Source organism: Streptomyces sp. NPDC002018 (genome assembly GCF_042890865.1).
Taxonomy (GTDB): Bacteria; Actinomycetota; Actinomycetes; order Streptomycetales; family Streptomycetaceae; genus Streptomyces.
The window spans coordinates 1-115343 of sequence record NZ_JBIASO010000015.1 but is presented as its reverse complement, the minus strand read 5'-3'; the positions used below and the strand labels follow the sequence as shown (position 1 = coordinate 115343).

Annotated in this window: 90 protein-coding genes and 2 pseudogenes (1 of these 92 running past the window's edge); 50 read left to right on the top strand and 42 right to left on the bottom strand. The window is 72.0% G+C overall.

Translation table 11 applies throughout. The features are described from left to right. Positions 1 to 244, bottom strand: partial view of a methionine--tRNA ligase gene (gene metG, locus ACFYYH_RS24330; RefSeq protein ID WP_388554728.1) — the 5' portion only. Its footprint begins 1493 nt before the window's first position; only the first 244 of its 1737 coding nucleotides appear in the window; the start codon lies at positions 242 to 244; its stop codon lies beyond the left edge, outside the window. 208 nt (positions 245 to 452) lie between these two features. Between metG and ACFYYH_RS24325 the strand changes: the two genes are divergently transcribed. Continuing rightward, positions 453 to 1106, top strand: a complete 654-nt coding sequence (locus ACFYYH_RS24325; protein ID WP_388554883.1) for a response regulator transcription factor — start codon at positions 453 to 455, stop codon at positions 1104 to 1106. A gap of 2 nt (positions 1107 to 1108) precedes the next feature. Next, entirely contained in the window at positions 1109 to 2371 is a 1263-nt protein-coding gene (locus tag ACFYYH_RS24320; RefSeq protein WP_388554726.1) for an ATP-binding protein, read from the top strand. 114 nt (positions 2372 to 2485) lie between these two features. Here the strand turns inward: ACFYYH_RS24320 and ACFYYH_RS24315 are convergent, their stop codons facing one another. Beyond that, the gene (locus tag ACFYYH_RS24315) at positions 2486 to 4072 is read right to left on the bottom strand and encodes a VWA domain-containing protein (protein WP_388554723.1); all 1587 of its coding nucleotides are present in this window, start codon (positions 4070 to 4072) and stop codon (positions 2486 to 2488) included. A gap of 376 nt (positions 4073 to 4448) precedes the next feature. Between ACFYYH_RS24315 and ACFYYH_RS24310 the strand changes: the two genes are divergently transcribed. Further along, on the top strand, positions 4449 to 6509 hold the full coding sequence (locus tag ACFYYH_RS24310) for a PhoX family protein (protein ID WP_388554721.1): 2061 nt from the start codon (positions 4449 to 4451) through the stop codon (positions 6507 to 6509). Positions 6510 to 6712: 203 nt separating this feature from the next. Here ACFYYH_RS24310 and ACFYYH_RS24305 read toward each other — a convergent pair whose 3' ends face one another. Both ACFYYH_RS24305 and ACFYYH_RS24300 read right to left on the bottom strand, forming a co-directional pair. Continuing rightward, on the bottom strand, positions 6713 to 7699 hold the full coding sequence (locus tag ACFYYH_RS24305; protein ID WP_388554718.1) for a hypothetical protein: 987 nt from the start codon (positions 7697 to 7699) through the stop codon (positions 6713 to 6715). 24 nt (positions 7700 to 7723) lie between these two features. After that, positions 7724 to 9199, bottom strand: a complete 1476-nt coding sequence (locus ACFYYH_RS24300; protein WP_388554715.1) for an APC family permease — start codon at positions 9197 to 9199, stop codon at positions 7724 to 7726. A gap of 265 nt (positions 9200 to 9464) precedes the next feature. On the opposite strand from ACFYYH_RS24300, the gene ACFYYH_RS24295 reads away from it, so the two are divergent. Together ACFYYH_RS24295 and ACFYYH_RS24290 are read left to right on the top strand one after the other, a co-directional pair. Beyond that, positions 9465 to 9857, top strand: coding sequence for an RNA-binding S4 domain-containing protein (locus ACFYYH_RS24295; protein ID WP_388554712.1), 393 nt, complete (start codon positions 9465 to 9467; stop codon positions 9855 to 9857). 393 nt (positions 9858 to 10250) lie between these two features. Then, positions 10251 to 10685 (top strand): ATP-binding protein, encoded by a 435-nt coding sequence (locus tag ACFYYH_RS24290; RefSeq protein WP_388554710.1) that lies wholly within the window; start codon positions 10251 to 10253, stop codon positions 10683 to 10685. A 138-nt stretch (positions 10686 to 10823) separates the two neighbouring features. Here ACFYYH_RS24290 and ACFYYH_RS24285 read toward each other — a convergent pair whose 3' ends face one another. The 3 genes from ACFYYH_RS24285 to ACFYYH_RS24275 all read right to left on the bottom strand — a co-directional run bounded on the left by ACFYYH_RS24285 (position 10824) and on the right by ACFYYH_RS24275 (position 12811). Then, a complete protein-coding gene (locus ACFYYH_RS24285) occupies positions 10824 to 11081 on the bottom strand; it encodes a DUF2630 family protein (RefSeq protein ID WP_388554708.1) in 258 nt (85 codons plus the stop codon). 200 nt (positions 11082 to 11281) lie between these two features. Next, positions 11282 to 11845 carry a hypothetical protein gene (locus ACFYYH_RS24280; protein WP_388554705.1) on the bottom strand — a complete coding sequence of 188 codons (564 nt, stop codon included), beginning with the start codon at positions 11843 to 11845 and terminating at the stop codon, positions 11282 to 11284. A 63-nt stretch (positions 11846 to 11908) separates the two neighbouring features. After that, positions 11909 to 12811, bottom strand: coding sequence for an alpha/beta fold hydrolase (locus ACFYYH_RS24275; protein ID WP_388554703.1), 903 nt, complete (start codon positions 12809 to 12811; stop codon positions 11909 to 11911). Between the two features lie 111 nt (positions 12812 to 12922). On the opposite strand from ACFYYH_RS24275, the gene ACFYYH_RS24270 reads away from it, so the two are divergent. Continuing rightward, positions 12923 to 14260 carry a PLP-dependent aminotransferase family protein gene (locus ACFYYH_RS24270; RefSeq protein WP_388554700.1) on the top strand — a complete coding sequence of 446 codons (1338 nt, stop codon included), beginning with the start codon at positions 12923 to 12925 and terminating at the stop codon, positions 14258 to 14260. Here the strand turns inward: ACFYYH_RS24270 and ACFYYH_RS24265 are convergent. Then, entirely contained in the window at positions 14175 to 15059 is an 885-nt protein-coding gene (locus tag ACFYYH_RS24265) for a hypothetical protein (protein ID WP_388554698.1), read from the bottom strand. The two genes, ACFYYH_RS24270 and ACFYYH_RS24265, sit on opposite strands and share 86 nt — an antisense overlap. Before the next feature lie 261 nt (positions 15060 to 15320). On the opposite strand from ACFYYH_RS24265, the gene ACFYYH_RS24260 reads away from it, so the two are divergent. Further along, entirely contained in the window at positions 15321 to 15689 is a 369-nt protein-coding gene (locus ACFYYH_RS24260) for a hypothetical protein (protein ID WP_388554695.1), read from the top strand. On the opposite strand, the gene ACFYYH_RS24255 is transcribed toward ACFYYH_RS24260, so the two are convergent. Next, entirely contained in the window at positions 15671 to 19114 is a 3444-nt protein-coding gene (locus tag ACFYYH_RS24255) for a BTAD domain-containing putative transcriptional regulator (protein WP_388554693.1), read from the bottom strand. The genes ACFYYH_RS24260 and ACFYYH_RS24255 overlap by 19 nt on opposite strands. 233 nt (positions 19115 to 19347) lie before the next feature. Here ACFYYH_RS24255 and ACFYYH_RS24250 point away from each other — a divergent pair, with 233 nt between their 5' ends. From ACFYYH_RS24250 to ACFYYH_RS24235, 4 genes are all read left to right on the top strand, one after another. After that, positions 19348 to 20112 (top strand): SDR family NAD(P)-dependent oxidoreductase, encoded by a 765-nt coding sequence (locus ACFYYH_RS24250; RefSeq protein WP_388554690.1) that lies wholly within the window; start codon positions 19348 to 19350, stop codon positions 20110 to 20112. A 303-nt stretch (positions 20113 to 20415) separates the two neighbouring features. After that, positions 20416 to 20985, top strand: coding sequence for an NADPH-dependent FMN reductase (locus ACFYYH_RS24245; RefSeq protein WP_388554880.1), 570 nt, complete (start codon positions 20416 to 20418; stop codon positions 20983 to 20985). A gap of 134 nt (positions 20986 to 21119) precedes the next feature. Then, positions 21120 to 22154 carry an ATP-binding cassette domain-containing protein gene (locus ACFYYH_RS24240; protein WP_388554688.1) on the top strand — a complete coding sequence of 345 codons (1035 nt, stop codon included), beginning with the start codon at positions 21120 to 21122 and terminating at the stop codon, positions 22152 to 22154. Then, positions 22151 to 23017, top strand: a complete 867-nt coding sequence (locus ACFYYH_RS24235; RefSeq protein ID WP_388554686.1) for an ABC transporter permease — start codon at positions 22151 to 22153, stop codon at positions 23015 to 23017. Before ACFYYH_RS24240 ends, ACFYYH_RS24235 begins: the two co-directional genes overlap by 4 nt. Before the next feature lie 134 nt (positions 23018 to 23151). Here ACFYYH_RS24235 and ACFYYH_RS24230 read toward each other — a convergent pair. The 3 genes and pseudogenes from ACFYYH_RS24230 to ACFYYH_RS24220 all read right to left on the bottom strand — a co-directional run bounded on the left by ACFYYH_RS24230 (position 23152) and on the right by ACFYYH_RS24220 (position 28766). Further along, positions 23152 to 26809: pseudogene (locus tag ACFYYH_RS24230) on the bottom strand (AAA family ATPase). A gap of 107 nt (positions 26810 to 26916) precedes the next feature. Continuing rightward, on the bottom strand, positions 26917 to 27672 hold the full coding sequence (locus ACFYYH_RS24225) for an FMN reductase (RefSeq protein WP_388554684.1): 756 nt from the start codon (positions 27670 to 27672) through the stop codon (positions 26917 to 26919). A gap of 2 nt (positions 27673 to 27674) precedes the next feature. After that, a complete protein-coding gene (locus ACFYYH_RS24220; protein ID WP_388554877.1) occupies positions 27675 to 28766 on the bottom strand; it encodes an LLM class flavin-dependent oxidoreductase in 1092 nt (363 codons plus the stop codon). Positions 28767 to 28972: 206 nt separating this feature from the next. Here ACFYYH_RS24220 and ACFYYH_RS24215 point away from each other — a divergent pair, with 206 nt between their 5' ends. From ACFYYH_RS24215 to ACFYYH_RS24200, 4 genes are all read left to right on the top strand, one after another. Beyond that, positions 28973 to 29128, top strand: a complete 156-nt coding sequence (locus ACFYYH_RS24215; RefSeq protein ID WP_388554682.1) for a DUF6126 family protein — start codon at positions 28973 to 28975, stop codon at positions 29126 to 29128. Positions 29129 to 30399: 1271 nt separating this feature from the next. Continuing rightward, the gene (locus ACFYYH_RS24210; RefSeq protein WP_388554680.1) at positions 30400 to 31890 is read left to right on the top strand and encodes a diaminobutyrate--2-oxoglutarate transaminase family protein; all 1491 of its coding nucleotides are present in this window, start codon (positions 30400 to 30402) and stop codon (positions 31888 to 31890) included. Beyond that, positions 31887 to 33911, top strand: coding sequence for a pyridoxal phosphate-dependent decarboxylase family protein (locus tag ACFYYH_RS24205; protein ID WP_388554678.1), 2025 nt, complete (start codon positions 31887 to 31889; stop codon positions 33909 to 33911). The genes ACFYYH_RS24210 and ACFYYH_RS24205 overlap by 4 nt, the downstream gene beginning before the upstream one ends. 196 nt (positions 33912 to 34107) lie before the next feature. Continuing rightward, positions 34108 to 35553 carry a lysine N(6)-hydroxylase/L-ornithine N(5)-oxygenase family protein gene (locus tag ACFYYH_RS24200; RefSeq protein WP_388554676.1) on the top strand — a complete coding sequence of 482 codons (1446 nt, stop codon included), beginning with the start codon at positions 34108 to 34110 and terminating at the stop codon, positions 35551 to 35553. 139 nt (positions 35554 to 35692) lie between these two features. Here ACFYYH_RS24200 and ACFYYH_RS24195 read toward each other — a convergent pair whose 3' ends face one another. Together ACFYYH_RS24195 and ACFYYH_RS24190 are read right to left on the bottom strand one after the other, a co-directional pair. Beyond that, a complete protein-coding gene (locus ACFYYH_RS24195; RefSeq protein ID WP_388554674.1) occupies positions 35693 to 36685 on the bottom strand; it encodes an ABC transporter substrate-binding protein in 993 nt (330 codons plus the stop codon). 221 nt (positions 36686 to 36906) lie between these two features. Beyond that, entirely contained in the window at positions 36907 to 37644 is a 738-nt protein-coding gene (locus ACFYYH_RS24190) for an alpha/beta fold hydrolase (protein ID WP_388554671.1), read from the bottom strand. A gap of 257 nt (positions 37645 to 37901) precedes the next feature. On the opposite strand from ACFYYH_RS24190, the gene ACFYYH_RS24185 reads away from it, so the two are divergent. Continuing rightward, positions 37902 to 38336, top strand: coding sequence for a hypothetical protein (locus ACFYYH_RS24185; protein WP_388554668.1), 435 nt, complete (start codon positions 37902 to 37904; stop codon positions 38334 to 38336). Positions 38337 to 38407: 71 nt separating this feature from the next. Next, positions 38408 to 39034: a SigE family RNA polymerase sigma factor gene (locus ACFYYH_RS24180; protein ID WP_388554665.1), complete on the top strand. Its 627-nt coding sequence runs from the start codon at positions 38408 to 38410 to the stop codon at positions 39032 to 39034. Positions 39035 to 39365: 331 nt separating this feature from the next. Here ACFYYH_RS24180 and ACFYYH_RS24175 read toward each other — a convergent pair whose 3' ends face one another. Genes ACFYYH_RS24175 through ACFYYH_RS24150 form a run of 6 tightly spaced genes read right to left on the bottom strand, consistent with a single transcriptional unit; the run spans position 39366 to position 41345 of the window. Beyond that, on the bottom strand, positions 39366 to 39569 hold the full coding sequence (locus ACFYYH_RS24175; protein WP_388554662.1) for a DUF397 domain-containing protein: 204 nt from the start codon (positions 39567 to 39569) through the stop codon (positions 39366 to 39368). A 37-nt stretch (positions 39570 to 39606) separates the two neighbouring features. Then, positions 39607 to 39810, bottom strand: a complete 204-nt coding sequence (locus ACFYYH_RS24170; protein WP_388554660.1) for a DUF397 domain-containing protein — start codon at positions 39808 to 39810, stop codon at positions 39607 to 39609. A gap of 38 nt (positions 39811 to 39848) precedes the next feature. Continuing rightward, positions 39849 to 40052: a DUF397 domain-containing protein gene (locus tag ACFYYH_RS24165; protein WP_388554658.1), complete on the bottom strand. Its 204-nt coding sequence runs from the start codon at positions 40050 to 40052 to the stop codon at positions 39849 to 39851. 37 nt (positions 40053 to 40089) lie between these two features. Next, entirely contained in the window at positions 40090 to 40293 is a 204-nt protein-coding gene (locus tag ACFYYH_RS24160; protein ID WP_388554656.1) for a DUF397 domain-containing protein, read from the bottom strand. 37 nt (positions 40294 to 40330) lie between these two features. After that, on the bottom strand, positions 40331 to 40534 hold the full coding sequence (locus ACFYYH_RS24155; RefSeq protein ID WP_388554654.1) for a DUF397 domain-containing protein: 204 nt from the start codon (positions 40532 to 40534) through the stop codon (positions 40331 to 40333). Next, positions 40521 to 41345, bottom strand: a complete 825-nt coding sequence (locus ACFYYH_RS24150; protein ID WP_388554651.1) for a helix-turn-helix domain-containing protein — start codon at positions 41343 to 41345, stop codon at positions 40521 to 40523. Before ACFYYH_RS24150 ends, ACFYYH_RS24155 begins: the two co-directional genes overlap by 14 nt. A 128-nt stretch (positions 41346 to 41473) precedes the next feature. Here ACFYYH_RS24150 and ACFYYH_RS24145 point away from each other — a divergent pair, with 128 nt between their 5' ends. Together ACFYYH_RS24145 and ACFYYH_RS24140 are read left to right on the top strand one after the other, a co-directional pair. Beyond that, the gene (locus ACFYYH_RS24145) at positions 41474 to 41926 is read left to right on the top strand and encodes an ATP-binding protein (RefSeq protein WP_388554648.1); all 453 of its coding nucleotides are present in this window, start codon (positions 41474 to 41476) and stop codon (positions 41924 to 41926) included. Then, positions 41919 to 42650 carry a hypothetical protein gene (locus ACFYYH_RS24140; protein WP_388554646.1) on the top strand — a complete coding sequence of 244 codons (732 nt, stop codon included), beginning with the start codon at positions 41919 to 41921 and terminating at the stop codon, positions 42648 to 42650. Before ACFYYH_RS24145 ends, ACFYYH_RS24140 begins: the two co-directional genes overlap by 8 nt. On the opposite strand, the gene ACFYYH_RS24135 is transcribed toward ACFYYH_RS24140, so the two are convergent. Both ACFYYH_RS24135 and ACFYYH_RS24130 read right to left on the bottom strand, forming a co-directional pair. Next, positions 42598 to 43041 (bottom strand): hypothetical protein, encoded by a 444-nt coding sequence (locus tag ACFYYH_RS24135; RefSeq protein WP_388554644.1) that lies wholly within the window; start codon positions 43039 to 43041, stop codon positions 42598 to 42600. The genes ACFYYH_RS24140 and ACFYYH_RS24135 overlap by 53 nt on opposite strands. A gap of 295 nt (positions 43042 to 43336) precedes the next feature. Then, entirely contained in the window at positions 43337 to 44929 is a 1593-nt protein-coding gene (locus ACFYYH_RS24130) for a carboxylesterase/lipase family protein (protein ID WP_388554642.1), read from the bottom strand. A 206-nt stretch (positions 44930 to 45135) separates the two neighbouring features. On the opposite strand from ACFYYH_RS24130, the gene ACFYYH_RS24125 reads away from it, so the two are divergent. Then, positions 45136 to 45696, top strand: a complete 561-nt coding sequence (locus tag ACFYYH_RS24125) for a TetR/AcrR family transcriptional regulator (RefSeq protein ID WP_388554640.1) — start codon at positions 45136 to 45138, stop codon at positions 45694 to 45696. A gap of 139 nt (positions 45697 to 45835) precedes the next feature. Here ACFYYH_RS24125 and ACFYYH_RS24120 read toward each other — a convergent pair whose 3' ends face one another. Next, positions 45836 to 46711, bottom strand: a complete 876-nt coding sequence (locus ACFYYH_RS24120; RefSeq protein ID WP_388554638.1) for a glycosyltransferase family 2 protein — start codon at positions 46709 to 46711, stop codon at positions 45836 to 45838. Between the two features lie 483 nt (positions 46712 to 47194). On the opposite strand from ACFYYH_RS24120, the gene ACFYYH_RS24115 reads away from it, so the two are divergent. Both ACFYYH_RS24115 and ACFYYH_RS24110 read left to right on the top strand, forming a co-directional pair. Further along, a complete protein-coding gene (locus ACFYYH_RS24115; protein WP_388554636.1) occupies positions 47195 to 48058 on the top strand; it encodes a helix-turn-helix domain-containing protein in 864 nt (287 codons plus the stop codon). Between the two features lie 107 nt (positions 48059 to 48165). Then, positions 48166 to 48954 (top strand): SAM-dependent methyltransferase, encoded by a 789-nt coding sequence (locus ACFYYH_RS24110; protein WP_388554634.1) that lies wholly within the window; start codon positions 48166 to 48168, stop codon positions 48952 to 48954. Positions 48955 to 49002: 48 nt separating this feature from the next. Here the strand turns inward: ACFYYH_RS24110 and ACFYYH_RS24105 are convergent, their stop codons facing one another. Next, positions 49003 to 49617, bottom strand: coding sequence for a TetR/AcrR family transcriptional regulator (locus ACFYYH_RS24105; protein WP_388554874.1), 615 nt, complete (start codon positions 49615 to 49617; stop codon positions 49003 to 49005). Positions 49618 to 49841: 224 nt separating this feature from the next. Between ACFYYH_RS24105 and cynS the strand changes: the two genes are divergently transcribed. Next, a complete protein-coding gene (gene cynS, locus ACFYYH_RS24100; RefSeq protein WP_388554631.1) occupies positions 49842 to 50285 on the top strand; it encodes a cyanase in 444 nt (147 codons plus the stop codon). Here the strand turns inward: cynS and ACFYYH_RS24095 are convergent. The 6 genes from ACFYYH_RS24095 to ACFYYH_RS24070 all read right to left on the bottom strand — a co-directional run bounded on the left by ACFYYH_RS24095 (position 50248) and on the right by ACFYYH_RS24070 (position 56205). Then, positions 50248 to 50823, bottom strand: coding sequence for a molybdopterin-dependent oxidoreductase (locus ACFYYH_RS24095; protein ID WP_388554628.1), 576 nt, complete (start codon positions 50821 to 50823; stop codon positions 50248 to 50250). The genes cynS and ACFYYH_RS24095 overlap by 38 nt on opposite strands. 257 nt (positions 50824 to 51080) lie before the next feature. After that, positions 51081 to 51488 carry a molybdopterin-binding protein gene (locus ACFYYH_RS24090; RefSeq protein WP_388554625.1) on the bottom strand — a complete coding sequence of 136 codons (408 nt, stop codon included), beginning with the start codon at positions 51486 to 51488 and terminating at the stop codon, positions 51081 to 51083. 151 nt (positions 51489 to 51639) lie between these two features. After that, positions 51640 to 53121, bottom strand: coding sequence for a flotillin family protein (locus ACFYYH_RS24085; RefSeq protein WP_388554622.1), 1482 nt, complete (start codon positions 53119 to 53121; stop codon positions 51640 to 51642). 296 nt (positions 53122 to 53417) lie between these two features. Then, complete coding sequence (locus tag ACFYYH_RS24080; RefSeq protein ID WP_388554619.1) at positions 53418 to 53933, bottom strand: hypothetical protein; 516 nt, start codon at positions 53931 to 53933, stop codon at positions 53418 to 53420. A 268-nt stretch (positions 53934 to 54201) separates the two neighbouring features. Next, on the bottom strand, positions 54202 to 55368 hold the full coding sequence (locus ACFYYH_RS24075) for a PucR family transcriptional regulator (RefSeq protein WP_388554617.1): 1167 nt from the start codon (positions 55366 to 55368) through the stop codon (positions 54202 to 54204). A 174-nt stretch (positions 55369 to 55542) separates the two neighbouring features. Next, complete coding sequence (locus ACFYYH_RS24070; RefSeq protein WP_388554871.1) at positions 55543 to 56205, bottom strand: TetR/AcrR family transcriptional regulator; 663 nt, start codon at positions 56203 to 56205, stop codon at positions 55543 to 55545. A gap of 329 nt (positions 56206 to 56534) precedes the next feature. On the opposite strand from ACFYYH_RS24070, the pseudogene ACFYYH_RS24065 reads away from it, so the two are divergent. Further along, positions 56535 to 57739 (top strand): annotated as a pseudogene (locus tag ACFYYH_RS24065) (cytochrome P450). 131 nt (positions 57740 to 57870) lie between these two features. Here the strand turns inward: ACFYYH_RS24065 and ACFYYH_RS24060 are convergent. After that, complete coding sequence (locus ACFYYH_RS24060) at positions 57871 to 59058, bottom strand: CU044_5270 family protein (protein WP_388554614.1); 1188 nt, start codon at positions 59056 to 59058, stop codon at positions 57871 to 57873. Then, positions 59055 to 59807, bottom strand: a complete 753-nt coding sequence (locus ACFYYH_RS24055; protein WP_388554868.1) for an RNA polymerase sigma factor — start codon at positions 59805 to 59807, stop codon at positions 59055 to 59057. The genes ACFYYH_RS24060 and ACFYYH_RS24055 overlap by 4 nt, the downstream gene beginning before the upstream one ends. 311 nt (positions 59808 to 60118) lie before the next feature. Between ACFYYH_RS24055 and ACFYYH_RS24050 the strand changes: the two genes are divergently transcribed. From ACFYYH_RS24050 to ACFYYH_RS24040, 3 genes are all read left to right on the top strand, one after another. After that, entirely contained in the window at positions 60119 to 65893 is a 5775-nt protein-coding gene (locus tag ACFYYH_RS24050) for a tetratricopeptide repeat protein (RefSeq protein ID WP_388554611.1), read from the top strand. A 30-nt stretch (positions 65894 to 65923) separates the two neighbouring features. Next, positions 65924 to 67246, top strand: coding sequence for a CHAT domain-containing protein (locus ACFYYH_RS24045; protein ID WP_388554607.1), 1323 nt, complete (start codon positions 65924 to 65926; stop codon positions 67244 to 67246). A gap of 104 nt (positions 67247 to 67350) precedes the next feature. Beyond that, on the top strand, positions 67351 to 68352 hold the full coding sequence (locus ACFYYH_RS24040) for a hypothetical protein (RefSeq protein WP_388554604.1): 1002 nt from the start codon (positions 67351 to 67353) through the stop codon (positions 68350 to 68352). Between the two features lie 97 nt (positions 68353 to 68449). Here the strand turns inward: ACFYYH_RS24040 and ACFYYH_RS24035 are convergent, their stop codons facing one another. Both ACFYYH_RS24035 and ACFYYH_RS24030 read right to left on the bottom strand, forming a co-directional pair. Further along, on the bottom strand, positions 68450 to 69607 hold the full coding sequence (locus ACFYYH_RS24035) for a DUF5937 family protein (RefSeq protein ID WP_388554601.1): 1158 nt from the start codon (positions 69605 to 69607) through the stop codon (positions 68450 to 68452). Then, positions 69595 to 71145 carry a M20 family metallopeptidase gene (locus tag ACFYYH_RS24030; protein WP_388554598.1) on the bottom strand — a complete coding sequence of 517 codons (1551 nt, stop codon included), beginning with the start codon at positions 71143 to 71145 and terminating at the stop codon, positions 69595 to 69597. The genes ACFYYH_RS24035 and ACFYYH_RS24030 overlap by 13 nt, the downstream gene beginning before the upstream one ends. Before the next feature lie 371 nt (positions 71146 to 71516). Here ACFYYH_RS24030 and ACFYYH_RS24025 point away from each other — a divergent pair, with 371 nt between their 5' ends. The 5 genes from ACFYYH_RS24025 (at position 71517) to ACFYYH_RS24005 (ending at position 78863) form a co-directional block, all read left to right on the top strand. After that, a complete protein-coding gene (locus ACFYYH_RS24025) occupies positions 71517 to 75302 on the top strand; it encodes an Ig-like domain repeat protein (protein WP_388554595.1) in 3786 nt (1261 codons plus the stop codon). Between the two features lie 427 nt (positions 75303 to 75729). Next, positions 75730 to 76308, top strand: a complete 579-nt coding sequence (locus ACFYYH_RS24020) for a helix-turn-helix domain-containing protein (protein WP_388554592.1) — start codon at positions 75730 to 75732, stop codon at positions 76306 to 76308. 119 nt (positions 76309 to 76427) lie between these two features. After that, positions 76428 to 76868 (top strand): hypothetical protein, encoded by a 441-nt coding sequence (locus ACFYYH_RS24015; protein ID WP_388554589.1) that lies wholly within the window; start codon positions 76428 to 76430, stop codon positions 76866 to 76868. A gap of 1 nt (position 76869) precedes the next feature. Next, entirely contained in the window at positions 76870 to 78150 is a 1281-nt protein-coding gene (locus ACFYYH_RS24010; RefSeq protein WP_388554586.1) for an MAB_1171c family putative transporter, read from the top strand. Next, positions 78147 to 78863, top strand: coding sequence for an oxygenase MpaB family protein (locus ACFYYH_RS24005; protein ID WP_388554582.1), 717 nt, complete (start codon positions 78147 to 78149; stop codon positions 78861 to 78863). The genes ACFYYH_RS24010 and ACFYYH_RS24005 overlap by 4 nt, the downstream gene beginning before the upstream one ends. A gap of 114 nt (positions 78864 to 78977) precedes the next feature. On the opposite strand, the gene ACFYYH_RS24000 is transcribed toward ACFYYH_RS24005, so the two are convergent. Continuing rightward, positions 78978 to 79574, bottom strand: coding sequence for a tellurium resistance protein (locus ACFYYH_RS24000; RefSeq protein ID WP_388554579.1), 597 nt, complete (start codon positions 79572 to 79574; stop codon positions 78978 to 78980). A 293-nt stretch (positions 79575 to 79867) separates the two neighbouring features. On the opposite strand from ACFYYH_RS24000, the gene ACFYYH_RS23995 reads away from it, so the two are divergent. The 5 genes from ACFYYH_RS23995 (at position 79868) to ACFYYH_RS23975 (ending at position 84661) form a co-directional block, all read left to right on the top strand. Next, positions 79868 to 81217: a methyl-accepting chemotaxis protein gene (locus ACFYYH_RS23995; protein WP_388554577.1), complete on the top strand. Its 1350-nt coding sequence runs from the start codon at positions 79868 to 79870 to the stop codon at positions 81215 to 81217. Then, complete coding sequence (locus tag ACFYYH_RS23990) at positions 81214 to 81708, top strand: hypothetical protein (RefSeq protein ID WP_388554575.1); 495 nt, start codon at positions 81214 to 81216, stop codon at positions 81706 to 81708. The genes ACFYYH_RS23995 and ACFYYH_RS23990 overlap by 4 nt, the downstream gene beginning before the upstream one ends. Before the next feature lie 24 nt (positions 81709 to 81732). Continuing rightward, positions 81733 to 82398, top strand: coding sequence for a VWA domain-containing protein (locus ACFYYH_RS23985; protein ID WP_388554573.1), 666 nt, complete (start codon positions 81733 to 81735; stop codon positions 82396 to 82398). A gap of 419 nt (positions 82399 to 82817) precedes the next feature. After that, complete coding sequence (locus ACFYYH_RS23980; protein WP_388554571.1) at positions 82818 to 83717, top strand: PP2C family serine/threonine-protein phosphatase; 900 nt, start codon at positions 82818 to 82820, stop codon at positions 83715 to 83717. Then, positions 83714 to 84661: a hypothetical protein gene (locus ACFYYH_RS23975; protein ID WP_388554569.1), complete on the top strand. Its 948-nt coding sequence runs from the start codon at positions 83714 to 83716 to the stop codon at positions 84659 to 84661. The genes ACFYYH_RS23980 and ACFYYH_RS23975 overlap by 4 nt, the downstream gene beginning before the upstream one ends. A 151-nt stretch (positions 84662 to 84812) precedes the next feature. Here ACFYYH_RS23975 and ACFYYH_RS23970 read toward each other — a convergent pair whose 3' ends face one another. Then, positions 84813 to 85904: an FAD-dependent oxidoreductase gene (locus ACFYYH_RS23970; protein ID WP_388554567.1), complete on the bottom strand. Its 1092-nt coding sequence runs from the start codon at positions 85902 to 85904 to the stop codon at positions 84813 to 84815. Positions 85905 to 86233: 329 nt separating this feature from the next. Between ACFYYH_RS23970 and ACFYYH_RS23965 the strand changes: the two genes are divergently transcribed. Beyond that, positions 86234 to 87118, top strand: coding sequence for a LysR family transcriptional regulator (locus ACFYYH_RS23965; RefSeq protein WP_388554565.1), 885 nt, complete (start codon positions 86234 to 86236; stop codon positions 87116 to 87118). A gap of 83 nt (positions 87119 to 87201) precedes the next feature. On the opposite strand, the gene ACFYYH_RS23960 is transcribed toward ACFYYH_RS23965, so the two are convergent. Further along, entirely contained in the window at positions 87202 to 88281 is a 1080-nt protein-coding gene (locus ACFYYH_RS23960; protein ID WP_388554563.1) for a hypothetical protein, read from the bottom strand. A gap of 695 nt (positions 88282 to 88976) precedes the next feature. Next, entirely contained in the window at positions 88977 to 89996 is a 1020-nt protein-coding gene (locus tag ACFYYH_RS23955) for an LLM class flavin-dependent oxidoreductase (RefSeq protein ID WP_388554561.1), read from the bottom strand. 299 nt (positions 89997 to 90295) lie between these two features. Between ACFYYH_RS23955 and ACFYYH_RS23950 the strand changes: the two genes are divergently transcribed. The 7 genes from ACFYYH_RS23950 (at position 90296) to ACFYYH_RS23920 (ending at position 103094) form a co-directional block, all read left to right on the top strand. Next, positions 90296 to 95077, top strand: coding sequence for a DUF6531 domain-containing protein (locus ACFYYH_RS23950; protein WP_388554559.1), 4782 nt, complete (start codon positions 90296 to 90298; stop codon positions 95075 to 95077). A gap of 33 nt (positions 95078 to 95110) precedes the next feature. After that, positions 95111 to 96166: a hypothetical protein gene (locus ACFYYH_RS23945; protein WP_388554557.1), complete on the top strand. Its 1056-nt coding sequence runs from the start codon at positions 95111 to 95113 to the stop codon at positions 96164 to 96166. Positions 96167 to 96341: 175 nt separating this feature from the next. Beyond that, positions 96342 to 98351 (top strand): TerD family protein, encoded by a 2010-nt coding sequence (locus ACFYYH_RS23940; protein ID WP_388554554.1) that lies wholly within the window; start codon positions 96342 to 96344, stop codon positions 98349 to 98351. Positions 98352 to 98517: 166 nt separating this feature from the next. Further along, entirely contained in the window at positions 98518 to 99264 is a 747-nt protein-coding gene (locus ACFYYH_RS23935) for a response regulator transcription factor (protein ID WP_388554865.1), read from the top strand. Continuing rightward, positions 99251 to 101647: an ATP-binding protein gene (locus ACFYYH_RS23930; protein ID WP_388554552.1), complete on the top strand. Its 2397-nt coding sequence runs from the start codon at positions 99251 to 99253 to the stop codon at positions 101645 to 101647. The genes ACFYYH_RS23935 and ACFYYH_RS23930 overlap by 14 nt, the downstream gene beginning before the upstream one ends. Before the next feature lie 214 nt (positions 101648 to 101861). Beyond that, positions 101862 to 102245, top strand: coding sequence for a hypothetical protein (locus ACFYYH_RS23925; protein ID WP_388554549.1), 384 nt, complete (start codon positions 101862 to 101864; stop codon positions 102243 to 102245). A 138-nt stretch (positions 102246 to 102383) separates the two neighbouring features. Continuing rightward, a complete protein-coding gene (locus ACFYYH_RS23920) occupies positions 102384 to 103094 on the top strand; it encodes a class F sortase (protein ID WP_388554546.1) in 711 nt (236 codons plus the stop codon). A gap of 123 nt (positions 103095 to 103217) precedes the next feature. Here ACFYYH_RS23920 and ACFYYH_RS23915 read toward each other — a convergent pair whose 3' ends face one another. Continuing rightward, positions 103218 to 103556: a MerR family transcriptional regulator gene (locus ACFYYH_RS23915; RefSeq protein ID WP_388554543.1), complete on the bottom strand. Its 339-nt coding sequence runs from the start codon at positions 103554 to 103556 to the stop codon at positions 103218 to 103220. 864 nt (positions 103557 to 104420) lie between these two features. On the opposite strand from ACFYYH_RS23915, the gene ACFYYH_RS23910 reads away from it, so the two are divergent. Next, positions 104421 to 104780, top strand: a complete 360-nt coding sequence (locus tag ACFYYH_RS23910) for a hypothetical protein (RefSeq protein WP_388554540.1) — start codon at positions 104421 to 104423, stop codon at positions 104778 to 104780. A 154-nt stretch (positions 104781 to 104934) separates the two neighbouring features. Here ACFYYH_RS23910 and ACFYYH_RS23905 read toward each other — a convergent pair whose 3' ends face one another. The 3 genes from ACFYYH_RS23905 to ACFYYH_RS23895 form a co-directional block, all read right to left on the bottom strand. Then, positions 104935 to 105264: an SCO5918 family protein gene (locus tag ACFYYH_RS23905; RefSeq protein WP_388554537.1), complete on the bottom strand. Its 330-nt coding sequence runs from the start codon at positions 105262 to 105264 to the stop codon at positions 104935 to 104937. Between the two features lie 304 nt (positions 105265 to 105568). Continuing rightward, on the bottom strand, positions 105569 to 107110 hold the full coding sequence (locus ACFYYH_RS23900; protein WP_388554535.1) for a DEAD/DEAH box helicase: 1542 nt from the start codon (positions 107108 to 107110) through the stop codon (positions 105569 to 105571). Between the two features lie 308 nt (positions 107111 to 107418). After that, positions 107419 to 107622 (bottom strand): cold-shock protein, encoded by a 204-nt coding sequence (locus ACFYYH_RS23895; protein ID WP_388554532.1) that lies wholly within the window; start codon positions 107620 to 107622, stop codon positions 107419 to 107421. 469 nt (positions 107623 to 108091) lie between these two features. Between ACFYYH_RS23895 and ACFYYH_RS23890 the strand changes: the two genes are divergently transcribed. From ACFYYH_RS23890 to ACFYYH_RS23875, 4 genes are all read left to right on the top strand, one after another. Further along, entirely contained in the window at positions 108092 to 108877 is a 786-nt protein-coding gene (locus ACFYYH_RS23890; protein WP_388554529.1) for a vWA domain-containing protein, read from the top strand. Positions 108878 to 109049: 172 nt separating this feature from the next. Further along, a complete protein-coding gene (locus ACFYYH_RS23885) occupies positions 109050 to 111671 on the top strand; it encodes a Flp family type IVb pilin (RefSeq protein WP_388554526.1) in 2622 nt (873 codons plus the stop codon). Positions 111672 to 111708: 37 nt separating this feature from the next. Then, complete coding sequence (locus ACFYYH_RS23880; protein WP_388554523.1) at positions 111709 to 112512, top strand: hypothetical protein; 804 nt, start codon at positions 111709 to 111711, stop codon at positions 112510 to 112512. A gap of 282 nt (positions 112513 to 112794) precedes the next feature. After that, entirely contained in the window at positions 112795 to 115098 is a 2304-nt protein-coding gene (locus ACFYYH_RS23875; protein ID WP_388554520.1) for an esterase-like activity of phytase family protein, read from the top strand. Positions 115099 to 115343: the final 245 nt, after the last annotated feature.

Here is a 115343-nt window from a genome sequence, read left to right as displayed (position 1 = left end):
AGACGGCCTTCTGGGCGTCGTGCTGCTCGGCGCAGAAGACGTCGACCGGAACACCCGCCTCCTTCGCGGCGAGTTCGGCGGGGGTGCCGTGCTCGTCGGTGGCGCAGATGTAGAGGACGTCGTGGCCGCGCTGGCGGAGGTACCTGGCGTACACGTCCGCCGGGAGCATGGACCCCACCATGTTGCCCAGGTGCTTGATCCCGTTGATGTACGGAAGGGCGCTGGTGATGAGGTGTCGAGCCATTGCAGGCTGCTCCCAAGTCGCTACATGGTGTGACCAATTGGTCTACGGAATGTCAATATCGTATCCGACCCTCCGGATACGGGTCGCCCGAGTTCGGGTGGCGCGGGGCGCGGAGAGCTTTGCGAAACACCCCGTGCCGTAGACAGGCCCATCCTGGGAGGAGAAGGGCATCATGCACGGGTCGGGGCACGAGGCAGGGGACGACAGCATGCGGGTACTGGTCGCCGAGGACGAGCAGGTTCTCGCCGAGCTGGTGGCGACCGGACTGCGGCGCGCGGGATTCGCCGTCGACACCGTCTACAGCGGTGACGCGGCTCTCGCCTATCTCGGACTGCACGACTACGACGTCGTCGTCCTCGACCGCGATCTGCCCCGCGTCCACGGCGACGACGTCGCGCGCAAGCTCGTCGCCGAGTCGTCCCGTACGCGCATTCTGATGCTCACCGCGTCCGCCTCACTGGAGGACCGGGTCGAGGGGCTCGATCTGGGCGCCGACGACTATCTGGGCAAGCCCTTCGACTTCCCCGAGCTGGTCTCCCGGGTGCGTGCCCTGCGACGGCGCAGCGCCAGGCCCGTACCGCCGCTGCTGGAGCGGCACGGCGTACGGCTCGACTCCGTACGGCGGACGGTGTCGCGGGACGGGCGGGTGCTGGATCTCTCGCCGAAGGAGTTCTCGGTGCTCCAGATCCTGCTGGAGGCGGACGGGGCGCCGGTCTCGGCGGAGGAACTGCTGGAGCGCGCCTGGGACGCGCACGCTGACCCCTTCACCGGGGCGGTGCGGGTCTGTCTGAGCAAACTACGGGCCAAACTCGGCGAACCGCCGCTCATCCGCACGGTGCAGGGTGTGGGATACGCGCTGTGAAGATGACCGCGCGTCCGTCCGGCTCCCGCCCCGGCGGCTCTCTTTCCGGCCCGTCCGGCTCCCGTCCCGGCCCGGTGGGCTCCCGCTCCGCCACGACGGGTCCGCGCTCCCGTCCGGTGGGCTCGCGCTCCACGATCCGTACCCGTATAGCGCTCGTCTACGGCGGGGTGTTCGTCGTCCTGGGCGGCTGTCTGCTCACCGTCGTCAATCTGCTCTCCACCGCGGGCACTCAGAACGAGGCGCAGGAGATGGTGGCCCGGGTGGTGCCCGCCCAGGTGGGGCCCGCGCTGCCCGCCCCCTCGGTGCGCGGCCTGATCAGCGAGCAGCGGATCGCGCCGGTCACCGTCTACGAGCTCACCGACAGCGTCACCGACGCGGCCTCCGACGAGATGCTCTTCTGGTCGGTCGCCGCGCTGCTGGTGATGGCGGCGTGCGCGGTGGTGGTCGGCTGGTGGACGGCGGGACGGGTGCTGCGGCCGGTGCACACGATGACGGCGAAGGCCCGCCGGCTCTCCGAGCACAATCTCCACGAGCGGATCGGGGCGAGCGGTCCCGACGACGAGCTGAAGGAGCTGGGCGACACGCTGGACGCGCTGCTGGCCCGGTTGCAGAAGGCCTTCGACAGCCAGCGCCGGTTCATCGCCAACGCCTCCCACGAACTGCGGACGCCGCTGGCGACCCAGCGGGCCGCGATCCAGGTCGGTCTCGACGACCTGTGTTCGCCGGACGAACTGGCCCGTACGAAGCAGACCCTGCTGGACAACAACCGGCGCAGCGAGCAGCTCATCGAGGGGCTGCTGGTCCTGGCCCGCAGCGAGCGCGAGGTGGACGACCAGGAGCTGGTCGATCTGGGGGAGGCGGTCACCGAGGAGGCGGCCCGCTTCGGCCTGGACGGGTCCGTGGCGGTCATCGGCGGCGAGGCGGTGCGCGGGAACCGGCTGCTGCTCGGTCAGCTCGTGGGCAATCTGCTGGCCAACGCCGTGACGTACAACGTGCCGGGCGGGTCGGTGGACGTGGAGGTCATCGGCACCGTGCTCGTGGTGCGCAACACCGGGCCCGTGGTGGCGGAGGAGGACATCCCGGCGCTGTTCGAACCGTTCCGGCGCGGGGAGGGGCGCGACCGGATGGGCCGGGGCGCCGGACTCGGGCTCTCCATCGTGCGCTCGATCGCGGTGGCGCACGGGGGCCGGGTCGCGGCGGTACCGGGCGGGTCCGGCGGTGGTCTGACGGTCACGGTGACGCTGCCGCCGGCCGCGTCGGGGTGACGACGCGGCCGGCGGCAGCGGGAGCGTGACGGTCCGGAGGCGGACGGTCCGGGATCGAAGGTCCGAGGCGGACGGTCCGGACTGGACGGTCCCGGGGCGGAAGGCCCGGCGGGGTCAGCTCGTGCGGGAGGCTCCCCAGGCGGCGAGCAGCTCGCGGTAGAGCGTGGCGTCGGGCAGCTCGCGCGGGGCGGGGCCCGCGTGGAGGAATCCGACGTTCTTGACGGCCGCGTCCGCGCCGAGCCTGCGCGCGACGTCGAAGCCCTTGGCGTCCTCCTCGCCGAAGGCCACGAACTGCCAGAAGAGCGGCAGCTTCGCGGCCTCGGCGAACGCCTGCTCGGCGGCGCGTACGACGCTGGGCGCGCCGTCCGTCTGGAAGATCACCAGCGCGGGCCCCGTGGCACCGGACTTCTCGTGGAGCGCCACGACCTCCTCGACGGCACGGTGGTAGTTCGTCCGGCCCATACGGCCCAGCGAGCCGTGCAGTTCGTCGATCTTCCCCCCGTACGAGCCGAGGTCGATCTCGCCGGTTCCGTCGATCTCGGTCGAGAAGAACACGACGGGCACGGTCGCGGCCTCGTCGAGGTGCGCGGCGAGCGCGAGCGCCTGCTCACCGAGGTGCTGGGCGCTGCCGTCCTTGTAGAACGGACGCATGGACCCGGACCGGTCGAGGACCAGATACACGGTGGCGCGCTCGCCGGTGAGACCGAGCTTCTTGAGCGCGGCACCGGCCGCCTTGTAGTGCTCGGCGAGTCCGGGGGCACGGGACTTGACGCGGGCGAGCGAGAAGGCGGGCCGCCCGTCGCCGACGGTCCCGGCCGCGACGGCGCCTTCTTCGTCGGCCTCGCCCGGAGCGTCGGCCTCTGCCGCGGGCTCGGTCACGGGCTCAGCCGCGGGCTCGGCCGCGAGGACCGGTTCAGGCTCGGCCTCGGCCGTGACATCGGCCCCGGCCTCGGCCGCGAGCACGGGCGCGGGACGCTGCTCGGGTACGGACGGAACCTCGGCCTCCGGTACGGGCGTCGCGGCGGGCTCGGCCACCGGCGCGAGCGCGGGCTCGGACTCGGGCGTGGGCTCCGGGTCGGCCGTCTCCGTCACGTCCGCGTCCGGCGCGGGCGCCGTCTCGGGTGCCGCCTCGGACTCGGGCTCCGGCTTCCGTACCGCCGGGATCTCCGCGTCCGGGGCGGGCGCCGGGTCCGGCTCCGCCGAAGTCTGCGCCGGGACCGTCGCCGTGACCGGGGGCTTCGGGGGCTCCGGGTCCTCGGCCGTGTGCGCGCGCGACACCTGGGACGGCACGCTCAGGTCCGGTTCCGGCGCGCGGGGGTTGTCGAACGCCGCGGCCACCAGATCCGCCGCCGCTGCCTCGACCGAGGATTCCGAGGCCTCCGTGACACGCGAGGCGTCCGCGACACGCGAGGTCTCCGTGACACGCGAGGCGTCCGTGACACCCGGGGCGTCCGGGGCGTCCGGGGTGCCGGACGTGTCCGAGGCGTCCGGGGATGTCTTCCGGGTGGTCTTCTTCGGCGCCGTGGCGCCCTGGCCGGTGGTCACGGCCGTCCCGTCGGCCGCGTCGGCCGTGCCGGTGCCGCCGGTCGCTTCCGCCGGTTCCGTACGGTCGGCCTGGGACGGCACCGAGGCCGCCGACTCGTTACGCTCCTCCGCACGGTCGCGTCCGAACACCTTGCGCAGCAAGCTCCGAATGCCCATGGGCGAGGCCTTTCAGATCAGTTGGGTGCGGTGTCCGCCGCCGGGGAAAAAACGCGCATCCCTGGCCAGGGCGGATACGTAAGGTTAGCGGCCACCCCGATGATCTACGGCAGGGGCGGCCTCCGCGGGCCTCGCGGGACCCACGTATGGGGGAGGACGGTACCGGCGCCCCCACGGGCGCCGGTCGCCATGTCCCGTGCCCGGTACGGCATTACCCGCCCCAGACCACGCGGTCGGCCCCCGTTCATGCCGAGTTCACCTCGGCGCCTCCGCCCTGCTGGGCTCCGCACCTACCGTCACGGCCGAGACATCCCGACAGCCTGTCGGCCATGTCGGCGCGGGGCGCGCCGAGAGACCACACCACCGGAGGCGAAAAGTGCGCAAACTGCTGCCGCTGCTGAACTCACACCCGGGCGGACGTTCCGCTCTGACCTGCCGTTTCCGCTGTGGCGACGCGTGTTTCCACGAGGTCCCCAACACCAGTGACAACGAGTACGCGGGCGACATCATCGCCGGTGCCCTGTCAAGACGCTCCATGGTGCGCGCCGCCGCCGTCGTGACGGTCGCCGCCGCCGCGGGCAGCGCGGTCGTGGTCGGCGGCCCCGGTGACTCCGTCGCCGCCGCGTCCCCGCTCAACGGGAAGGGCCACGGCCACACCCCCACCCCGGACGGCGCCCGCGGTCTCCGCTTCACCCCCGTCGCGCCCAATGTCGCCGACAAGGTGACCGTTCCCTCCGGCTACGCCCAGAACGTGGTCATCCGCTGGGGCGACCCGATCCTGCGCGGTGCCCCGGCCTTCAACCCGGACCGGCAGACCGCCAAGGCGCAGGCCGGCCAGTTCGGTTACAACAACGACTTCCTGAGCCTGCTGCCCCTGAAGGGCGAGCGCGGCCGTCAGGTCCTCGTGGCCAACCACGAGTACACGGACGAGATCCTCATGTTCAAGGGGTACGACGCGGCGGCGCCGACCCGCGAGCAGGTGGAGATCGCGTGGGCCGCCCACGGCCTCTCCGTCGTCGTGGTCGAGGAGGACCGCGAGAGCGGCAGGCTCACCGCCGTCAGCCGTCATGAGCTGAACCGCCGTCTGACCGCCACCAGTGAGTTCCAGCTCACCGGCCCCGCCGCGGGCAGCGAGCTGCTGCGCACCTCCGCCGACCGTACGGGCAGCCGGGTCCGCGGCACCCTGAACAACTGCGCCGGCGGCACGACCCCCTGGGGCACCACGCTGCACGGCGAGGAGAACTTCAACCAGTACTTCGCCTACGGCTCCTCCGCGACCGACAAGCGCTACGGCATCGGCACGGCCGCCAGTGAGCGCAAGTGGGAGCTGTTCGACAAGCGCTTCGACCTCAGGCAGGAGCCCAACGAGGCCCACCGCCACGGCTGGGTCGTGGAACTGGACCCGTACGACCCGGACTCCACGCCGAAGAAGCGCACCGCCCTCGGCCGCTTCAAGCACGAGGCCGCGCAGCCCCGGCTCACCGCCGACGGCCGTCCCGTCGTCTACATGGGCGACGACGAGCGCTTCGACTACCTCTACAAGTTCGTCTCGTCGAAGCGGATGAAGACGGGCGGCGGGCGCGCCGCCCACCAGCACAATCTGACGCTCCTCGACGAGGGCACGCTGTATGTCGCCAAGCTGACCGGCGACAGCCCGGCCGGCCAGATCGACGGCACGGGCAAGCTCCCGAACGACGGGGAGTTCGACGGCTCCGGCGTCTGGATCCCGCTGGCCACCGGCGATGTCTCACACGTCGAGGGCATGACCGCCGACGAGGTGTACGTCTTCACGCGTCTCGCGGGCGACAAGGTCGGCGCCACCAAGATGGACCGTCCCGAGGACGTCGAGCCGTCCCCGCGCACCGGCCGGGTCTATGTCGCGCTGACGAACAACACCGACCGCGGCAAGGAGGGCAAGGCGGGCGCCGACGAGGCCAACCCCCGCAACCTCAACAAGCACGGTCATGTCCTGGAGCTGGCCGAGAACTGGGACGACCCGGCCGGTGACGGCTTCGCCTGGCGGCTCTTCCTGGTCGCGGGCGACCCGAAGGACCCGTCGACCTACTTCGCGGGCTTCCCCAAGGAGAAGGTCAGCCCCATCTCCTGCCCCGACAACGTGGCGTTCGACCCGCACGGCAACCTGTGGCTCTCGACGGACGGCAACGCCCTCGGCACCCACGACGGCCTGTTCGGTGTCGCGACGCAGGGCGAGCGGCGCGGTGAGCTGAAGCAGTTCCTGACCGTGCCGAACGGCGCCGAGACCTGTGGCCCGCTCATCCAGGACCGCCGGGTCCTGGTCGCCGTGCAGCACCCGGGCGAGATCGACGGCGCGACCGTCGAGAACCCCGCGAGCGCCTGGCCGGACGGACCGGGCAGGATCGTCCGCCCGTCGGTCGTCGCGGTCTGGCGCAAGGACGGCGGCGACATCGGCGTCTGACCGGCGCGCGAGGCCGTCCGGCGGGTCGCGGGGTGGCGCCGTCCCGGACCGGCGTCACCCCGCCCGTACCGCCCTCGCCCAGGTCACCCCGCCCGTACCGCCCTCGCCCCTGTCCGCCCGCTCGTACCGCTCCCGCTCAGGCCCGTCCGCTTCGTCGCTCAGACACGTGAGACGTGTGAGACGTGTGAGACGCGTCATGCACCTCATACGCGTCCGCGGCGGAACGCCGTGAACTGTTCCGCCGGATCTCCGGTGTACGACCACGGCACCCGCGCCGCACGCGACCCCAGCAGGGTGAAGAGCCGGCCGGCCTCGTCGGCCAGTCCGGCGTAACAGGCCGCGTGCGTCAGATAGTTCAGCTCGCCGATCTCCTCCGGGACGACCGGCCCGGCCGGCCGGCCCCCGAGCCAGCGGTCGACCGTGCGCCGCACCTCCGTCACCGCCAGCTCATGGCGCCAGTGCTGTCCGAAGTCCGGCAGCGGCCTGCGTCCCCGCACGCCCTCCGCGACATAGCGGAACTCCTCCACCCGCGCGATCTGCACCAGCACCGGCAGCGGGGAGCCGGGCGGCGCCGCGCCCGCCACGTCCCTGGCGAAGTCGTACATCCGGCCGTGCGTCCCGTGCCAGCGCGCCGAGAGATAACGGAGCATCTGCGTGTGGCCCTCGGTGTTGTACGGGTCCCGCCGACGCAACTCGTCCCACCAGCCGCGCAGTTCGGCCCGGGACACCCCCTCCTCGTACAGCCGGGCCACGGTGAGCAGCGACACCCAGGGCATCGGGTCGGCGGGACAGGCCTCGGCCGCGTGCAGACAGACCAGTACCGTCGCGTCGAGCCGTGCCCGGTCAACGGCGACGCCGCGCCCGGCGGCGATGGCCAGGTTGAAGGCCCGTACCACCTCGGTCGCCGCCCGGAGCACCGCCGCGTCGGGGCTGTCGGGCTCCGCCGTCCGCCAGTTCTCCACAGCCGAACTGCCCGCCGCCGCGTGCGCCAGCAGCCGCACCCGGTGGGTGCGCCGCGGCCAGTCCTCGCCGGTGGCCCGCAGCAGATCGCGGATGCCCTGCCAGCGGCCGATGACGATGTCGTGCCGAGCCTCGGTGAGCGGCCGGTCCCCGAAGTCCGGGTCGAAGTCGGGCGCGCTCTGTCTGCCCGGGAGCCGGCCCCGGGGGGCCCGGTGACGTTGTTCCGCCATGGCTGCCCTCCCCCGTCCCGTCGCTCAGAAGTCCGTCGCCAGCGCCCCGCCGGCCTCCGCGGGCCGGTCCGCGCCGGAGTCCGCGTACGGCACGTCGTCGTCCGGGGCGCGTGCCGCGTCCAGTCGCGCGGGACGGTAGTACGAGCTGCCCTGGCGCCAGTACCAGACCATCGGCACCAGGCCCGCGGCCAGACCGCCGACCCCGATCGTGATCGCCGTGGTGGTCAGCTCGCTCAGCGACTCGTAGAACATCCAGAACATGAAGAGCGCGCCGAGGAGCGGCCAGAGACCGGCGAGCACGAAGTCCCGTACCGAGCGCAGCAGCACCTTGCGGTAGGCGACGACGGCCGCGATGCCCGCAAGACCGTAGTAGACGCAGATCTGGAGGGAGATCGCGGTGACGGCAGCGGAGATGATCTCGGTGACCGAGCCGAGCGCGGTGGCCGCCGCGAGCATCCCGAGGGCGACGGCACCGACCACGGTGATCGCCACCCAGGGGGTGTTCCAGGTGCGGTGCACCCTGCCGAGCACCCGGGGCATCGTACGGTCGCGGCCCATCGCGAACAGGGAGCGGGTGACCTGGATGAGGGTGGTCTCCAGGGTCGCGACGGTGGACATCATCACCGCCACGATCAGCAGTTTGCCGCCGATCCCGGGCCAGATCTCCTCGCCCAGCACCCCCAGCACATTGGCGCTGCCGCCCTGGATCTGTTCGGCGGAGAGGATCACGTTCACGGAGATGGTGAACGCCTCGAAGATCAGGAAGACGATGCCCATCCCGATGAGCGCGGCGAGCCCGGCGGTCCTGCGGCTGTCGCGGGTCTCCTCGCTGAGATTGCTGGTGACGTCCCAGCCCCAGTAGTAGAACGCGGCGACCAGCGCGCCGGAGGCGAAGCCCGACGGCCCCTCGAAGTGCTGGAACCCCAGCCAGGACCAGTCGAAGGCGTGGACGGAGCCGTTGTGGGCGACGGCCGCCCCGATGAAGACCAGCAGTACGGTCAACTCCACGCCGGTGAGCAGGAGTTGCGCCCGTACGGTGAGCCGGGCGCCGCCCAGCACCACCAGCAGCATGAGCAGGAACCAGCCCGCTCCGACCAGCAGCGCGAGCCCGGTGTCATCGGCGAGGGCGGGGTCGAAGACCGCGAGCGTCATGGCACCGGCGGGCAGCGAGCCGGCCACCATGAAGATCGTCGCGGAGACCACCAGCGCCCAGCCGGAGAGAAAGCCGAGGGCGGGGTGGAGCGTACGGCCCACCCAGGAGTAGGCGGCGCCCGCGTTGGCGTCGAGCCGGCCGAGTCTGCTGTAGGCGAGGACGATGCCGAGCATGGGTATCGCGCAGTAGAGCAGGGCCGCCGGACTGGCGAGACCGACCGCGCCGACGAGTACGGCGGTGGTGGCGGTGAGTGAGTAGGCGGGCGCGCTGCCCGCGACCGCCATGACCACGGTGTCGAACGTGCCGAGGACATTGGGCTGGAGCCCTCTGCCGGGGTTGTTGCGCATGGCGTTCACTGCTTCCCGGAGGGTGTCGTACCGCGCCGGGAGCACCCTGTGGCCCGCGCCGAAGTCCTGCGCCGATGCCCTTTGGTGGCACGACATGTGTCGACATATCAGAAACAGACTCCCCGTCCGGAGACATGTCCGGAGAGATGTCTCTGTAAAGGAAGATCGAGCGCATCGTAGTCGCCGGTGTGCGGCGCGATGCCACGGTTGCGTTGCGGAGTTGTTTCGGTAGGGGAAGCGGGGGTGTCGCGCTTACTCTCGATGTATGGCTTCTGTGGCTTCTGAGGTATCGGGCGAGGGGTCCGTACGGGTCGACAGTTGGATCTGGTCCGTACGGCTCACCAAGACGCGCTCCCAGGCGGCCTCCGCCTGCCGGGCGGGCCATGTGCGGGTCAACGGAGAACGGGTCAAGCCCGCGCACACCGTCAAGGCGGGCGACGAGATCCGGCTGCGGCACGCCGGGCGCGAGCGGATCGTGGTGGTGGCGCGGACCGTGCGGAAGCGGGTGGGCGCCCCGGTGGCGGTGGAGTGCTACGTGGACAACAGTCCGCCGCCCCCGCCGCGCGAGTTGACGGTGCCCGTGGCCCTGCGCGACCGGGGCGCGGGCCGGCCCACCAAGCGTGACCGCAGGGATCTGGACCGGCTGCACGGGCACTGAGCGGGACCGGTCGCACGGGCAGGGGCCGGACCGGCCGCACGGGCACGGAGCGGCGCACCGGCCCCGGTGGCGCACCGGCCCCGCAGGCACCTCCGGTCCCGGGGGCGCGCGGGGGCCGGAGGGCGCGAAGGGGGGAGGCGCTCGGGGCGGGAGGCGCGCGGGGCGGGAGGCGCGCGGGGCGCGGGGGCGCGTGAGCCGTGGGTACGTCCGCGCTGCGGGGCGCCCGGCTTCCGGAGGCGTTCGGGCCCCGGATGAATTCTTGGGGGCGCCGTTCCCCTAACGCCCCTTGTCCCCAAGGCTGTTGTGGAATTCGTCCAACACCCGGAGCCCACTCCGCTGAGTCATCACCGTTGCACGGAAAGTAAAATCCGTACTTCAGGGAAGGTCCTTCCCATGAACCTCGACGGTGAGCAGCTCGACCAGTACGACCATCGCAACCGGCGCGACCAGCACCTGACGTTCCGGCTGCCCAGTCACCCGCGCAGTGTGGGCCGCGCACGCGAGGCTCTGCACGCGCATTTCGCACTGCCGGAGGAGCTCGCCGCGACTGCCGCCCTTCTTTTGTCGGAACTCGTCACCAACGCGCTGCGCCACGGCAGCCCGCCCGGCCGGCAGGTCGCCATCACCCTGCACCGCGGGGACGGGCTGCTCAGAGTGGAGGTCGAGGACGCGGGGGATCTGCTGCCCCGGCCGCGCGATCCGGGGCTGGAGGACGAGTGCGGGCGGGGGCTCGCGCTGGTCGCCGCGCTCGCCGACGACTGGGGGGTGGCGCCCCGGCGGGGGCCGGGCAAGCGGGTGTGGCTGACGCTCAAGGTGCCCGATCGCTGAGTGCCGTCCGAGACTGCCGTCCGAACCGCCGTCCGAGACCGGGGAGAGGCGAGGGCGCGCGCCGCCGTCTTCGTGGGCGGGTGCCGGCGTCTTCTTGCGCGGGTGGGGTCCGGGGCCGCGGGGGTGCCGGGGGTCTGGTCAGCCCTGATACCCCTCGACCTCACCCGGCGGACGGACCGCCGCCTCGTCCGGGTTCTCGCCGAACTCCGATTTCGCACGGCGCTGGCGGAGCAGATCCCAGCACTGGTCGAGCTGTACCTCCACGGCGCGCAGCCGTTCCTGTTCCGTGTCCCCGAGCCCGAGATTCCGCGACGAGCGGTTGCGCAGGGCGCGTTCCTCGGCGACGAGGGCGCCGATGGTGTCGAGGATCTCGTCGTTCCTGCCGACGGCGTTCATGGATCGATCCTCCCGCCGTACCCGCCCCCGCGCACCTTCACCGCCCCGTGCCCCCTGGTACGCGTCCGTGCGCATACGCGGACGCGCGTACGGAGACAGCAGCCGGGGCCACTGTTCCCGTACGCGCGTACGGTGGTTCACGAAGGGGTGGTCGACGCCTGGCCGGCGTCTGTCGTTCGGTCAGGTCCTGTCGCGTCCGGTCAGGCCCTGTTGCCGGATCCGCTCGCTCCGCCGGATCCGCCGCCGGCACCGCCCGCCCCCGCTCCTGATCCGAAGGGGCCGCGGTCCGTGGCCAGCGCCCAGATGATCCAGGCGGCCAGCGCCATTCCCACCACCGCCCAGACGGGCTGGTACGGCAGATACATGAACTGCGCCACGAGGATCAGCGAGGCGACCGCTATACCGAGGTACCGCGCCGGCCGGACGCGCATCAGAATCGCGATCCCCGCCAGGGCGACCAGGATGCCGAGGGCCACGTGCAGCCACCCCCACGCACTGAGGTCGAACGTGTAGGCGTAGCCGGTGACGCTGTTGAGGATCCGGTCCCTTCTGATCTCGGCCACCCCTTGGAGAATGGCCGTCGCGCCCATGACCACCATGAGCACACCGGCGAAGAAACTGCCGCCGACGGCCCAGGCGGCCTTTCTCTCCGTATGCGCGCCGGTGCCGGCGCCGTAGCCGGTGCCGGTCCCCGTGCCCATTCCTGTGCCTGCGCCTGTGCCCATGCCCGTGGAGGGGGGCCTCTGTGCTGTGTTCTGGCTCATAACCCCATGGTGCTCCAAATGGAGCAAAAGGGACATTTGGCCAGGGGTGATCGGTATAAAGATTCAGTAAAGTCCGGACGGCGGGGAAAGCGGCGGGGGAAGCGGTGGTGAAAGCGGCAGGGAGAGGGGCGGGGGAAGCGGCGGGGAAGGCGGGGCGGGAAGTGGCGCGGAAAGTCCGGCGAGGAAGCCGCGCAGGGCGGCGTTGAACCGCTCCGGCCTCTCCAGGTTGGGCAGATGGGCCGCCGACTCGATGACGGCGAGCGTCGCGCCGGGGATCGCCGCGCGCATCGCCTCCGCGTCCCCCACGGGGGTGAAGGCGTCGTCCCGCCCGACCACCACCAGCGTGGGCGCGGTGACGCGGGTGAGCAGGTCCCGGTAGTCCGGGCGTTCGGCGCGTCCGCGCAGCGCGGCGGCGGCGCCCTCCGGAGGGGCCGCGCACATCATGCGGTGCACCTGGCTCGCGGCCTCGGTGTTGTACGGGGCGACCATCTTGTCCAGCACCTCGTCCGCGTACCCGCGCATGCCGTCCCGCAGCAGCCGGTCGGCGAGCGCGTTCCGCCACCGTCTGCCCTCCGGCGTCTCCGCGGCGGGCGAGGTGTCGGCGAGGACGAGACCGGCGACGCGCTCGGGGAAGCGGGCGTAGCACTCCATGGCGATCTGACCGCCCATGGAGAGACCGGCGAGCACGAAGCGGCCGACGCCCAGATGGTCGAGGAGGGCGGCGAGGTCGTCGGCGAAGGTGCCCAGGAGGGTCAGGTCGCCCCCGCCGGGCGGTACGGGCGAGGCGCCGTACCCGCGCAGATCGGGAGCGATCACCCGGTGCGCGGGCGAGAACGCGGCGAGCTGCGGGGCCCACATCGTGCGGTCGAAGGGATGGCCGTGGACCAGGACGAGTGTGGGCCCCGGCCCCTCGCCGCCTGTGTCGTCATAGCCGGTGGTGCGGGTGCCGAGCAGTACGGAAGGCATGGTCAGGAGCGTAGGCAGGCCCCTGTGCTCGGTGCAATAGAATCATTTGCTCTCGGTGCAATAGCAATACGCCTCTCGGTGCCATACGCCCCGGGCGGGGAGAGGACCGGCATGGCGGACTATCTCGGACTGGCCGACGCGCTCGCGGCGGAGATCGCGGCCGGACGGCTGCGCCCCGGCGACCGGCTGCCCACCCAGCGCGCCTACGCGCGCCGCCACCGGATCGCGGACTCCACGGCGATCCGGGTGTACGGCGAACTGGTGCGCCGGGGGCTGGTGGTGGGTGAGGTGGGGCGTGGCACCTTCGTCCGGGCGGCGCCGCCCGGACCCGGGCCGGCCCTGGTCGAGCCCGCCGGGCGCGTTCCGGTCGGTCTTGAGCTGAACTACCCCGTCACGGAAGGCCAGTCCGCGCTCCAGGCGCGCGGGCTCGCCGCCCTCGTACGGCCCGATGTGCTGGGCGGGGCGACGGGGCCCGCGGCGGCGGCCGGCACCCCCGAGGCGCGCGAGGCCGCCGCCACGCTGCTGGCCAGGGGCGGCTGGCGGCCCGCGCCCGGACGGATCCTGTTCGCGGGCAACGGACGGCAGGCCATCGCCGCCGCCATCTCCTCGCTGGTCCCGGCCGGGGGCCGGCTGGGCGTGGAGGAACTGACGTATCCCCTGGTCAAGGCGGTCGCGGAACGGCTCGGGGTACGTCTGGTGCCGATCGCCGTGGACGACGAGGGCATCAGGCCCGACGCCCTCGCGGTCGCGCACCGCGCCGCGCCGCTCGCGGCCGTGTACGTACAGCCGACCCTGCACAACCCGCTGACGGTGACGGCGGGCGAGGAGCGCAGGATCCGTCTCGCGGCGGTGCTCGGGGACCGGGGGCCGACCGCGATCGAGGACACCACCTGGGCCTTTCTCGCACCGGACGCCCCGCCGCCGCTCGCGGCCTACGCGCCCGGCCGTACGGTGCTCGTCGACAGCCTGTCGAAACGCCTCGCGCCCGGGATCACCGTGGGATATCTGGTGCTGCCGGAGGCCGGTCCGCAGGGTTACGGCGAGCGGCTCGCGCGGGCGCTGCGCTCGGGCGCCTGGACCGCCGCCGCCTTCCCGCTCGCCGCGGCCACCCGCTGGACCACCGACGGAACCGTACGGGCGGTCGTCGCCGCCAAGCGCGCCGACGCCGCCGTCAGACACCGCCTGGTGCGCGAACGGCTGGCCGGCCTCGCCGTCCGTACCGATCCGCGCGCCTACTACTGCTGGTGGGAGCTGCCCGCTCCCTGGCGTGCCGAGACCTTCGTCGCCGCCGCGGCGGCCCGGGGCATCGCCGTCACCCCGGGCTCCGCCTTCGCCGTCGCCGGCCGCGCCGCGCCGGACGCGGTCAGGATCGGTCTGGCGTCCCCGCCGCCACCGGTACTGGAGTACGCCCTGGGGGAGCTGGCGGCGCTCGCCGTCGCCGGCCCATGAGCCAGGCGACCGCGGCGAGGGCGAGCCCGGCGCCGAGGACCCACCAGGCCGTCGTACGGAGGGAGGCGGTCAGCGCGTCGAAGATGGCCGCCGCCGCCGAACGGTCACCGTTGTCCGGCAGATTCTCCAGGGTGGTCGCCCGGGTCACCGCCACCACGACGGCCAGCGCCACGGCGCCCGCCGCGAAGGACAGGCCGAGGCCGATCAGCGCCCGGCGTCTGCGCCCGGCGAGCAGCAGAGCCGCCGCGGCGAGCGCGACCGTCGCCATGGCCGGGCGGAGACCGGCCGTTCTGAGCGCCTGGGCGACATCGCGCCAGACGCCGAGCCCATTGGCCTTCAGGACGGTGATCTCGTTGTGCCGTACGGGGATCCGGTCGGCGTACGGCACCCGGTCGGCCATCAACTGCCGCTTCACCTGTTCGGTGACCGGCGCCAGATCGATGGCGACGGCGTCCCCGCCGCCGCTGGCCAGGACCTGTTGCGCGGTGGTGTGCGCGGCACCGGCCGCCGTCGTCCACGCGTTCTTGAAGGCCTCGGAGGTGGAGAACGACAGCACGGCCTCGTGCAGCAGTTCGCGCACACCCGCCTGGAGCGGGCCCACGTCGATCTGGGTCATGACCTGGTCGGTCACCCGGTCGGCTACGGCTCCCTGCACGGCCGGGTCGGAGGCGAGCGGCGCCATCGTCGAGACGAAGCGGCCCGTGTCGCCGATCTCCAGATCGGCCCAGGCCGCGATCGCGCTCAGCGGCGTGAGCACCGCGAGCAGGACGATCAGCGCCGTGGAGAGATAGCTCCGCACTCCTCAAGGGAACGCGGTACGGGCGCGGTGCGCGAGCGGTGCGCCGCCGACCCGGTGAGCGCAGGGTTTGACGGCTACGGCGGCCGGGTGTGCCCTGGAGGAGCGGGGGGTGTCGCGGAACGGGGGCGCGGCGGCGGTACGGCGGGGGTGTCGCGGAACGGGGGTACGGCGGGGGTTTCAGCGGGGGTTCGAGGGAAGGAGCGCCCCACCATGTCCACTCAGGCACCGACGCGGCCCCGGACGCGGCCGACGCGGCCCCGCATGTCCCCCCTGGAGCGGTTCCATCTCTCTCCGCTGATCCTGGGGATACCTCTGGTCGTGGGCATCGTCTACGGCGCGTACGCGTCCTATATCGCGCGCTCCGGCGGACCGGCCACCTACGGACAGCTCGCCCTGGCGCTGATCTCCGGGGCGCTCCTCGCCCTTCTGCTCTTCGGGCTCCTCCGCGTGCAGCACGCCCTGATGCGGGAGGTCCGCGCCGCGGCCTGGGGTGTGCTGGTCGGCGGGGCGATGGGCTTCCTGTACAGCCTGACCGGGCACAGCGTGCTGCTGTCAGCGGGGATCGGGCTCGCGATCGCCGTGGGTACGGTCATCATCACGTTCTACGCGTTCTACATGCACGAACCCTGAGCGAGGCCCGTCCTTCCGGGCGGATTCCCGGGGGACGGCTCCGGCGGGTTCCCGGGGGACGGCCGTCCTTCCCGGTGGGCCAGGGCCGCGTCCGCGCCCAGCTCCTCCCCCCGTACGAATGCCTCGTCGAACGTCCGTGTGCCCAGGGCGCCCCGTACCGCGGCCGTGATCCGGTCGACGTCACCGCGCTCGGCGGGCGGCAGAGGGGCGCCCGCGTCCCGCCGCGCCGCGGTCGCCGCGCCGAGCAGTACGGCCGCGCGTACGGGGTGCCCGGCCAGTGACTCCGCACCGGCCAGCCCCTCCACGGCGAGCGCCACCGCGCGCGGGTCGCCGACGGCGCGGGCGGCGGTGAGACCGTCCAGATGGAGGGCGCGCGCCGTCGCCGCGTCACCGCGCCGCTCGGCGACGAACCCCAGCTCGGCCAGGACGAGCGAGTTGCCCGCCGTGCTCGACACCTCCGCGTACCAGTCGCGGATCCGCAGCAGATACCGCTGGGCCGTGGCGAGATCGCCGGAGCGGCGGGCGCCCAGGGCGAGACCGAGTTCCGCGTGGATCTCACCGAACCGGTAGCCCTGCTCCGCGGCGCGCCGACGGGCGCTTTCGTGCAGGTCACGGGCGCCGTCCGGGTCATCGGTGAGCAGAGCGAGCCGGCCGAGTCCGGAGAGCCGTGAGGAGATCTCGGCGCCGAGACCCAGCTCCTCGGCGATCTCCAGCCCCTCGTGATGGATACGGGCGGCCTCCGCGTACGCCCCGTTGATCTCGGCGAGCGAGGCGAGGGGCGCGACGGACTGCAACTGGCCCCAGCGGTCGCCCAGTTCCCGGAAGAGCGCGGCGCTGCGTTCGCCGTCCCGGCGCAGGGCGGCGAGATCGCCCCGGAGCACGGCGTGCTGGGCGCGGCGGCCGAGCGAGGCGGCGATGCCCCAGTGGTCGCCGACGGCGCGAAAGGTGGCGAGGGCCTGTGCGGTCAGCTCCTCGGCGGCGGCGAGATCACCCGCGTTGAACAGGCCGTACGCGAGCAGCCATTGGGCGCGGGCGCGCCGGTCGGGGCGCTCGATGTCCTCGTACGTACGGGGGACGGGCAGGGGGGTGGGGTCACCGGCGAGGAGTGCGAATGCGGTGTGCAGGGCGCGCGCCTCCGCGTATGCCGCGGCTTCGGCGGCGGTGGTCGTGGCGGTGGCCGTGGTCGTGGCGTAGGCGGTGGTCGTGGCCGAGGTGGTGGTTGGTGGGGTGCCGGTGCCGGTACTGGTGCTGGTGCTGGGAGCGGTGGCGGGGGCCGCCGTGTTCAGCGCGGTCGTGAGCGAGCGGCGGGCCTCGCAGAGCCGGCCGGACAGCAGCCAGTACCAGGACAGCGCCGTGACCAGCCGCAGCGCCTCCTCGCCGCGGCCCAGCCGTACGGCCGTGGCGAGCGCCTCGCGCATGTTCCCGGTCTCGGCGTCCAGCCGGGGGATCCAGGTCCGCTGCCCGGGGCCGCGCAGCAGGGGCTCGGCGCGTTCGGCCAGTTCCAGGTAGTGGGCGAGATGGCGCTTGTGCGCGGCGGTGTCGTCGGCGGCCTCGCGCAGCCGCTCGCCGGCGTACGCGGCGACCGACTCCAGCAGCCGGTAGCGGGTGCCCGCCGGGCCGTCCGCCCCGACCACCAGGGAACGGTCGACCAGCCGGGCCAGCAGTTCGAGCACGTCCTCGCGCGCCACGCCCTCGCCCGCGCAGACCGCCTCGGCCGCCTCCAGGGCGCAGCCGTCGGAGTGGACGGCGAGGCGGCGCAGCACGACGCGTTCGGGCGTGGTCAGCAGCTCCCAGCTCCAGTCGATCACCGCGCGCAGGGTGCGCTGGCGCGCGGGGGCGCCGCGTTCACCCGCCGTCAGCACCCGGAAGCGGTCGTCGAGCCGCCGGTCGAGCCGTTCGGCAAGCTCCTGGACGCCGAGGGCGCGTACCCGCGTGGCGGCGAGTTCCAGGGCGAGCGGGATGCCGTCGAGCCGGCGGCAGACGGTGGCGACGGCGGCGCGGGCGGGGGCGTCGAGGACGAGGCCGGGGGCGGTGGCGAGCGCGCGTTCGGTGAAGAGCCGGGCCGCGTCGGCGGGCGGGAGCGGTTCGGCGGGGTGCAGCGCCTCGCCGGACAGCCCGAGCGGCTCCTGACTGGTGGTGAGGACGCGCAGACCGGGGGCGGCGTGCAGCAGGGCACCGGCGAGTCGGGCGACGGGCTCGACCAGATGCTCGCAGTTGTCGAGGACCAGCAGGGTCCGCCGGTCGCGCAGGGCGGCGGCGATCCGGCGGGTGGTGGAGTCCTGGGTGGGCCGCGCGCCGGCCGGGCCGGCCTGCCCCGTGCCGGGTGCCGGGAGGCCGGTCCCCGTGTCGTCCCGCAGACCGAGCGCGACGGCCACGGCGTCGACCGGGTCCGTGTGCCGTCCGGCCAGTTCGACCAGCCGTACGCCGTCGGGGAACGCGGCCGGGGAGTCCGCCGCGATACGGGCGGCGGCGGCCAGGGCGAGCCGGGTCTTGCCGACCCCGCCGGGCCCGGTGACGGTCACCAGCCGTGCGGTACGGAGCAGTCGGCCGATGGCGCGTACGGCCTCCTCACGGCCGATGAGCGGGGTGAGCGGGACGGGCAGATCCGGCGGGGCGGGCAGACCGGGAGGGCCCGGCGGGGCGGAGGGGTACAGGGATGACAGGGGCGTGGAGGGCGCGTGGCCCCCGAACGACGCGGTGAGCGCCGGATCCTGGCGCAGGATCGCCTCGTACAGCGCCGTCAGCGCGGGCCCGGGGTCCACCCCCAGCTCCCGCGCGAGCCGCTCCCGCAGCTCGTGGTACGAGGCCAGCGCCTCGCTCTGACGACCCGTCAGATACAGCGCCCGCATCTGGACGGCACGCAGCCGTTCACGGAGCGGATGACGGGCCACCAGCGCGGTCAGCTCTCCGGCCGGAAGGGCGTGTTCGCCCAGTTCGAGGCGGGTCTCGCCCTGCTCCTCCAGCGCGGTCAGCCGCAGCTCCGTCAGCCGCTCGGCCGCGGGACGTACGAATATCTCGTCCGCGAAGTCGGCGTACGCGGGCCCCCGCCACAGATCGAGCGCCTCGGCGAGCAGATCCGCGCGCGGGCGCGGCGCGCCGGTGGCTCCGGCGCGTACGAGCAGGGCCCCGAACCGGTCCGCGTCCACCTCGGCGTCCGTCAGATCGAGCAGATAGCCCCCGGGGCCGTGGACGATCCGGCGGCGGCCGAGCGCGCGCCGGAGCTGGGAGACCTTGGTCTGAAGGGCGTTGGCGGGCTTGGCGGGCGGGCGGGGGCCCCAGAGGTCGTCGATGAGCCGGTCCGCGGAGACCGGTCCGCCGTCGTGCGCCAGCAGGGCGGCGAGCAGTGCGCGGACCTTCGGTTCGGTGACGGCGACGGGTCCGTTCCCGTCCCGCACGGTCAGTGGACCGAGCACCCCGAATCGCATACGGGAACCGTACCCATCGCACGCGGCCGACCCGTCCCCGGCTGGTCCCCGGCCAGTCCTCGGCCGGTTCCGACCAGTCTCCTCGGCCGGTTGGCGGTGGCACCGTCAGGCGCCCGTCAGCGGACCGCCAGCCGCCCGCCAGCGGGCGGGCCCAGGGTTGCAGCCGGTGCGAAGACACCGCAGCGAACGCAGCGAACGCAGCGAACGAAAAGAAACAGGGACAGGACGACGACATGGGTACGTACACGGGCAGGAAGGCCGTCGTCATCGGCGGCAGCATGGGCATCGGACTGGCCATCGCCGAGCGGCTGGTGGCGGGCGGCGCCGAGGCGCTGGTGACCGGGCGTGACCCGGGGCATCTCAAGGAGGCGGCCGAGCGGCTGGGCCCGTCGGCGCGGGTGATCGGCTCCGACCTCGCGGATCCGAGCGCCGCCGCGGCCCTCGGGGAGACCGTCGAGGAGACGCTCGGCCAGGTCGACCTGCTCTTCGTCAACGCGGGCATCGCCCGGCTCGCGCCGGTCGAGATGGTCACGGAGGAGGAGTACGACCGGCTCTTCGCGGTGAACACCCGGGGCACCTTCTTCACCGTTCAGCGGCTGATCCCGCTGCTGCGCGAGGGCGGCGCGATCGTCTTCACCACCTCCGTCGCCGACACCATGGGCGTGCCGGGGATGGGGGTCTACGCGGCGACCAAGGCCGCCCTCTGGTCGTTCGCGCAGACGCTCGCCTCCGAGCTGGTCGGGCGCGGCATCAGGGTCAACGCGGTGGCGCCCGGCTACACCGACACGCCCGGCATCGGGGTCCAGGGCATCACCGACGAGGAGCGCGAGGAGTTCAAGCGGATCGGGGACGAGCAGACCCCGATGAGGCGCCACGCCTCGCCCGACGAAGTGGCGCGCGCCGCCGTGTTCCTGGCGGTCGACGCGACGTTCACGACGGGGGTGAAGCTCGCGGTGGACGGCGGACTGGGCGGTCATGTCGCCGTACCGCGGGACTGACCGGTCCCAGCGACTCCGTTTCGGCCGCGCGGCCCGCCAGATCAGATCTGGCGGGCCGCGCGGCCGTGTCTCGCGCCTGAGGTGTGAGACGTACGGCGGACAGTGGCAGTGGCCAGTGCCAGTGCCAGTGCCAGTGGCGGTGGCAATGACAGGGGACAGGGCCTGGGCCCGGGAGGGAGGTGTCCCGTGCGGCAGTCGCGGCAGCGGCCGGTGCGGTTTCCGTACCGGCAGCGGAGCCCGGAGAGCCCTGAGAGCCCGGAGCGCGCGTCGAACTCGGAGCGCGCGCCGAGCGCGCAGGAGCGGCTGAGGGTGGCGGTGATCATCGGCAGCACGCGCGAGGGCCGGGTCGGTGACACGGTCGGCCGCTGGTTCATGGAGCGGGCGGCCCGGCACGAGGAGCTGGAGCTCTCGGTCGTCGATCTGATCGACTTCGATTTTCCCGCGCACTACCCGGACCGGCCGACCGCGCGGATGGCGGAGTTCACCACGGAGGTCGGCCGGGCGGACGCGTTCGTGGTGGTCACTCCCGAGTACAACCGCTCCTTCCCGGCCTCCCTGAAGCAGGCCATCGACTTCGCGTACGACGAGTGGCGGACCAAGCCGGTCGCGTTCGTGAGTTACGGCCACGGCTCGGGCGGGCTGTATGCCGTCGAGCAGTTGCGCTCGGTCTTCACCGAGCTGCACACCGTGACGCTGCGCAACGGCGTGAGCATCAATCTCTTCGAGGACTCCCTCGACGGCGCGGCCGAGAAGGGCGAGCCGGACGAGCGGGGCGAGCGGCGGGACCGGGCGGCGGGGCTGATGCTCGACCAGCTCGGCTGGTGGGGGCTGGCGCTGCGGGAGGCCCGCGCCCTGCGCCCGTACGTCTCCTAGCCCGTACGTCTCCCCTGGCGTCTGCCTGGCCGGTACGTCTCCACGACCGCCCGTACGTCTCCCCGACCGACCGACAGACAGACCTCCGACCGACAGACCTCCGACCGACAGAGCAGGACGACAAGGAACAGATGATGAGTACTGATCTCGCGATCGAGACCGCAGGGCTGGTGAAAGTCTTCGGTGAGAACCGCGCCGTGGACGGGGTCGATCTCGCCGTGCCGGCGGGCACGGTCTACGGGGTGCTGGGTCCGAACGGTGCGGGCAAGACGACCGTCGTGAGGATGCTGGCCACGCTGTTGCGGCCGGACGGCGGCGAGGCCCGTGTCTTCGGCAAGGACGTACGGAAGGACGCCGACGCGGTACGGAGCAGGGTCAGCCTCACCGGGCAGTACGCCTCGGTGGACGAGGACCTGACCGGCACCGAGAACCTGGTGCTGCTCGGACGGCTCCTGGGGCACTCGAAGGCGGCGGCGCGGGGGCGCGCCGGCCAGTTGCTGGAGGCGTTCGGGCTGGTGGAGGCGGCGGGGCGGCAGGTCAAGAACTACTCGGGGGGCATGCGGCGCCGGATCGACATCGCCGCGTCCATTCTGAACACGCCGGATCTGCTCTTCCTGGACGAGCCGACGACGGGGCTCGATCCGCGCAGCCGCAATCAGGTGTGGGACATCGTGCGGGCGGTGGTCGCCCAGGGCACGACGGTGATGCTGACGACGCAGTATCTGGACGAGGCGGACCAGTTGGCGTCCCGTATCGCGGTGATCGACCACGGCAAGGTGATCGCGGAGGGCACGAAGGGCGAGCTGAAGGCGTCCGTCGGCGCCGGATCCGTCCATCTGCGACTGCGGGACGCCGCGCAGCGGCCGGAGGCCGAGCGGGTGCTGGCACAGGCGCTCGGCACAGCCGTCCAACTGGACCCGGACCCCGTCGCCCTGACCGCCACGGTCGACGGCCGTGCCACCGAGCGCGGCGCGGCGGAGCAGGCCGGGCGTGCCCTGGCCGAGCTGGCGCGCTCCGGGATCACCGTGGACAACTTCTCGCTGGGCCAGCCCAGCCTGGACGAGGTGTTCCTCGCCCTGACCGACCGGAAGCAGCACGACCGGCGCGACCAGAAGCGCGACCAGCGTGACCAGGACCAGCGTGACCAGAAGGAGGGGGCGGCGGCATGAGCACCGTGGCCACGAAGTCCAAGAACACCGATCCGGCCGATCTCGATCCGGCGGCCCCCAGAGCGGAGGATCTCGCAGCCCTGCTGGTGAGCAAGGACCGCCCACCGCGGCCGACGGCGCTCTCCGCCTCGCTCACCTTCGGCTGGCGGGCCATGCTCAAGATCAAGCATGTGCCGGAGCAGCTCTTCGATGTCACCGCCTTCCCGATCATGATGGTGCTGATGTACGCGTATCTCTTCGGAGGGGCGCTGGCCGGTTCGGTCTCGGCGTACATCCAGTTCCTGCTGCCGGGCATTCTGGTGATGAGCGTCGTGATGATCACGATGTACACGGGTGTCGCGGTCAACACCGATATCGAGAAGGGCGTCTTCGACCGCTTCCGTACGCTCCCGATCTGGCGGCCCGCGCCGATGGTGGGCTATCTCCTCGGCGATGTGGTCCGCTATGTGATCGCCTCGCTGGTGATGCTGACGGTCGGCATGATCATCGGCTACCGCCCGGACGGCGGGGTGGTCGGTATCGCGCTGGGTCTGCTGGTGCTGCTGGCCTTCGCGTTCTCGTTCTCCTGGGTCTGGACGATGTTCGGTCTGATGCTGCGCAGCGAGAAGTCCGTGATGGGCGTCAGCATGATGGTGATCTTCCCGCTGACCTTCCTCAGCAATGTCTTCGTCGACCCGAAGACCATGCCGGGCTGGCTCCAGGCCTTTGTCAACAACAGCCCGGTCAGTCATGTGGCCACGGCGGTCAGGGGGCTGATGGAGGGCGACTGGCCGACGTCGGCGATCGCCTGGTCCCTGGGGTGGGCGGTGGGGCTGGTGGTGGTGTTCGGCTCGGTGACGATGCGGCTGTACAACCGTAAGTGAGCCCCGCTCCTCGTTCCCCCGCCCCCGCACCACCGCCTCCGCCCCCGCTCCTCGTTCCCTCGTCCGAACGGCCGTGCCGGCCCCCGTGTCCGTCCGGTTGCGGCACGGGGCCCGGGTCAGAGGTGCCAGGTGGGTCAGAGGTGCCAGGTGATGGGGGTGGGGGCGGTGGTGCGGGTGGGGTGGTAGGCGCAGGTGGAGCCGGTGGAGATCGTCGCCCGCAGATGGGCGGCGAGTTCCGGGTGGAGGGTGTCGAGTTTGCGCAGGGTGTCACGGATACGGGCGGTGACCGTCTTGCGGGCGCGCTCGGCCTCGTCGCCCAGGCGGCGGGTGCGGCCGCCGAGGCCGGCGGCCCGGCGCAGTTCGTCGAGGAGCGCCTGACGCTCCCGCTCGCCCCTGGCGGCGGCCGCTCCGTCTCCCCGGGCGCCCGCGCGGTCTATCTCGTCGTCCAACTGCTCAAGGCGCTGTCGGTACGCGGCCTTCGCGTGCTCGTCGAGCACCGGATCCCCGCCGAGGCGCCGTGTCTCCACGACCGCCCGGCCGGCCCCGGGGGCCAGTAGCTCCACGGCGGGCAGGTCAGTGCCCGGCCGGCCGAGCAGGATGTGCAGATCGCGCAGACCCTTGGCGTCCGCCACATGGATGCGCCGGCCCGCCAGGGCCAGCGCCCATACGGTGCCGTCCCGCCGGAACTCGCCCTGCCCGGCGGGTAGCCCCTGCCCGCCCAGCAGTCCCTGCCCCACGGGCGGCCGCTGTCCGGTCGGCGGTCCCTGCCCCACGTGCGGCACCTGTCCGGCGGATGGTCCCTGTACGGCGGGCGGCCTTTGCCCCACGGATAGCCCCTGCCCGACGGGCGGCCCCTGTCCGACGGGTGGCCCCTGTCCGGCCGGCAGCCCCTGTCCGACGGGCCATCCCTGCCCCACGTGCGGCCGCTGTCCGCCCAGCGGTCCCTGCCCCACGGGCGGCCCCTGCCCGGTCGGCATCTCCTGTCCGGCGGGTGGACGCTGCCCGGGGGGCGGGGCCGGGGCACCGTGGTCGGGCTCGGCGCTCGCGGGTGCCGGGCCGGTCCCCGGGCCACCGATCCCACGCCCGCCCGACGGGCCCGTCCCAACCACCCCGGCCACCCCGGCCACTCCAACCACCCCGGCCACTCCGGGCACCCCGCCCGCCCCGGCCACCTGGTCGGTCGGGCGCGGCTGCGGGCTCGGGCTCGGGTGGGGGCGCGGGCGCGGGCGTGTGGCCGGGTGGGCCGCCAGCCCCAGCGTCGCCGCGTCGCGGGCGACCCCGGCCTCCAGGGCCGCCGCCGACGCCGCGTCACCCTCCGCGCCCCGGCCCCGCAGCGCCTCCGCCAGGGCGGCCCGCGCACGCAGGGACCAGGGTCCGGCCCGGAGACGGTCCGCCGAAGCGCGGGCCGCGGTGAGCGCCTTCACCGCCTCCTCCCATCGCCCGCCCGCCAGGGCCAGCACACCGAGCCAGAGATCGACGGGGCCGCCGATGTCGCAGCCGTACAGCGAGACCACCCACTGGCCCGCGTACGGCGCCAGCGCCTCCTGCGCGTCGGCCACCAGGGCCGGATCGCCCGAGACGGCGGCCGTCTGGGCGCGGAAGCGCAGCCACAACGGCGTGTAGATCCGGGGAAAGCCGTCGGGACCGGCCTCCAGCTCACGCAGCAGCCGCAGCGCCTCCGCCGTCTCCCCGCGCTCCACCGCCGTGAGTCCCGCCAGCAGCCCGGGGAACGGATAACCCGCCTCGTCCAGCGTCCCGACCACCGCCGCCGCCTCGTCGAAACGCCCCCGCAGCAGCTTGAGCGCCCAGTCGAGATGGGGGGCGAGAAAACCGAAGGGCGCGTGCTCGTGCCGGATCTCCAGCGCCTGTGCGAGATGGTCCTCCGCCTCGTCGAAACGCCCGGTGAGCGCGGCGACCAGACTCTGGTCGATGGCCTTGCCGAACTGGAACCGGCGCAGCCCGGTCCGCTCCGACAGCGTGGTGAACGTGCGCAACTGGTCCAGATAGCGCGGATCCCCCAGCTCCAGCAGTGTCACCCAGCGCATCGCCGTCGCGTGCAGCTCCATGTCGAGATTGCGCGTACGACGCGCGACCGCGGCCATCTCGTCGGTGAGCGCGAGCCGTTCGTCCGAGGTGCCGAGCCCCCAGATCGTGCCGCGCCCAGAGGGCGAACGCGAGCGCGTCGTCGTCCTCGTCGTCCCGGGCCAGGGCCGTGGACCGTACGGCCAGCTCCTGCGCGAGCCGCTCGGGCGTCAGCTCCGCGGGATCCCCACCGCCGTCGATCAGCGCGCGATGGGCCTCCCCGAGCAGCTCGGCCGTCTGCCGCTCCCGCTCGGCGCCGACGTTCTGATGGAGCGTGATCGCCACCCGCGTCAGCAGCCCGGCGTCCGCCAGCGCCCGCGCCAACGCCGTCGCCCGCTCGAAATACCGCCAGGCCTCGTCCTCCTCCCCGCCGTGCCGCAGCTCGCCCCCCAGCTCCAGCGCGATCAGCACGGCGCGGCGCGGATCGCCCTCCCCCGACGTCTCCGCGATCTCCAGCGCCCGCCGGTAGTGGACGAGACTCTCCTCGCCCGCCAGCCTGCTGGAGGCGTCCCGCGCCGCCGCCAGCAGGAGATCGAGCCGGCGGCCCCGCTCCAGCGCGTCCCCCGCGAGATGGGCGTGGCGCGCCAGCTCGGCCGGGAACACCTTCTCGCCGAGCGCCGGACTGTCGTCCAGGGCCCGGACGACCGCGCTGTGGCGCCGCCGCGCGTCCGTCTCCTCCAGCGATTCGTACAGCGTCTCGCGGACGAGATCGTGCGCGAAGGCGAACCGCCCCGAGCGCCGCGCCACCACCAGACGGGCCGTCACCGCGCGCTCCAGCAGCCGGTCCACCTGCGGGACGGGCGCGGCCGTGGCCGCCGCGAGCACCTGCCGGTGGAACTCACGGCCCAGCACGGCCGCCGCCGTCAGCAACTCGCTCACCGGCTCGGGCAGCAGGGTGAGCCGCCGCCGCACCGCCTCCCTGACCCCGGGCGCGACCGCGCTCACCGCCCCTCCACCGTGCCAGAGACGGGCCGTCTGCTCGACGAAGAACGGATTGCCGCCCGTGCGCCGGTGCACCTCGTCCACCACGGCGGGCTCGGGCTCGCGCCCCGCCGTGTACGCCAGCAGCGCGCCCACCTCGTCCCGGTCGAGCCCGGTCAGCGTCACCGCGGCCGTCGCCCGCGCGACCAGCGGCAGGATCAGCCGCTGGAGCGGGTGGTCCACCGCCTCCACCTCGGCGTCGCGATAGGTGCCGACGAGCAGCAGCCGTTCGAACCAGGCGTGCTGCGCGGCGAATTCGAGAAGCCTGAGCGAGGCCGTGTCCGCCCAGTGCAGATCGTCCAGGACGACCACGACCGGCCGGTCCTGCGAGACGGTGACCAGCGCGGTGGTCACCGCGTCATACACCTGGAACGCCTCCTTGGCGTCGTCGTCCTCCCCCGGCGTCTCGCCGAGCAGCACCCCGAGCCGCCCGCCCGCCGCCTTCTCGGCCTCCGCCCACTCCTCCTCGCCGACCCCGCGCCGCAGTCCCCGCACGACCTGCACCCACGGCCAGTACCCGGGCGCGCTGTCCGAGTCCCAGCACGAGCCGCCGACGACCAGCGCCCCGCGCCGCCGTGCCTCCTGGGCCGCGTGGGTGACGAGCGTGGTCTTGCCGATCCCGGCCTCGCCCGTGACCAGCACGAGGCCCCCACGGCTGTCCGTCGCCCGGTCGATCTCCGCCCGGAGGACGCCTGCGGGGTGGTCACGCCCGATGAAGGCAGGGGTCATACCGAAACGATAGAAGGCACCACTGACAACGCCCCCGGGAATTACGGGGGCTGATGTCCGCGCCCGTCGGCCGGGAGGTTTTCTCCGGGCCCGCGGGCCGCGTCGTCCTAGCCGTCCTGGGTGAGCCGCGCGAGAAGCTGCTCGAACGGCACCACGCCGTCGGCCGCGTCGGCCGCGTCGGCCTCGTCCGTCCCGTCGGCCTCGTTTGCCCTGCCCGTCCTGTCGGTCCCGTCGACCTCGTCGGTCCCGTCGGCCTCGTCCGTTTCGTCGGTCCCGTCGGTCTCGTCGGTCCCACGGGTTTCGTCCGTCCTGTCCGTCCCCAGCAGCCGGGCGAACTCGCCGCCCGCCCGCCCGATCCGGGCCGGCAGCCCGCCCGCGTAGGTGTCGGCCCCCGTGCCCCAGTCGTCGGTCGCCGCGAAGACCGCCGTGGGCAGGGTCAGCGCGTGCAGATACGAGAACAGCGGGCGCAGCGCGTGTTCCACCACGAGCGAGTGCCGCGCCGTGCCGCCGGTCGCCGCGAGGAGTACGGGCGTTCCGCCGAGCGCGTCCGGTTCGACCAGATCGAAGAACGACTTGAACAGTCCGCTGTACGAGCCCGCGAAGACCGGAGTCACCACGATCAGACCGTCCGCCCCGGTCACCCGGCCCAGCGCCGCGCTCAGCGCGGGCGCCGGGAAACCGGTGACCAGGTTCTTCGCGATGTCGACGGCCAGGTCGCGCAGTTCCACGAACTCGATCTCCACCTTGCGGTCGGCGGCGGCCAGTTCGCGTACGGTCGCCTCCGCCAGCCGGTCGGCAAGCAGCCGCGTGGACGACGGCTTGCTCAGCCCGGCCGAGACGGCGACGAGCTTCAGCGCTCCCATGGTCAGACCTCCTCGGCAGTGCGATCGGTGCGGGCGGCGACCGCCGGGTGGAGGGGCCCGTCCGGGACCCCGGCCGCCCGCAGGTTCGCGAACTCCTTGCGCAGGACGGGCACGACCTCCTCGCCCAGCAGGTCGAGCTGTTCCAGCACGGTCTTCAGCGGCAGACCCGCGTGGTCCATCAGGAACAACTGGCGCTGGTAGTCACCGAAGGACTCACGGAAGGTCAGCGTCTTCTCGATGACCTCCTGCGGGCTGCCGACGACGAGCGGGGTCTGCTCGGTGAACTCCTCCAGCGAGGGCCCGTGGCCGTACACCGGCGCGTTGTCGAAGTACGGGCGGAACTCCCGCACCGCGTCCTGCGAGTTCTTCCGGATGAACGCCTGGCCGCCGAGGCCGACGATGGCCTGCTCCGGGGTGCCGTGGCCGTAGTGGGCGTAGCGCTTCCGGTAGAGCCGGATCAGCTTCTGGAAGTGCTCCTTGGGCCAGAAGAGGTTGTTCGCGAAGAAGCCGTCTCCGTAGTAGGCGGCCTGCTCGGCGATCTCGGGGGAGCGGATGGAGCCGTGCCAGACGAACGGCGGGGTGCCGTCCAGCGGCCGGGGGGTCGAGGTGAAGCCCTGGAGGGGCGTACGGAACTTGCCCTCCCAGTCCACGACGTCCTCGCGCCACAGCCGGTGCAGCAGCGCGTACTTCTCGATCGCGAGCGGGATGCCCTGGCGGATGTCCTCACCGAACCACGGGTAGACCGGGCCGGTGTTCCCGCGCCCCATCATCAGGTCGACGCGCCCGTCGGCCAGGTGCTGGAGCATCGCGAAGTCCTCAGCGATCTTCACCGGGTCGTTGGTGGTGATCAGCGTGGTGGAGGTGGAGAGGATCAGCCGCTCCGTGGTGGCGGCGATATGGCCGAGCATCGTCGTGGGCGAGGAGGGGACGAACGGCGGGTTGTGGTGCTCGCCCGTGGCGAAGACGTCGAGGCCGACCTCCTCGGCCTTCCGCGCGATGGCGACCATCGCCTTGATCCGCTCGTGCTCGGTCGGCGTACGACCCGTCGTCGGGTCGGCCGTGACATCGCCGACGGTGAAGATCCCGAACTGCATCGCGCTCACCTCTCGAAGGACAGATTGGTTGAATCTTAAACTGTCACTTCTAACGGTGCCACCCCGCCCCCTATTCCAGGAGATTCCAGGAGGGGCTTCCATGGGTTGGTTCCGGAGGGGATCCCACCGGAGGGGATTCCACAGGGCCATGGCCCCGGGCGCGGTCCAGGATGCGATCCTGGGTGTGACTCGGCGGGAGGCCTGGGATGAGCGACGGCGGCGGCGATCGCGAGGGCAGCGACAGCGAGAGCTGGAAGGAGCGCGGAGTGGCCCTCCGCGTCTTCTTCTACATCTTCGGGACGCACCTCTTCGCGGGGTTCATCTGGCTGCTTTTCTACGTCGGCGAGCACGCCCCGAAATGAGGTCGCTCAGGGCGCTCAGTCGCTGGTGACGGCCCTGGGGCGGATCCTGGAGTGAACCCCCCTGCCGGCGCCGGCCGTGTGGACCCCGCTCGCCGCGTGAAGGACCCTGCTCGCCCCGCTCGCCCTGTTCCGGGGGTGCTTCGCCACCGCTGACGGCATCGGCGTCAGCCTCGGTGTCGGCGCCAGTCCCGGTGCCGGTGCCTGTGTCGGGGGCGGTGCCGGTGCGGGCGCCGGGGGCCGGGCGGTTCTGGGGATTCCAGAGGGACCGGGCGAAGGAGTATGCGGCGATACGGTCCCGGTGCTGTCCGTTGAGCAGATGGATCACCGCGAATCCCACCGCGATCAGGCCCAGGATCACTACCACGCTGATCCAGTTGCTCATGACGCGCTCGCCTCCTTCCATCCAACGTACTCCCGGGAAGGTGCCCCAGCCGTTCGGAGAGGCTTGGTATGCTCACGTACGGTGATTAGGTTAGGCTCACCTAAGTATCGGGCCGAATCGGGGGTACTCGGCCGTTCCGACCTTTTGGGGGGACCATGCCGATATCGGATCACGCGACGACATCGGACACCGCGACGACGAACACCGCCATGGCCACGGTCCCGTGCGTACTGCCGCGCGACACCGGCGGCTCGGGCGGCATTGGCGGCTCCGGCGGCTGCGGCGGCCCGACCGTGCGGCCTCCGTCGCGCGTGACCTGACGGATCCTCCCGGGTCCCGACGGGTCCGGAGGCGGGCGTGAGCCGTTTGGCGGACGTCCGCTCCACCCGGAGCATTCGGTCTGATCCGTTCCGTTCCGCCCTGTCCCTCCCGGCCTCACCGCCCCCCACCCCGAGGTAGAGCCCGCCGTGTCCCACCCGTTCCCGCCCTCCGCCGCGCCCCGGTCCATCCGTCCGGTCGACGTCGGCGTCACCCGGTTCGGTGAACCGGCCGGACGGATCGCACCACCTGACGGAGTGAAGGTCGTACGCGAACCGGGCCGGTTCCCCGTCGCGGAACGCGGTCGGTACGGGGCCGGGGCGACGGGCGCCCGGACGTCATGCGGGGTGTACGTGGCGTACGGGGCGTACGGGGCTTACGGGGCCAACGGGGAACTGCTCGCGGGGCACGCGTTGCCCGGCTGTCCCGTCGCCGGGCGCCTGTGACCCGCTGATCCGCCTCGTCTCTTCTCCCTCCCCCTTGCCTCCTCTTCCCTTGCCTCCTCTTCTCCCCTTCCTCTTCTCCCTCTTCTTTCTCTCCCCCTTCTTTGCCGAGACTCCGGAGCCGTGTCATGACCGTGCCCCGCATCACCTGGCGCAGCGATGGGCGCCCCGCCGAGAACCCGACCGCCGAGACCGCCGAGAACCCGACCACCGGGACCTCCGGAACCGGTGACAGAGGTGACAGAGATGACAGAGCCGCGGACGCGGGCGCCATCCTGGGCCGCCAGCGCGCCAGGGAATCGTCCGCCCGCACCTACGCCCGTTCGTTCCCGATCGTCCCCGTCCGCGCCAAGGGCATGACGATCGAGGGGACGGACGGCCGCCGCTATCTCGACTGTCTCTCCGGCGCCGGGTCGCTCGCGCTCGGCCACAACCATCCCGTCGTCCTGGAAGCCATCCGCCGCACACTCGACAGCGGGGCGCCGCTGCATGTCCTCGACCTGGCGACGCCGGAGAAGGACGACTTCACCGACGTACTGTTCGCCACCCTGCCGCCGGCCTTCGCCGACCGCGCGCGCATCCACTTCTGCGGACCGGCGGGCACGGATGCGGTGGAGGCGGCGCTGAAACTGATGCAGACGGCGACCGGGCGGAGCGGGGTGCTCGCGTTCACCGGCGCGTACCACGGGATGACGGCCGGGGCGCTGGCGGCGACCGGCAGTGTCGCGGTCAAGGAGCGGGTCGCGGGCGGCGGGGCGGAGGTGACGCGGCTGCCGTATCCGTACGCGTACCGCTGCCCGTTCGGGGTCGGCGGCGAGCGCGGCGCCGAACTGTCCGCGACCTATACGGAACGGCTGCTCGACGACCCGGCGGGCGGGGTCGTGCCGCCCGCCGCGATGATCCTCGAAGCGGTCCAGGGCGAGGGCGGCGCGGTGCCCGCGCCGGACGGCTGGCTGCGGGAGATGCGGCGGATCACGTCCGAGCGGGAGATCCCGCTGATCGTGGACGAGGTGCAGACGGGGGTCGGCCGCACCGGGGCGTTCTGGGCGGTCGAGCACAGCGGGATCGTGCCGGACGCGATGGTTCTGTCGAAGGCGATCGGCGGGGGCCTGCCGCTGGCGGTGATCGTGTACGACGAGAAGTACGACGGCTGGCTGCCCGGCGCCCACACCGGGACGTTCCGGGGGAACACGCTGGCGATGGCCACGGGCGCGGCGACACTGCGGTACGTGGCACGGGAGGGCCTGGTCGGGCGCGCCGCGACGGTGGGTTCGCGGATGCGGGACCGGCTGGAGGGGTTGCGCTCCGAGCTGCCGGTGATCGGTGACGTCCGGGGACGGGGGCTGATGATCGGCGTCGAACTGGTCGACCCCGAGGGGCCGGTGGACTCCTGCGGGGCGCGTCCGGTCGCCCCGGAACTGGCGGAACGGGTGCGGGCCGCGTGCCTCGACCGTGGCCTGATCGTCGAACTGGGCGGACGGTTCGACGCGACGGTGCGGCTGCTGCCGCCGCTCGTGATCACGGACGAGCAGACGGAGGCGGTGCTCGACCGGCTGACGGACGCGCTGGTGGCCGTGTCTGCGTCAGAGTCGGCGCAGCGAGGAGGTCGGCGTTCATGACAACGGATGCGGGGTGGCTGGACGTGGCGGAGCCGGAGACGGTTGCGGGAGCGGCGGCGGGGGAGGGACGGCTCGGGGCGGACCCGGGGCCGGTGCCCGCGCCTGGGCCGGGTGCGGGGTTCGTGCCGGGGCTGGGGGCGGTGGACGACTTCGTCCACGCCTTGACGCGGCCTGCCCAGGCCGGTGATACGGCCCTGTCGGGCGGTGTCGGCGGCGCCGAGGCGTTGGGGCCGTTGGTGGAGACGGTGCTGAACGCCCTTGCGGAGGGCGCGCGTCGGCGGAGCGGGCCGATCGCCTCCGGGCGGCCGGGCGAGGTCGCGGCGGCGGTGGCGGAGGTGTTCGGAGGGGGTGTGCCGGTTGTCCCCCGCCCCGCCCCTTCGGCCGGGAACGGTGGGCCTTCGGCCGGGAACGGTGGGCCGTCGGCCGGGAACGGCGGGCCGCTTCTGCCCGGCGTCGGGGCGCAGGCGACGGGTGGCGTCGGGGCGGAGACGGCGGGGGCCGCCGGTGCGACCGGGGACGGGTCCGTGCTCGCGCGGTTCGTCGCGTTACTCGCAGAAGGGAGCGCCGATCCCGCCGATCCCGCCTGCGCCGCCCATCTGCACTGCCCGCCGCTGGCCGTCGCCGTCGCCGCCGACCTCGCCGTCTCCGCGCTCAACCCCTCCCAGGACTCCTGGGACCAGGCGCCCGCCGCGACCGCGCTGGAGACCCTGCTGCTCAAGGAGCTGGCGCGACTCGTCGGCTACGAACCGGACCTGGCCGCCGGTGTGCTCACCTCCGGCGGTACGGAGTCCAATCTGATGGGGCTGATGCTCGCCCGGGACCGGATCCTCGGCGCCGCCACCGGACGCCAGGTGGAACTGACCGGCCTGGCGGGAGCGGGAGCGGCCACCGAACCGGCTACGGCTACCGGACCGGCTACAGCTACGGCTACCGAACCGGCCACGGCTACCGGACCGGCTACAGCTACGGCTACCGAACCGGCCATCGCCACCGGACCGGCCACGGCCACCGGACCGGACGCCGCCACTGGCACCCCCGCCGCGCTCCGGCCCCGTATCCTCGCCTCCGCCGCCGCGCACTTCTCCGTGCAGCGCGCCGCCGCCCTGCTCGGCCTCGGTGAGGACGCCGTACTCCCCGTCCCCGTCGACCGCCAACTCCGCATGGACGTGGACGCGTTGGCCGCCGCACTCCACGGCTGCGCCGCACGCGGCGAACTGCCGGTCGCGATCGTGGCGACCGCCGGGACCACCGACACCGGCGCCGTGGACCCGCTCCGCGCCTGCGCCGCGCTCGCCGCCGAGCACGGCGCGTGGCTGCACGTGGACGCCGCGTACGGCGGCGGCGCGCTCCTCTCCGACCGGCTCGCGCCCCTGCTGGACGGTCTCGGCCTCGCCGACTCCGTCTCGCTCGACTGGCACAAACTCGGCTGGCAGCCGGCCGCCGCCGGGGTCTTCCTGGTACGGAGGTCCGAGACATACGCCTCGCTCGCGCGCCGGGCCGTCTATCTCAACCCGGCCGACGACGAGGAGGCCGGTTATCCGAGCCTGCTCGGACTCTCCCTGCGCACGACCCGCCGCGCCGACGCGTTCAAGATCGCGGTGACGCTGCGGACACTGGGCAGGGAAGGGCTCGGCTGGCTCGTCGACGCCTGCCACGACCTGGCGGTGGCGGGGGCCGGGGCCGTACGGGCGCATCCCCGGCTCGATCTGCACGCCGAACCGGTCCTGACGGCCCTCCTGTTCCGCTATGTGCCCGCCCCGCGCACTGACGCGCCCCGCCCCGGCGAGACTGCCGCCGACAAGGCCGCCGCAGAACGCGCCGACGAGATCAACGCCGCGCTGCGCCGTCGGCTGCTGCGCGAGGGCCGGGCCGTCGTCGGCCGTACCGAACTCCCCGGCGAGGGCCCCGGGCGCGTACGTCTCAAGCTCACCCTGCTCAATCCGCACACCACCCCCGCCGAGGTGGAACGGCTCCTGCACGCCGTCGTCGCGGCCGGCCGCGCGGAGGAGGAGGCACGGTGACCCCGGCCGTGCACCGTCCCGGCACCGACGTCATGCTGAAGGACGACGTCCTGCTGACGTTCTCCCTCGGTGTGCGGATCCCTCGGTGTGCGGATCACCAACTCCCGCCGCGACGAATGCCTTTCCACCCCGTGAACCCCTTTCCGCCCCGTCCGTCCACATCGACCTTCCCCCACCCCCTCGCGGAGGCCCACCGGTGACGACCGAGCACGCACACGACGAGCACGCGCGGCCCGCGCACATACCCACCGGGCACGCGCGGACGGAGCACATACGTCCCGACCCCACGGTGTACGACCTGGTCGGCGTCGGCATCGGCCCGTTCAATCTGTCGCTGGCCGCGCTCTGCGACGGCGCCCCGGAGCTGCGGACCCTCTTCCTCGACGCCCGGCCCGCCTTCTCCTGGCACCCCGGGCTGCTCATGGAGGGCACGACCCTCCAAGTCCCCTTCCTCGCCGACCTGGTGACGATGGCGGACCCGACCAGCCCCTGGTCGTATCTGAACTATCTGCGGGAGCACGACCGGATGTTCCCGTTCTTCTTCTCCGAGCGGTTCCACATACCGCGCCGCGAGTACGACCATTACTGCCGCTGGGTCGCGGAGGCCCTGCCGTCCTGCCGCTTCGACGCGCGGGTCACGGAGCTGGAATGGGACGAGGACGAAGCGGTGTTCGCCGTCACCCACCGTTCGGCGGACGGTTCGCTCGCGCGGGTACGGGCACGTCAGGTGGTGCTGGGCGTCGGCACGGCGCCGGTCGTCCCGGAGCCGCTGCGCCCGCTGCTCGCACACCACCACGAGGGACGGGTACTGCACAGCGCCGACTACCGCACCCACCGGACACGGCTGGCCGGACTTGACGACGTCACTGTCATCGGGGCCGGTCAGTCCGGCGCCGAGGTCGCGCTCGATCTGCTGCGCCGGCAGGACGGGGACGGCCGGGGCGGTCCGTTCGTCCGCTGGCTGGCCCGTACCCCGGCCTTCGCGCCGATGGAGTACTCGAAGATCGGTCTGGAGCACTTCACGCCCGACTACATCCGCTACTTCCGCGCACTGCCGGAGGAGCGGCGGGAACGGCTCGTGCGGGAACAGTGGCAGCTCTACAAGGGCGTCAGCGAGGAGACGCTCGGCGAGATCCACGACGAGCTGTACGAGCGGACGATCGGCGGTACGGAACCGCGTGCCGCCCTGCATCCGGGCGTCGTGGTCGAGGGCGTCGAGGTCGTTCCCCCAGGCGCGGTGGGCGGCGGTTATCTGCTGACGTGCCGCCACACCGGACGGGACGAGGTGTTCCAGGTGCGTACGTCCGCGATCGTCTCGGCCACGGGATACGCGGCGGCCCGCCCGGACTTCCTGGACACGCTGGCGAAGCTGGTGGACTGGGACGAGAAGGGCCGGTACCGGATCGACGGCGAGTACCGGGTGGCGCTCGACCCCCGGGTGACCGGTGTCCTCTACGTCCAGAACGCCGAACTGCACACACACGGGGTCGGCGCCCCCGATCTCACCCTGGGCGCCTGGCGGGCGGCGACGATCCTGAACGCGGCGGCCGGCCGCACGGTGCTGCGGGTGCCCGAGCGCGCCGCCTGGACGACCTTCGGAGTGCCCGGCACCACAACGGCCACGCCGCACCACCACCCATGACGCCGACCGCGAACGCCGACCGCGAACGCCGACCGCGAACGCCGACCGCGAACGTCGACCGGGAGCGTCGGCAGGACGGGGAACGCCGACCGGAGCGCGAAGGCCGGCAGGACCGCGAAGGCCGACCGGACCGGGGGCGTCACCGCGCGGCGGAGACGTAGTTCTTCTCCACCGCGTCCAGGATCTGGCCCGCCCCGGTGTATCCGATGCCCAGCATCCACAGGTTGTCGTCGACCTTGAAGGCGCTCCCGTTCTTCACCGCCTCCAGGTTCTTCCAGAGGGGACCGCCGGTGATGTCGGTCTCCTTGGCCTTCTTCGCGTCGCCGTAGGTGGAGTAGAAGATGACATCCGCGTCGGCCTTGTCGATCTGCTCCGGGCTGACGTCGAGCGAGAAGCCCGTGGTGTCCTGGTTGGCGGGCCGGCCGAACCCGAGGTCCTTGAAGAGGGAGCCGACGAAGGTGTCGTTGAGGTAGAGACGGGTGTCCGCACCCTCCACGAACCGTACGAAGCCGGCCTTCGTCCCCTTCGCCTTCGCCGCCCCGCCCAGCGCCTGCGTCAGCCGCTCGACGTGCGCCTCGTAGTCCGCCACCACCGTGGCCGCCTCGTTCTTCCGGTCCAGCGCGTCGGCGTGGAGCTGGAAGTTCTCCCGCCAGGCCGGCCCGGTGGTGTCGGAGAAGACGGTCGGCGCGATCTTCGACAGCGAGGTGTAGTTCTTCTCGTCACGGACCTTGCTGCTCAGGATCAGATCCGGCTTCAGCGCGGCGATCGCCTCCAGGTTCGGAGCCGCGATCAGGCCGACGGGCTTGATGTCCTTGAGCTTGTCGGCGGGGAGGTACGTCGAGAAGGGCGCCTTGTCGACGGCGGTCGTGGCGCCCACCGGAGTCACCCCGAGGGTGATGGCCGAATCCAGCGAGTCGGTGTCCAGCACGACGACCCGCTTCGGCGCGGCGCCGACCTTCACGTCGCCCATCACCGTCTTGACGGTGTGCGTGTCGCCTCCCTTGCCGGCCGCCGTGTCCGTGCCGGGCGCGCCCTTGTCCCCGCTGCCGCTGCCGCCGCACGCGCTGAGCGATACGGCGAAGGCGGTGGCGGCGGCGGCCACGGTGATACGGCGGGTGAGGGTTCTGGACACGGTGGGGAGGCCTCCCTGACGACAGCCCGGACGTTTCCGGGTGCAAGTAAGGGAAACCTAACCTCGGCGGCGCCCGGCTCACAAGTCACTGTCGCGCCAAGCCCGGTGGGGGGACGGGCGATGGGCCACGCACGGGGTACGGACGCGCGCCGGACCCGCCCGCGCGCGAAGGGCGACCAGGTCGACCCAGGCTCGGCCGGATCGGCCCCGGCCCGGCCAGGTCAGACAGAGCCGGCGAGACCGAGCAGCGTACGAGACAGCTCCTCCGGCCGGGTGAAGAGCGCTTCGTGGCTCCCCGGAGTCCGGACGACGGGCACGCCCCCCAGCCGCTCGGGAAACCGGGGCAGCCATCCGTACTCCCCGGGCGGCAGCGAGCAGTCGTCCGCGGCCAGCAGATAGGCGCTCGGGACATCGGCGCCGGTGGGAGCGGCGTCGGCGGTCGCCACATCCGCGACGGTCCGGTAGGGCTGCGGGCGCAGCAGCTCGTAGATCGCCCGCGCCGTCGCTTCGTCGGCGTCCTGCATGAAGCCGGACGCGAAGATCTCGAAGGGAAGGGTGACCGTATCGTCCTCCGACGCACGCCCCAGTTCCTCGAAGAGTGCGCCGTGGTCGGGCCCGACGGCATCGAGCAGGGATTCACCCGCACGCGGCACGAACGCGCTGAAGAAGATGACCTGCTTCAGTCTTCCGGCGAGCCGCTTCTCCGCGCCACCCGCGAGGTAGCCACCCCAACTGTGTGCCACGAGCGTCACGTTCGACAGGTCCAGCCGTTCGACGAAGCCGACGAGGGCGTCGACGCAGTCATCAAGGGTGACATCGCGCGGGTCGTCGTTGACGCCGAGTCCCGGGCTCGTCGGTGCCAGTACACGATGACCGGCCGCCCTCAGCCGCGCCGCCACCGGCTGCCAGGCCCAGCCGCCGTGCCACGCGCCGTGGACCAGCAGAAAAGTCTCGGACATCGAACCGCTCCTCGGGAATCACCACAAAAGCGCTCTTTCAGAGCCTAACAGCCGCATTTTTCCTACGCGGAGCGACGGAATCGTCACGTCATGAGAGCGGTCCGGCCCGGCGGGAAAAGTCTTCCGTTCCACCCGCAACCTCGGCGGGGGATGCACGTCTGTCGGGGTGGAAGCGCCTCCGTCCATCAGCCGATTGGTTCGGCTGTCCGTCGCGAGAATCGCGAGAATCGAGAATCGCGAGAATGAAGAGGAACGGTATGTCCGCACGTCACACCGCTGTACGCAACGCCCTCCGGAGCCGGCTGCGGCTGGTCCTGGGTACGTCCGCGGCCGTCGCCGCGCTGGCCGTCGGCGGAGCGGTGACCGCCCAGGCCGACGCGTCGAAGCCGACGCCCGTGCCCGCGCCCGCGAAGCCCGTCCCGGACGCGGTGAAGCCCGTCCCGGCCAAGCCGTCGGTACCGGGCAAGCCCGCTCCGGCCCCCGCCAAGCCGGTCCCCGCGAAGCCCGCCCCGGCGCCTGCCAAGCCGGTACCGGGCAAGCCCGCGCCGGCTCCCGTCAGGCCTGTTCCGAGCACGCCCGCGTGGGCCCCGGCCGAGCCGGCCCCGGCGAAGCCCGCCCCGGCCCCGGCCAAGCCGGTACCGGGCAAGCCCGCGCCCGCCAAGCCCGTACCGGCACCGGCACCGGCGAAGTAGCAACTCCCTTCGGGGGCCGCCGGGTGACGATCCGGCGGGCCCCGGCTCTCCCCGCCCCGTCCAGGAGACCCATGAGGACAGCGACTGCGACGTACCCGGCCTCCGCCGTCCCGAAGGCCGGTGGTGCGCTGCGCCGGACCTGGCGCCTGCTGCTGCGCAGCCTCTCCGAGAGACGCGGCCTGCCGACCGCCCTCACCGGCCCGCCCTGGACGACGGCCGCGATCGACGACCTGTACCACCATCGCCGCCTCCAGCTCGTCCGGCTGGCGCTGCTCCTCGTGGACGACCTCCCGACGGCGGAGGACGTCGTGCAGGACGCGTTCGCCGCGACGTTCCGGCGGTACGGTGAACGGCTGACGGGCCTGGACGACCCCGAGGCGTACGTCCGTACCTGCGTGGTCAACGCCGCGCGTTCCGTCCTGCGCCGCCGCAGGACCGTGCGCGCGTACATACCGGAACGGGAGAGCCATGTGCCCCCGGCGGAGGAGTACGTACTGCTCCGCGAGGAACACCGGGAAGTACTCGCGGCGCTGCGCCGCCTCACCAGACGCCAGCGCGAGGTGCTCGTCCTGCGCTACTGGTCGAACCTCACCGAGGCCCAGATCGCGGACACCCTCGGGGTCTCCAGCGGCACGGTCAAGTCCACCGCGAGCCGGGCGCTGGACGCCCTGGGCAGAGAGCTGGAGACATCCGGATGAGCGACCGGGACCTGCTGGAACGCCGACTGCGGGACGCCCTGGAGGCCGGATCCCGTACGGTCGGCCTCCCCGACCTGCGCCGCGCGGCCCCGCCGTCGGCCACCGAGTCCCGCCGACCGCCGCTCCGGGCCGCCGCGTTGGCGCTGCTCGCGCTGGCGGCGGCCGTGGCATGCGTACTGCTTGTCGTACCGGGGGAGCGCCCCCAGGAGGGCCCGGCCAGCCCCGCGCCCCCGTCGGTGTCGCCGAGCACCCCCCTGCCCGCGCCCTCCCCGGTCACGCCGCAGCCCCGGCCTTCACCACCGGACCTCAGCGGGAAGGGCCGACCGGTCAGTCAGCCGTTCAGGCTCCCGCCCTTGACGGCACCGACGAACGCGGTCCAGTCGGCGGCCTGGAAGTGCAGGGTGGGGCCGGTGGGGTTCTTGGAGTCGCGGACGGGGATGTCGGCGTATCCGTCGGCTACTTCGAGGCACTCACCCTGCTCGCCCGAGCTGTAGCTGGACTTGCGCCACCCGATGAACTGCTCACTGGTGCTCATGCGTGGAGTCCTCCAGTTTGTGAGCCGCCCGGTGGGATCAGGCGGTCAGGTTTTTGGCTTTGAGTGATGCGATGAACGTGGTCCAGTCGGCGGGCTGGAAGTGCAGGGTGGGGCCGGTGGGGTTCTTGGAGTCGCGGACCGGGATGTTGGCGTATCCGTCGGCTACTTCGAGGCAGTTGTCGTTGTTGCCGGAGCTGTAGCTCGACTTGCGCCACCCGACGAACTGCTCACTGCTGCTCATGCGTGGAGTCCTCCAGTTTGTGGGCCCGTCCGGTGGGATCAGGTGGTCAGGTTTTTGGCTTTGAGTGATGCGATGAACGTGGTCCAGTCGGTGGGCTGGAAGTGCAGGGTGGGGCCGGTGGGGTTCTTGGAGTCGCGGACCGGGATGTTCGCGTATCCGTCCGCGACTTCGAGGCACTCACCCTGCTGTCCCGAGCTGTAGCTGGACTTACGCCATCGCATGACGCGCTCACTGCTGCTCATGCGTGGAGTCCTCCAGATTGTGAGCCGCCCGGTGGGATCAGGCGGTCAGGTTTTTGGCTTTGAGTGACGCGATGAACGCGGTCCAGTCGGTGGGCTGGAAGTGCAGGGTAGGGCCGGTGGGGTTTTTGGAGTCGCGGACGGGGATATCGGCGTATCCGTCGGCTACTTCGAGGCACTCATCTTGATTGCCGGAGCTGAAGCTGGACTTGCGCCACCCGACGAACTGCTCACTGGTGCTCATTCGCGGAGTCCTCCAGATTGTGAGCCGCCCGGTGGGATCAGGCGGTCAGGTTTTTGGCTTTGAGTGACGCGATGAACGCGGTCCAGTCGGCAGGCTGGAAGAGCAGGGTGGGGCCGGTGGGGTTCTTGGAGTCGCGGACCGGGATGTTCGCGTATCCGTCCGCGACTTCGAGGCACTCGCCCTGAGCGGCACCGCTGTAGCTTGACTTGCGCCACCCGACAAAGCGCTCACTGCAGCTCATCTTCGTATTCCTTCGCTATGGCCTTGATCAGGGCCAGTGACTCCTTGTGTGGCAATGCATCGCTAAGGGCCAGACTGTAGGCCACCTGACACTTGTTCACCTGGGCGGGATCGTCCTTCAAGTACCCCATGTGGTACCCCTCGACGTAAGCGACTGGTGCGGCGTCCTCGAAGCTCATCAGGTAGAGCATGCCCTCCATGAGAGCGTGCTCTCCCGCTCCGAACGGCAGGATATGCAGTCGCAGACGTCCGGCCTCAACCATGCCCGCGATCTTGCGAAGCTGCTCGGCCATGACGCGAGGGCCGCCGACCCTTCGCCGGAGACACGCCTCGTCCAACAGCGTCCACACTACGGGGGCTGACGGGCCCTCAAGGGCCTGGGCCCGTCCTGTGCGAACGACCACGAACTCGTCAAGATCTTCGGGTCGAGGGTTCGGGTCGTAGACACTGAACACCGCCCGTGCGTACGCCTCCGTCTGGAGCAGGCCGGGGATGAGCAGCGAGCCGAACTGCCTGATCTCCGTCGCCTGCTGCTCCAATTCGGCCGCCAGGACGAAGAAGTTGGCGTACCTGGAGTCGAGGTCCCCCAACCACCGCGCGAAGAATCCGTCCGTCCCCAGCGCAGCGTCGATGCGCTTCGCGTCGTCCGGGTTCGGCAGCCGACGACCCGCCTCGAAGTGGCTGATCAGCGTGGGCGAGCACACCACGATCTCGCTCAACATCTCCTGGGTCATGTCCGCTGCTATGCGACGCAGCTTCAGCTCCTCGCCGTACTTCTGCCGAGGGGTGCGCGGCTTGCTGACCTCCGCCATGCCATCAACTCCTTCATCTGAAGCGACCGTTGTCAACCCCCCACTACTGGCCAGCGTAGCGAAATACCCACCACGCTGTGAGTGAATCGTCACAGAGAGCGAAACAGGAAGGTGGAGGGGGCGTTGACATGCAGATGAACCGGCGGCGGGACGACAAGGCAACCGATCACGCCGTTGTGCTGCGGTGGAGCAGGCATCCGAGATGCGTCGCGCTCGCACGGCTGGAGTTGAGCAAGGCACTGGCCGGCTGGGGGCTCGCCGCGTTGGAGGACTCGGCCCTGCTCGTGCTGTCCGAACTGCTCACCAACGCCGGACGGCACGCCCAGGTGGTGCCGGAACAGACCATCGAGACGCACTACTTCCGCAGGCCGTCCGGGCTGCGGATCGAGGTTCACGACGCGTCCCCCGACCTCCCGTGCCGCCGTGCGCCCGAGCCGGACGCCTGCGACGGGCGTGGGCTGGTGCTGGTGAACGCGCTCGCGGACGAGTGGGGTGTCGCGGCACGCGGCGGCCCGGGAAAGATGGTGTGGGCGGCACTGTCGCTGCCCGCTCCGGTGGAGGAGGGCCGTGGGCATGGCTGACCGGCTCCTGGCCGACCGGCTGGTGGACGTGGGTGCGGAACGGCCTCCGGTGGGGGCGTATGCCCGGCCTGACGTGGTGCCGTACATCGCGCAGTGGTCGTCGGAACGATGCCCGCCCGTTCCCGTCCTGGCCAACGGCCGGGGCATCCATTACGCGGACGAGCTGCCGTACGACCGCGACCGGCGCGGAGTCCTGTGGAAGCGCATCGGACTGAGCCCGGGGAAGGGCCGGCCGGAGTTCGGGAACGTCCACTTCTTCCGGCAGCGACGGGCCATGCGGAAGCTGCTGTGCCAGGTCTGCGGCGGTCCGGCGGACCGTACCCCCGAGGGGACGCTGTGGCTGGTGGGCGAGGACGCGGACGACCAGGACGAGTGGGCGGCGGATCTCGTCACCGGGCATCCGCCGGTGTGCGTGCCGTGTGCGGTGACATCGGTACGGGCCTGTCCGCATCTGCGCAAACGCTATGTGGCGTTACGGGTCCGGACGTTCGTGCCGGGCGGGGTCCAGGGGGCGTTGTACCGCTTGCGGGGTTCCCTGCCCGTGGCGTACGCCGCCGGGGGCGTCCCGTACGACAGTGGGCTCATCCACTGGGTGCTGGCCGGGCAACTGCTCATGCGCTTGCGTGAGTTCACCCTTGTGGACCTGGCGGACGAGCACGCGGCGTACCTGCTCAGGACGGGTCCAGCAGGGCACGGGCCCGGTTCATCAGCTCCGGATCGGTGAGGCTGAAGCGGCCGAAGTGGAGCCGGTCGTGTCCGTACATGGATCCGCCCAGCTCGACCGTCCCGTCCGCTTCCAGGGTCCACGCGGCGTGGCGGAGTTCGAGGGTCCCCGGCTTGGGGACGGTGCGGGCGCTCCACCCCACGGAGATCAGCCAGCAGGCCTCGGCGAAACCCTCGGTGCCGGTCGACCCGTACATCAGGGCCGGCCGGTGCCGCGCGGCCACATCGAGGAGGCTCGGGTCCGGCACGCCGGGTACGGGTACGTACCCGACGACGGCGGTCGTGCCGTACGCGCCGGTGGTCGTATAGGCGAGCACGGCGTACCGGTCGGGCCACCGCTGGAGCAGACGGAGCACGGTCACCCTGCCCTCGCCGGCCACGATCCGTGCCACGCCCGTGCTCCCGTCACCCGTCACCCGGCCTCATGCGGTCGCACCGCCGTCGTCCCCGCACCCGGACGACGGACGGGAACCACCGCCGTCCCCGTCCTCGATATCGGTGTGGTCGGGGTTGCCCTGAAGGAGCGAAATGGGGGTCGGGGCCGGGCGGCCGTCGTACGGCAAGGCGCCCCGCACCGGCCGGCCGGTGCGGGGCGCCCACGGCAATCGGGGTGCCACTAGGGACGGTCTCACCAGCCGCACACCGCGGCGTTCCGGCTGGTGCGTACTCCGTCAGGAGCCTTTCGTCTCAGCGTGCGGAGGCGAGGGCCTTCCAGAAGGCATAGTGGTGGTCGGCCGCGAAGTCGGTGGGCCCGATGCGGTCGGACGCGAGCCGCTGCACGGAGGGGGCGCGGGTCGTGAACCGCTTCCACGTGGGCAGGTCATGCCCCGTCACCTGCCCGGTGGCCGCGAACCGGCTCCAGTAGGCGACCACCGTGTCCGACAGCCTGGCCTGCGCGGTGTCGAGTGGCTCGAACAGATCGTTGTCGAACAGGTAGGCCAGGTCGATCATGTGGCCGGTACCGAGCGAAAAGCTCTCCGGGCGCGGCACGCCCTTGAAGTACGGGGACGCGGCTTCAGCGAAGTCATAGGCGTGGACGGAGGTATGGCGGGCCAGCGCGCGCTGGGTGTCGAGTGCTCCGGTGGACCACTCCGAGTCGGTCAGCACGGCCGACAGGGCCGCCCCGGCTGCCGGGTAGTTCGCGACCGGGTACTCGGCCAGAACCGCGGGAGCGTCCTTCCCGAACTGCTCGGTGACCTTCTTGGCGTACCCCTCGGCGGTCAGCGGCGTCCCTGTCATGGTTTCGTCGAGTCCGGCCAGTCCGCTCATCTCGTCGTGGGTGGAGCCGTGCAGCACCGGTACCCGGGCGAACCGCCCGGCGGTGATCGCCTGTGACGGGGCCTCGGGCAGTACTTTGCCGTCCACCACGGGCCGGTAGCCGTTGTGTCCGGAGGCGGATGCCTTGATGAGTTCGGCGGTGGACCTGTGCCTCAGGCAGGCGTCGACCGTGGGCGTGTCGTCGCAGCCCGCGGCTCTGGCGACGGCGAGGCCGTTGGTCTCGGCCTGCGTGCGGGTGAACGAGCCGTCCGACCCGACGCAGCCCGCGCTCTGCACGATCGCCTTGGTGAAGAGCCCGCGGGCTCCGGGCGACACCAACTGGGCGCAGACGCTGTAGCCGCCGCCGGACTGCCCCATGATCGTGACATTGCGGGGGTCGCCGCCGAAGGCACTGGCGTTGCGGTTGACCCATTTCAGCGCGGCCTGCTGGTCGAGAAGACCGAGGTTGGCCGGTGCGCGCAGGCCGGGTGCGGTGAGGAAGCCGAACGCCCCCAGCCGGTAATTGATCGTCACGACCATCGCGCCCTGCCGCGCGGCGGCCAGCTTGGCCGCCCGATAGGTGGCGCCGTCACCGTAAGTGAAGCTGCCGCCGTGAATCCAGACGACGACCGGCAGCCGCCCCGTCGTCCGCCCGGCCGGAGCCGTGACATTCAGGTAGAGGCAGTCCTCACTGCCGCCGCCCTCGATCGAGATGGGCTGGTCGGTCGGCTGCGCGCAGGCGTTCTTCGGGGCCCGTGCGTCCAGCGGCGACGACCAGTGGGGCACCGGCTGCGGCTCCTTCCACCTGCGCTCTCCGGTCGGCGGGGCCGCGTAGGGGATGCCCTGGAACGTACGCACCGCACCGGCGGCCATGCCCCGCACCGGGCCCTCGGCGGTCATCACCCGAGTGGGGGCGACGGGGGTGCCGGGGTGTGCGGAAGCGGGGCCGGCCACCGTGGCGGCGAGCGTCGCGGAGACAGCGACCGCGGCAAGGGCGGTGACGCGGGACTTCCTGGTGCTCATCCGGGCTCCTGGGATCGGCGTGGTCTTCGATGCCGGGAACGGTAACCAGGAATTGGGCATACGCGCAAGACGCCTGCCTAAGACGTCTGCCCAATGCGTCTGTCTGAGGCGACTGTATGAGGCGCCCGTATGGGACGTTTGTCCAATGCGTTCGCCTCATGCGTTCGTCTGGTGCAAGCGTTCAGATCGTTGTTAGGCTCTGCCGCATGGGAAACCGGGAGAAGCTGCTGGAGGCCGCACGGCAATGCCTCTTCGTGAAGGGCTACGAGCGCACGACGGTCCGCGACCTCGCCTCCGCGGCGGGCGTCAGCATGGCGGCGATCGGCTATCACTTCGGCTCGAAGGAGGCGCTGCTCAATCAGGCGCTCTTCGAGGCGCTCAACTCGGGAGACCAGATCTTCGGACCGTCGGCGGGCGACACCGGCCTCGGCGCACTGTGGGGCCGGCTGATCGAGGCGTTCTCGGTCAACAAGACCTTCTGGATCGCCAATCTGGAGACGGTCCTGCGCGCGCAGCGCGATCCGGAACTGCGTGAGCAGATGGCAGCCGGGCTGCGGCAGGGACGCAGTGGCATGGCGCGAGAGGTGACCGGAACCGCCGAGACCGAGCTGCCCGAAGCGACGATCCGCGCCCTCGGCTCGGTGCAGCTCGCCCTCGTCAGCGGCCTGATGATGCAGCACCTCACCGACCCCGAGTCAGCGCCCAGCGCCGACGAGGTGCTGGAGGGTCTGCGGGCGCTGGCCACCTACCTGCCTGAGGAGGCGTGAGGCTCGGTTTCCGGACCGGGTGGAGGGGATCTCGGCGTTCGCGCCGGGGCGAGTGAACCTGTCCCTGTCCCTGCCCCTGTGCTGTGCGGCGCGCCGGACGCCGCCGCGCTGTGCGGCGGGCGGTGGGTGGGCGGGGCGGTCAGATGACCGGGGGGCGGCCCAGGGCTGTCATGCGGCCCACCGTGCGCCAGCGGATCGGGCGCCGGGTGCCGCACGCCGTCCGTACGCCCTCGAAGAAGCCGCCGAACCAGGCGCGCAGACCGCTCGCCGAGCGCGTACGGGCCACGGTGAGCAGGATCCACGTGCCGAGATAGAGGGGGACGAGCAGCGCGGGCAGATGGCGGCGGGCCAGCCAGACGCGGTTGCGCGCGGTCATCCGGTAGAACTCGGCGTGCCGTGCGGGGGAGGTGCGCGGGTGCTGGAGGACCAGCTCCGGTTCGTAACGGATGGTCCAGCCCGCGTCCAGCGCGCGCCACGCGAGGTCGGTCTCCTCGTGGGTGAAGAAGAACTCGTCCGGCCAGCCGCCGGTCTCGTCCAGCATCCGCATGGACAGCGCGTGACCGCCGCCCAGGAAGGTGGTCACTTCGCCGCCGCGCATCGGGTCGTCCACGCGCAGCCGGGGCACATGCCGGCGCGCGGTGAAGCCGGTCTCGTCCGCGATACGGAAGCTGACGATGCCGAGCTTCGGGTCCGCCTCGTACAGATCGGCGACGCGGGTGATCACATCGGCCTCGATCAGCAGGCCGTCGTCGTCCAGATCCACCAGGACGTCGATGTCCCCGGCCTCACGGAGCTTACGGAGAGCGACATTGCGCCCGCCGGAGACCCCGAGATTTCGCTCCAGTTCCACCCCGACGACCCCGTCGGGCAACTCGGGCAGCGGTGCGCCGTTGCCGACGACCACGATCCGCGCGGCGGCCTCACGCTGCTTGGCCACGGAGTCCAGCAGGGCACGCAGCTCGACGGGCCGGGTTCCCATGGTCAGCACGGCCACACCCACACGTGGTCGGGACATGCGCGGATCACCCCAGCTCTCGGTAACGGCGGAACTCGATGCTAACCGGCGGCATCCATCCGGCGGCCACTGCAAGGTATCCCGGCCGACGCCATTAGTTCATCTTTTGCTCCTGGCCGTCACACACTCCTGACATGGCGGTCGCTGTGCGTGGTGGTGCCGTTCCGGCAGGGTGATCGCGGGTGTGGTGGTCGCGGGTGTGGTGATCGCGCGTGATGCCGTGCCGGTCGCCGGTCGCCGGTCGCCGGGGGCCGTGCCCGGCGTCGGTGCCGGTGCCCGGCCGCGTCGCTGCCGCCCGGGGTCGGCCGCGCCCCGCCGCTCCCCCCGGTCTCGGCCCGCTGGGGGCAACTCCCCTGTCCCGTAAGCCCGTAGGGTCCCTTACGGCCCCCGTAGGACCCCCGTCACATCTTCGAGCCGCCATATCCCTTGATCAGTCCGCTGTGGGAGACTTCCCCGCATGGCGGTGGTGGTCGGTGGTGGTGGGTGAGCGAGCCGCGTTCCGCGCCTACCATCGGGCAACTCGTCCTCAGCAGACAGCTCCAGGCCCTCCGCGAGCGCGCGGGCCTCAGCCGTGACCAGGCCGCCAAACTGCTGCATGTGACCGCCGCGACCATACGGCGCATGGAGATGGCCGAGGTCGCGCTCAAGATCCCGTACGTCGAGATACTGCTGTCCGCGTACGGTCTCCCCGACGACGAGCGCGCCGCCTTCCTCCAAGTGACCGAGGAAGCCGTCAAACCCGGCTGGTGGCAGCGGTTCCACGATGTGCTGCCCGACTGGTTCGGCGGCTATGTGAGCCTTGAGGGAGCGGCCAAGACCATCCGGTGCTACGAGCCGCACTTCGTGCCCGGCCTGCTCCAGACCGAGGACTACGCGCGTACAGTGCTGTCCTTCGGCGAGATCGGCCCGTCGGACCCGGCACGGGTCGAGCGCCGGGTGGCACTGCGCATGGAACGGCAGAAGCTGCTCACGCGGACCGAGGCCCCGCCCGTCTTCTGGGTGGTCATGGACGAGACGGTCCTCCGCAGACCCGTCGGTTCGCCCGCGATCATGCGGGACCAGGTGGACCATCTGCTCGACATGGCCGAGCTGCCCAATGTGACGCTCCAGATAGCCGAGTTCGCGGCCGGCCACCACCCGGGCACGTACAGCCCGTTCGTCCTCTTCCGCTTCTCCATACCGGAGCTGCCGGACAGCGTCTATATCGAGTATCTGACCGGCGCGCTCTATCTCGACAACGCCGCCGAGGTCAATGAGCACATGGAGGCGATGGACCGGATGGTCGCCCACGCGGAGTCCGCCCGCCGGACCAAGGAGATACTCGCCGACTTCCGCAAGGAACTGTGACGCGCCGCGCCCCCCGCCCCCCGGTTCCCGGTTCCCGCGCCCTCGCGCCTCGCACACACCTCGTACGCACACAGGCTCAGAATCACCACGGAGTTGATGGAGTTCCGATGACGGCAGGCACCCCCAAACCCCAGGTCGACACCAGCAAGCCGCACCCGGCTCGGGTGTACGACTACCTCCTGGGCGGCAAGGACAACTACACGGTCGACCAGGAGATAGGGAAGAAGCTTCCCGACGCCTCGAAGCAGGACGCCCGGCTGAACCGCGCCTTCATGCACCGCGCCGCCGCCTGGGTGGCCCGCAGCGGTATCGACCAGTACCTCGACATCGGTACGGGCATCCCCACCGAGCCCAATCTGCATCAGATCGTCCAGGGCATCGCCCCGGCCTCCCGTGTCGTCTACACCGACAACGACCCCATCGTGCTGCGTCACGCGGAAGCCCTGCTGATCAGCACGCCCGAGGGGATCACCGACTACATCCAGGCGGATGTGCGCAAGCCGCAGGAGATCCTCGACCACGCCCGCGGTGTGCTGGACTTCAGCAGGCCGATCGCCCTGTCGCTGATCGCCCTGATGCACTTCGTCCCGGACGAGGACGACCCGTACGGGATCACCCGCACCCTGGTGGACTCGCTGCCGGCGGGCAGCCTGTTCCTGTTCTCGCACGGTACGGCCGACTTCCAGCCGCAGAAGCTGGTGGGGCATGTCAACGACACGTACGGGAAGGGCGGTATCTCGCTGCGGCTGCGCACCCGTGCCGAGGTCGAGCGGTTCTTCGACGGACTCGACCTGGTGGAACCGGGGCTGGTGACGGCGCCGCGGTGGTACAAGGACACCCCGGCGCCCGAGGACGCGCACAGCTCCTTCTACGTGGGTGTGGCCCGCGTCGGCTGAGGCGCGTAGGCGCCGCCCGGCCGGTGGCGAGCGCCGCCCGGCCGGTGGTCAGTGCGGGCGGCGCAGTCCCGCGACGAGCAGCGCGACCAGTTGACGCGCGTCGTAGCGGGGATCCTGGTCGGCGCCGATACAGAGGTTTCCGACGCCGCGCATCAGCCCGTACGCCTCCAGGTCGGAGCGGATCTCGCCGGCACCGGCCGCTGCGTCGAGCAGGTGGGCGCAGACGGGCACGAGGCGGTCGAGGAAGTAGGCGTGCAGCGTGTCGAAGCCGGCGTTGTCGGAGCGCAGCACGGCGGCGAGGCCGTGCTTGGTGACCAGGAAGTCGACGAAGAGGTCGATCCACCGCCCCAGCGCGGCGTGCGGGGTCGCGCTTGTCGCCAGCAGGTCCGGACCGGCCTCGGCGAGGGTCTCGACCTGGTGGCGGTAGACGGCGACGATGAGATCCGCCCGCGTCGGGAAGTGGCGGTAGATCGTGCCCATCCCGACACCGGCCTCGGCCGCGATGTCGCGTACCGGCGCCTCCACACCTGACGCGACGAAGACCGCGGCGGCGGCGTCGAGCAGGGTCTCCTCATTGCGACGGGCGTCCGCCCGCTTGGACCGGGCCGCGTGCCCCGTGCCGCCTGCGCTGTCGCCGGTGCTGTCGCCAGTGCTGTCCTTCACCGCCACCGCGGCCCCGCTTCCTCCGCCGTCGAGCCGGCCGTACGGAACGGTGTTCCGTGACGTCGGACGTTAACGGAACAAAGTTCCGTTTGCTCATGATGGCAGAGCGGGGGCCCGCCGACAAACGACGCCTGGTCACCGTCCCCATGTCATTGCCTGAGAACGCACGTTCTCCTATTCTCCTTGTCGAGGCCATGCCGATGGCCGCCGTGAGGAGAGTCGCCATGCTCACCAAACAGCAAGCAGCCGAAGCCGTCCGCGGTGCCAAAGCCGAGCTGGGCGTGACCTGGACGCAGCTCGCGGAGGCGGTCGGCCGGCCCGTGGCCTGGACGACCGCCGCACTGCTCGGCCAGCATCCGATGAGCGAGGAGCAGGCCGCCGCCGCCGCGTCGCTGCTCGACCTCGGCAAGGACGTCGTACGGGCGCTCCAGCTCCAGCCCACCCGGGGCGCGCTCGACTCCGTCGTACCGGTCGATCCGACCATCTACCGTCTCTACGAGGTGATCCAGGTCTACGGGCCGACCATCAAGGAGCTGATCCACGAGGAGTGCGGCGACGGCATCATGAGCGCCATCAACTTCCGGCTCGATGTGCGGCGGGTGCCCGACCCGGCCGGTGACCGGGTCGTCATCACGCTCGACGGGAAGTACCTGCCGTATCAGTGGTGACGCCCGTGACACCCGCGATGCCCGTGACACCGGCGCTCCCGGCGCCGGGCCCCGCGAGGGCGGGGCCGGGGCCCCCGGTCGTGAGACCTCCGACCCAGACGCTGGTGATCGCGCTGATGTACCGCGCCCCGCAGTGGTCCGAGGGCACCACGAGCTGACTTCCCGCCGACTCCAGGCTCCGTCCGTCCATGGCGGTGGCCAGCAGGATCGGCACGTTGCCGAAGTCGGCGTCCAGCTCCGCCCAGGAGAGCACCGTATGGTGCCCGTCCCCGCCGGAGACGGCGAGCAGAAAGCGTGAACGGTCCTTGCGCCGACGGGCGTCGAAGGCCGGCTTCGCCGCGTCGACCACCTCACGGAGCAGCGGACCCTCGAAGGTGTGGTGCCGTGGCCCGGCGGTGGCGCAGTGGAAGATCACATCGGCGTGGTGCTGCTCCCACCGGTCGCGCAGATCCGCGACGGTCAGGGAGAGGGGACGCTCGACCTCTCCCCGGAGCAGCAGGGAGACGGTGCGGGCTGGTGGGGCGCTGAGTCGGCTCATCGGATATCCCCCTCGGGAGGCGGCTGCCACACGCTGCCACCAGAGGTGATGCCCAGCCCTCGCGACACGGAACCACGGATACGAGCCAACTACGCTTCCTGGCCTCGCTGATGTGAGCCGAGTGGCGGGAGTCGGCTGGCAGAAGCGACCGCTGTCCTTTCTGCTGCCGTGCCGCTTGGCCCAGCTTCGCCCAGCTCCGTCCAGGCGCTGTCCGAACGGGTCCGAACGGGTCCGAGCGGTTCCGAACGGGACGGGGCCTACGCCCGTTCGCCCGGCCGGTCCACGTGCACGTGGGTCGACTTCACCCGGGCCGTGACGGTCGCTCCGACCTGGATGTCCAGTTCCTCGACGGCTTCCCGGGTCACCAGGGACACCAGCCGGTGCGGCCCGGACTGGATCTCCACCTGGGCGACCACATCGTCGAGCACCACCGCCGTGACGATCCCGGCGAACGCGTTGCGGACCGAGGTCTGCGCCTCACCGGGGACCGGATGGAGGCCCACCGCCCGCTCCTTGGCGAACGCGGCCAGGCCGACGCCGTCGATCACCCGGTTCCCCGAACCGTCCCGCTCCATGGACAGCTGACCGCTGTCGGCCCAGCGGCGGACGGTCTCCGGACTCACGCCGAGCAGCCCCGCTGCCTGGCCAATGCTGTACGACGGCATTCCGGCACTCTAAGGGCTGTGCCGTCGGGGCTTGTGCGACGGAAGAGCCCGGCCGGTGTCCCCCCGTCGGCCGGGCCCTTCCGCGCTTCCCCTCGCGGCTCCCTACTTCCCCCTCCGTTCCGCCTGAATCAGTGGCGCGGCGGCCGGACCGTCAGTCCGTGACCTCGATGCGACCGTTGGCCGTGCCACTGCCACTGCCACTGCCACTGCCACTGCCGGTGCCGGTGCCCGCGACCGCGGCCTTGGCCGCCCCGGCCGTGCCCGTCCTGCCCGCGGCGAGGCCCTTCAGCAGTTCCGCGAGGTCGACTCCCGTGGTGGAGCTGAGGAGTTCGACACCCTGGGCGACATTGTCGGCGACCGTACGGGCGAGCTGTCCGGCCCCGTCCGTGGAGATCACCGTCATCTTGTCCACCGCGCTGAGCGGCTCGGACGCCTTCGCGACGACCGAGGGCAGCACCTCCACCAGCATCTGGAGGACGGCCGCGTCGCCGTAGCGCGCGAACGCGTCGGCCTTCTTGTGCATGGCCTCCGCCTCCGCGGCACCCTTCGCGCTGATCGCCGCGGCCTCCGCCTCACCCTCGATCCGTACGGCGGCGGCGAGCGCGGCGCGGTGCGCCTTCTCGCCCTCACCGGTCAGACGCGAGCGCTCGGCGTCCGCCTCGGCCTGCTTGACCAGGGCGATACGGCGGGCCTCCGCTTCCTGTTCGGCCTGGTAGCGGGCCGCGTCGGCGGGCTTGCGTACCTTGGTGTCGAGTTCGCGGTCGGTCAGCGCGGCCTGGCGCTCGGCCACCTTCTCCTGCTCGGCGAGCACATCCTGCTCACGCGCCGCCTGGGCCAGCGGACCCGCCGCGGCGGCGCGCGCCGCCGCCTCGTCCGTCTCGGCCTTGATCTCGGCCTGCTTCAGGGAGAACGTCCGCTGCGCGATGGCGATCTCCTCCTCGGCCTTCAGCCGGGCCTGCTCGGCGGCCCGGCGTGCCACCGCCTCCGCGATGTCGGCCTCCTGCTTGGCGCGGGCGGCCTCGGGACGGCCGAGGTCCTCCAGATACGACCCCTCGGTGGTGATGTCCTGGATCTGGAACGCGTCGAGCACCAGACCCTGGCCGGAGAGGCTGGCCTCGGCCTCCTCCGCGACCTGTCCGGCGAAGGCCGCCCGGTCCCGGATGATGTCCTCCACCGACATCCGGCCGACGATGGAGCGCAGCGCGCCGGAGAGCACCTCCTGGGTGAAGCCGACGATGCCGCCCTGCTGCTGGAGGAACCGCTGCGCCGCGGCCCTGATGGAGTCCTCGGTGCCGCCGACCTTGACGATCGCGACGCCTTCGAGGTTGGCCTTCACCCCGCGCAGGGTGACGGCTCCGCGCACGGCGACCGGGATGTGCCGGCTGGACAGGTCGAGCGTGAACTTCTGCTGGACGAACGGGACGACGAACACACCGCCGCCCACCACGACCTTCTGGCCGCTGGTGTCCATGGACACCCGGCCGGTGGCCGGGTCGGTCGACTGCTTGCCGCGCCGGCCGGTGACGATGAACGCCTGGCTGGGCCCCGCGACCTTGTAGCGCGTGATGACGGCCAGTGCCAGCAGGGCGACGAGTACGACGACCCCCAGCACGGCGATGACGACTGGACTCATAGTGGCTTCTCTCCTGCCCCCCGAGGGACGGCAGCTCGAATCGGTGCGCGTGGAACACTCCACGCGCCGCGGTGGTGCGCGGGGGTGCCGACCGGTACGGGCCGGTACGGGCCGACGGCGTGAGCGCTGATCAGCACGGGCCGCCGCCGGTCGCCGCTGGTTCCCGCCGGTCGATGTGGACGGTCAGGGACGGCCCGTTCGCGGACGGCCCCGGACGGGTCCGTGGCCGGACGGAGCTGGGCGGGCGGGCAGAGTGGGACGGGCGGACGGGCGGACGGGCGGACGGGCCGCGCGGGTCAGCGCTGGACCGGGCGTACGGAGACGGAACTCGACGAGAGCGTCGCCTCCACCCAGATCTCGGCCCCGTACGCCACCGGCTGTTCGCTCTTCGCGGAGTACTTCACCGGCTGGCCCCCGAGCCGCAGCAGCACTTCGCCGTACCCCGACGCCGGAATCGCGGTGACGACCGTGCCCGCGGTGCCCACGAGATCGTCGCCCCGAGGTGTCGCCACGGTCTGATCGCGCATCAGCGCCTTGCTGAACCTCCAGGTCAGCCACCCGGCCCCGGCACCGGCCGCCGCCCCCGCGACGGCGGCCGGTCCCGTGCCGAGATCCGTGGTGCCCTGGACGATCGCCCCGCCGAAACCGAGCATCGAGACAAACCCGGCGATCACGGGCAGCGACAGCAGCCCGTCGAAGAGACCGTTGAGCACCCCGACCCCGTCGAAGAGCCCTTCCAGAATTCCGTCGAAGATCAATGAAAGGACGAGCAGCACGATCCCCGCGATGCCGAGACCGAGAAACATGGTCATCGGATCCCCCTCCCCCACTGCCCCGGATCCCCGCGGTCTCCCTCGGGCAGGGCCTCATGTTCCCATCTGTGGACGGCGGTGCGCATTGCCGGTTTCCGGCAGTCTTGACGCGTTCTTAATGCCGACTGTCGACTGCCGGACTGTCGACTGCCGGACCGTCGACCGGCCGCCGTCGGCTGCCGTCGGCTGCCGGACTGCCGGCTGTCGATCACCTGTACTGACGCGATCACCTGTACTCGTGCGATTACCTGTACTCACGCCGCTGGGCTCAGAATGGTTTCGTCGGCCAGTCCATCAACCGGGCGCCGATGACGGCCGTCTGCAAGGTGTACCGGTGCATGGGGTCGGCGGGATCGGCCCCGGTGAGCTGATGGATGCGGGCCAGACGGTACGTCAGGGCCCGTACGCTCAGTGACAGCCGCCGCGCGGCCTCCGCGGCCACACAGCCCGCGTCGAAATAGACGGAGAGCGTCTCCACGAGCGGCTGGGCGCCGCCCCGGGCGGACTCCAGGGGGCCGAGCGTGCCGAGGACCAGTTCGGTCATGGCCTGCCGGTCGCGGGTGAGCACCGGATAGACGAGCAGATCGGCGGCGCGCAGGACGGGCGCGTCCATGGCGAGCCGGGCGGCGAGGTCGAGGACGTTCAGGGCCTCTTCGTAGGACTGGACCACCCCGCCCACGCCGGGCTGCGGCCGGCCGACGGCGACCCGGCCGCCGTCCGTGGCCGCGAACGCCTGCTTGGCGAAGTAGGTGAGGACCTCGTCCTGGTCGCCCGGGGCGACGCACACCAGCCGCCCGGCCTTGGTGGTGAGCAGCACGCTGCGGTCGCCGAACCGGCCGATCAGGGCCTGTTCCACGGCGCGCGGCACGGCTTCCTCCTCGTCGTACGGGACGGCGCCCTCGGCGACGGCGACGGCGTGCGTGTAGGAGAGCCGCAGCCCGAACCGCTCGGCGCGTTCCGCCAGCCGGCCCAGGTCGCTGCGCCCGTACAGCAGGTCGTCGACGAACTCCCGGCGCGCGGTGGCCTCCTGGCGTACGGCGAGCCGCTGGGCCCGTTCGTATCCCTCGGCGAACGCGTCGACGGCCTGCTCGACGGCGGCGAGGACACTGTCGACCGGCCCCCGGCCCGAGGCGCTGGAGGAGGTGGTGCCGGGGGAGGCGGTGCCGGAGGCGGTATGGCCCGACGCGGTATGGCCCGAGGCGGCGGGGCCCGAGGCGCCGGGGCCCGAGGCGGTGGCCGGCCAGTGCGCGCGGGCCTGGGCGAGATGGGCCCCGACCAGGGCGCGCAGCCCGAATCCGGCTTCGGCGGCCTGCCGTCCCAGCTCCCGGCGGGCCAGCAACTCGTCCCGGGTGAGCCGGCGCCCCGTCGAGGCGGCGGCCGCGAGGATCTGCGCGTACCCCGTCAGATACTCCTCGGGTACCGCCTGTGCCGTCATGTCCGCCCCGCCCCCGCCCTCGCCGTCCGCCCGCGTCCGCCCCCGGACCCCCGGTGAGACCGGGCCCCACGCCTTTCTAGCCCATGGCCCCGGGGTGCTCCAGCCCTGATTTCTGTCGCTCGCTGTCGGTTGCTGTCGCTCGCTCCTGCTGTCGCGGTCGCTGCCGCTGTCGGTTCAGCGGGCGCGGTGGGGGCCGAGGTCCTGGAGGACCGTGCCGAGTTCGTCGCGGGTGAGGGCCGGTGCGGGGAGTCCGCCGGACGGTCGCGCGCGCAGGCCGTCGAGGCAGAGGCCGAGATAGCGGCGCCAGGCGTCGGGGGCCGCGGCCGCGAGGGCGGGTACGGTGCGGCCCAGCGCGGCCAGTACGAAGAGCACGTCCTCGGTGGTGACGTCGTCGCGCATCGTGCCCTGCCGCTGGGCGCGTTCCACCAGGAGCCGGACGGTCTCCCGGTTCTGCTCGTGGAGGGCCTCCAGCGAGGGGACGCCCGGGATCCCGGTGGTCATGAGGTCGTTGGCCCCGCGATCGGCGGCCAGGCCCGCGAAGACGGAGACGAAGTACGTGGTGAGGCCCGCCCACGCGTCCTCGCACTCCCGTGCCTTCTCACCGGCGCGCGCCGTTTCGGCGAGGGGCTCGTGGAAGACGGCCTCGACGAGCGCTCCCCGGTCGGGGAAGTGCCGGTACAGCGTGGCGTTGCCGACACCGGCCCTGCGGGCGATCTCGTCCAGGGACGCGTCCAGCCCCTGCTCGGCGAAGACGTCCCGGGCGGCCTCGGTCAGCAGCGCTCGGTTGCGCCGGGCGTCGCGCCGCAGGGGCGCGGTCTTCCGCTCGCCCGTGTCCACCGGCCCGCTGTCTCCCACTGTCCACTGCCTCCCGGCGATCGGTCCCGACCGGTCCCGACCGGTCCTCCGGTCCCGACCGTCCTCCGGTCCCGTCCGGTCCGGTCCCGTCCGGCTCCGTCGGGCCCCGTCCGGGAAACCGCGCTGTCCGTCCGGCCTGGTCCGGTCGGCCGATGGTACCTCCGGGCGGTCGGCCGGGAGCCCCGCCCGGCCTGGCCGCGTACCCGGCCGGGCAGGGAGTGGGCCCATAACCGTGGAGTGGTCCCCGTTTCTTGGTAGGCTCGGCCCGGAATGGAAACGGGGAGTGTTCCCCGGATAGTGAGGAGCCCACGTTGCGCGCCGACCCCCTCGTCGAACTGACCTCCGCCGCCCCCGACTTCTTCGCCGACCCCTACCCCGCCTACCGGGCGCTCCGGGCCGAGGCCCCCGTCCGCCGGGTGCGCATGCCCGCCGGTGAGGCGGTCTGGATGGTCCTCGGACACGACGCGGTCCGCGCCGCGCTCGCGGACCCCCGGCTGCGCAACGACGTGCGGCACTCGGCCGCGTACGAGAGCGACGGCGGCTACGCGATCGGCCGCAACATGCTCCAGGTCGACCCGCCCGACCACACCCGGCTGCGGGCCCTCGTCTCCCGCCAGTTCACCGCCCGCCGTATCGCGGAGCTGCGCCCGCGTATCCAGGAGATCTCGGCCGGACTCCTCGACGCCATGGCCCCCGCCGGGCACGCCGATCTCGTCGGCGCGTACGCCTTTCCGCTGCCGATCACCGTCATCTGTGAACTGCTCGGGGTGCCGGCCGGGGACCGGGAGGCGTTCCACGACTGGTCCGGCAAGGTCGTCGCGTTCGACGACGCGGAGGCCGCGGCGGGCGCCGCCGCCGCGATGACCGCCTACTTCACCGGCCTCATCGAGGAGAAGCGGAAGCTCGGGGCCGGGGAGGAGGACGCCGGTCTCCTGCACGCACTCGTCCGTACCCACGACGAGGACGGTGACCATCTCGACCCCGAGGAACTCCTCGGCATGGCCTTCCTGTTGCTCGTCGCGGGCCATGAGACGACCGTCAACCTCATCTCCGGCGCCGTCGGTCTTCTGCTGAGGCACCCGGACCAGCTCGCCGCCCTGCGCGCGGACCCGGGACTGCTGGAGGGCGCGATCGAGGAGACGCTCCGCTACGAACCGCCCGTACAGATCGCCGCCTACCGTTACACCGCCGAGGCCATGACCCTGGCGGGCACCCCGATACCGAAGGGCGAACGCGTGGTCATCTCCCTCGCCGCGGCCAACCGCGATCCGAGCGCTTCCCCGACCCCGACCGGTTCGACATCCGGCGCGACCCGGCCGTGAACCGCGCCCAACTGGCCTTCAGTCACGGCCTCCACCACTGCCTCGGCGCCCCGCTGGTCAGGCTGGAGGCGGCGGTGGCGCTGCCCGCGCTCCTGGACCGCTTCCCGGACCTGGCCCTCGACGACCCCGCCGCCGCCCCCGAGTGGCGGCCGAGCCTGCTGCGCGGTCTGCGCGGACTCCCGGTGCGCTGGTAACGCGCGTACGCGGCACGGGGCTCGCCGGGTGGTGCTCAGCCGTCAGCCGTCAGCCGTCAACACAACTGCCGGCCTCCGCCCGGCGGCCCGGCCTCCCCAGCCCTGAGCCCTGAGCCCTCAGCCCTGAGCCCTCAGCCGGACGTGGTGCCCGTCGGCGCCGAGGCCGTCGGTGTCTCCTTGATGCCGTTCACGACGGCGCGGTTCATGATCGCGCTGGTGTACACCACCGTGCCGGGCCGGATCAGGCCACCGTCGCCGCCGTTCGCCCTCACCTGGACCGAGCGCTCACCCAGATAGACATGCGTCTTCTCGTCGAAGATCCACTCCATCCGCTGCCCGGAGGTCTCGTCCAGCCGGGCCACCGCCACCCCGTGCCGGCCCGCCGCGTCCACCGCGTCCGGCACCCTGACCACACCGGGGATCTTCGCCGCGGCCCTGAACAGGGCCGAGTACAGCTCCGCCGGGGGGTAGCTCTCGCTGAGCAGATCGCCGATGGTGGTGAAGGCCTGCTGGTCCGGGCTGTTGCCCTGGCCCCTGGTGTCCCGGTAGATCTTCGCCAGCAGTACGTCGGGGTCGGTGGGCAGCGCGGCGAGGAAGTCGTACGACGGCGCCCCCATGTGGGCCACCGGGACATCGCCCTTCTCGTCGGGCAGGCTCAGCGTCTCGCCCTCGGGACCGTCGTTGACGGCGGGGTCGATCAGCCAGCCCCTGGTGCCGTCGGCGGACTTCCAGATCCTGCGCGGGTGCAGCTCGTCGCTGACCAGGCTGGTCCGGTCGTCGACGGTCCTCTCATGGGTGTTGGCGGTCAGCGACTCGATGTAGACGTACTGGCCGGGCCCGACCGAGGGGGTGGAGCCGTCGGCCGCGGCCAGCGAGATCTGGTCGAGGAGCTGGGGCACGCCCTCGGTGGTGCCGGTGCCGATCCGGGTGGTCAGGAGGGGACCGGAGGCGACACCGCGCCCGCTCCCGCCCGTGCCACCGCCACCGCCGTCGGTGTCGGTGCCGTACATCCGTACGCCGACGACGGCGCCGCCGAGGACGACCGCGCCCGCGAGGGCCAGCGCCATCGCGGGCAGCACGGTCATGCCACGGAGTGAGCGCGGGAACCGCCGTGCCGGTGCGTCCCCCCGGGCCGCCGTACGGTCGCCTCCCGTACGGTCTTCCGTCGGACGCTCTTGCTGCTGAAGCTGGATACGGGCCATCAGACGCTCCTTGTGGAACTGGTGACGGCCCGCGGGCAGGTCCCGTTCCGCCGAGGGCAGGAGCTGGGCGCTCTCCTCCCACTCGGCCGGAGTCTGCCGGGACGGGTTCGCGTTCATCGGATTCCTTCCTGTGCGGGCCGGACCGCGGTCGCGCGGTCGCCTCTTGTCTGTCCGGGACCCGCACCGGGTTCCCGATCCCCGCGCACGGGGGAGGACGGCCGCCCCGCCCCCGACCTGTACCCCGCCCCCGACCTCGACCCCGCCGCCGTCCCCGCTCCCGTCCCCGGCGCCACCTCGGACGCCGACGCCGACGGCGACGCCGCTCCCGGCACGGCCAGTTCGGCGTCGGCGAGCTTGCGCAGCTTGGCGCGGGCCCGGGAGAGCCGGGAGCGGACCGTACCGACCGGGACACCGAGCGCCTCGGCCGCGGCGGTGTACTCCAGTCCCTCCCACAGACACAGGGCCAGGACCTCGCGCTCCGGTCTGCGCAGCGCGGCCAGCGCGGTGAGCGCGGCGGCCAGCCGCCGACGGTCGTCGAGCCGGCCGGCCACCTCCTCGGCGTGGTCGGGCACGGCGGTCTCGGCCCGCGCGGCGGCGAGGGCCGCGGCCCGGTAACGCCGGTTGCTCCGGGTCTGGTTGCGCGCGGAGTTGGTGGCGATCCCCAGCAGCCAGAGCCGCAACGACCCGCCCTCGGGATCCACCCGGTCCCGCAGCCGCCAGGCTTCCATGAAGGTCGCGGCCATCACATCCTCCGCCGTGGCCCAGTCGGCCGTCAGCCGGAAGGCATGGTTGTAGACCGTGCGCGCATAGCTGTCGAACAGCTCCGCGAACGCACTCGACTCCCCGGCCCGCACCCGGGTACGCATATCTGTGCTCACCCCCCTGAGCTGTCCACCACACCCCTCGAAGTTCCCATGACCGCCGTCACACGAGCCCCCGGGAGCCCGGCTCAGGGCCCGAAGCGAAGCGGGCCGGGAATCAGGGGGCGGATTTCCCGCGTATTGCCGCTGCTTACAGCGACCCTTTCCTTACACAATGACAACTTCGTTTGCTGACAGTAGAGTTGGTGGTTCGTCAGAAACCTGGGGGCAGGGCCGGTGTCGGGGGGACACAGTGACAGCGGGAAAAATGGCGTGTGAACCGTTCTTAGGGCCGAGGCCCGGGTGTTTTCACTGAAATGATCATTTCCGGCGAAATCAGCGTGTCAGGTGTCGTGGGCGCCAGGGAGCAGGAGAGCTTCACGGCCCGGCGTACGTCCACGGCGACCCACACCGGGGGCAATCCGCACACCGAGGAACACGCGACCGTCCTGCCGGCCGAGGCGGAGGCCGCCGTCGCGCGGATCGTCCCGCGCGTCGCCGTGCGCAATCTGCCCACCGCGGCGACGGAGAATCTGGTCGGCCGCGGCGACGCCCTGGCGCGGATCCGTGAGGCGCTGGACGCCGGGGCCGGAGTGGGGGTCATCACCCAGGCCGCCACGCTGCGCGGGCTCGGCGGCGTGGGCAAGACCTCGCTCGCGCTGCACTACGCCAACAGCCGCCTCGACGAATACAGCGTGGTCTGGTGGATCGCCGCCGAGACCGAGGAGCAGATCGGGTCCGCACTCGCCGATCTGGCCGTCTATCTCTACCCGGACTGGGCTCTGACCGCCTCGCCCAAGGAACGCACCGAATGGGCGCTGCGCTGGCTGCGCCATCACGCCGGCCGCTGGCTGCTCGTCTACGACAACGCCGAGAACCCGATATCCCTCAACCCCTCCATAGGCCGTCTGCTCGGCCGCGGCCATCAACTGGTGACCAGCCGGCTGGCGACCGGATGGCACGAGCGGGCCCGGGTGGTGAGCCTGGACGTGCTGGACGGGACGGACTCCGTGGACCTGCTCTGCCGGGTCGCCCTGCCCGATCGCGCGGTCGGTGCCGAGGAGCGGCGGGAGGCGGGCGGGCTCGCCGCCGATCTGGGGCATCTGCCGCTGGCCCTGGCGCAGGCGGCGGCCTATCTGCGGCAGACGGGGATCACCTTCGCCGAGTACCGGTCGAGGCTCAGCACCACACCGGACGCCCTGTGGGACGCGGAGGCGGTCGACAGCCAGGTCGCCGAGACCATCGGCCGGATCTGGCAGACGAGCCTGCCGTCGATCCGCAGCCGTAAGCCGTTCGCCGTGGAACTGCTGAACACCCTGGTCTGGTACGCGCCGGAGGCACTGCCCCTGGACGTTCTGCGGCCGCTCGACGCGGACGGCCATCCCGTGACGGACGCGCTGAGCGTGCTCGCCGGCTACGGCCTGATCACGCTGGGCCCGGAGACGGTCACCGTCCACCGGCTGCTCCAGGCGGCGTTACGGGCCGGGGCCCCCGATGTCGCCTCGCGCGAACAGGCCAAGCTGGTCATGGCGCGTGCCCTGGCCGAGGACACTCCGGCGGACGCCTCGGACGCCTCGGACCCGGCGGACGCCTCGCACCCGGCCGACGCTTCGGACGTCGCTGACCCGGCCGACCCCGCCGACCCGGCGCCCACGGAGGCCAACTCCGACTCCGAGGCCGAAGCCGACTCCGAGACCGAGGCCGAGGAGAGACAGCGGCGCCGCCTCGCCCTGCTGCCGCACATCCGCTCCCTGGCCGCCACCGACGCCTCCCCGGTGCCCGAACCCCGTGTCATCGAGATGTACCGGCGCGCGGCCGAGCAACTCGTCGCCCGTGAGCAGAAGGTGCTCGCCCTGCCGCTGCTGGAGGCGGTGGTCGACGGCCGGACCCGGTTGCTGGGGGTGGACCACCCCGACACCCTCGACAGCCGTGACACCCTGGCCGAGATCCACAGCAAGGCGGGCGATCCCGCCAGGGCGGTCACGCTCTGCCAGGACGTCTGGCTGGACCGGGTCCGTGTCCTCGGTCCGCTCGATCCCTCGACGCTCCGCAGCCACGACAACCTCGCCTACGCCTACCGCAAGGCGGACGACCCCCTGCGTTCCGTGAGGGAGTTCGAGGCGGTCGCCGCTCAGCGCGCCGAGGTCCTGGGGCCCGACGACCCCGCCGCCCTCGCGAGCCGTAACGCCCTCGCCTACGCGCGCCAGACCGCGGGGCAGCACGCCGACGCCGTACGGGACTTCGAGTCCGTCGTCAACGACCGCTCGCGCGTGCTGGGGAAGGACCACCGCGACACCCTGGCCAGCCGGAACAATCTCGCGTACGCCCATCTGGAGGCGGGCCACCACGCCCTGGCGCTGGAGCTGTACGCGCAGGCCGTCGAGGACCGCACCCGCGTCCTGGGCCGTGACCACCCGGACACCCTGACCAGCCGGGGCTGGCTCGCCAACGCCTACGGCGAGGCGGGCGACGACCGGAAGGCGGTCGAGCTGTACACGGCCGTGGCCCAGGACCGCGCCCGGGTCCAGGGCGCCGACCATCCCGACACCCTGAGCAGCCGGAAGGACCTGATCTACGCGCTGAACGCGGCCAGGGGCCCGGCGGCGGCACTGCCCGAGGTCAAGGCCCTGCTGGCCGACTTCGTCAGGGCGATGGGCCCGGACCACCCCGACACCCTCGACGTACGCGACGACCTGGCGTTCGTGTACCGGGAGGCGCGCGACTTCACCGAGGCCCTGACCCTGTACACCCGGCTCGCCGCGGACTTCAAGCGGGTCAGGGGACCCGAGCACTCCCAGACCCTGCGCGCGCGGAGCGTGCTCGCTTACGCGCGTCTGCTCTCGGGCGACAGCCGGCAGGCCATCAGGGACTACGAACTGCTCCTCGCCGACCGCCGGCGGGTCCAGGGCGTGGACCATCCCTCCACACTCGCCACCCGCGCGAGCCTGGCGACCGCCCACTGGTGGATCAGCGACTACCGGCGGGCGGTGTCCCTGTTCGAGGCGCTGATCGCCGACCGGGTCCGGGTGCTGGGGCCCCGCCACCCCGATGTGTTCCACACCCGGGACTTCCTCGCGTACTCCCACAAGCTGGCCGGCGACCACCTCACGGCGGTGAGCGCGTTCCGGAGCCTGGTCGACGACCTCACCGAGGCGTACGGCCCGGACCATCCGGAGGTGCTGTCCGCCCGGGAATCCCTCGGCCGGGCCCATGACAGGGCGGGCAACCACCGGGAGGCGATCGAGCTCTTCACGGCCCTGATCGAGGACGTCACCCGCGTACAGGGGCCCGACCACCCCCGGGCGCTGAGTGCCAAGGAGGGGCTCTGCGAGAGCCACCGGTCCGCGGGACACGGGCGGGAGGCGATCGGGCTCGCGGAGGAATTGGTCGCCCTGCGCACCCGGGTCCAGGGGGCCGGTCATCCCGAGGTGCTCGACGCCCGGAGCGCGCTCGGCCACGCCCTCAGATCGGCGGGCGAGTACCGGCGGGCGACACGGCTGTACGAGGAGCTGACCGCCGACCGGACCCGCCTCCAGGGCGCCGGTCATCTCGACACCCTCAGCACCAGGGCGGGTCTGGCCTACACGCACCAGCTCGCCGGCGACCACGGACGGGCCGTCACCGATTTCGAGTCCCTCCTCCACGACCGGGTCCGGCTCCAGGGCGCCGAGCACCCGGCCACTCTCCGCGCGCGGGAGAACCTCGCGTACGCCTGTCTGGAGGCCGGACACCACCGGCGGAGCTTCTCGCTCTACGAGCGGGCCACCGCCGACCGGACCCGTCTCCAGGGCCCCCGCCACCCCGACACCCTGGGCGTGCGGAACGCACTGGCGGGCGCGTACCTGCGGACCGGGGACTCCCGGCGGGCCATCGCGGCCCTGGAGTCGGTGGTCGCCGACCGGCTGGAGGAGCAGGGCGCGGACCATCCCGCGACGCTCTCCGCACGGCAGGACCTGGCCACCGCCCACCGTCAGGCGAGCGACTACCGCAAGGCCGTCGCGCTCTACGAACGGCTCGTGGCCGACCATGTCCGTATCCAGGGCGGCGACCACCAGAACACGCTGGCCGTCCGCACCTGGCTCGCTTTCACCTATCAGCTCGCGAAGGACTACGAGCGGGCGACGGCCGAGTACGACGCGCTCGTCGAGGACTACCGCCGGGCCAGGGGCGTGGATCATCCGGCCACGCTCGCCGCCCGGGAGAACCTGGCCTTCGTCTGCCGGATGGCGCGTCAGTACGGGCGGGCCGTCTCCCTCGAACGTGACCTTGTCGAGGACCGGGTCAGGATCCAGGGCCCGGACCATCCCGACACCCTCGACGCCCGCAAATACCTCGCCTACAGCCTCCAGTCGGCGCAGGACCTCCGCCGTGCGACCGACGTGCTCGCGTCCCTGCTGGCGGACCGGATCCGGATACTGGGCGAGGACCACGAGGAGACACTGGACGCGCGGGCCGATCTGGCCGACGCCTGGTGGGACGCGGGCGACCTCCCTCGGACGGTCGAGGCGTTCGAGGCACTCGTGGCCGACCAGACGCGTCTGCACGGGGCCGACCACCCGGACACCCTCTACGCGCGCGCCCAGCTCGGCTACGCCTACCGTGCCTCCGGGCAGTACGACCGGTCGGCGGACTTCCAGGACCGGCTGGTCGCGGACCGGGTCCGGATCCACGGCGCGGAACATCCCGCCGCACTGGGCAGCCGCGCGGCACGCACCCGGGTGCTCGTGCTGACCGGCAGGTACCGGGCCGCCATCGGCGAGCTCACCGAGCTGGTCGACATCCGCTCCCGGATCAACGGCGTGGACCACACCCACACCCTGGACACCAGGACCGATCTCGCGTTCTGTCTCCGTGCGGCCGGTGACGTCCGCAAAGCGGCCGAGCTGCTGGAGGACGTGGTCTCCGACTGCCGCCGGGTGTACGGGGACACGCACCGCAGGACGCTGCGTGCCCTGGGCCGGCTCGCACTCGTTCACACACAGACCGGTCTGCCGGGCCGGTCCGTCGAGATCTGTGAGCGAGTGGTGGACGACTACACCCGGCTGCTGGGGCCCGACCACCTGGATGTGCTCGACAGCCGGGAGGCGCTGGCGTACGCACTCCTCCAGAGCGGTGAGCCGCGACGGGCCGCCGCCCTCTACGAGGCGGTCGTCGCGGACCGTTCGCGCGTCTTCGGCCTGGGCTTTCCCGGCACCGTGGAAGGCCTGGCCCGGCTCCACCGGGAGGGGAGCGCGGAGACGGACGACGCGTTCGTCACCACGGTCGTGGTCTGCGCGGAGCAGCCGCGCGACGGCTTTCCCAGCGCGGTCGAGTGCCTCGCCAGGTCCTACGGCGAGGCGGGTGACTGGGCGAGCGCCATCCGGCTGCTGGAGGCCGTGCGCGCGGGCCGTGAGCGGGTGTTCGGCCCCGGTCATCCCCAGACACTGGACAGCAGGACCGAACTGGCCGTCGCCCGCGCGCGGTCGGGCGAGGACGGCATGGGCCGCGACTTCGAGGAACTGCTGAGCGCGTGGGAAGGGGTGCTCGGGCCCGACCATCCCCGGCTCGACTCCCTGCGGCTCGAATTCGCCCAGTTGAGCCCGGCCTGGGTGCCCAGGGTCACCCTGCTCGCCGAGGCACGCGTCGGGCAGGCCGTCCCGATCGAGATGAGGCTGGAACGGCCGGTATCCGGAACGGAAGCGGGAGCCGGAGCGGGAGCGAAATCCGGCACGGGAGCGGGAGCCGGAGCCGAGGCCGGGGCGGGAGCCGAGGCCGGGGCGGGAGCCGAGGCCGGGGCGGGAGCCGAGGCCGGAGTGGAGTCCGAAGCCGCGTCCGGGGCCGAAGCCGGGGCCGGGTCCGAAGCCGCGTCCGGGGCCGTCGCGGACCGGGGAACGGAGAGCCTGCCGCCCCTGCTGGTGGTCGTGGGCGTCGAGTCGCGGGCGGCCGTCGAACCACCGGTCGCGGAGTACGTGCCGGGCTCGGCCCCGCCCCGCTTCGACTTCACGGCCGCCGAACCGGGCGCCCACCGTATCCGCTTCACCGTGTACGACCGGGAGTACGGGGTCGTGCTCCAGGACCTGGAAGCGAACTTCGACGTTCCCGCCGCCCCGTAGATCCGGGCACCCCAGGAAGAGACCGCCGGTATGCCTCAAGACGCCACCATCGTGATTCGGCACAATCCCTCGCTGCACTACGCCGATGCCGCGCTGCCGCCGCGAGGAGGCGCGGGAGGGCCGCGCGCACGCGGCAAGGAGCCGCTGGATCTCGTCGTCTGGCTCCGCCACGAGGGGCTCGGCAGACTCCGTATCGGGGCCTACACGCCGAGCGAGCGCACCCCGAGAACCGGGACCCATCACGCCGTGCTGAAGATGACCGCCGACGAGGCGCTACGGGGGGCCGGGAGGCTCCGGTCCATCTGGCGCGACCGTCTGGTGCACTACCAGCCCGCCGCGTACGACACCGACGGGTACAGCACCGACGGCTACGCCACCGACACCGGTCCCGTCGGCGGCTTCCCGCTCACCGACTCGGCCGATCTCACCGGCCTGGCGTCCGTGACCGAGCCCCTCACCACCGATCTGGCCGAGGAGGGCTTCGACCTGTTCGACCGTCTCCTCGACGGTCCCGGTCCCGAACTGACCGCCTTCCGGGCCTTCCTGACGGACCAGCTCGGCGGCGACAGGCCCCTGCGCGTCAGCTTCGACTCCGACATCTATCTGCCCTGGCCCATGCTCGCCCTGGACCCCGGGCCGGGCGGCGACCCGTGGAGAGCCTTCCTGGGCCATCGGCACCAGGTCGAGCAGACCGGGCAGTCGTATGTGACGCCGCAGAGGCCGTGGAAGCGGCAGGGGCCGGTGCCGGTCACCAGTCTCAACACCGACTCCACCCTGGAATCCGTGGGCCGGGCGCCCGAGGTGCGCAAACTCCTCGAAGAACGGTCCAGTCTGACCGTGTGCACCGAGTCCGGGCCGTTCCTGGAGGCGCTCGGCGGAGCCGTGCTGGACGACGACGTGATGTATTTCTGGTGCCACGGTCACTTCGTGGCCAACGGATCGCCCCATCCGCATCTCGCCGTCCGGCTCTCCGACAACCGCGACATCGACGCCGAACTCGTACGGCGGCACCGTCGCCACTTCCGGGAGGGCACCGGGCGCTTCACACCGTTCATCCTGCTCAACGCCTGTCACACCGGGCAGATGGCCGACGCGCCCGAACTGGAGCACCTCGGCAAGGCGTTCGTGGGGCTGGGGGCGGACGGGGTGCTCGGGCCGCAGATCGAGATACCCCAGGTGTTCGCCACGGAGTACGCGTACGCCTTCCTGGAGCTGTATCTCACGGGCGAGCACACCGCGGGCGAGATCGCGCGGACGCTCGTGCACCGCTTCGCCGAGGAGTTCCACAACCCGCTGGCCCTCGCCTACTCGCTGCACTGCGGTATCGACAGCAGTCTGGAGATGGCCTCGTGAGACGCGCTTCCCCGCGGCGGCCCGCCACCGCGTCACGGACCCCGGTGCCCCCGGTGCGGAGCCCGGCGCGGACTCCGGTACGGACCGGGCCGCGGCCGGTGGAGGTGGACCTCGACGAACGCGGCAGGCTGCTGGTCACGGGCACCCGCACCCCGGTGCCCGCCAACCGGATCGGCGAGTATCTGGCGCGGAACCTGAGGATCCCGGAGCGCGCCACCGACATCTATGTGTATGTGCACGGCTGGCAGACCGCGCCCGCCACGGCCTCGCGTACGGCGGCGCGCCTCGTCCAGCGGGCGCAGGCGCTGCGCGCGGCCGGCCGGGACCGGTATCCGGGGGTCGCCGGCGCGTACCGCCCCTGGGTCGTCGTGGTGCGCTGGCCCTCCTCCAGCGTCTCCACGCTCGGCGGGTTCCGGCGGATCCGCGAGCGGGCGCACGCCATGAGCGCCCTCGGGACCGGCCACGCGCCGTTCGTACTCGCCCATCTGCTGGGCTATTTGGATGTGCACCGGGCACATCCCGGGAATCCGGCGGTGCTCGCCAACCGCGCGGGCCAGTATCTGCATCTCGTCGGGCACTCGTTCGGCGGGCGGTTCCTGTGCGAGGCCGTCCAGTGGGCGACGGAACGGCCCGTACAGCCGCGTGTCCTCGGCTGGAGCACACCGGCGGACCCCCGGCGGCCGTTCACCGTGGACAGCGCGCTGATCTTCCAGATGGCCGCGCCGCGCGACGCCTTCGTCCGCCATTTCGCGGCGCTGTTCCCGTCGGGCGGCGCGCCGGGGGCGCCGCTGCGCGGCCCGCTCGTCCTGACCCACTCCCGCTGGGACCGGGCCACGGGCTTCTGGCATCTGCGGGCGGAGGGAGAGCCGGGGATCGGACACTCGGGCACCGGAGCGACGCCGGTGCCCCAGTCCTCGATCCGCATGCTCACCACCGGCACGGCGTACGAGCGGCGGGCGCTCGACCACCGGATCGTGAACGTGGACGCGGGCTGGCTCTACCGGGGTGGCTGGAAGAGCAAGTTGTCGCCCGCCGGGGCGCACTCGGACTTCCAGCACCCGGAGTCCGCCCATCTGCTGCTCTCACTCGCCTCGCTCTCCCGCTGAGGCGCCGCCCGCTGAGGCGCCGTCGTCTCCCGCGCGGGTGCGGCGGGTGCGGTCTGGGGCGGTCCGGGGGGGGCGGACCGCGGGCGGTCCGGGGCGGTCAGTACTGGAGCGTGGTGGCGACGTCGTGGCCGATGCGTTCGACCGCCGCGAGATCGAGGCCGTAGTGCACATAGCGGCCGTTGCGTTCCACCCGCACCAGACCCAGATCGCGCAGGGTGCGCAGATGGCGGGAGACCTGCGGGCGCGTCATCGACAGCCGGTCCGCGAGGTCGGCGGTGGTCATCGACTGACGGGCGATCAGCCGGCACAGCCGTACCCGGCGCGGGTCGGTCAGCGCCAGCATGCGGCTGCGGGCCAGCGTGATGCCCACCACCGGGGCGTCGACCGGGAAGTGCACGACGGGCGGCAGGCCCGGCTCGTCCTTGACGACGAGATGCGGCGCGCCGTACACGGTGGGGATGAGCAGCACCGGTGTACGGACCGGGCTGATCACCGCGTGGTGCACCTTGTCGAAGACGACCCGCTGCGGGTCGGCGAACCGGGCGCTGGACGGGCTCAGTGAGACCAGCGCGGCGGCCGGGCCGTCGTTCGCCAGCCGCTGCCGTACCCGGTGCGCGGCGCGGGTGAGGGAGGGTTCCGTCGCGGCCCACAGCGTGTCGAAGAAGACGGCGCGGCACAGGTCGAGGAAGCGCAGGACGTCCGCGCGCAGCGCCTCCGGGCCGCGCAGCAGTTCCTCGGCGAGGGCGAGATGCGGTTCGGGCAGTCCGGAGGCGGCGTGGCGCAGCGCGGCGGCCTGACGGGGCTCGTGCAGCAGACGGTCGAAGGCGAAGCCGCGGTAGCCGCTGGCGCAGGCGTACGCGGTGAGTTCGGCGAACCGGTCGAGGGGGAGCCGGGCCAGGGCCGGTAACCGGGCGGCCGGCCCCGGCCCCGGTGCCGCGCCGGGACCGGGTCCCGGCCCGTGCGCCGGTCCCGGCCCCGGCCTCCGCCCCGGTGCCGCGCCGGCGGCGAGCGGTCCGTCGAGCCCGGTGTAGAAACCCCGCCAGCGCAGCGCCGTCCACAGCGGTGCGAAGCGCCGGAGCCCCGCCAGAAAGGCGGGCGGGGCGGTACCGGCGATCTCCCGGGCCCAGGGCGCGCGATCGGCGTGGTGTCCGTGTTCGGTGAGGACGTGCAGACACGCGGCCAGCTCAGCCAGCGGGGACACCGCGACGGTGAAGCGGCCGGGAACGGCCCCTTCCAGGACAATCACGACCGACATGGGCGGAGTGTACGGGCGGCGGCTCCGGTCCCTCCAGCGGCGGGAGCGGCGGGACCGGCGGGAGCGGCCGGGCCGACGGGAGCGGCCGGACCGGCGCCGGCCGTGGACCCCGCGTGCGCCGGGGCCGTCTCCTGCGGACGCGCTGCCGTCTCCTCCGGGCGCGCTGCCGCCTCCCCGGGGCGCGCCGTCGCGGTCTCCTCCGGCGCCGCCGCCTCTTCCCTCGGCGCCGTCTCCTCCGCACAGGCCTCGGCCGCCCGGCACTTCGCCCCCGTCCCCGCCAGGAACTCCGCCCGCGCCGCCGCCAGGACCTCCGGGTCCGTGACCAGATCGGTGACGACCCGGGCCAGCCCCGCCGCCGCGATCCCCGTCCGCTCGTGCGCGAGGTCCGTCACCGACGCCGCGGTCATGGCCTCGGAGTGGCTGGGCGTACCGAGCGCGGCGGTCTGGACGTACGGATGGATGACGGGCAGCAGATGGGAGAGATTGCCGATGTCGGAGGAGCCCGCCGGGGTGTCCGGGTCGCCGGGCGCGATGTCCAGGCCCAGCGCGCGCACCGTGGCGGCGAACCGCTCGGCGAGCACCATGTTGTTCCGGCGCTCCGCGTACAGCGGGCCGGTCTCGGTGATCTCCGCCTCGGTCTCGGTGGCGAGCGCCGCGCCCCTGGCCGCCTTGCGGACCCGTTCGGCCAGCGCCTCGGCCGACGCGGCCGTACGGTCCCTCACGTAGAAGTCCACCGCGGCGCTGTCCGGGACCACGTTCGGGGCCTGTCCGCCGTCCGAGACGATGCCGTGCACCCGCGCGGTCGGCGGCATGAACTGACGCATCGCGTCGAGGGCGTTGAGGAAGAGCTGGGCCGCCGCCAGCGCGCTGCGGCCCTCCCACGGGGACTTCGCCGCGTGCGCGCTCACCCCCGTGAAGCGGGCCCGCAGATGCGCCGCCGCCAGCCCTTCCTGGGCGGTCAGCGAGCGGTCGCCCGGGTGGAACATCACCGCGGCGTCCACGCACTCGAAGACTCCGGCGCGGGCCAGTCTCACCTTGCCCGCGCCGCCCATCTCCTCACCGGGCGTGCCGATGACGGCGATGGTCCCGGGGTGGCCGGGCAGGGCACGCACGGCGGCGATCGCGGCGGCGGCGCCCCCGGCCGCGATGAGGTTGTGGCCGCAGCCGTGCCCGATACCGGGCAGCGCGTCGTACTCCACGAGCACGGCGATGTACGGACCGGGCGCGCTCCCCCGGTGCGTCGCCACGAACGCGGTGTCCAGGCCCCCGGCCGGTGCCTCGATCCGGAAGCCCGACTCCGCCAGCCAACTGGTCAGGACCCGCTGGGCGTACACCTCGGCGAACTTCAGCTCAGGCCGTGCGTGGAGGGCGCGGCTCACCTTCTCCATCCGGGGCCGCACGAGGGCGATCGCGGCGGCGAGCGTCCGCGCCACGGGGTCGGGGGCGACAGCGTCGGGGGCCACGGGATCGGCGGCCGCGGGGCCGGGGGCGGGCGTGCGGGTGGTGGATGTGGTGGTGGATGTCGTGCTACCGGACATGAGGGGCTCCCGCCGTACGAGGTGATGGATCGTCACGTACGAAGAGACTGCGGCCGCCGGCGCTCCGGCGGTCTCGGGTTACCGCGCCCCAGGTAACCCCCGGGGCCGGAAGGGAGCGTTCCGCCCTTTGTTTCGCGTTTTTCGAAGGCGCAGGTCAGGGCCTTTGGGCGACATATCCGGTGCGTCATCGTTCAGTCCGTTTTCGATGACGTCGAGATCAAAAATATGAAACATCTGAGTTTCCTTGCCCAAAATAGATAGTTGAGATGTGAACGTTTGCCCGGCTCTCGATCAATCGATGCACCGCGTCCCCGGACGCGCCGCGCGTGGACGGCTGTCGCCCGCGCGCTCGAAAGTGAGGTCAGGCACTCGTGGACATACCAAGACCCTCGCGGACGCGTCTGCGTCCGCTCGCCGCCGGCGTCGCGGGACTGGTGGCGCTGGGCGCGCTGTCGGTACTCACGGCCCCGGTCGCCTCCGCCGCGCCGCCGGCCGATTCACCCGTGGTCCGCTCGGGCGACGGATGGACCGTCTCCCGGGCGGCCGGCGGTTATGTCGTGTCGCTGAAGCTGGACGCCCCCCTCCCGGTCAAGGGCGACCTGCCCGAACTCGTCGCGGACGGGACGGATCTGGGTCCGGCCAAGGAGTCCGCCGACGGGCGGACCCTGACGGTCACGACGGCCGACGACTCGGTGGCCTCGGCCGACGAGATCGGCTGGCAGTGGTCCAGCGGCGGCGACAGCACCGCCACCGGACCCACCACCCTGATCTCGCCGTCGGCCCAGGCCAAGGCGCGGAAGCTGACGGAGTCCAGGGCCCTGGTGGAGGACGAGGCCCCCGACACGTCGGCCGACGACCCCACGACCATCGGCAAGGGCTCCTACACGATCGCCGACTACGACTTCGGCGCGCAGTCGGTCCCGCTCGCCGACATCGGCGGCATACGCGGTGAGTTCCAGGGGCGCATCTATCTGCCGACCGACGGCAGGCCGCACCCGGTGGCGATCTTCCTGCACGGCCGCCACAGCTCCTGTTACAACCTCACCACCCTGCGCGGCGCGAGCGGCTGGCCCTGTGCGCCGGGCACCGCGCCGATCCCCAGCTTCGCCGGATACGACGCCGCCGCCGAGGCACTGGCGGCGGACGGCGTGACCGTGGTGTCGGTCTCGGCGAACGCGATCAACGCCAACGACAACCAGCTCTCGCCCGACAACGGCGCCGCCAGCCGCGGTCAGCTCGTCCTCGACACCCTCGCCATGCTGAAGAAGGCCAACGCGGGTCAGCCCGTGGTCCAGCACGACGCGGTGACCGGCCAGGACGTCACGCTGGAGCAGGCGCTGACCGCCGGGGAGGCCACCCACCCCGGCTCGACGCTGAAGGCGTCCCAGCTCGTCGGCTCCATGGACTTCGACTCGATCGGGCTGATGGGCCACTCACGCGGCGGTGAGGGCGTCGTCTCCGCGGCGGCCCTCAACGCGGCCCTGCCGACCCCGTGGAAGATCAAGTCCGTACTCCCGCTCGCCCCGGTCGACTTCACCCGCACCACGCTGCCGGACGTGGTCATGACCACGATGCTGCCGTACTGCGACGGCGATGTCTCCGACCAGCAGGGACAGCACTTCTACGCGGACTCGCGCGACGCGTTCTCGGACGATGTGCTGCGCTCCAACGTCTGGGTCATGGGCGCCGACCACAACTTCTTCAACTCGCAGTGGACCCCGCCGTCCCCGGGCGGCTCGGACGACTGGTCGAACACCGCCGACGCCGTGTGCGGGACCAGCGCCGCGGCCCTGGCCTCCGGCAAGAACATCCGGATCACCGCGGAGCAGCAGTACAAGCTGGGCGCCGCGTACATCGCCGGGTTCTTCCAGGCGACCCTCGGCGGCCGGACCCAGTTCCGGGGCTACTTCGACGGCTCGCAGCTCACCCCGCCGTCGGTGGCCGCCTTCGCCGACGTCCGTACGGTGGCCCAGCAGCCGTCCTCGGCGCGCCGGGACATCACCGCGTTCAAGACCACCAGCCCGCTGATCGGCACCACGTCGACGGCCACGGCCGTGATCTGCGCCAGCAAGTCCGGACGCACCGTGCCGCAGCCGTACCCGCTGTGCACCAATCCGGGCAGCACCCTCACCAACCAGCAGCTCCCGCACTGGACTCCGGCCTCGTTCGCGCCGAACGTGCCGCTGAACGTGATGACGCATCTGACCTGGACGGCGACGACGGGCGCGCTCGGCGTGACCCTGCCGTCCGCCCAGCAGAACGTCTCGGGCTACGACGAGATGACCGTGCACATGTCGCCCGACGAGAGCGTCACCACGGGCACCGACCTCACGCTGAGCGTCGCCGACTCCGCCGGGCACACCTGGAGCAGCCCGGTCTCCGCCCTCAACCCCTGGGGCGTCAGCAGGATGCCGGCCAGCGGGGCGTCACAGCTCGGCAAGATCGTCCTCCAGGAGGTGGCGGTCCCGACCGCGACCCTGGCCGGGGCCGGTCTCGATCTGAAGCACATCACCCGGGTCACCTTCACCGGCGCGGCCGGCGCCGACGCCACCGCGGCCGGCGGTGTGTACCTCTCGGATCTCGTCTTCGCGGACAAGGGCCTGGGCACGCCGAGTCCGCAGAGCCGTCCCGCCGTCAACATCGCCTCGACCAGGACCGAGGAGGGCAACGGCCCGGGTGCCGCCCAGGCCGCCGTCTATCTGTCCCGGCCTGCCGCCACCCCGGTCTCCGCCTATGTGACGGTGGTCGGTTCGGCGACCGGCAAGGTCGGACTGGCGATGCAGGAGGTCACCTTCGCCCCCGGTACGACCTGCCGGACGGTCGACATCCCGGCGTCGGGTGACACCGCGGCCGGAGCGGCCCCCACCACGGCCTACAAGGTCGGGGTGTCCAACTCCAGCGACGCCGTCCTCGGCAGCGGGGACTTCGGCACCATCACCGTGCGCGAGGACGACGGTCTGACCGGTACGGGCACGGCCGCGCCCGCGGTCGGTGTCCAGGGCGACGTCTGTGCGGAGTACGCGGCGCTCGCCGAGCCCGGCAAGCTGACCGTCAGCGACACCAGGCCCGAGCCGGGTGCCACGGTCACGGTCACCGGGGCCGGCTACCGCGACGGCGAGAGCGTGGCGTTCACGCTCGGTTCCGCCGTCCTCGGCAGCGCGGTCGCGGCGAGCGACGGCACGGTGTCCTTCCAGGGCGCCGTCCCGGCGGACCAGCCGTACGGGAGCGCGACGGTCGGCGCGGTCGGCGCGGGCTCCGGCTACACGGCGACGGCGGGCGTCGAGGTCCTCGCGACCACCACGACGGCGCTCAGCCTCTCCCCGGCCGCGCCAGGCATCGGCAAGGCGGTCACGCTGACGGCGGCGGTCACCGGTCCGGGGTCCGACGGCGGCACGGTGACCTTCCGGGACGGCACCACCGTCCTCGGTACGGCCAAGGCCGCGGGCGGAAAGGCGTCCCTGCGGATCGCGGCCGGCTTCAAGGCCGGGACCCACACCTTCACCGCGGCCTTCGGCGGCACCGCCTCGGCCGACACCTCGGCGTCGGACCCGGTGCAGCTCGTCCTGACCAAGGGCCGCAGCTCCATCGCCATGGCGCTGCCGGTGAAGTCGGTCAGCTACGGTCACGCGGTCTCCGGCATCTTCTCGGTGGCCGGCGCGTCCAACGGGACGGTGAAGGTCTCGTACGGGACCGGATCGCTGACGGCGAAGGTCGGGACGTCGGGAGCGGGCACGTTCAAGCTGCCCGCGTCGCTCTCCGTCGGCGCCCACACGGTGTCCGTGCAGTACCAGGGCACCGACTTCGTGGAGCCCAGCGGGGTCGCCTCGCAGAAGCTCACGGTCGTGAAGGCGAAGACGACGACGTCGCTGACGCTCTCCAAGACCAAACTGGCGCGCGGCGCGTCGCAGACGGTCAAGGTCTCGGTGGCCGGCCACAGCGGCGCCGCCTATCCGACCGGCACGGTCACGGTGACGGCCAAGGCGGGCGGCAAGACCACGACCACCAAGGTGTCCCTGACGGCCGCCAAGAAGGGGGTGCTCAGCTTCACCGTCAAGCTGCCGAAGGTGAAGGGAACGGCGACGGTCACCGCCGTCTACGCCGGGAACGGCAACTTCTCCGCCAGCACCTCGCCCAAGAAGCAGGTGAAGCTGACCTGACCCGGCACCCGAGCCCGCGGGGCGTGTGGGGCGGGTGAGTTGTACGAGGTGTGTGGGGGGAGGGGCCGGCCGGCCCCTCCCCCCACACACCCATGTCCGGGGTGGCCCACCGGGCGCGCGGTCGGGGCGGCGCATGATCCGGTGGCGCCCCGGCGCCGGGCACTGTTGCCCACCCCCGTGAGGCAGCGGCGCCCAGCGCCCGTGGAGACCGGGCGCGGCTGTGGAACGGCCCTGAGGTGCTGCGCCAGCGTTCTCGATCCTGCTCCCTGGGCCGCGTATAAGTCAACTAAAGTTGATTGGTTGATGGATGGTTCACGGTGAACTGCCGTCCGGCGCACCTCGCGACCCGCCCTCTCGCCACGATCGTGTAGATCGGTGCGACGGCAAGATCCCCCGCCGACGGCCGAAGAGTCTTATGATCCGGGCCATGGCCACCGATTCTCCACGCTCAGAAGCGTCGGCTCTGCGACCGGACGAACCGGATGAACCAGACCAACCGAACCAACCGAACCAGCCGGACCAGCCGAACCGGCCGGACCAGGCGAACCGGCCGGACCAGGCGAACCGGCCGGACGAGGGCGACGGGCCGACCGGCACGCTGGACTTCGCGGCCCGCTTCCGGCGCGTGATCTCGGTGATCTACCCGAAGGACCTGGGGCGCCCCTGGCGTGACTCGGAGATCGCGGAGGGGACCGGTCTGAGCGGTACCTATATCGGGAACCTCCGCAAGGGCACCCAGAAGCCCAGCCTGGAGAACGCGGTGAAGATCGCCACGTTCTTCGGCGTACCGCTGAACTACTTCAGCGACTCCGCCACCGCCCAGGCGGTCGAGCGGGACCTCAGGAAGATAGAGGCGCTGCGGGACGCCCGTGTGGAGCGCATCGCGATGCGGGCGGCCGGACTGCCCCCCGAGATGCAGGACGCCGCTCTCACGGTGGTGGAGCAACTGCGGAAGGCGGTCGGACTGCCCGACGGCCCCGAGGCCCACGAGGCCCCCGAGGCGTGACCGAGTACCAGCAAACGCCGTTGGGCCACTGGCGGCCGGCCGATGGGAACATCGTGCGAGATCTTGGACGTACGCGCCGCCGGATGCGGGCCATGGTCCGACAACTCGGCCTTCCGGAGATGAGTACGGTGGAGGAGCTGTGCGCGGCGGTCGCGGAGCGGGTGGGACGTCCGGTCCTGCTGGTGCCGCGGCGGATGCGGCTGGGCGAGCCGTCGGGGTTCGTGGAACGCCGCGCGGACGCCGATGTGATCCATTTCGAGCAGGAGACCTCGGGTCTGCACCAGGCCCACATCATCTGCCATGAACTGGCGCACCTGCTGTGCGGGCATCTCGCCGAGCCCCCGGACCCCGCGGAGGACCCCGCCCAGGTGGAGTTACCCACCATCGACGCCGACATGATCCGGCTCGTCCTCGGCCGCTCCCACTACGACGGGGCGGCGGAGGAGGAGGCGGAGATCCTGGGGGCCGAGCTGACGCGCACCCTCGTACTGGCGCCCGGTGCCGGGACCACCTCCCAACTGGCGCCCGCGCTGGAACACCGTAAAGGGCAGCATGTCTGACGTGACCGGCATATCTGGTGTCCCGGTCGCGGACGTGTCCGGTATCTCCGACACCCCGTTCGACATCGTCTACCTCGGTATCGGCACGGTGGGCTGGGTGGTGGCCGGTCTGAAGATCCGGGCCTGGCGACGGGACCCGTCCCCCGGGCTGCTCGTCGTCGCCCTGACGATCGCCGCGCCCGCGACCGCGTTCCTGATGGCGGCCCCGGTGGTGTACCGGCTGATCGACCGGGTCGCGCACCGCGGCAATCTGGCGACCCTGCTGGTCTATCTGGGCATCACGTGCTTCTCGGCGGGCGCCGTGGTGCTGGCCCGTATGTGGACCCCGCCCAAGGAGCGCGGTGACACGCGCGTGTGGGACGTGGCCGGCCCGGACGTCTGGCGGCAGGTGCGCGGGCGCCTCGCGGTGTTCGCCGTACTGATTCCGCTGATGGCCGTCCTGTTCCTCACCGGGGGAGCCGACAGCCCGGAGACCCCGCTCACCTTCGACACCACCTTCGCGACGGTCCCGCGCATCGCGCTCTTCCTCGTGCTCTACCAGGCGCAGTTCGGCTTCGCGCTGATCGACATCAGCCGGGTCTGCGCCGGGCACGCCTCCCGGCTGCCGCGCGGACCGCTGCGCCGGGGTATCGGGCTGCTCGCCGTCGGCGGGCTCGTCGCCTGCGGATATGTCGTGTGCAAGCTCATCGCGATCGGCGCGGCCTTCGCCGGGGTCGGCGGGGCGGAGTGGCTGAGCACGGCCCTCGGCCCGGTGTTCGCCGCGCTCGGGGCCGTGCTGATCACCTCCGGGTTCGCCGGGCCCGCCGTGGCCGCCTGGACCCGGCGGCGCCGCGACTACCAGGCCCTGCGCCCGCTGTGGGACCTGGTGTACCGGGCGGACGAGCGGCTGGCCCTGGAGGAGCCCGCGTCGGCCTGGACCGAGCGGCTGGCCTTCCGCGATCTGGAGTGGCGCACCGCGCGGCGTGGACTGGAGATCCGCGACGGCCAGTTGACGCTGCGGCCCTGGGTCGATCCCGCGGTGGTCACCGCCGCCACCGCGGCGGCGGAACGGGCCGGGCTCGACGACGCGGACCGCGCGGCCCTGATCGTGGCCACCGCGCTGCGGTTCGCCGTCGACGCGCTCAACGCCGGGCTGCCGCCCCGCCCGCGCGAGGAGCAGGTGCCGCTGCCGGGACTGGACGCGGAACCGGCCGAGGAACGGGCCCATCTGGTACGGGTCGCCCGCTCCCTGTACGCGCCCCTGACCGGCGAGGCGCTGGCCGTCGCCACCGCGGCCGGATGACCGCCGGGACGCGCGGCGCGCACCGCGCCTACGCGCGGCTCGTGCTGGAGACGATGCCGGAGGAGTCCCGCGTCGGGCTCGCCCTGGGCTTCATCCGTACGTTCGGCGTCCCGGAGATCGCCCGTGTGCTGTACGGCACCGGACGGGTGACCGGCGAGCCCCGGGCGCGGGCCAAGGCGACCGGCGTGGCCATGTTCACCCTGATCGGAAAGGGGCTGGACAGCCCCGAGGGGCGAAGGACCGTCGAGGGCCTGCGCCGCGTCCACGACCGGCCGGACATCACCCCCGAGCTGATGCACTACGTCCTGGCCTGCTTCATCGTGTGCCCGCTGCGGTTCATCGACGACCACGGACACCGGGCGGTCACGGACGCGGAACGGGAGGCCGCGTACGCCTTCCGGCTCGCCCTGTCGGACGCGCTCGGCCTGCCCGAACCGCCGGGCGCCGAGGGGCCCGCCGGGGTGGAGCGCTGGATGCGCGGCTACGAGTCCCGCCGCTTCGCCCCGACCGAGGAGGGCCGCGCCCTCTGGAACGCCGCCAGCCGGGGCCTGCTGGCGTCCCGGCTCCCCGCCCCGCTGGCCGCGCTGGCCCCGGCGGTGGCCGCGTCGCTGCTGGACGACCCCCTGCGCGAGGCCCTCCGGGTCCGCCGGCCCCCCGCCCCGGTCCGCGCCCTGGTCACCCGAGCCCTCCGCACCCGCGCCCGCCCCCGCTGACGCACCCGGTGCCCGTCCTGCCCGCCCCGGACCCATGGCGGCCCGGCCCCGGACCCACGGCGGCCCGGCCCGGCCCGGGGCGGACAGGACGGGCGGGACGGGCGGGACCGGGGGTCAGTCGCGGGGCGGCTTGGTGGCGTGGGTCCACTCCAGACCGAAGCCGTACGCCCGGTCGATCTGCTGCTGTATCCACATCGTCCACCGGGGCGTGAACCACCGCACCTCCCTGCGTACCGAGAGACCGTTCCCGTCCGGCGTGACCAGGGCGATCGCGCAGGCGGTCGCGCCGGCGGGTGAGTCGTCGAGCAGAATGCGGCAGCCCGCGTCTCCCGGTGCCGTCACCGAGACCGTCGCACCCAGGTGGCGGAAGTCGGCGGCGCCTTCGTACACGTAGACGAAGAAGAGCAACTGCCGGAAGAGCGAACGGTGTTCCTGGCTCACGCGCAGGGTCTCGCCGTCGGACGACGCACCCGTCCGGTCGTCCTGGTCGAGTGCGACATACGGCCACGACGTGAGCGAGCCGTACGCGTCGCCCAGAGCCTGCACCACGGTGCCGCCGCCGTCCCTGAACGACACCAGACAGCCCAGGTCCAGATCCACGCCCGTGCCGGACCGCCAGTTGAGATTGGCCCGTACCGCCCCCCGGCCGGTGATCCGCGCCCGTGGCTCGCTCCTGGTGAGGACGAGCGGCGATTCCACGGCGGATTCCATGGCCGATTCCACGGCCCTTGTTCTCTCCGGCGTCCTGATCTCCTCCGGGATCCGCGGTGCCCGCAGGCGGATCACCCCACGTTTACGGTCATCGGTACTCATCAGGATCCCCCTCGACGCCGCCCGTTCAGCAGGAAAGCGAATTGTACGACCTGTCCCTCTCTGGGTGCGCTACGATCGGCGCCCGCGACGGGTCAGGAAGTCTCCGGCGCGGAGGGGTACGGGGGTGGCTCCACGCCGAATGGCGCTGCGCAAGGATGCCGCCGCTTCGCGTTTCTTTCATGGGGGTGGGAATGCCCGTTGGGGCTCTGGCCGACCGTGCCACGGTTGCCAAACAGCTCAGAGATCTCGCTGACCAGGAGGAACTGGCCGCCCGCCGCGATGAGTTGAGATCGCTCGCGGACGCCCTCCAGGGGCTGGGCGACGGAGATCTGGAGCCGTGGACCGAACTCGATCTTCTTCAGGCATATGCCCGGCCGGAAAGTCTGAGCGCGATGAGCCGTGACGATTCCCAGCGGCCGTTATGGGGCCGGCTGGAGGCCGCCCTCGGTGCGCTGGTTTTCGTTCCGCTGCTGCTCACCTGGTTCGGACTGACAAAGGCGACCAGCGCTTATGAGGCATTGACCGGCGCGGATCCCAGGATGGCGGCCCGGCCGTTTCTTCAGTTATGGCAGTCGGGCTTCGAGGGCCGGCTGACCGGCTGGTTCACCTTCGGGCATGTCGCGAGCGCCGCGACCGCGGTGATCGCGCTGCTGTTCCTCCTGACGGCCGCCCATGGAGCACGCCGTGCCCGTGAGGAGCGCCAGGAGGTCGCCGCGCAGCGCGTCGCCGACGATCTGATGGCCCGGCTCGTACCGCTGCTGACGAGGACTCAGCTACTCCTGAACGAGGAGCGGTTGTCCTCCCCGGGACGCTTCGCCGCCGAACTGAGCGCGGCGGCCGTCACCTTGGGACGCCTCGGCGACAAGGCCGTCAAGGCGCAGAAGCACCTGGTGACCGCGGCATCCACCGTGGGGGAAGCGGTCGAGGGCGCCGAGCGCCGGCTCGCCGGTGTCGACACGGCCGTACGTCCGCTGGAGGACGCCGCGACCCGGATTGAGACCGCCGTCCGCGTCAACGGGGGAGAGGTCGGCAAGGCCGTGGCCTCGCTGGCCGATCCGCTCAGGAGCACCGGCGAGCAGATGGCGAGCGCGGTGAGCGGCAGTGGGGTGATGGTGCGTCAGGCGCTGGAGGACGTACGGGCCGTGAGCGGCGAAGTACGGGACACCCTTGGGCAGGCCGGCGAGCGGGTCGAGGACTCGGTGCACACCCTGGCCGCCGCGCAGCGTTCGTTCACCACGGCCACGGAAGTCGCCTCGGACGTGTCCGGGCGCGTGCTCGACCGTCTCACCGAGGTCACGGAGGAGACGGCCAAGGCCGTCGCCACGTCGCAGCAGGCGGTGTCGCGGCTCGACGCCCAGACACAGGCCCTGCACGAGGCCGCCGCGCGCTTCGCGGAGCTCGCGGCCGCGCTGCCCGGGGCCCCCGGTCCGACGACACCGGCCGTCCGCGACGCGGCCCCGGCGACACCGGCCGTCCACGACGTGGTCCCGACCACACCGGCCGGACATCCCGCCGACCGTGAACCGGCCGACGCACGGTGAGGCCCCGGACCCGAGCCGGGCGCTTCAACCCGCTGCATCTGGCGGGCTGGCTCTTCGCGGACCTGCTGCTGGTCCTCGCCCTGATCGCGATGGGTGACCAGGGCGACCCGGTCAAGGCCGCCGAGGGGGCGAAGCCCCCGAGACCGAGCGCTTCGGCGACCCCGAAACCGAAGCCGTCCCCCAGCGGCCCCCGGGCGGTGACACGCAAACCGGTGAAGGTGTCGATCGACGCCCGGCCCGGTGACCGGGACCGCATCGTGGAGCGTCTGCGAGCGGTCACGGCCGCGCACAAGGGCCGCCGGGCGGCATTCGTCCTCACCTTCGGGCGCCACGCGGATCCGGGCCCGGGGGGCGAGTACGCCCACACCGTCAACACCCTGTTGGAGAAGGCCCGTCCTGACATGTTCAAGGGCGCGACCACGCGTGACTTCTGGAAGGGCGGATCCTCCGGTGGTCACGCGGACCTAGAGATCTACTTCTACACCTACTGACCACCCGCCCGGAGGCGCGAAACCGTGCAGATACTGCCCTTCTACCTGGTATGCGACGAGTCGGGGTCCATGAACGGAGACCCCCTCGACAGCATCAACAGCGCACTGCCGGAGCTGCATCGGGAGATCAGCACCAATCCGACGGTCGCCGACAAGACACGTTTCTGTCTGATCGGCTTCTCCAGCGATGCCAATGTGCTCCAGCCGCTCGTCGATCTCAGCGACATCGACTCCCTGCCCGCGCTGGCGGCCGGCGGACTCACCTCGTACGGCGAGGCGTTCCGTACGCTCCTGCGGTGCATCGAGACGGATGTGGCGGCCCTCAAGGGCCAAGGACACGACGTCTACCGCCCCGTCGTCTTCTTCCTGTCCGACGGCGGTCCCACGGACGACGACTGGCAGCAGGCCCACAAGGAGCTCATCGAGGCCCGCTACCGTCCGAACATCATCGCCTTCGGTATCGGCGAGGCCGACCGCGCGACGATCGGGCATGTCGCCAACTTCCGCGCCTTCATGCAGCAGGACAAAAAGGTCTCGGCCGCCCAGGCCCTGCGCGAGTTCGCGGCCAGTCTGACGCGGTCCATCGTGCGCTCGGCGAGCAGTATCTCCGCGGACGGGAGCGGCGGATTCAACCTGGCGGTGGACGAGACCGTGCCCGGGTTCACGACCGTCTCCCTCGACAAGCTCTGAGGCCGGCGATGTACGAGGAGAAGACGAACGGCGGTCCGCGGACCGCCGACGCCCTCGACGAGGCATGGGGCTCGCTCCCGCCGGGGGTGACGGGGCCGACACCGCCCCACACGTCCGCGCCCGATCCCGTGCCGGGGGCCGCGCCGGAGCAATGGGGGCACGGTGCCCCATCGGCCGGGGAGTTCACGGCCGGGGCCGCGGCCCTGCCAACGACCGAGCCGTCGTCCCGGCCGGCCCCGGCGCCCGGGTCCGGGCAGCAGCGCGAATCCGTGGGCACGGCGGAGCCGGGATCCGTCCCCGTCCCCGTACCCGATGCCGCGCCCCCGACCGCGTCCGAGGCCGTATCCGTACCTGGGCCCGCGCCCGTCCCCGCGTCCGGGCCCGCAGCTGAGTCCGAGCCTGAGTCCGAGCGTGTGCCCGTGCTGGGCGTGCCGCGGCACAGCGGGCCCCGGGCTCCCCTCTACTCACCCCACCCGGGCCGCCTTCCCTCGGTCAGGGACGACCTCGACGGCGCGGTGCTGCCGGACATGATCGTGGACGGGGCCACGCACGGCCATCTGACCGTACGGGCCGCCTCCGTGCGCGGCGATTCCCATCGCTACGGGGGTGAGCCCCGGCAGGATGCCCTGTGCGTGACCAGGCTGGGAGATGACGAGAACGGTCTGCTCCTGCTCGCCGTGGCCGACGGAGTGGGCTCCGCGCGCCGCTCGCACATCGGATCCAACGAGGTGTGCCGGAGGATCGCGTACTTCCTCGACCAGTACACCGACGAACTGGCCGCCGCGGTACGGGCCGGTGACGACAAGAAGCTGATCGCGCTGGTGAACTCCGCGCTCGGCAGCACGGCCGAGCGCCTCGCGCAGCTCGCCGCCCAGAGGGGTGAGCGGCCCGAGGCATACGCCACCACCCTGCGCGGCCTGCTGGTCCCGCTCGACGCCACGGTGCGCAACCGGGGGTTCTTCGCGGTCGGCGACGGCGGAGCCGCCCTCCTGCGCGACGGCGTATGGACCGTCGACGTCTTCGGGGAGGAGTCCGGCGGATCGGCCGTCATCGACACCGGGACGGCGGCGCTGCCGGGGGCGCGGTACGCCGCCGCCAGGGTCTTCGGCCCCGCCGAACCCGGCGATGTCTTCGTCCTGTGCACGGACGGTCTGTCCACGCCGCTGGCGGGTGACGCCGGGATGCGCGCGTTCCTGGGTGAGTCCTGGGGGCGTGGCACTGTGCCCGAGCCCGCGGACTTCCTCTGGCAGCTCCAGTTCCGGGTGAAGTCGTACGACGACGACAGAACCGCGGTGTGTCTCTGGGAGGGAACGGGATGAGCGCGGACGACGGGGCCGATGTCCCCCTCGGCTCGCTGCGGCTCCTCGACCGGATCGGCGACGGGGGCCAGGGCGAGGTGTACACGCTCGGAGGCTGGTCAGGGGTCCTCTACAAGAGTTACCGCGAGCCGCGCCGGGTCGACGGCGACGCCCTCGCCGCGCTGGTGGCCGTCAGACGGGCCCTCGAACCCGGGGACCGGGACCGGCTGGACGCGGAGGCGGCCTGGCCGCTGTGCCGGGTGACCGACGGCGGCCAGGTGACCGGCTTCCTGATGCACAGGGCGCCCTCGACCATGATGTGGCGCGCGTCGAACGGCGATACGAAGCTGACCGAACTCGCCTTTCTCCTGCGTCCCCCGAAACGTGCCTGGCAGGAAGTGGTCCAGCCCTCGCCCGGCGAGCGGTACGACCTGGTGGTGGCCCTGGTCGAACTGCTCGACCGGCTGCACACCATGGGGCTGGTGCTGGGCGACCTCTCGCAGGCGAACGTGCTCTGGACGGTCCGGCCGGGCCCGGCCGTGTATCTGCTGGACTGCGACGGCGCCCGCCCGGCCGGCCGGGAACCGGTACTGGCCCAGGCGGACACCATCGACTGGAACGATCCGAAGGCCCCGCCCGGTCTGGTCACCGTCGACAGCGACCGCTACAAGGCGGCGCTGGCGCTGGCCCGGATCCTGGCACAGGACGCGTACGCGGCACCCGGCAAGCCGTTCGTCCCGCTGCCGGGCGTCCTCGACGAGCGCCGGGAGGCCGCCGTGCGCCGCCTCCTCGGCCAGGCGGCGGGCGACTTCGGCACCAGGCCGGACCTCGGGCAGTGGCGGACGGCCCTGGCGGGACGGGACGTCATCAAGCTGACCGCGGCCACCCCCGCCCCTCGGCCCATGGTCGACCGGTCGAAGTTCGACGAGATCAGACAACGAGGAACGATCAGTCTGCGGGACTGAGCGCTCGCGAGAGTGTGCGGCTCGCGGGGCTGACCGGCGCGCGGGTCTGGGCGCTCGCGGGGCTGGGCGACTCGCGGGGCTGGGCGACTCGCGGGACGGATCGGCTCGCGAAGCTGATCGGCTCGCGGGACCGGTCGGTCGGCGGAACCGGTCACTCGGCCGGGTCGCCGGGGAAGATTCCTCGGGCCAGGCGCGCCACCTCGTCCGCGCAGCCCCACGAGAGGGTGACGCCGGAGCCGCCGTGGCCGTAGTTGTGGAGGACACGGGCGGCGGGCAGGAGGCGGTCGTCGCGTTCCAGCCGGACGCCGGCCGGGCGGTGGGGGCGCAGGCCGACCGGGTGGGCCAGTACGGGAGCGCCGGTCAGCCGGGGTTCGAGGGCGGTGCAGCGGGCCAGGATGGCCGCGGCGGTGGCGGGATCGGGGGTCGGATCCCACCGGCCGAGGTCGAACGTACCGCCCAGGACGACATCGTTCTCGCGCGGATGGATGTAGGTGTATCCGTCGGGGTGGTCCTGTACGCGCAGGGAGGTACGCAGACCGGGGTTGGCCACCAGGACGAGCTGGCCCCGGACCGGGGACAGGGTGTCGTCCCCGCACAGTGAACCGGCGCCCAGCCCGGCCGCGTTGACGACCAGGGGTGCCCATGCGGCGGCCTCGGCGAGATGGTTGATCCTCCGGTGCAGCAGGACCCCGCCCGCGCGCCGGAAGCGCCGGGCCAGCCAGCCCAGATAGACGGGCATGTGGACGGTCGGCGCGTCGAAGGCCCACCCGTCCGTCCACCTCGCCGTCCGGACACCCGTCCCCGTCCCCGTCCCCGTGCCCGGGTCCGTCCCCGTCCCCCCGGCGGTCGTCGTCCCGGCGGTCGCCGCCCCCCTGGCCGCCCCCGTCGCGGCCCCCGCCTCCTCGCCCGTGCGCAGCCGCCGCAGTCCCGGTACGGCCGGTGCCCACCAGGGCGGTTCGGCTCCGCCCTCCGTCACGTACATCCGGCACGGCCCCAGGGTGACCCCGGGCACGCGGTCGGCGGCCTGGCGCGACAGCTCGGCGTAGGTGGCGGACGCCCACGCGGTGACCTCGGGGGTGGCCGGCATCCCGGTCGGATACCAGACGGCGGCGGCGACCGACGAGGTCCTGGCGGGGAGTGCCTCGTCGGTCACCAGCGCCACCCTCGCGCCGAGTTCGAGCAGCCGTACCGCCGTCGTGAGCCCGATCACTCCGGCCCCGACGACCACGATGTCCGCGTTCATGGCCCCTCCAGAATTCCCCCGGCCCGGCCCCGGCGGCCGCCCGATGCCCTTCCAGGAGGCCAGGACCGCGAGGGCGGTGTCCAAGACGCTTTTCCGCGCGAGCGATACGGCCCGCCTATGGGGACACGGCCGGGCTGGGGAGACGCGGCCCGCCGGGGAGACGCGGCCCGCCCATGGCAACGGGGCATGCGCGCCAGTGCACATGAGGGGCAACCGTGTCGTGCGCGGGCCGTGTGGCGCCGGGCTCCTGGCTCGCGATACGCCCCGCTTATCGGCAGACCGGAAACACGTCTTGGAACGCCTGCGGGAACGCCACTTACGATCGCCGCATGGACCTGCGAAGACTGGGCTATTTCGCCGTGCTGGCCGAGGAGTTGAACTTCACCCGCGCCGCCCGGCGGCTGCATATCGCCCAGCCCGCCCTGAGCCAGCAGATCCAGGCGCTGGAACGGCAGGTCGGCGCCCGTCTGGTGCACCGTGAGGCCAAGGGCTGTTCACTGACCCCGGTGGGCCGTGTGGTGGCGGAGGAGGCGGCCCGTCTGCTGCGCGAGGCCGAGGCCGCCGAGGAACGCATCCAGGCCGCGGTGCGCGGCCGGGCCGGCCGGCTGCGGCTCGCGTACACCCGCTCTGCGCGCGGGGGCGTGGCCGATGCCCTGGTCGGCGCGTTCCGCGCCCGGTACCACGACATCGAACTCAGCCTCCAGACCGGCTGGACCGCCCACAATGTCGCCGAACTGCGCGCGGGCCGGCTCGACGCCGCCTTCGTCCGGCCGCCGATCGACGAGGCCCCGGAACTGCGCTACCACGTGCTGGCCGAGGAGGAACTCCTGCTGGCGCTGCCGGCCGGGCACCCGTTGGCCGCGTTACGTACGAAGATCACGCGCGAGCTGCTGGCCGACGAACCCGTGATCCTCTTCCCCCGCGAGAACGGCCCCGGCATGCACGATCTGATCACCCGTCAGGTCTGGCCCGGCGGTCCCCGTATCGTCAGGGAGGAGCCCGACGACGAGCAGCTACTGCTCGCCGTTGCCGCGGCCCACGGCATCTCCGCCGTACCGGCGGGCCGCGCCCACGCCCTGCGCCTCCCGGGGGTACGCCTGCGCCATCTCAGCGCCCCGACCCCGACGGTCCCGCTGGCCCTGGCCTACAACCCCGCCGCGGACCTGCGCGTGGTGAACCTCCTGCTCCCCCTGCTCCCTCCGCCGACCGATTAGGTGCTGTCCGACCGGAGAGACCCTGGAGCCGGACACGCCCTGGAGCCGCACAGGCGCGGGAGCCTGGGCGGCATCCGGAGGGATCAGCCGACACACAGGACGAGCAGGCACAGACGGTCGTCCGGGGGTGTCGTCGGCGGCGCGGGGCTCGGCGGCGGTGTGTCCGACGCGTGGTCGCCGGTGGGCGGGGACGTGGGAGACGAAGGAGGCGGCGTGCTGGTCTGCGGCGCCCCCGGACCCGCGGTGGACGTTCCGCCGGACGCCACGGGCGGGGTGCCCGGCCGGGCGCTCGTCGTCGCACCGGGACCGGCCGCGGCGCCGGTCTGCCGCTGGCCCTTCGCGGCGGTGATGGACACCACGGCGGTGGACTTCCGTGGCGGACTGGTGATCGCGGACGAGGGAGCGCCGATGCCGGAGTCCCGGGGTTCGCCGGTGCGCGGCCGTACGGACGAGCCGGTGTCGGCGGCATCCGTCCCGGTCGTGGCCGTGGCTTTCGGCTCCGGTGCCGAGGACGCCTGCGCGTCGTGACCGGTGGAGGGTCGCGACGGCAGGACGGCGAGGGTCAGACCGCCGCCGACGAGGGCGACGGTGGACGCGACCGCCGCCCGGCGGCGCTGCTTCTTCCAGCGCGCGAGTTGGCGACGCCGGGCGGCGCGGCCCTCCGCTGCGGGGGCGGAGTGCTCCCAGCCGTCCGGCGAACCGGTGTGCTCCGAGCCGTCGCCGGAAGAGCCGGTGCGCTCCGAGCCGTCGCCGGAACGACCGGTGCGCTCCGAGCCGTCAGAGGGGCCGGTGTCCGATGTGGCGTCCGGCCCGCCGGTCCGCGACGTGGTGTCCGCCCCGGGCGACGCGGCGTTCGGCACGGCCACCACGGTCGTGGGTACGGTCGACACAATCGCCGGCAGGGCCGTCACGACCGGCACGTCGTCCGCCGCGTCCTCGGACCCGTCAGGTCCGGCCGGCTCGGCGCCGAGGCGCAGCCTGCTGTAACGCTCGTAACGCTCGTCCGAGGACGGGAACTCCAGGGCGGGCCACGCCTCGTCCGTCATCGCGGTCGTCGCCGTGTTGCGGTGGCCGGGAGGCGCGATGTCCGGGGCGTACGCGCCGCACCCGGGGCACACCAGCGCCCCGTTGAGGGTCCGACGGCACGAGGAGCAGTAGTCCATCCGCGATCTTTCTGTGCTGACTGCGCGACCGGGAACTCCGGCGCCCTGTTCACATGCGCACTCAGGATCGAGCGGGCTACAACGTAACGGCACCTGCGGGAGGCCGTGCGTAGTCCTTGTGTTGCTCTCGCGAAGATTCTTCGACGACGGCCCATTCAGGGGCGTCCACGGGCCGCATGTACACGCACAGGCACTACGCGATTCCCGCCCGCTGTCGAAAGACGCCTGCGGCCGGCCCCGCACGCGGACGGGCATGTCACGGCCCGTCGGCAATGGCGCGCGGCACGAAGGCCGTCGGGTGACGGTCGTATGACGACATGGAGCCATTGGAGTGATGGGTCGCGGTGAAGGTGTCCGACACACAGCCGAAGCGCCTGGCGCTCGGGGCGAGTTGGATCACCTATCTCGCACTGCACCAGAGTCGTGACGGCAAGCCCGGCCGGAAGCTGGGGGACGGCAGCGCCAAGTGCGCCGTGGTGGCGGTCACCCTGCGGGGGGCCCTGAGCGCCATGATCGACCGGTTCGGGCGGGGGCCGTACACCGGGGACTCCGCCGTGGTCGGCGGCACCGGTGACTACGCAGGCGCCGACGGCGAGGCGCGGATCACCATGGACTCAGAACGCCCGCCCGCTCAGGCGCCGCCCGGCTCAAGGGCCCGCCCGCTCAGGCGCCGCCCGGCTCAAGCGCCCGCCCGCTCAGGCGCCGGGACGCCAGCCCAGGGCCGGACCCAGCACGGTGGCGATGTCCGTGAGGATCTGGACGTAGTCCTCGTGGTCGAAGCTGAAGGGCAGAGCGAACGCGACCTCGTCGATCTCCCGGAAGGCCGCGTGCGCGTAGAGCTGTTCGGCGATCCGCGCGGAGGGCCCGACGAGATCGGGAGCGAACATCATGCGCGCGGGTCCCTGCGGGGTGGCGGTACGCGGCGTCCGCTTGCGGGCGTACTCCTCGTACTTCGCGCGCTGCTCCGGCGAGGCGCTGTCGGTCGGGATGACGACCAGCCCCTGCGAGACGCGGGCGCGGCCGCCGTCGGGGTGGTGGGCGCGGAACGTCCGCACGTGCGAGAGCTGGATCTCGGCGAAGTCCTCGGACTCCTCCGCCTTCACGACGCTGCTGGTGAGGAAGTTCATCCCGTGCTCACCGGCCCACTGGGCCGACCGCAGGCTCGCCCCGCCGTACCACAGACGGCGGCCCAGGCCGGCGGCATGGGGCTGGACGCGGTCGGAGAAGACCTCGAAGCCCTCGGTTCCGCTGAAGTCGGTGGCGGGCACGCCGCGCACGAAGTCCAGCAGCCGCCGCACCCGTTCGTAGCTGAAGTCCTCGGCGTCGGCGGTGTCGGGGTAGAGCGCGTGCCCGACCTTGTCGTAGTGCATCGGCGGACCGACGCTGACCCCCGGATTCAGCCGGCCCCCGGACAGGAGGTCGACCGTCGCCAGATCCTCGGCCAGCCGCAGCGGATTCTCCCAGCCCAGGGGGATGACGGCGGTGCCCAGCTCGATACGGCGGGTGCGCTGCGAGGCGGCGGCCAGCACGGCGACGGGGGAGGAGATGCCGTACTGGAGATGACGGTGCCGCACCCACGCGCTGTCGAACCCCAGCCGCTCACCCAGCTCGATGATCTCCAGCGTCGACTCGTGCCCCCGCCGGGGATCGGCCCCGTCGAACAACCCGATCGTCAAGAACCCCAGCTTTCGCAACGGCTCCGAGGTCTGCGGCACAGTGCTCCTCCATCGTCCACGCGATGCTCTCCCGAGCGGTCAGCACAAGAACCCCATGCCGACCTGCGGCTATTCCGCCCCTCGGTGACAAGACCCGGCACCTGCCCCGAGCGTACGGATCAACGGCGCCCCAGGAGCGTGTGCGGCATGCGTGTGCGGCGTGCGGGCGCAACGGCCGAAGGCGCCGTCCGAAAATGCCCTCGGCCCCGGATGGTGAGCACATGTCAGACTCTGTTCGCACAAGCATGGAGTAAACGAGCGTTCAGCGAACGTCTGTGCGTGTACGGGGGGTTGGGGTCATGGCTGTCACGGTGCCGGAGTGGGCGGACGTTCTGCTGGATCTGATCGGGGTGTCCTGGCCGAACGTCGACGAGGACGCCTACCGGGAGATGGCGGACGCGCTGCGTGAGTTCGCGGAGGATCTGGAGGATGACGGACAGCTCGCGAACAATCATGTGCAGCGTCTTGTCTCGTCCGGTCACGGGGAGGCTCTCGACGCTCTGAACGGGCACTGGGGGAAGGTCAAGGACCAGCACATCAAGGACATCGCGTCGGCGGCGCGGACCATCGGCGGTGGGCTGGACGCGGCGGCCACGGCGGTCGAGGTGATGAAGGGCGCCGCGGTCGTCCAGCTCGGCTATCTGGCGGCCGAGGCGGGCATCGCGCTGTCGCTGATCCCGGTGACCGGGGGGCTGTCGGCGTTGTTCGGGGCGGCCGCGATCCGGGCGACGCAGGAGGTCGTGCGGCGGCTGATCAAGGAGGGCGCGGAGGAGGCGGTGGGTTACCTCGTCTCCGCGATGACGGAGCCGGCGGTGGCCGCCCTGGAGAATCTCGCCGCCGACCTGGTCGTTCAACTCGGCGCGACCGCCATGGGAGTGCAGAGCGGTGTGGACCTCGATCAGGCCCGGCGGGCGGGCGCGGACGGCTTCGCGGAGGGTGTGCAGGGCTCGAAGGACGCCATGCACCTCGCGTCGGCCGGCGGTGGCGCCGGTGGAGCGGGCGGGGCGGGAAGGGGTGGCGGCGGGTCCGGCCCGGGTTTCCATATCGAGCACGCCGAGCACGACTTCGCGTCGACGCAGCTCAGCGGTGTCAGCGTGAGTATGCGCGGCAGGACCGCGGGCAAGCTGTCGAAGGCCAGGACGGCGCATGGCCGTACGCGCGGCCGCGACAGCATCGCGGAGGTCATCGATCCGGTGGCGGACAAGGCCATGGACGCGCTGGAGAAGGCCGTCAGGACGATGGGTGATCATGTCGGCGAGACGCTGCCCAAGGCCGTCAAGCAGATATCCACCGACCACAGGAACAACGACGACGACATCCGCGCCCGCCTCGCGAGGGAACGTGCCAGGGACGCCGACGGCGGCGGTCTCCGATCGGGGCTCCCGTACGGGAGGCGCCCCGAGCAGGACACCCGGACGAGGCCGAACTCCGTTCAGGACGCGAGGGCCGACGCCCGCCGCAACAGCGTCCCCCTCGACAGCACCGTCTGCAAGAACGACCCGGTCGACGTGGCCACCGGGGAGATGCTGCTGCCGCAGACCGATCTGTCCCTGCCCGGGGTGCTCCCGCTCGTGCTGCGCCGCACCCATGCGTCCGAGTACCGCTACGGCCACTGGTTCGGCCGCAGTTGGGCCTCGACCCTCGACGAGCGCATCGAACTCGACCCGGCCGGAGGCGGCGCGGTCTGGGCCCGCGAGGACGGCTCGCTCCTCGTCTACCCCCGGCTGCCGCTGCCGGACGGCGAAACGGTCCTGCCCCTGGAGGGCGACCGTCTGCCGCTTGTCCACGGTGGCCAGGACGGGGACGAGACCACGTATCGCGTGCTCGATCCCCGCGCCGGCACGACGCGTTCGTTCACCGGCAGTCCGTACCGCTCCTCTCCCGCCTTCTGGCTCAGCGAGCTGAGCGACCGCAACGACAACCGTGTGGGATTCGCCCGCCGTCCCGACGGCGCGCCGACGACGGTGACGCACACCGGCGGGTACACGGTCCAGCTCACCGCCGACGCGTCCCGGGTCACCTCGCTCGTCCTGCGCTCGGCCGACGGCCCGGTCACCGTGCTCACCTACGGCTACGACGACGTCGGCGACCTCACGGAGCTGTCCGGCGCCGCCGGGCCGCCGATGCGCTTCACCTATGACGGGGACGGCCGTATCACCTCATGGACCGACCGGAATCTGTCGACGTTCCGGTACGTCTACGATTCCGACGGCCGTGTCGTACGGACCATCGGCCCCGACGGCTGTCTCTCCTCCACCTTCGCGTACGGCGTGCACCCGGAGACCGGACAGCACATCACCCGCTACACCGATTCCCTGGACGCCACCACCGTTCTCCAGCTCAACGACCACCTCCAGGTCGTGGCCGAGACGGACCCCCTGGGCAACACCACCTTCCACACCTGGGACGCCTACGACCGGCCGCTCACCCGTACCGACCCGCTCGGCCACACCACGGAGCTGACCTGGGACGAGGCGGGGAACCTCACCGCCGTCCGGTTCCCGGACGGCGCCGTCGCCACCGCCCGTTACAACGCGCTGGCTCTGCCGGTCGAGATCACGGACGCGGACGGCGCCGTATGGCGGCAGAGCTTCGACGAACTGGGCAACTGCACCAGCACGAGGTCCCCCGACGGGGCGGTCACCCGTTTCACCCACGACCGGACCGGAGCGGTCGCGAGCATCACGGACGCGCTGGGTTCCGTCACCCGCGTCCGTGGCGACCGGGCCGGCTTGCCCCTGGAGATCACCGGGGCCCGGTCCGCCGGCACCCGGGTGGAGCGCGACCATCAGGGCCGCCCCACGCTCATCCAGGACGCCGCGGGCGGTGCCGAGCGTTTCGAGTGGGACGTCGACGACCGGCTGCTGGCCCGGACCGCCCCCGACGGCACCCGGGAGTCCTGGACCTGGGACGGCGAGGGGAACTGCCTCGCCCACACCGACCCCATCGGCGGGGTGACGACGACCGAGTACGGACCCTTCGACAAGCCGGTCGCGCGCACCGCCGCCGACGGGGCCCGTCACGAGATGCGCTACGACACCGAACTCCGTCTCGTCCAGGTGATCAACCCCCTCGGGCAGACCTGGGACTACACCTACGACCGCGCGGGCCGGCTCACCACCGAGGCCGACTTCGACGGCCGGGAGAACCACTACGCGTACGACCCCGCCGGTCGCCTGGCCTCCCGTACGAACGCGCTCGGCCGGACCGTCACCTACTCCTGGGACGCCATGGACCGGCTGGCCGCCCAGAGCGCGGACGGGGCCGTCACCCGCTACAGCTACACCCCCGGCGGCCAACTCCTCGGGGCGGTCTCCGCCACCTCCACGCTCGCCATGGAACGGGACGCGCTCGGCCGGCTGGTGGCGGAGACCGTCGACGGCCGCACGAGCCGGTACACGTACGACCTTCTCGGCCGCCGTGTCTCCCGCACCACGCCCACCGGCGCGGTCAGCAGGCTGGCGTACAGCAGGGAGGGCGACCGGGTGTCCGTGACCACCGACGGCCACGCGCTCTCCTTCACCCACGACATCCTCGGGCGCGAACTGTCCCGGTCCTGGGGCACGGCCGGCGCCCCGGTGGCCCTCGCGACGGTCCGGGACAGCCTCGGCCGCCCCGTCACCCAGTCGCTGACCGCCGACGGCCTCGCCGTGCGGGCCCGGGAGTACGGCTACCGGGCCGACCACCACCCCGTCACGATGGCGGACCTGACGGCCGGCACCCGCCACGAGAAGCACATATCCCTGGACCCGGTCGGCCGCCCCCTGGCCGTCACGGCCCCCGACTGGGCGGAGAGCTACGCGTACGACGCGGCGGGCAACCAGCTCCTCGCTGAGTGGCCCGAGGAGAGCGGTCGGGCCGAGGCCTGCGGGGCCCGCGCCTACGACGGGGGGCAGCTCGTCTCGGCCGGTTCGGTCCACTACGCGTACGACGCCGCGGGCCGGGTCTCCCAGCGCCGCCGCACACGGCTGTCGCGGAAACCGGACGCCTGGACCTACACGTACGACGCCGAGGACCGCCTGGAGACCTGCACCACGCCGGACGGCACGGTGTGGCGCTACTCCTACGACCCGTTGGGACGCCGGACGGCCAAGTACCGCCTGGCGGCGGACGGCCGGCAGGTCGTCGAGGCGGTCCTCTTCACCTGGGACGGCACGCGGCTGGTGGAACAGTCCGACTCCGCGACCGGCACGGTTCTCACCTGGGAGTACGAAGGGCATCGCCCGCTGTCCCAGTACGAACGCAGACACCTGGGCTCCGACGAGGCCGACTCCCGGTTCTTCGCCATCGTCACGGACCTGGTCGGAACGCCCACCGAGCTCGTGTCCGAGACGGGCGACACGGCCTGGAGCGCCCGGTCCGGCTGCTGGGGCACCACTGCCTGGCGCGCCGGAGCCACCGCCTACACACCGCTGCGGTTCCCGGGCCAGTACGCGGACCCGGAGACCGGGCTGCACCACAACTTCTTCCGCCACTACGACCCCGCGACAGCGCGCTACACGAGTCCTGACCCCCTGGGGCTGGCCCCCGCCCCCAACCCCTGGACCTATGTGCCCAACCCGTGGGCCTGGACCGACCCGCTCGGTCTGGCTCCCAAGGCCTGCAAGCTGGACGCCTACACCTGGGACGGCAGTATCCGCTACGGGCGGCTCGACCACCTCGGGCGCCCCACCGGTGTCTACGCCCAGTTGCGCCCCGAGATGCTGCGCACCGGGACGCCGGCCGGCAAGCTGTGGCCACCGGGATGGCGAGGCGACGGCGACGCCTTCAACGAAGCGCGCGGGCACCTGCTCGCGGACCGGCTGGGCGGAGCGGGCAAGGGACGCAACGCCCACCACAACCTCGTGACGCAGACCAACAATCCCACCAACTCCCCACGGCAGCGGGACGAGGTCGAGCAGAAGATCTTCGACGCGGTGGACGCCGGCGAGATCGTGCAGTACGTCATCAAGCCCGTCTACGAGGGCACGAACCCGATTCCCATCAGGCTCGAATACACCGCCTTCGGCAATCGCGACTTCACTCTCACCCATAGCCTGGAGAATCCCGCGGCCGGTGTGAGAACCGGACGCCCCGTGTAGCATCCGCGTCGCATCAGCAAGTGGAGGATGAGCATGACGCGCACCACGCCCGAGCGGCCGGTCGATATCGAAGCTCTGTTTCCGGAGCTCTCCGGATATCGCCGGACGGGCACCCGTCTGCACCCCCGAAAAGGCTTTGCCGAGCCCCACGAGAGCTCGGTGGCCGGGCCGTTCCTGTGGCCCGCGGATGAGCCGTGGCCCGTGTGCCGCGCCGTCCACGAGAAGGGCCGAGGGCATCTGCTGAGCGACGTACGGCTACGGCGCCGGACCCTGGACGAGGCATGGCGGCGGGATCCGCGGCGGGGCCCCTCGGACGAGGAGCGCGAGATCCTCGACGGCCTGCGGGAAGCCGGTCTGCACGCACCGGAATTGCGGGACACCGACCCCATCCCGCTGCTCGCAGCCGTCCAGTTGTTCACCCGGGATGTTCCGGATCTGACCGGCCCGAGCGGATACGACCTGCTTCAGGTCCTGTGGTGTCCGTTCGAGGCGCACGGACCGGACCGGACGATGGACGTGGTACTGAAATGGCGGCGTTCGGAGGATGTGAGGGAAATCCTCACGGACATTCCGGAGCCGGTGGTGGTGGGCCGGGCGGAATGTGTGCCGGAACCGTGTGTTCTCGATCCGGAACAGGTGGTCGAGCACGAGGACATCGAGTTGCTGAGCGAGGAGTTGCGGCAGGAGATCGAGGCGTGGGAGGAGGAACTGCTCGACGCGGCGGAGGATGAGGCGGAGGAGGAGGCGGAGGACGAGACGGAGTACGCGGCAGGTGAGGAGTACGAACTCTCGTATCAGGGCGACCTGTCCATCCCGCCCGGCTGGAAGGTCGGCGGCTTCGCCTCCTGGGGCCTCACCGGCCCCGCCCGGGTCGACTGCTCCTGCGGCTCCCCCATGCGTCCTCTGCTGACCGTCAGCGACCGCGAATGGGACGGCGGCTCATTGAGCTGGGTGCCGCTGGAGGACCGGGAGACCATGGGAGCCAGGAGGGCGAACGATCCGACCGGCGTGTACGTCGGGCGCGGCCTGATGCGCGTCTTCACCTGCCCGGTGGACCCCTCACACCCCCACCGTCTCAACTTCCAGTGACCACACGCGCCGCACAGTCCCCGTTGTCTCCCGGGCTGTCTCCCGGGTTGTCTCCCGGCAGGAGTGGGGGAAGCCCCGTTCGTCGGATCAGCACCCGAAACATGCCCTCCGGGCGCTAAGGTGCGGTTTGTGTTGACGCCTGTGGTCAGCGTCACACAAGCGACTGGGGGGTCACATGCACGAGATGGTCAAGGGCGCCAATATCGGATTGGCGGCACTGAGTGAGGACTCGGCCTCGGTGGTCGTGAGTCTGTCGTGGAGCAGCGCGGCGGGGGACGGGGACGCGGACGTCTCCGTGCTGCTGCTGGACGCGGAGGGGAAGGTGCGCAGCGATGCGGACTTCTTCTTCTACAACAATCCGGCCGCCGCCGACGGAAGCGTGCACCTCCTCGGCAAGACGCCGACCGACAACGGCAGCGAGGACCGGATCAGCCTCGACCTGACCGCGATCCCGCCGGCCGTGGAGCGGATAGTGATCGCGGCCAGCAGGTACGGAGGCGCTCGGTTCGGCGACCTGGACGATCTGCGCGTGGCGATCGCCGACCGGGGCGGTGAGCGACTGCTCGGGTTCGCCATCGGCGACGCGGGGCCGGAGACGGCGTTCCTCTTCGGTGAGCTCTACCGCCGGGCGGGGGAGTGGAAGTTCCGCGCGATCGGGCAGGGTTACGAATCCGGGCTGGCGGGCCTGGCGACGGACTTCGGTATCGATGTCGACGACGACAGCTCCGAGGAGGCGGAAGCGGCGGCGGAGCCCGTGGCGGCGGCGGTGGAAGCTCCGGCCGCCGAGCCGCCGGTTACGGTGCCCGCGCAGGCGGCGCTGCCGGAAGCCACCGCCACCGCGGCTCCCACGCGGCGCCCGCGTACGGCGAAGAAGAAGGTGATCCTGCCGAGAACCGCCAAGAAGTCCCTCGCCGAGAACGAGGCATGGCGGCAAGCGAGACTCTTCCCCGCCCCGTCACTCAAGAGCGACCGTGAGCGCGAGATGAGGGCCACATCCGTGCTGCTGTCGGTGATGGCTCAGGTGCCGGAGTTCGGACGCAGGCTCACCGCCGCGTTCGGCGCTCCGGCCGGCCGGATGGAGACGTTCACCGAGGTCTCGCTGCCCCACGGGGACACGCCCAAGCGACCGGACGCGGTGATCCGCGTCGAGCGGGCCGGCAAGTTGTGGACCGCTCTCGTGGAGACGAAGACCAACGGCAACCAGCTCAAGGACGATCAGGTCCAGGCCTATATGGACATCGCCGCGCGGCGCGGTTACGAGGCGGTGATCACACTGTCCAACGACGTGGCGCTGGAAGGCCGTTCCCTCGTCGAGGTCAAGACCGACGGACGGCGCAAGCACAAGGTCGCCCTGTGGCACCTGTCCTGGGCCGAGGTGACACACCAGGCGCAGATGCTGATCCGCCACGAGGGGGTCGGCAACGCCGCCCACGCCTGGTTGCTGCATGAACTCCTGCACTACCTCCAGCACGAGAACTCCGGCTGCCACGGTTTCCAGAACATGGGCCCCGCCTGGGTGCCCGTACGCAACGGCATCGACAACGAGACCCTCTGCCAGGGCGACCGCCGTGCCGTCGAGGTCGTCGAGAGCTGGGAGCGCCTCATCCGCCAGGTCTGCCTCCGCCTGGGCGGTGAACTCGGCCTGAAGGTCCTGCCCGTACAGCGCACCCGCCGCGGAGCCGACGCCCACGCACGCAGAGCCGTCCTCGCCGACAGGCTCTGCGACGACGGCCGCCTCCATGCCGAACTCCGTGTCGACGGCACACCCGGCATCCTGGCCATCGCGGCCGATCTGCGTACCGGCAGGCTCCGCACCTCCGTCGAGATTCCCGCGCCCGAGCAGGGCTACCCGCTCACCTGGGTCAAACGACTCGTCCGGCAACTCGCCGAGGCGCCCGCGGACCTTCACATCGAGACCCTCGGCGAGGGTCCGGGCAGCGGCCCGCGCGGCACCCTGGAACGTCTGCGTCCCGAACCCGCCGATCTCCTTCCCAAGGACGACACCCCCATCACCGGCTTCCGCCTGTCCCTCTTCAAGGGCATGGGCAGCACCCGCGGCAACACGGAATCCGGATTCATCCGCAGCGTGGACGACGCCGTCGATCACTTCTACTCCCGCGTCGTCACCCAGCTCGAACGCTCCCCGGCGCCACGCCGCCCGGCCGTTGCCGCCCAGGCGGGTTAGCGGGCTGACGGACGGGATAGCGGGATAGCGGGTTGGCGGGCTGACGGACGGTGTGCGACGGAGGGCCCGGTGCTTCCCGCGCCGGGCCCCTCCCGCACGGGCCGAGTCGGTGGCCTCCGCCCCCGGCTTCGCGCTCGCTACGATCGTCGGCGTGTGCGCAAACATCATGGTCGCCGAAGACGACGTGAAGCAGGCCGAACTGGTGCGCCGCTATCTGGAGCACGAGGGGCACACGGTCACGGTCGTCGAGGACGGCCGTGCCGCTCTTGAGGAGGTCCGGCACAGGGAGCCCGACCTGCTCGTCCTCGATGTGATGATGCCCCGGGCGGACGGCCTCGACGTGGTGCGGATCCTGCGGGCCGAGCGCCGGGAGGTGCCGGTGCTGATGCTGACGGCCCGCAGTACCGAGGACGATCTGCTGCTCGGCCTGGATCTCGGCGCCGACGACTATATGACCAAGCCGTTCAGCCCTCGTGAGCTGATGGCCCGGGTCCGTACGCTGCTGCGCCGCAACCGGCGTTCCGGCGGCCCTGGCCCTGCCTCCGGCCCCGCGCCCGGTCCCGCGCCCGCCGCCGTCGAGGACGAGGTGCTGTCGGTGGGCACTCTCAGGGTCGATCCGGCCCGGCACGAGGTGTCGGTCGGGGGGACACCGGTCGTGTGCACGCCCGGGGAGTTCCGTATCCTCGCCGCGATGGCGACGGAGCCCGACCGGGTCTTCACCAGACAGCGGCTCCTGGAGGAGCTGCACGGCTTCGACAAGTACATCGGCGACCGCACCGTCGACGTACACATCATGCATCTGCGCAAGAAGATCGAGCGCGCCCCGCGGCGGCCGGCCCGGCTGCTCACCGTCTTCGGCGTCGGCTACAAACTGACGGACCCCGCGAAGAACACACGCCATGCGCCGTCCTGACAGGCAGCGGGTGCGGCTCCCGCTCCGCAAGAGCCTGCTCGGCCGGCTGCTGACCGTATCGGTGCTGGTGGCCTCGTGTTCCGTCGCCGCCACCGCCTGGCTCGCGGTGCAGACGACCTCCGGCGCGATCCGTCAGCAGCAGGGGCAGAACCTCAGTTCCGATGCCAAGATCTACAACACGCTGCTGGGTTACGCGGCCACCCACCCCGGCTGGGAGGGCGTCGGCGACACCGTACGGGAACTGGCCCGGCAGTCCCAGCGCCGGATCGCGCTGACCACCGAGGACCGGCGGCTGCTGTTCGACTCCTCACGGGACTCGGCCGGCGGCTCTTCCGGGGCCTCGGGCGCCTTCTCCCGTGGCTCTTCGAACGGTTCCTCCTCCCGCGGCTCCTCGGTCGGCTCTTCCTCCGGTTCCGCCTCCGGTTCGGGCTCCGGTTCCGCCTCCGGGACCTCGTCCGCCGCCCCGCTGCCGGCGCAGGCCTCGGCGGTCGTCGATCCGCTGTCCGTGGACACCGTGCTGGTGCCCGACGCCACCCTCGCGGGCGCGGACCGTGTCGATCCGCGCGCTGTGGGGCCGTTCCTGCTGCCCGCGAAGGAACGTGCCGCCCTGCGTCAGGCCACTGCCGAGAGCGTGGCGTGCCTCAACGAGGTGGGCATCGCCGCGGACGTCGTCGAGAGCCCGAGCGGCCGGCCCCGTATCCACTTCGTGAGCAACGGCACCGACGGCTCCCTGGAACTGAGGTGCCTGGCACACGAGTCGGGCACATCGGGCGTTCCCACCGCGACCGAGAAGAAGGCCCTCCACGCACTCAACCAACTGGCCGACGCCTGTCTGAAGCGCCAGGGACGCACGGGTGTGAAGCTGAATCTGGATCTGTCCTGGGACCGGGGATACGGGCAGGACGCGGCGGACACCGGCCTGCCGGTCGCACGCCCCGCGTCCGAGGCCGGCATCAGCAAGGAGGAGGCCGCCGAGCGCCAGGCCGAGCGCCAGGCCGCCGAGCGCCAGGCCGTCGAACGGCAGGCGGCCGAGCGCCAGGTGGCCGGGAGACGAGCGGAACTGGCACGAGCGGCTGCGGAGAAAGCGGCCGCGGCCGCCCGGCTCGGCGTCGGCGCACCCGGCGGCCGTGTGCCCGGAGCCCGTGACAGCGGGTACGACCGGGCCATCGCCTCCTGCGTCGGCAGCGCCCGCCGCGAACAGCTCACGGCCTATGTCGCCGCGCCCGCCCTGCTGTTCATCGAGGATCCCGGCGCCGTCAGCGTGCCCGGGTTCGATCTCTCACCGGCGAACACCGCGCGCATCGTCGGGGTCACGGCCCTGGTCCTCGCCCTCACCGTCGGAGCCTCGGTGATCGCCGGAGCCCGGCTCGTACGCCCGTTGCACGCGCTCACCGGCGCGGCGCAGCGGATGCGGGACGGCCTGGACTCGGCGCCCGTACCGGTCGGCCCGGACAACGAGATCGGACGGCTGGCGGCGGCCTTCAACGACATGGCCGTACACCGGGCCCGGCTGGAGGAGCAGCGCAAGGTGATGGTCAGCGATGTCGCGCACGAGCTGCGTACCCCGCTGAGCAATATCCGTGGCTGGCTGGAGGCGGCACAGGACGGTCTGGCCGAGCCGGATCCGGCGTTCGTCTCCTCGCTCCTGGAGGAAGCGGTGCAGCTCCAGCACATCATCAACGATCTCCAGGACCTGGGGGCGGCCGACGTGGGAGCGTTGCGCCTGCACCTGGAGCCGGTGTACGTCGACGACCTCCTCGGCCAGGTCGCCGCGGCACACCAGGGCCTGGCCGAGACCGCGGGCGTCACACTGGCGGTCTCCGCGCCGCCGCCCGCCGGCCTTCGACCGCCGCCCGGCGCCCTTCGGCCGACACTGCACGCCGACCCGGTCCGGCTGCGCCAGGCCGTCAGCAACCTGGTCTCCAACGCGGTACGTCACACTCCGCCCGGTGGCAGGGTGACGCTGCGCTCATACGTTGCCGATTCCGGGGACGCGCTGACCGGGGACGGGACCGCCGGGGACGGGTCAGCCAGGGCCAGGGCGGCCGGGGACCGGGCGGCCGGGGACGAGGTGGTGGTCCTGGAGGTGGCCGACACCGGCAGCGGTATCCCGGCGGACGACATCCCCCACGTGTTCGACCGCTTCTGGCGGGCGGAGAAGTCCCGCAACCGGAGCACCGGCGGCAGCGGCCTCGGCCTGGCGATCGTTCTGAAACTGGCCGAGGCCCACGGAGGTACGGCGAGTGTGGTCAGCACCGAGGGGCAGGGCTCGGTCTTCACCCTGCGGCTGCCCGCCGCGCCCGGCGGCGGTACGGAGCGGGCGGCGACGGACAGCGTCGAGGCGACGACGGTGACGGTGACGAAGGCGCCCGGAACGATCTGAGCGCCCGGGAACGACCTGAGCCACCCGGGCCGACCGAGGCCGTCGAAGCGACCACTGCCCGGCCCTGGAAGCGACCACTGCTTGGCCCTGATGCGATGACCATGACGTCCTGACAGCTTCTTCATAAGCGGTCGCCAGTGTGGAGTCCTGCCCGGAACCTGGTGCGACTCGGCATCCAGGTATCACCACGGCCGGGCTGGAACTGGAGTCACACATGTCCCGACGTCACCGCCTGCGTCTCGCTGTCCTGACCGCCGTCGCGGCCGGCACGATGCTCGCCCCGGTCTCCGCGGCTGTCGCCTCCGACCGGACCCCGGCGCCGTCCGCACCGGCGGCCCAACGGCCGACCACCGCCGACGAGACCGCCGACCGGAAGAGGGCCGAAGCCGCGAAGGCCACGGCCGCCAGGAGGGCCGAGGCGGCCAAGCGCGCCGCCATCGCAGACACCGCCCCGCGGGGCGGTGTCGCCGCGGGCGAGGCCCCGGCCGGAAACACCGGCATCACCACCCTCGTCGGCCCGGTCACCGGCGCGCTGCTGCTCGCGGGCGCCGGCACGTTCGTACTGCGGCGCCGCGCCGCCGAGCGACGCGACGGCTGACCCGGCACAAGCGTCGACCCGGCACAACGCTTGACCGGCCGGCCCCCGGCACAACGGTCGACCCGGCACAACGGTGGCGCCGCCCTTCGCCGGGCGGCGCCACCGCGTATTCACCCCGCCCTGCTCTTGGAGCACGCTGTGTCCCCTGCGCACCCTCCGTATCCGGTACGGCGCTTCGCTGCCCCGCCGGCCCTTCCCCGCCTGGCTGCCCGCTTCGCCCTCGTCGTACCCGCGGCCCTCATCCTGCTCACCGGCTGCTCGTCCGCCCCCGACCCAGCGGCCCCGGCCTCCCCTGCCGCCGTCGGAACCCTCCCGCCAGGCACACCTTCACCCGGCACCGCATCACCCGAAACCGCGTCGCCCGATACCGATACCCCCTCGCCCGGCGCCGCGGAGGCCGAGCGGCCCGGCGCTCCCTCCGAGGTCGCCATTCCCTCGATCGGGGTCACCAGTTCCCTGATGGAGCTGGGTCTCAACGCGGACGAGACCGTCGAGGTCCCACCGGCCGAGAAGGGCATGACCGCCGGCTGGTACACCGGAGGTTCCGTGCCCGGTGAGGCCGGTGCCGCCGTCATCATCGGCCACAACGACACCCGCTTCGGCAAGGCCGTCTTCCACGACCTCAAGAAGATCGCCAAGGGCGCGGAGATCACCGTCACCAACGACCGGGGAGAGTCGGCTCACTTCACCGTGACGGGCATCGAGAGCGTCAGCAAGGATTCCTTCCCCACCGAGAAGGTCTACGGCGCGACCGAGGATCCCACGCTGCGGCTGATCACCTGCGACGGAGACTTCGACGCCCAGGGGCACCCGGTGAACAACCTCATCGTCTACGCGGCGCTGGACTGAGGCCAAGCGGCGCTGGACCGAGGCCGACCAGGGCGGTCGGGTCGGTCAGGTCAGTCTGATGAGTGAGGCCAGCGAGTTCAGCGGGGCCAGCGAGGTCAGCGAGGTCAGTGAGACCGGGGCCGTTCAGTGGGAGCCGTCGTTCCGCGCGGCCGCGGCGCGGCGGAACTCGGCGTTGATGCGCTGAGCTTCTTCGAGCTGGTCCTCGAGGATGACGATGCGGCAAGCGGCCTCGACCGGGGTGCCCTGGTCGACGAGCTCCCGCGCACGGGCCGCGATGCGCAACTGATAGCGGGAGTAGCGGCGATGTCCGCCCTCGGAGCGGAGCGGGGTGATCAGACGCGCCTCTCCGATGGCGCGGAGGAAGCCGGGAGTGGTGCCGAGCAGTTCGGCGGCCCGGCCCATCGTGTAGGCGGGGTAGTCATCGTCGTCCAGTCGGCCGCCGAGCGAATCATCCGCTGTCATCTGCACCTCTTCTCGGGAACGCGTCGAGGGGCCCTGGTGCCGTACGGCACCAGGGCCCCGAAGGAAATTCAACACCATCTGTCGGCCCTAGTGCTGCGCCGACCTTCTGTTTCCGCGGCCTCGCCCTGGAGCAGGGCGGGAGTGCGGGGATCGCGAATGCGTGACCGGGAACCACCTTCCATTCCGGGGTCTTGCGGCATCCGGGCCGAATGTTCCTCGCCCGGACGATCCTGATGGCGTCCGATTCCTCCGTTGTTCCTCTGGATCGACAGGTTGCTCAACTGCTCCTGCGGTACTGCGTCTTGTGCACTGCTCTACTGCATCCTGCTTGTACTGCTTGTACTGCTTGTACTGCTGATTCTGCTGGTGTTGCTTGTCCTGCGAACTGCTGGTGGCCTGGGAAAACGCCACACCGTCCGGCAGCCGGCCCCGTCGCCCTTCCTGCGTGTGCTCCGGCTCTGGAACCCCACTGCCGAACCCCTTCAACCTCTCGGCGCGCGCGCCCGCGGCCCGGCGCCTTCACCGAGAGTCCCTCTGTCCCACCGCCCTGCTGGTCCTGCTGGTCCTGCTCGTACTGCTGGTACCACCCGTACTGCTGCCCGGCAGTTCGTCTCTGCCGGGCCCTTGAACCTTGGCTACGACAGAAACCATAGCCACGCGACCATCCAATGTCTACTCCGGCGAGAGTAGATTTTCTTGTTCTCGACGGTGAGGCAATCCGCCACGAACAGCACAGGCGTCGGTCCGTCGCCCCGATCCGGATCCTGGCCCCCTCACCCGCCCCCTCAACCGCCGGCCTCACCCCGCCCCGTCGCCCCCACCGCCGAAGCCGCCCGGGTGTACTGGTGAATACAATCGGCTCTCATGTCGAAACCTGACGAGCTGCTCGTCGACATCGCCGCCATGGTGGAGTCCGGGCAAAGCAATCAGATGTCCTTGACCGTGGTCACCGGTGGCACGGTCATCACCGGGCGGCTGGCCCCCGAAGCCGTGTGGAGGCAGCGCGTGTCGGAGGTCCTGACGGATTCGGCCCGGCTGGGCGAGTTCTCCGGTGTCTTCACGGCCTCCACGCGCAAGGAGGGGCCGCCCACCCATCTCCACTTCCACGTCGCCCGCATCCTTCAGGGCACGGTCGGGATCCCGGAGACGGGAGGGATGTACCGCGTCTCGATCGACGACGTCAGCGCCTGGACCATGGGCGATTTCAGCTACTCCGACCACTGAACGACCACCGTCACGACGGGAATCCGAGGACACGCGATGAGGGCCCGACCGGCGCGCGCCGGTCGGGCCCTCATCACTGTTCCGGTCCTGGTCCGGTGTCCGGTCCTGGCCCGGTGTTCGCGCGCGGTCGGAGGCCGGCCCGCGCCCGCCTTGGTCAGACGGCGGCGTGTCCGTGGTCGGACGGGCGGGCGCCCAGCATCGCGGAGGCCCTCTGGAGCGGGGTGACGGCGGGCGCGGGCGCGGCGGCCTCGGGAAGACCGCGGCAGGTGAAACCGAGGAGCGTCATGGCCCGGATGACTTCGCCCGCGCTGAAGTCGCGGCGGTCCTGGCGGGTGATGACCTGGCCCACCTGCTTGACGGGGTACTGGCGGCGGCCGATGATCACGGACTCGCCCACGACCGGCTCGGGCTTGACGGCCCTCATCGACTCAAGCACGCCGCTCTTGGTCAGATCGAACGGGAATCGGGCGATGACACAGCGCATGATGCCTCACAGGGAGAAGCAGGGGAGGAGAAGAGGGGCGGCCGTCCGTACCGGGGACGGGGAGCGGACCAGCGCGGGGGGTGATGACACCGAGGGTACGACCGTGTCCGTCGGGGACGGGCAGAGCCGGAGGCCATCGGCGTCGTATCGCCCGCCCGGCCCCCGCCCCCGCCTTTGCCACGGTCTTTGCCACGGTCTTTGCCACGGTCTTTGCCACGGTCCTGAACTCGGCCCAGGCCACGGCCTTGAGCTCGGCCCAGGCCACGGCCTTGAGCTCGGCCCAGGCCACGGTCTTGAACTGGGCCTAGGCCGCCGCGTCGAAGGCGGACCGGCGAGGCGCGCGCCCGCGCGCCGAACCGCTGCGGCCCCGGCCCCGGGAGGCCGTCGTGCCGCGCCTGGGGCGTGCGACCACCGGGGAGGTGATGACGACCGGGACGCCCGACGGGGTCCGGGCGCCGGTGATACGGCCCAGGACCTCTTCACCCGAGCGCACCTGGGTGGTCTGCGGGCGGATCCCGGCGTCCGCCATGAGGCGGACCATGTCGCGGCGCTGGTTCGGGGTGACCAGCGTGACGACACTGCCGGACTCGCCGGCCCGCGCGGTACGGCCACCGCGGTGGAGGTAGTCCTTGTGGTCGGTGGGCGGGTCCACATTGACGACGAGGTCCAGGTTGTCGACGTGGATGCCGCGCGCCGCCACGTTGGTGGCCACCAGCACGGTCACATGCCCGGTCTTGAACTGCGCCAGGGTCCGGGTGCGCTGCGGCTGGGACTTGCCACCGTGCAGGGCGGCTGCCCGTACACCGCTGTTCAACAGGTGCTCGGTCAGCCGGTCGACGGCGTGCTTGGTGTCGAGGAACATGATCACCCGGCCGTCGCGAGCGGCGATCTCGGTCGTCGTCCGCTGCTTGTCGGCGCCGTGGACGTGGAGTACGTGGTGTTCCATCCTGGTGACCGCGCCCGCGGACGGGTCGACGGAGTGGACGACCGGGTCGTTCAGATAGCGGCGCACCAGCAGATCGACATTGCGGTCCAGAGTGGCCGAGAACAGCATCCGCTGTCCGTCGGGGCGGACCTGGTCGAGGAGTTCGGTGACCTGGGGCATGAAGCCCATGTCGGTCATCTGGTCGGCCTCGTCGAGGACCGTGATGGCGACCCGGTCCAGCCGGCAGTCGCCGCGCTCGATGAGGTCCTTGAGCCGGCCCGGGGTCGCGACGACGACCTCGGCCCGTGCGCGCAGCGCGTTGGCCTGCTTGCCGATCGACATCCCGCCCACCACCGTGGCCAGCCGGAGCTTCACCGAGCGGGCGTACGGGGTGAGGGCGTCGGTGACCTGCTGGGCCAGTTCGCGCGTCGGTACGAGGACCAGAGCCAGGGGCTGACGCGGCTCGGCGCGCTGTCCGGCCGTACGGGCGAGGAGCGCGAGACCGAAGGCGAGCGTCTTGCCGGAGCCGGTCCGCCCGCGTCCGAGGACGTCCCGGCCCGCGAGGGTGTTCGGCAGGGTCGCGCCCTGGATCGGGAACGGTACGGTCATGCCTTCGGCGTTCAGCGCGGCCAGCAACTCCGCGGGCATGTCGAGATCGGCGAACGCCTCGACGGCGGGCAGCGCGGGGGTGACCGTCACGGGGAGGGCGAACTCCCCCTGCACCGCGGCGGGGCGGCGTCCGGAACCACCCGACCGGCCGGGGGCACCGGAGCGGCCCGGGGCACCTGAGCGGCTCGGGGCGCCGGAACGGGCCGGGGCACCGAAGCCGCTCGGCGCGCCGAAGCGGCCGCCGCCCTTTCCGGAGCCGGCGCCGCCCTTACGGGTGCGGGCGAAGCGGTCGTTCGTGCGTGTGCGGTTCATACGGAACCTTCCTCGATGCGGCACGTATCAAGGAATTCCCGCAGCGATGAGCGGCACAGGGAATTGCAAGAATGAGCCGAATGAAATGCGAAAACAAATCTGACCGGGAAGCAGGTGTTCGTTCGCGAGTCAGATACTGAAGAATGGCGCGGGGGAGACCACCCGAAAAGGGAAGCCGTCCGAATGCTCACAGGGAGTGCTCACAGGGAAAGGACTCCCCGGCGGAGCGGCGCCACCCTGAAATACACGCACAGCCGGGGCCCGCACCCCCAAGGATGCGGGCCCCGGCTGCGTAGTACGCGTCAGCGTCAGGCGGGAACGATGTTCTCGGCCGTCGGGCCCTTCTGGCCCTGTGCGATGTCGAAGGTCACCTTCTGGCCTTCGAGCAGCTCGCGGAAGCCCTGGGCGGCGATGTTCGAGTAGTGGGCGAACACGTCAGCGCCGCCGTCCTCCTGCTCGATGAAGCCGAAACCCTTTTCCGCGTTGAACCACTTCACGGTACCAGCAGCCATGTCACTATCTCCTTTGGGGCAGTTCGCCGAAACCCGCACTGTGCGGACTCCGCGTCGCCGCGATGATTGCCCCACCCGGAAAATGACCGGAAATACAAAAGCGCTCCCACCCGCATGGATGTACGGGTGAGGGCACTTGAAGTTTTGGGAACCACAACTGCAACTGAGATCGACAGTAGCACGATGAGATCGGTTCCGCATGGACGGTTATTTCGGTCCGCCCGTTGTGTGAGATACCCTCACTGCGCCTTGCGCTCATTTCTCATCCCGCGGTCACAGATATTGGCGCGCCCCGAACGAAGTGTTTCTACGAAGGCGCCGGGCCCGCGGGGGCCGCACTTCCCCTCGACCACCCCGGGCGAAACGAAGCCCCGGCCCGCCGGCCTGGAGCTCTCCTCGCGGATGTTCTCCTCGCAGATGTTGTCAAATGCCCGACACGGGACGGTTGGTCGGAGGACAATCACGGCGCATGGCCATCGACTATCGCAAGCGCCCCGGTGTCGACTACCGCAAGCCGCTCAAGGCGCCCGCCGCCGCCATCAGTCTGGAGAAGATCGCGGCTCGGGCTCCTGGGCTGGTCAGCCTCTACAAGACCGCCGCGGTCTCGTTGGCCAAGCACGATGTCGGTGGGCAGCGTGCCGCCGTGTATCTGGTCCTGGACCGTTCCGGGAGTATGCGCCCGTACTACCGCGACGGTTCCGTGCAGCACCTGGCGGAACGGACTCTCGCCCTGGCGGCCAACCTCGACGACGACGGAGTGGTGCCCGTCGTCTTCTTCTCCACGGGCATCGACGGGACCGCCGACATCAGCCTCGATGCCTACCGGGACCGGATCAACCCGCTGCACGAGTCCATGGGGCACATGGGGCGCACCAACTATCACGTCGCGATGCAGGCCGTCATCGACCACTACGAGTCCTGCGGAGCGGACGATCCGGCGTTCGTCGTCTTCCAGACCGACGGTTCCCCCACGTCCAGGGCCGCGGCGGAACATGTGCTGTGTACGGCGGCGAAGCTCCCGATTTTCTGGCAGTTCATCGGGTTCGGAAACGATGAGTTCCGCTTTCTGCGCAAGCTCGACGAGCTGCCGGTGCCGGGCCGACGCGTGGTCGACAACGCCGGGTTCTTCGCCGCTGGACCGTCACCGAAGGGTCTTTCCGACGGGGACCTCTACGACCAGTTGCTGAGGGAGTTTCCGCAGTGGCTCGCCGCCGCTCGCACCGTCGGCGTCGTCAAGGACCGGGGCTCCGTCTGATCGCCATGTCCCGGGACCGTACGCCCCCGGTGTGACACGCGCGGCGGTGTGCGTGCCTTCCGGTTGGGTCCGGGAGTGGGCCCACGGGCCCTGTCTCTGGGCCCGGGTCCCGTCCTAGGGTGCGCCCTTCGGGGGCAAGCCGCAGGCGGAAACCAAACGTTGGGTGATGCCCATGTCCGAGTACGGTCTCCACACGCACATCGGCACCCCCACGCAGCATGCCGGCGATCGGCACACACTGCCGCCCTTGCTCAATGTCGTACGCATCCTGCTGCACGTACTCTTCGCGTTCACGGTCGTGGGCGGGCTCGGACTGATCGGCTCGGCCATCTCCACCCGGCTGATGAGTCCCGGGCTCCTCGGCCTCGCGCTGTATGCCGCCGCGCCGGGGATCCTGGGCTGGTTACTGGTGTGGCGCATCCCCAGGGGCGGCAGGCGCGTCTGGGGCGGCCTGGTCGCCTTACAGATGTGGCTGATTCTCGGGGGCCTGTTCAATATCGCCGGCGGGTCGTGGCGGGGCCTCACCCAACTGCTGCTGCCGGTGCTGATCCTGGCGTTACTCACCCAGCCCGAGAGCCGTAAGTGGTTCGGGGTGCCGGTACGGACCGCGCGCCTTCGCGAGGCGTTCTCCCCGTTCTCCCTCTCCCGCGCCTTCTTCCGGCGCCGCGAACGAGGTCAGGCGGCCGTCGAGTACGTGGGGCTGATCGTGCTCGTCGCGTTGATCATCCTGGCCCTGGTGACCGGGGGCGTGTCCGGCCGCGTGGCCGACGGCCTCCAGACCACGGTCTGCAACATCGTCGACTCGTCCTGCGGGCCGGGCGGCGGCGGGACCGGTGGCGGAACGGGCGGCGGGACTGGCGGCACGACCGGCGGGGGCAACGGCGGCTCAACCGCCGGAGGCGGAGACAACGGCGGTGCCAGTGCCGGCGGTTCGTCCGGTGGCGACAGCGGGGGGAGCAGCGGCGGAGGCAGCGGCGGAACCGACGGAGGCGGAGACAACGGTGGCTCGTCCGGCGGTGCCAGTGGCGGCACTGACGGTGGCGGGGACAACGGGGGAACCGGCACCGGCGGTTCGACCGGCGGTGCCAGCTCGGGCGGTTCGTCCGGGGGCGACAGCGGTGGTACGGACGGTGGCGGGGACGACGGCGGGACCACCTCCGGTGGTTCGAGCGGCGGTTCCAGCTCCGGCGGGTCGACCGGAGGCAACACCGGGGGCGACAGCGGTGGTACCGACGGAGGCGGGGACAACGGGGGAACCAGCTCCGGTGGTTCGTCCGGTGGTGCCAGCTCGGGTGGTTCGTCCGGGGGCGACAGCGGTGGTACGGACGGTGGTACCGACGGCGGGTCGACGGGCGGTTCCAGTTCCGGCGGTTCGAGCGGCGGCTCCAGCACGGGTGGTTCGTCCGGGGGCAGCAGCGGCGGTACCGACGGCGGTTCGAGTGGCGGCTCCAGCTCGGGCGGTTCGAGCGGCGGCTCCAGTTCCGGCGGTTCCACCGGAGGCAGCAGCGGTGGCTCCAGCAACGGCGGTTCCAGCAATGGAGGAGCGTCGGGCGGCTCCAGCAACGGGGGCGCGTCCGGCGGGAGCAGCGGCGGCTCCGACGGCGGTCTGATCGGCGGCCTGCCTTCCGGTGGTTCCAGTTCTGGCGGTCTCCCCTCCGGCGGAGGTTCCAGCTCCGGTGGTCTGCCTTCCGGCGGAGGTTCCAGCTCCGGTGGTCTGCCTTCCGGTGGTGGTTCCAGTTCAGGTGGTCTGGCTTCCGGCGGGGGTTCCAGCTCCGGTGGCCTGCCCTCCGGCGGCGGTTCCAGCTCCGGCGGCTCCAGCAACGGAGGCTCTACCGGCGGCAACAGCGGTGGCTCCTCGGGCGGTTCCAGCTCCGGCGGTTCCAGCTCCGGTGGCCAGCCCTCGACGGAACCAGGACCACGCCCCACCGAGCTGCCGGAGCAGCCCGACGAACCCGAAGAACCCAAGCCCAAGCAGGACTGCAACAACAGCCCGAGTTCCCCGAAGACCGGCGGCACCATCTCGCTGTCGACGTCGATGGCGATGTCCTCCGGCTCCGCCGGACCCGCCGGACCCGCCGCCCTGGCGGCCGGCCCCGGCGACACCGCGGCGACCGTCGCGGCCGGGCTGGGCGGCGCGGCCGATGCCGCCCAGGCGATCGGCAGTGCCGTCGTCCCCGGCTACGGCACCTATCAAGAGGCCGAAGACGCCATGGAGGCGGCCTTCGGTGACTGCCCGAACCTGACGCGGCAGGACGACGACTTCGAGTCGGAGTACAACAGCAAGGGGCAGCGGAAGTCGCACCTCGACAAGGACGGCAACCTCGTCCCGGCGAACCCGGACGGCAAGGCGACCATCGTGGATCACATCGTGGGCCGCGACCCCGCCAAGTCGGACAGCCCGTACACGTCACTGAGCCGGGCAGGCGCCGCGGCCAAGGACTTCGGGTCCAACAGCATCCAGATCGACCTCCCCCGGCTGAAGGCGGACATCGCGTCGGGCAAGGTCAAGGATGTCGAGATCATCTCGCCCGAACAGGTGCAGGACGCCATTCAGCAGGACGCGAACCGGATCGCGGGCCGTCCCGTCGACCTCACTCTTCCGCCGAACGCCACTCCCGCCCAAATTCAGGCCCAGGCAAAGAAGCTGGGGCTGAACAGGAAGGACACGGCGAAGATCGTCCAGCGGATGAAGGACATGAGGAACACGACCCGGGACGAAGAGTGGCTGATCAAGGGCGTCGTGCCGCACGACTACATCAGCCGGCCGGGAGCCGGGAAGCCGATCGGGGGATGATGGGAGCCGTGGGGACGTCAAGGAAGGGGGGCCGGCGGTGAGTCGGTTCGACCAGTTGCTCGGCACTGATTTCGACGATCAGCCGACGTCCGACACGGACGAGGTCATCTACGGAGGCCTCGACCACCCGGGACACCGGGAACGGGTTCCCGGGCTCGTCGCGATCATGGACGACTCCTCGGCGCCTGACCGGGAGCGCTTCCTCGCCTGTCTGGCCCTGACGACCTGGGGGGAGCCGGCCGGGTACCGAGCGGTGGTCCGGGCGGCCGAGTCCGGCAGGCTCACCCCTTGGTACGACATCCTCATCGACCGGAAATTCTCGGTGGACAGCACCTTCGCCCAACTCGCGGTGGCCCTGGGCGACAGCAGGGAGATGGCGGAGGAGAAGGGAACGCTCGCGCAGCGGGATGCGGCGTTCCGGGCAGTGGTGAGGATCGCCGACACCGAGTACTTCGAGGACCAGCTCGGCGATCTCATGGACGAACCGACGGTGCGTGCACTGCTCCCGGACATCACGGAGACCGTGGACAGAGGAGTCGGTTCCCTGGCCGGGACCGCGGGGGCCGCCGGGACCGCCGGGGCCGGGGCGCGTCCCGCGTTCGACCTCGCCACCCAGCTCGTCGATCTGGCGGGCGCGGTCGCGCTCGTCGACGGCTCCCTCGCCGCGAGGCTCGCCATGCGTGTCCTGGATGTCGCGCCGTCCCCGCGGGCGATGGTGCACGCCGTCACCGTTCTGCACCGCTCCACATCGCCGGAGGCACGGCAACTGGGCGAGTACATGATCGCCGTCGGCGACGAACGCGTACGCGGGATGGCGATGGACGCACTGCACACCCCCTGACGGCCGCCCCACACCGCCTGACCGTCGCCCCACACCGTCGGCCACACTGCCGACCCACACCGCCGGCCCACACCGGCACGGCGGTAGGTCCGAGTACCGCTACGACCAAACGGGCCCGGCCCTGTCCGCCGTCCGCCGCCGTACATCCCCGGGCGCGCGGCGGTGGCCGGGAGCCGGGCGGCGGGGGCGGTGGGCTTCGTCGGCTGTTCACCCGGACGCCGTTCTGTGCTCGCCCACAGGTGGGACGATCTTGCTCCGTCACTCTCGTGCAACGGAGAAACGATGCCCCCGAAGAGAACCTACGCCGCGCTCGTAGCCATAGCTGTCGCCGCCGGCACGCTGGCCGGGACGGGCGCGGCGAGCGCACACCAGGAGTCGCGGCGGCCCGTCGCCTTCGACCGCACCGCCACCTACCCGGTCTTCCAGAACCGGCCGGCCGGCGAGGACCCGGCCTCCCCGACCGTCGCCGAGATCTCGGCGGTCAGCGAGGACGGCCGGACCCTGGTCTACACCGACGCGGCGGCCCGGCGGATCGGCTTCCTCGACATCAGCAGCCCCGATCGTCCGCGAGGGCTCGGGACCCTGTCGCTGACCGAACTCGGCGACGCCGAGGACGAGCCGACCTCGGTGGCCGTGGTCGGCCGGTACGTCCTGGTGGTGGTGAACACCAGCGCCAGCAACGCCGAACCGTCCGGCCGGCTCGACATCATCTCGCTGCGCGACCGCCGGCGGGTGGCGAGCCATGACCTCGGTGGCCAGCCCGACTCCATCGCGATCAGCAAGGACAAGCGGTACGCCGCCATCGCGATCGAGAACGAGCGCGACGAGGAGGCGACCCCGCCCGGAGGCGAGGAGGGCGACCTGCCCCAGCTTCCGGCCGGCTCCGTGCGGATTGTCGACCTCAAGGGTGACGCACCGGGCCGGTGGCGTACCCGGGCCGTACCGCTGACCCTGCCGGACGGCAGGGCGCTGCCCGCCCTCGTCGCCGCCGGGATCACCGAGCCGACCGACCCGGAGCCGGAGTACGTCTCCATCAACAGCCGCGACCAGCTCGTGGTGACCCTCCAGGAGAACAACGGCGTCGTCCTGCTGGATCTGCCGACGGGCAGGATCACCAAGGCCTTCAGCGCCGGTACGGCGTCGGTCGACGGCATCGACACGGTCGAGGACGGCACGATCGACCTGACCGGCTCGATCACCGACGTACCGCGCGAGCCCGACTCGGTCGGCTGGATCGACGACCGCTATCTGGCGACCGCCAACGAGGGCGACTGGCGCGGCGGCACCCGGGGCTGGTCCGTCTTCGACAGCCGGACCGGCAAGGTCGTCTGGGACGCGGGCAACACCTTCGAGGCGCTCGCCGTGCGCCACGGGCTGCACAACGAGGACCGGGCCGAGAACAAGGGCACCGAGCCGGAAGGCCTGGCGATCGCCGAGTTCGACGGTGTGCGCTACGCCTTCGTCGGCTCGGAGCGGAGCAACTTCGTCGCCGTCTACGACCTGAGCCGGCCGACCGCCCCGGTCTTCCGCCAGGTGCTCGCCACCACCAACGGCCCCGAGGGGCTGCTGCCGATCCCGTCACGCGATCTGCTCGCGGTCTCCAGCGAGGAGGACGACGCCTCGGCCAATGTGCGGGCCTCGGTGAGCCTCTTCCGCCTGGGCAGGGACACCCCCGCGTTCCCGAGCGTCGTCTCGGCCGCGGACTCCACCGGCGCGCCGATCGGCTGGGGCGCGCTGGGCGCGCTCTCCGCCGTACCCGGCAGGCCGCACGAGCTGTACAGCGTCACCGACGCGGCGTACTCCACCACCAGGATCCTGACCATCGACGCGGCACGGCAGCCGGCTGTCGTCAAGCGGTCGTTGACCGTCAAGGGAGCCGACGGCCGGCCGGCCGGCTACGACGCCGAGGGCATTCACGCCCGGCCGCAGGGCGGCTTCTGGCTCGCCGTGGAGGGCGCGACCGGTACGGACAACAAGCTGGTCCTGCTCGACGGCGCCGGGTACACCCGGCAGGTCGTCCCCCTGCCCGCGGATGTCGCCGCGGGCCTCGGGGGGCAGGGCTTCGAGGGGGTCACCGCGACCACCGACCGCGGCGGTCGCGAGGTGGTCTGGGCCACGCTGCAACGTGAGGTGAGGACCGACCCGGCCGGGATCGTCCGGCTCGGCCGGTACGACGTCGCGGCCGGCACCTGGAGCTGGTACGGCTACCGGCTCGGCAGCACCACCACCCCGGGCGACTGGATCGGCCTCTCCGAGATCACCGTGGTCGGTGACAAGCTCGCCGTCATCGAGCGGGACAAGCTGAACGGCCCGGCCGCCAAGCTCAAGCGGGTGTACACGGTCGACCTGCCGAAGTCCGCAGCGCCGGCGGGCGCGCTGCCCGTGCTGCCGAAGAAGCTCGCCCACGACGTGCTGCCCGATCTGCGCGCGACGAACGGCTGGACCCAGGAGAAGCTCGAAGGGCTGACCGTGGCCGGCGACGGTGAGGTCTACGCCGTGACCGACAACGACGGCCTGGACAACGCCACCGGGGAGACGGCCTTCCTGCACCTCGGCTCCAGCAGGAAGATCTTCGGGCGCCGCTGATCCACCGCTTCGCGCGCGGCGCTCATGGGCGCCGGCGCGGACGACGGAATCCCGAACGGCCGCCGGCGATTCGCCGGTGGCCGTTCGTGCAACGGCCGTTCGTGCAACGGCCGTTCGTGCAACGGCCGTTCGCACAACGCCGATCAGATCCGGGCCGGACTGATCAGAGGCGACACCTCGGTGACGGCCTCGTGCTCGGTGAAGGCCCGGTGTTCGATGACAGCCTGGTGTTCGGTGACGGCCTG

Bases quoted from the DNA above. Each gene is read 5' to 3' on its own strand.
- ACFYYH_RS23915 (WP_388554543.1), bottom strand. From the start codon at position 103,556: ATGACAGCGGATGATTCGCTCGGCGGCCGACTGGACGACGATGACTAC.
- ACFYYH_RS24175 (WP_388554662.1), bottom strand. From the start codon at position 39,569: ATGAGCACCAGTGAGCAGTTCATCGGGTGGCGCAAGTCCAGCTACAGC.
- ACFYYH_RS24205 (WP_388554678.1), top strand. From the start codon at position 31,887: ATGACAACGGATGCGGGGTGGCTGGACGTGGCGGAGCCGGAGACGGTT.
- ACFYYH_RS24315 (WP_388554723.1), bottom strand. From the start codon at position 4,072: ATGGGCATTCGGAGCTTGCTGCGCAAGGTGTTCGGACGCGACCGTGCG.
- ACFYYH_RS24030 (WP_388554598.1), bottom strand. From the start codon at position 71,145: ATGTCCGGTAGCACGACATCCACCACCACATCCACCACCCGCACGCCC.
- ACFYYH_RS23950 (WP_388554559.1), top strand. From the start codon at position 90,296: ATGGCTGTCACGGTGCCGGAGTGGGCGGACGTTCTGCTGGATCTGATC.
- ACFYYH_RS23890 (WP_388554529.1), top strand. From the start codon at position 108,092: ATGGCCATCGACTATCGCAAGCGCCCCGGTGTCGACTACCGCAAGCCG.
- cynS (WP_388554631.1), top strand. From the start codon at position 49,842: ATGCTCACCAAACAGCAAGCAGCCGAAGCCGTCCGCGGTGCCAAAGCC.
- ACFYYH_RS24150 (WP_388554651.1), bottom strand. From the start codon at position 41,345: ATGGCGGAGGTCAGCAAGCCGCGCACCCCTCGGCAGAAGTACGGCGAG.
- ACFYYH_RS24280 (WP_388554705.1), bottom strand. From the start codon at position 11,845: ATGAGCCAGAACACAGCACAGAGGCCCCCCTCCACGGGCATGGGCACA.
- ACFYYH_RS24155 (WP_388554654.1), bottom strand. From the start codon at position 40,534: ATGAGCTGCAGTGAGCGCTTTGTCGGGTGGCGCAAGTCAAGCTACAGC.
- ACFYYH_RS23935 (WP_388554865.1), top strand. From the start codon at position 98,518: ATGGTCGCCGAAGACGACGTGAAGCAGGCCGAACTGGTGCGCCGCTAT.
- ACFYYH_RS24300 (WP_388554715.1), bottom strand. From the start codon at position 9,199: ATGCGCAACAACCCCGGCAGAGGGCTCCAGCCCAATGTCCTCGGCACG.
- ACFYYH_RS24125 (WP_388554640.1), top strand. From the start codon at position 45,136: ATGGGAAACCGGGAGAAGCTGCTGGAGGCCGCACGGCAATGCCTCTTC.
- ACFYYH_RS23945 (WP_388554557.1), top strand. From the start codon at position 95,111: ATGACGCGCACCACGCCCGAGCGGCCGGTCGATATCGAAGCTCTGTTT.
- ACFYYH_RS24080 (WP_388554619.1), bottom strand. From the start codon at position 53,933: ATGACCATGTTTCTCGGTCTCGGCATCGCGGGGATCGTGCTGCTCGTC.
- ACFYYH_RS24285 (WP_388554708.1), bottom strand. From the start codon at position 11,081: ATGAACGCCGTCGGCAGGAACGACGAGATCCTCGACACCATCGGCGCC.
- ACFYYH_RS24295 (WP_388554712.1), top strand. From the start codon at position 9,465: ATGGCTTCTGTGGCTTCTGAGGTATCGGGCGAGGGGTCCGTACGGGTC.
- ACFYYH_RS23965 (WP_388554565.1), top strand. From the start codon at position 86,234: ATGGACCTGCGAAGACTGGGCTATTTCGCCGTGCTGGCCGAGGAGTTG.
- ACFYYH_RS24290 (WP_388554710.1), top strand. From the start codon at position 10,251: ATGAACCTCGACGGTGAGCAGCTCGACCAGTACGACCATCGCAACCGG.
- ACFYYH_RS24075 (WP_388554617.1), bottom strand. From the start codon at position 55,368: ATGACGGCACAGGCGGTACCCGAGGAGTATCTGACGGGGTACGCGCAG.
- ACFYYH_RS24140 (WP_388554646.1), top strand. From the start codon at position 41,919: ATGGCTGACCGGCTCCTGGCCGACCGGCTGGTGGACGTGGGTGCGGAA.
- ACFYYH_RS24220 (WP_388554877.1), bottom strand. From the start codon at position 28,766: ATGCAGTTCGGGATCTTCACCGTCGGCGATGTCACGGCCGACCCGACG.
- ACFYYH_RS24050 (WP_388554611.1), top strand. From the start codon at position 60,119: ATGATCATTTCCGGCGAAATCAGCGTGTCAGGTGTCGTGGGCGCCAGG.
- ACFYYH_RS24145 (WP_388554648.1), top strand. From the start codon at position 41,474: ATGCAGATGAACCGGCGGCGGGACGACAAGGCAACCGATCACGCCGTT.
- ACFYYH_RS24190 (WP_388554671.1), bottom strand. From the start codon at position 37,644: ATGTCCGAGACTTTTCTGCTGGTCCACGGCGCGTGGCACGGCGGCTGG.
- ACFYYH_RS24160 (WP_388554656.1), bottom strand. From the start codon at position 40,293: ATGAGCACCAGTGAGCAGTTCGTCGGGTGGCGCAAGTCCAGCTTCAGC.
- ACFYYH_RS24275 (WP_388554703.1), bottom strand. From the start codon at position 12,811: ATGCCTTCCGTACTGCTCGGCACCCGCACCACCGGCTATGACGACACA.
- ACFYYH_RS23995 (WP_388554577.1), top strand. From the start codon at position 79,868: ATGCCCGTTGGGGCTCTGGCCGACCGTGCCACGGTTGCCAAACAGCTC.
- ACFYYH_RS24015 (WP_388554589.1), top strand. From the start codon at position 76,428: ATGAGTACGGTGGAGGAGCTGTGCGCGGCGGTCGCGGAGCGGGTGGGA.
- ACFYYH_RS24210 (WP_388554680.1), top strand. From the start codon at position 30,400: ATGACCGTGCCCCGCATCACCTGGCGCAGCGATGGGCGCCCCGCCGAG.
- ACFYYH_RS24235 (WP_388554686.1), top strand. From the start codon at position 22,151: ATGAGCACCGTGGCCACGAAGTCCAAGAACACCGATCCGGCCGATCTC.
- ACFYYH_RS24185 (WP_388554668.1), top strand. From the start codon at position 37,902: ATGTCCGCACGTCACACCGCTGTACGCAACGCCCTCCGGAGCCGGCTG.
- ACFYYH_RS24130 (WP_388554642.1), bottom strand. From the start codon at position 44,929: ATGAGCACCAGGAAGTCCCGCGTCACCGCCCTTGCCGCGGTCGCTGTC.
- ACFYYH_RS24305 (WP_388554718.1), bottom strand. From the start codon at position 7,699: ATGGCGGAACAACGTCACCGGGCCCCCCGGGGCCGGCTCCCGGGCAGA.
- ACFYYH_RS24255 (WP_388554693.1), bottom strand. From the start codon at position 19,114: ATGCGATTCGGGGTGCTCGGTCCACTGACCGTGCGGGACGGGAACGGA.
- ACFYYH_RS24005 (WP_388554582.1), top strand. From the start codon at position 78,147: ATGACCGCCGGGACGCGCGGCGCGCACCGCGCCTACGCGCGGCTCGTG.
- ACFYYH_RS24020 (WP_388554592.1), top strand. From the start codon at position 75,730: ATGGCCACCGATTCTCCACGCTCAGAAGCGTCGGCTCTGCGACCGGAC.
- ACFYYH_RS24250 (WP_388554690.1), top strand. From the start codon at position 19,348: ATGGGTACGTACACGGGCAGGAAGGCCGTCGTCATCGGCGGCAGCATG.
- ACFYYH_RS24240 (WP_388554688.1), top strand. From the start codon at position 21,120: ATGAGTACTGATCTCGCGATCGAGACCGCAGGGCTGGTGAAAGTCTTC.
- ACFYYH_RS24055 (WP_388554868.1), bottom strand. From the start codon at position 59,807: ATGCGTACCCGGGTGCGGGCCGGGGAGTCGAGTGCGTTCGCGGAGCTG.
- ACFYYH_RS23930 (WP_388554552.1), top strand. From the start codon at position 99,251: ATGCGCCGTCCTGACAGGCAGCGGGTGCGGCTCCCGCTCCGCAAGAGC.
- ACFYYH_RS23885 (WP_388554526.1), top strand. From the start codon at position 109,050: ATGTCCGAGTACGGTCTCCACACGCACATCGGCACCCCCACGCAGCAT.
- ACFYYH_RS24325 (WP_388554883.1), top strand. From the start codon at position 453: ATGCGGGTACTGGTCGCCGAGGACGAGCAGGTTCTCGCCGAGCTGGTG.
- ACFYYH_RS23910 (WP_388554540.1), top strand. From the start codon at position 104,421: ATGTCGAAACCTGACGAGCTGCTCGTCGACATCGCCGCCATGGTGGAG.
- ACFYYH_RS24260 (WP_388554695.1), top strand. From the start codon at position 15,321: ATGTCCCCCCTGGAGCGGTTCCATCTCTCTCCGCTGATCCTGGGGATA.
- ACFYYH_RS24270 (WP_388554700.1), top strand. From the start codon at position 12,923: ATGGCGGACTATCTCGGACTGGCCGACGCGCTCGCGGCGGAGATCGCG.
- ACFYYH_RS24225 (WP_388554684.1), bottom strand. From the start codon at position 27,672: ATGGGAGCGCTGAAGCTCGTCGCCGTCTCGGCCGGGCTGAGCAAGCCG.
- ACFYYH_RS23940 (WP_388554554.1), top strand. From the start codon at position 96,342: ATGCACGAGATGGTCAAGGGCGCCAATATCGGATTGGCGGCACTGAGT.
- ACFYYH_RS24095 (WP_388554628.1), bottom strand. From the start codon at position 50,823: ATGAGCCGACTCAGCGCCCCACCAGCCCGCACCGTCTCCCTGCTGCTC.
- ACFYYH_RS24165 (WP_388554658.1), bottom strand. From the start codon at position 40,052: ATGAGCAGCAGTGAGCGCGTCATGCGATGGCGTAAGTCCAGCTACAGC.
- ACFYYH_RS24090 (WP_388554625.1), bottom strand. From the start codon at position 51,488: ATGCCGTCGTACAGCATTGGCCAGGCAGCGGGGCTGCTCGGCGTGAGT.
- ACFYYH_RS23895 (WP_388554532.1), bottom strand. From the start codon at position 107,622: ATGGCTGCTGGTACCGTGAAGTGGTTCAACGCGGAAAAGGGTTTCGGC.
- ACFYYH_RS24120 (WP_388554638.1), bottom strand. From the start codon at position 46,711: ATGTCCCGACCACGTGTGGGTGTGGCCGTGCTGACCATGGGAACCCGG.
- ACFYYH_RS23970 (WP_388554567.1), bottom strand. From the start codon at position 85,904: ATGAACGCGGACATCGTGGTCGTCGGGGCCGGAGTGATCGGGCTCACG.
- ACFYYH_RS24085 (WP_388554622.1), bottom strand. From the start codon at position 53,121: ATGAGTCCAGTCGTCATCGCCGTGCTGGGGGTCGTCGTACTCGTCGCC.
- ACFYYH_RS23975 (WP_388554569.1), top strand. From the start codon at position 83,714: ATGAGCGCGGACGACGGGGCCGATGTCCCCCTCGGCTCGCTGCGGCTC.
- ACFYYH_RS24180 (WP_388554665.1), top strand. From the start codon at position 38,408: ATGAGGACAGCGACTGCGACGTACCCGGCCTCCGCCGTCCCGAAGGCC.
- ACFYYH_RS24045 (WP_388554607.1), top strand. From the start codon at position 65,924: ATGCCTCAAGACGCCACCATCGTGATTCGGCACAATCCCTCGCTGCAC.
- ACFYYH_RS24000 (WP_388554579.1), bottom strand. From the start codon at position 79,574: ATGGAATCCGCCGTGGAATCGCCGCTCGTCCTCACCAGGAGCGAGCCA.
- ACFYYH_RS24035 (WP_388554601.1), bottom strand. From the start codon at position 69,607: ATGTCGGTCGTGATTGTCCTGGAAGGGGCCGTTCCCGGCCGCTTCACC.
- ACFYYH_RS23925 (WP_388554549.1), top strand. From the start codon at position 101,862: ATGTCCCGACGTCACCGCCTGCGTCTCGCTGTCCTGACCGCCGTCGCG.
- ACFYYH_RS24110 (WP_388554634.1), top strand. From the start codon at position 48,166: ATGACGGCAGGCACCCCCAAACCCCAGGTCGACACCAGCAAGCCGCAC.
- ACFYYH_RS24170 (WP_388554660.1), bottom strand. From the start codon at position 39,810: ATGAGCAGCAGTGAGCAGTTCGTCGGGTGGCGCAAGTCGAGCTACAGC.
- ACFYYH_RS23905 (WP_388554537.1), bottom strand. From the start codon at position 105,264: ATGCGCTGTGTCATCGCCCGATTCCCGTTCGATCTGACCAAGAGCGGC.
- ACFYYH_RS24215 (WP_388554682.1), top strand. From the start codon at position 28,973: ATGAGCGACGGCGGCGGCGATCGCGAGGGCAGCGACAGCGAGAGCTGG.
- ACFYYH_RS24320 (WP_388554726.1), top strand. From the start codon at position 1,109: ATGACCGCGCGTCCGTCCGGCTCCCGCCCCGGCGGCTCTCTTTCCGGC.
- ACFYYH_RS24060 (WP_388554614.1), bottom strand. From the start codon at position 59,058: ATGAACGCGAACCCGTCCCGGCAGACTCCGGCCGAGTGGGAGGAGAGC.
- ACFYYH_RS23875 (WP_388554520.1), top strand. From the start codon at position 112,795: ATGCCCCCGAAGAGAACCTACGCCGCGCTCGTAGCCATAGCTGTCGCC.
- ACFYYH_RS23900 (WP_388554535.1), bottom strand. From the start codon at position 107,110: ATGAACCGCACACGCACGAACGACCGCTTCGCCCGCACCCGTAAGGGC.
- ACFYYH_RS23960 (WP_388554563.1), bottom strand. From the start codon at position 88,281: ATGGACTACTGCTCCTCGTGCCGTCGGACCCTCAACGGGGCGCTGGTG.